Source organism: Edwardsiella tarda ATCC 15947 = NBRC 105688 (genome assembly GCF_003113495.2).
In the GTDB taxonomy this organism is placed as follows: Bacteria; Pseudomonadota; Gammaproteobacteria; order Enterobacterales; family Enterobacteriaceae; genus Edwardsiella; species Edwardsiella tarda.
The window spans coordinates 1,207,295-1,322,637 of the sequence record NZ_CP084506.1 but is presented as its reverse complement, the minus strand read 5'-3'; the positions used below and the strand labels follow the sequence as shown (position 1 = coordinate 1,322,637).

Genomic DNA, 115,343 nt, shown 5'->3' with positions numbered 1-115,343 from the left:
TCGCGCGGTGCCGCCTGGCGCCCACCCCAGCGCCATACCAGGTACAGCGTCACCATCAGCGCGGCACGCAGTGTCGGCGGCGACAAACCGGCCAGCCAGGCATACCCCCAGGCGGCAGACAAGGCCAACAGCAGAGGCGGGTACGGCGTCTGCCAGCGCAGCGGTAAGCCGAGGCAGAGGAGTCGCCAGAGAGCGGCGGCGAACCCCGCGGCCAAGGCGATATGTAACCCCGAGATCGCCAGCAGATGCAGAATCCCGCTATGACGCAACAGCGCCTGCTGCTCGCTCGTCAAACGCCCCCGCTCGCCATACACCAAGGCCAATAACAGTGGGAAGGCGGGATGCGTTCCCCAACGTGCGCAGGCCTGATCGATGGCACGCTGGCGTAGCGAACGCTGAGCATCGAGACGCTGGTAACGACGGGGCGTCCCACTCAATACCACCCCCTGCGCCAACTGATGGCGTTGGCGATCGAACCCCGCCGGATTGAGCGAGCCATGCAACGCCCGTGGGGTCAGCGTGATACGCCAGCGTTGTCCGGCGGCATAGGGGAAGCGCGTCGCGTTCCAATAGAGCCGTAGACGGAATGGCGCAATGGTTCGCGCATCGAGGCGTGTGACCCACAGGTAGAGCGCGTGGCGCGACGTCTCCTCGCCTAAGTAGGGTGTCTCGATCCGCCCCTCTAGCGTCACCTGACGATCCGCATAGGTTAACGGTTGTAACGCCAGTTGCGCCCGCTCGCTGCCCCAGAGCAACCCCAGACTCAGTAAACCCAGACGCAGTAACCAGGGATGATGCCAGCAAGCCGCCGCCAGCCCGAAGATCAGCAGCAGTAACGAAGCCCCACGCGTGGGTAGCGTCGTCAGCCAGAGTAACGGCAACATGCCGGCCGCCAGGTAACCTAATGCCGTCGCCGCCCCCATCGCCTCCCCTCCTCGGCAAAAGGACATTGTGCCGACTTGTCCCCCGCGATCACCTCAGCACGGCACAGCAGTGCGGGCACCGCCGCAGGGAAAGCGCGACATCGACACCCCCAGCACATCGCATTGAGGCAGGCGACAGCGGCAAGTCGGCCGAGCGATTAACCTCTGCCATAGTGGAGGGGGCCGATGGGCGCGAGGACGAGCGCAGGACGTCATTCATGGTGGAGCAACAGCATGCCCATCTCGATCGGGATGGTGTGGGTCCCACTCGCTGGCCAGCTCATCCTTAACGCGGCAGTGGGGAAAAAGAGAGGACGATGGCGCACACGCGCGAAGATAGTGCATCCTCGACGCATCGTTACCTACGTCAGGCCACGTAGGCCGACCTGGGCGCATCGCGTGCCTAGACACATGCGCCAGGCCGTAAACGGGGCGTACGCTGGTACGCTGAATAGAAAAATGGCGCCAAGCGGCGCCATTTTAATCGATTCGATTCGCAATCAAGCGTAGATGTTTGCCCGATCGCGCAACTCTTTACCCGGCTTGAAGTGGGGAACGTATTTACCTTCCAGCTCCACCTTTTCACCGGTTTTCGGGTTACGACCGATCCGGGGAGCACGGTAGTGAAGTGAAAAACTGCCAAAACCACGGATCTCAATGCGTTCACCATCGGCCAGTGTGGCGGCCATGTGTTCCAGCATCTCTTTTACCGCATCCTCAACGGCCTTCGCAGGCAGATGGGGTTGCTGACTGGCAAGTCTTTCAATGAGTTCTGACTTGGTCATATATCCTCCAAGCTGTGTCTCCCAAGAAAGGAGAACGCACGATGCAGCTTAACTACCGTTACAGGGCGGCGTTACGCCGCCCTCATCATTATTCGCCTTTAGCTGCTTTGAATGCTTCAGCCATTGCGTTAGAGAAGTTTGCATCGTCCTGGTTGTTTACGGCAGCCATAGCATCTTTCTCTTCTGCTTCGTCTTTAGCACGAACAGACAGGCTTACAACGCGGTTCTTGCGATCAACGCCAGTGAACTTAGCTTCAACTTCGTCGCCTACGTTCAGAACCAGAGTCGCATCTTCAACGCGGTCGCGGGAAGCTTCAGAAGCACGCAGATAGCCTTCTACGCCATCAGCTAATTCAACTGTAGCACCTTTCGCGTCAACTGCGGTGACTTTACCAGTAACAATTGCACCTTTCTTATTCAGAGAGATGTAGTTGTTGAACGGGTCTTCCGCCAGTTGCTTAACGCCCAGGGAGATACGCTCGCGCTCTGCATCGACCTGCAGAACAACGGCAGCGATTTCATCACCCTTCTTGTATTCGCGAACGGCTTCTTCGCCAGCCACGTTCCAGGAGATGTCGGACAGGTGCACCAGACCATCGATGCCGCCTTCCAGACCGATGAAGATACCGAAGTCAGTGATTGACTTGATCTTACCTTCAACGCGATCGCCCTTGTTGTGGGTTTCAGCGAACTGCTGCCACGGGTTAGCTTTGCACTGCTTCAGGCCCAGGGAGATACGACGACGCTCTTCGTCGATATCCAGAACCATAACTTCCACGACGTCGCCCACGTTAACCACTTTGGACGGGTGGATGTTCTTGTTGGTCCAATCCATTTCGGATACGTGAACCAGGCCTTCAACGCCTTCTTCGATTTCAACGAAGCAGCCGTAGTCGGTCAGGTTGGTCACGCGGCCGGTCAGTTTGGCCCCTTCCGGATAACGCTTGGCGATAGCGACCCACGGATCTTCGCCCAGCTGCTTCAGACCCAGAGATACACGGGTACGCTCGCGGTCGAACTTCAGCACCTTAACGGTGATTTCATCGCCAACGTTGACGATTTCGCTCGGATGCTTAACGCGCTTCCAAGCCATGTCAGTGATGTGCAGCAGGCCGTCAACGCCGCCCAGATCAACGAATGCACCGTAGTCAGTGAGGTTCTTAACGATACCTTTAACTTCCATGCCTTCCTGCAGGTTTTCCAGCAGCTGATCGCGTTCTGCGCTGTTTTCAGACTCGATGACAGCACGACGAGAAACTACAACGTTGTTGCGCTTCTGGTCCAGCTTGATAACTTTAAACTCAAGCTCTTTGCCTTCCAGGTGCAGAGTGTCACGCACCGGACGCACGTCTACCAGAGAGCCCGGCAGGAACGCACGGATACCGTTCAGCTCTACAGTGAAGCCACCCTTCACTTTACCGTTGATCACACCGGTAACAGTTGCAGCTTCTTCGTAAGCTTTTTCCAGCATCAGCCAAGCTTCGTGACGCTTAGCCTTCTCGCGGGACAGCTGAGTTTCGCCGAAGCCGTCTTCTACTGCATCCAGAGCCACATCAACTTCGTCGCCTACCGCGATTTCCAGTTCGCCCTGAGCGTTTTTGAACTGCTCGGCCGGAATGGCAGACTCAGACTTCAGGCCGGCGTCAACCAGCACGACGTCTTTGTCGATAGCAACAACAACGCCACGAACGATGGAACCCGGGCGGGTTTCGATTTCTTTCAGGGATTCTTCAAAGAGTTGAGCAAAAGATTCAGTCATGTTGATAATCTTCAGGATTCTTTAATTGAACGTCCATCCGGCATCCGGCCAGACGGGGTTATTTAACATACCTCGCTGCATTCCATCGCGACGAGGGGTACTAATTATACAACGTTTTTCACAGCTAAACGAACAATTTATCAATAACAACAATAGACAGCGGGTAAAATTCTCCCGATGGCCATCCTTGCCGCCGGCAACGCCGGATCGCCGTGAATGCCTGCTTACGCCAGATGCTGGCGCGCATAGGCCAATGCCTGCGTGATCACCTCATCGATCGACATCATCGTCGAGTCGAGCAACAGCGCATCCGCGGCGGGCACCAAGGGGGCGACGGCACGGTTACGATCGCGGAAATCACGCTCTTTAATTTCAGCTAAAAGACTTTCAAAGTTAACATCAAAGCCCTTCTGCTGCAACTGCAACATGCGACGCTGGGCGCGTTCTTCGGCGCTGGCGTCCAGGAAGATCTTGACCGGCGCATCGGGGAACACCACCGTGCCCATGTCGCGGCCATCGGCGATCAAGCCCGGAGCCTCACGGAAGGCGCGTTGACGGCGCAACAACGCCTCACGCACCCGCGGGAAGGCGGCGGCCCGCGACGCGGTATTGCCGACGGTTTCGGTACGGATCGCCGTGCTGACATCCTCCCCCTCCAACACCACCCGCAGGTCCCCGTGGCTGGCATCGAAACGCACATCCAAGTGTGCCGCCAGCGGCACCAGCGCCTCTTCTGAATCGATATCGACCTGATGATGCAGCGCCGCCAGCGCCAGCACGCGATAAATCGCACCGGAGTCGAGTAAATGCCAGCCAAAGGCCTGCGCCAACGCCTTACATAGCGTCCCTTTACCCGCGCCGCTTGGCCCATCTACGGTAATGACCGGAACTATCGCCGTCATTCTTGTCTCCTCTCAATTGGAAACCCCAGTTACACCAACCGGGGAAAGCGTATTGGGGGATGATAACGCGCGACACCGCCCCCATCCCGCAACACACTCGGCCCACGGCCAAGGTGCGGGGCGCATTATACGCTGACGCCGGGCGAACTGTTACCCTCGACGGCGGCGATTGCGGGAAAAACTGGCGTCGCGGCGCAACCGACGCGACACGACCAAACGGTTGCGCTCCGCGACCAGACGTGAAAAAGCCAACGCGATAAGCGGCTGGCTCAGGAGAAAAAATGTGTCACCTTCCCGCTAGTCGCGGGGGTGGCTCAAGGCGGCGAACTGAGCGAAATAGTCGGGGAAGGTCTTCGCGGTACAGCCCGGATCGCAAATGGTGACCGGCGTATCGGAGAGCGCCACCAGCGAAAAACACATCGCCATACGATGATCGTTATAGGTGGCGATCTGCGCCGCCTGCAACTGCGCCGGTGGTTCAATGCGGAGGAAGTCCGCCCCCTCTTCCACCTGTGCCCCCACCTTGCGTAGCTCGCAGGCCATCGCCGCCAGACGATCGGTCTCCTTCACCCGCCAGTTCGCGATGTTGCGCAGGGTCGTCGGCCCCTCGGCGAACAGCGCGGTGGTGGCGATGGTCATCGCCGCATCGGGGATGGTGTTCATGTCCATGTCGATACCATGCAAGCGATCACGGCTGCAGGCGATGTAGTCGTCGCCCCATTCGATATGGGCCCCCATCCTTTCTAATACGTCGGCGAAGTGAATGTCGCCCTGCATACTGTGACGTCCGATCCCCGTCACCCGCACCGTACCGCCGGCGATCGCCGCGCCGGCCAGGAAGTAGGAGGCGGACGACGCGTCCCCCTCCACCAGGTAATCGCCTGCGGCCTGATAAGATTGTCGGCCTCGAACCACGAAACGCTGATAGGCCTGATTCTCGACCGTGACGCCGAAGGCGCGCATCATCGCCAGCGTAATATCGATATAGGGCTTAGAGACCAAGTCCCCCAGGATGGTGATCACGGTATCCTGCTCCGCTAACGGCGCCGCCATCAGCAACGCGGTCAGAAACTGGCTGGAGACCGATCCGTCGACCGCGATCTGACCGCCGACGAAGCCGCCGCGTAGACGTAACGGCGGGTAGCCCTCCGCCTCCAGGTAGTCGATCTGCGCCCCTCCCTGACGCAGCGCCGTCACCAGATGGGCGATAGGCCGCTCCTTCATCCGGGGCTCACCGGTCAGGATCACCTCGCGCCGCCCCAGGCTGAGCGCCGCCGCCAGTGGGCGCATCGCCGTGCCCGCATTACCGAGGAACAACGACAGCACGCCGGCGACCGGCAGCGCCCCATCGACGCCCTGCACCTCGCAGCGGGTACGACAGTCGGAGAGTTGATAACGCACCCCTAATGCCTTCAGGGCATCGAGCATATAGCGCACATCATCGCTATCGAGCAGGTTATGTAGCCGGGTCACGCCTCGGGCCTGTGCCGCCAGCAACAAGGCGCGATTGGAGACGCTCTTCGAGCCGGGGAGGTTGATCTCGCCGGCGAAGCGGCGGATAGGATTCAAGGTCAGGGCGGACGGCATGCTAAATCACTCCTGGAGGAAAAACGGCGCCGCCATCATGGCCGCGCACAGTAACGTAGTTAGGTTATTTTTGTACCGTGTTTAGCGCCGACTGTCATCTAAAAACACCGGCATAAAAAAACCCCGCCAGGCGGGGTTAGTAGAGGCGTAGGTCAGCCTACGCGCCACGACATTAACCGTGACGACGGGCAAAGTCGGCCATAAAGTCGACCAAGGCCTGCACGCCGGCTAATGGCATCGCATTATAGATGGAGGCGCGCATCCCACCGGCCACCTTGTGCCCCTTAAGGGCGTGCAGACCGGCCTGCTGTGCCTCATCCCAGAATAACGGGCCCAGGGCACTGTCGGCCATCTGAAACGGCACATTCATGCGTGAACGGTTCGCCGCGGCCACATCGTTGCGGTAGAAATCGCTGCCGTCGATGGCACGATACAGCAGATCGGCCTTGGCCTGATTGCGACGCGCCATCTCACCCAGCCCGCCCTGCTCCTTAAGCCACTTGAACACCATGCCGGAGAGATACCAGGCAAAGGTCGGTGGCGTGTTGTACATCGAGTCATTCTCCACCAACACCTGGTAGTCGAGGATCGATGGCACCTCACGCCGCGCGCGCCCTAACAGATCTTCGCGCACGATAACCAGGGTAATCCCCGCCGGACCCACGTTCTTCTGCGCCCCGGCGTAAATCAAGCCGTAACGGCTGACATCGATGGGATGAGAGAGGATCACCGAGGACATGTCGGCCACGACCACCCGGTCACCGAAATCCGGCTCCTCATCGATGACCACGCCATCGATGGTTTCGTTCGGGCAATAGTGCAGGTAGGCGCTGTCATTCTGTAGCGTCCACTCCGCCATCGGTTTCATCGCCAGCTTGCCATCGACCCGGCAAGCGATGTCCTGTATATAGGGATCGCAGTACTTGCTCGCCTCTTTCGCCGCACTCTGCGCCCAGTAGCCCCCGACGACATACTCCGCCCGCGCCGTACGCTCGGCGCCTAGCAGGTTAAGCGGTACTGCGGCGAACTGCCCGCGCGCGCCACCGTGACAGAACAGGATGCGGTAATCCGCCGGGACCTTCAGCAAGTCACGCAGATCCTGTTCGGCCTCTTCCGCCACCTGCATAAACGCCTTGCTCCGGTGGCTGATCTCCATTACCGAGGTTCCCAGTCCATGCCAGTTGCACAGCTCTTGTTCGGCCCGGCGCAACACCTCTACCGGCAGCATTGCTGGCCCGGCGCTGAAATTATAAACCTGTGTCATCTCCCTCACCGCTCTCGCTCAAGTTCACCCGCAGGTGTTTCGTTAACAGATAATTGGTTGTATCACCGCAGGACACAGGCCGCAACGGTTATCACCCGCTGTGCCCATCACGCCGCCGGCGATGGCCCCAAACACGCCCCGCCCTCATCGCTCTCGCGACGAGCGACCCATTCATAAAGGATAGTCAAAAAGGGGATAACATGCGGGCTAACGGCCCGGCATCAGGACGATACCGGGCCGTGAAGGCGACGACGGGGGAAAGCGACTCCCCCGCGTCGCTGACGATCGCGACGATCGATCAGTAGGTATTAAAGATCTTCTGGATCTGTTGCGGATTCTTGGTCTCCGTCAGCGCCAGTTGCAGCAGGATACGCGCCTTCTGCGGGTTCAAGGTACCGGAAGCGATAAAGCCATACTTGGCGTCATCAACTTCAGCGTCTTGTGTCGTGGCACCGCTCGGTACGCGAGAGGAGCGGACAACCGCGACGCCATCATGCGCGGCGTTTGCCAACGCATCGAATACCGTCTTATACATATTGCCGTTGCCGACACCCGCACTGACGATCCCTTGATAACCATCCTTCACCAAGGCTTCGACCGGCAGGGCGCTGGCGTTAGCATAGTTATAGACGATACCGACTTTCGGCAGCGAGGTCAGCTTACTGACATCGAAGGGGGTCTGGGTGGTATGCTTGCGTTCCGGCGCACGTTGGTAGTCGATCTTACCGTTATGGATATAACCCAACGGGCCATAGTTGACGGACTTGAAGGTCTCGACGCCCGTGGTGTTGGTCTTGGTGACATCACGCGCATCCAGCACCGTATCGTTCATCGCCACCAGCACACCGCGATTGGCCGAAGCCGGATCGGCAGCTGTGATCACCGCGTTATACAGGTTAAACGGGCCATCGGCGCTCATCGCCGTAGAGGGACGCATCGCGCCAACCAATACGACCGGCTTATCACACTTCACCGTCAGATCAAGGAAATAGGCGGTCTCTTCCATGGTATCGGTGCCGTGAGTGATGACGAAGCCATCGGTCTTGCTGCACTCGGCGTTGATCTTCTTCGCCAGCTTCAGCCAAACCTGGTCATTCATGTCCTGGGAACCGATGTTGACCAGTTGTTCACCTTTAATGTCGGCGATTTTTTTCAGCTGCGGTACCGCATCGACCAACGCCTCTACGCCGACCTTACCGGCCGTGTAGTTGGATTGGGTGGCCGAGTCGCCGCCGCCGGCGATCGTTCCGCCCGTCGCCAGCACCGTGATGCTCGGCAACGCCAGCGCGGCGCCACTAAAACCGGAAACCAATAATGCCAACAGGCTAACCTTGACTAACTTCATCCCTACTCTCCTTATGTTAACTGCATGAATTATCTATTTTATCCATACTAAAAATGTGACATCAGGCAGACATAGGGAATACGTGGAGGAATAGGCTAAAAAAACGTATCATGCGCTTTTGACTACCGCACAAAGTGACATAAATGACACAGACTTTTATCCCCGGCAAAGACGCCGCGCTGGAAGATTCGATCAGCCGCTTTCAGCAACAGCTCCAGGCGCTCGGCTTTAATATAGAAGAGGCCAGCTGGCTAAATCCGGTTCCACACGTCTGGTCGGTACACATCCGCGACCGCGATTGCCCACAATGTTTTACCAATGGTAAGGGTGCCAGCCAGAAGGCGGCGCTGGCCTCGGCGCTGGGTGAGTACTTTGAGCGCTTGTCGACCAACTACTTCTTTGCCGACTTTTACCTTGGCAAGCACATCGCTAACGGCGACTTCGTCCACTACCCGAACGAACGCTGGTTCCCCCTACCAGCGGACGCCACCCTGCCCGCCGGGCTACTGGATAACGATCTGCGCGCCTTCTACGATCCGGCCGGCGATCTGGCCGCCAGCGATCTGATCGATCTGCAATCGGCAAACGCCGAGCGCGGCATCTGCGCCCTGCCCTTTATCCGCCAATCCGACGGGGCCACGGTCTACATTCCGGTCAATATCATTGGCAACCTGTATGTCTCCAACGGCATGTCGGCGGGCAACACCCCGAATGAAGCGCGCGTGCAGGCACTCTCCGAGATCTTCGAGCGCTACGTGAAGAACCGCATCATCGCCGAGGCCATCAGCCTACCGGCCATCCCCGACACGGTACTGGCGCGCTACCCCCAGGTGGTCGAGGCGATCGCCACCCTGGAGCGCGAAGGTTTCCCGATTCTGGCCTACGACGCCTCACTGGGTGGCCGTTATCCGGTGATCTGTGTGGTGTTGTTCAACCCGGCTAACGGCACCTGCTTCGCCTCCTTCGGCGCCCACCCCGACTTCGGCGTGGCGCTGGAGCGTACCGTCACCGAGCTGCTGCAGGGCCGCAGCCTGAAGGATCTGGATGTGTTCGCCGCACCGACCTTCGACGATGAAGAGGTGGCCGATCACACCAACCTGGAGACTCACTTCATCGACTCCAGCGGCAGCATCTCTTGGGATCTGTTCAAGTCCGATGCCGATTACTCCTTCGTCGACTGGAACTTCAGCGGCAGCAGCGAGCAAGAGTTCGCCACGCTGATGGCGCTGTTCGCCCACGAAGGGCAAGAGGTCTACATCGCCGATTACCAACATCTGGGCGTCTATGCCTGCCGTATCCTGGCACCGGGCATGTCCGACATCTACCCGGCGGAAGATTTACTGTTGGCCAACAACAACATGGGCGCCGGTCTGCGCACGACCCTGCTGCAACTGCCAGCGAGCGAGTGGGACGAGGATCGCTACTTGGCATTGCTGGCTCGCCTGGATGAGGAAGGGCTAGACGACTTCACGCGGGTGCGCGAACTGCTGGGCATCGTCTGCGACAGCGACAGCGCCTGGCATACCTTACGCATCGGCGAGCTAAAGGCCTTACTGGCACTGGCCGGTGGCGATCTGGAACAGGCGCTGACCTGGACGGAGTGGACCCAGGAATTCAACGCCTCAGTCTTCAGCGAGCAACGCGCCGCCTTCTACCGCTGCCTGCATACCCTGCTGCTACTGGCCATGGAGGAGGATCGCGATCCCGACCAATATATGGATGCCTTCCGTCGCATGTATGGCGAGCAGACGCTGGAGATCGCCCTGGCCAGCCTGAATGGCGAGCTGCGCTTCTACGGCCTCACGGCAATCGATGACGACTTCGCCAGCCTACCGGCTCATCGCGCCATGCTGGCCGCCTACGAAAAGCTGCAACAGGCTAAACGCCGTTTCTGGCAAGCCTAATATACAGTCACCGCCCCCGCGACCCGTGGGGGCGGGTTTACAGCGCACGGCAAGCTCCCTATCCTAGACGGCATCGCGACATCACTGGTGTCAGAATTAACAGTAAAATTACATTCGATGCGATATTGAAACAATAAAAACAATCATTACACGCTGGGATTACCTCTATAACGATATTGATGCTTTTCTCTCTCCCGTGATACGCGTTTTTTTCAACTCATCGCGTAAAAATTAAAAAAAATTTTCCCTTTTTATTTCAATGGGTTTTGCCATTAAGCCTCTGTTTTTGGGGTGTTTTTACTACGCCCACTGCCGCTAGACATGATCCATGTCAATTTTTACCGTATACTGCTTTGTTAGTATCTCGGCGCTGATTAATCTTAAGAGAGAGTTAGTGTGAAAGCTGACAACCCCTTTGACCTACTTCTACCCGCAGCCATGGCCAAAGTGGCCGAAGATGCCGGTGTCTATAAAGCCACAAAGCATCCGCTAAAAACCTTTTATTTAGCGATCACCGCTGGCGTCTTCATTTCTATTGCCTTCACCTTTTACATCACCGTTACGACAGGGACCGCCGCTGTGCCGTTTGGCCTGGCCAAACTGGTCGGAGGGATCTGTTTTTCTCTCGGTTTGATGTTGGTCGTCGTCTGTGGCGCCGATCTGTTTACCTCGACGGTACTGATTGTGGTCGCTAAAGCCAGCGGGCGCGTCACCTGGCGTCAGCTAGGATTAAACTGGTTGAATGTCTATTTCGGCAACTTGATCGGGGCGTTGTTCTTCGTCGCGCTGATGTGGTTCGCCGGCGAGTACATGGTAGCGAATGGCGCTTGGGGATTAAACGTGCTCAAGACCGCCGATCATAAGGTCCATCACACCTTTATCGAAGCCGTCTGCCTCGGCATCCTGGCTAACCTGATGGTCTGTCTGGCCGTGTGGATGAGTTACTCCGGCCGCAGTCTGATGGATAAAATGTTTGCTATGGTATTACCGGTGGCGATGTTCGTTGCCAGCGGATTTGAGCACAGTATCGCAAACATGTTCATGATCCCTTTGGGTATCGTAATCAAAAATTTTGCAACGCCGGAGTTCTGGCAAGCCGTCGGCGCTGCACCAGAACAGTTTTCAAGCCTGACAGTCAGTAATTTTATTACCGCCAACCTGATCCCGGTCACCATCGGGAATATCCTCGGCGGCGGCCTGCTGGTAGGTCTGACATACTGGGTAATTTATCTGCGCGGTGGCGACAAACATTAATCGTCTGTTGTACGCGTAGTAACGGGTTACAAAGAAATCCACACTAGAAGGTAGGTGTTTAAATGACCGAACTTAATGAAAAACAAGCAGCCGCATGGGAAGGTTTTACCGGCGGTGACTGGCAGAAAGAAGTCAACGTACGTGACTTCATCCAGAAAAACTACACCCCGTATGAAGGCGACGAGTCCTTCCTGGCCGGTGCCACCCCTGCGACCACTGCCCTGTGGGATAAAGTCATGGAAGGCATCAAAATCGAAAACCGCACCCATGCGCCGGTCGATTTTGATACCAACATCGCCTCTACCATTACCGCGCACGACGCCGGTTACATCAACAAAGATCTCGAGCAGATCGTCGGTCTGCAGACCGATGCTCCGCTGAAGCGCGCCATCATCCCGTTTGGCGGCATCAAGATGGTCGAAGGTTCCTGCAAAGCGTACAACCGCGAGCTGGACCCGATGATCAAGAAGATCTTCACCGAATACCGTAAGACCCACAACCAGGGCGTATTCGACGTTTACACCCCGGACATCCTGCGCTGCCGTAAATCCGGCGTGCTGACCGGTCTGCCGGATGCCTACGGCCGTGGCCGTATCATCGGTGACTACCGTCGTATCGCCGTTTACGGTATCGACTACCTGATGAAAGATAAGTTTGCCCAGTTCACCTCTCTGCAGGAAAAACTGGAAAACGGTATCGATCTGGAAGCGACCATCCGTCTGCGTGAAGAGATCGCCGATCAGCATCGCGCACTGGGTCAGATCAAAGAGATGGCTGCCAAGTATGGCTGCGACATCTCCGGCCCGGCTACCAATGCTCGCGAAGCCGTGCAGTGGACCTACTTCGGCTACCTGGCCGCGGTCAAGTCTCAGAACGGTGCCGCCATGTCCTTCGGCCGCGTATCCAGCTTCCTGGATATCTACATCGAACGTGACCTGAAAGCCGGCAAACTGACTGAAGAAGAAGCGCAGGAAATGATCGACCACCTGGTCATGAAACTGCGTATGGTACGCTTCCTGCGTACGCCGGAATATGATGAGCTGTTCTCTGGCGACCCGATCTGGGCAACCGAATCCCTGGCCGGTATGGGCCTGGACGGTCGTACCCTGGTTACCCGCACCAGCTTCCGTTTCCTGAACACCCTGTACACCATGGGGCCGTCTCCGGAACCGAACATGACCATCCTGTGGTCTGAAAAACTGCCGTTGGCGTTCAAAAAGTACGCGGCCAAAGTGTCCATCGATACCTCATCTGTCCAGTATGAGAACGATGACCTGATGCGTCCGGACTTCAACAACGACGACTACGCTATCGCCTGCTGCGTTAGCCCGATGGTTGTCGGCAAACAGATGCAGTTCTTCGGCGCGCGCGCCAACCTGGCTAAGACCATGCTGTACGCCATCAACGGCGGCGTGGATGAGAAGCTGAAGATGCAGGTCGGTCCGAAATCTGAGCCGATCAAAGGCGACGTCCTGAACTTCGACGAAGTGATGGAGCGCATGGATCACTTCATGGACTGGCTGGCTAAGCAGTATGTCACCGCCCTGAACATCATCCACTACATGCACGACAAGTACAGCTACGAAGCCTCTCTGATGGCGCTGCACGATCGTGACGTATTCCGCACCATGGCTTGCGGTATCGCCGGTCTGTCCGTTGCTGCCGACTCCCTGTCTGCCATCAAGTACGCCAAGGTTAAGCCGATCCGTGACGAAAACGGCCTGGCTATCGACTTCGACATCGAAGGCGAATACCCGCAGTTCGGTAACAACGATCCGCGCGTTGACGACATGGCTTGCGACCTGGTTGAACGTTTCATGAAGAAAATTCAGAAACTGAACACCTACCGTGGCGCTACCCCGACTCAGTCCGTACTGACCATCACCTCTAACGTGGTTTACGGCAAGAAGACCGGTAACACCCCGGATGGCCGTCGCGCCGGTGCTCCGTTCGGCCCGGGTGCTAACCCGATGCACGGCCGTGACCAGAAAGGCGCCGTTGCCTCTCTGACCTCCGTCGCTAAACTGCCGTTCGCCTACGCCAAAGATGGTATCTCCTATACCTTCTCTATCGTGCCGAATGCGCTGGGTAAAGACGACGAAGTGCGTAAAGCCAACCTGGCGGGTCTGATGGATGGTTACTTCCACCACGAAGCGTCCATCGAAGGCGGTCAGCACCTGAACGTCAACGTCATGAACCGTGAAATGCTGCTGGATGCGATGGAAAACCCGGAAAAATATCCGCAGTTGACCATCCGCGTGTCCGGTTATGCCGTCCGTTTCAACTCGCTGACTAAAGAACAGCAGCAGGACGTTATTACCCGTACCTTCACGCAGTCCATGTAATTCCCTGACTGGGTAAAATGGCATAAAATAAAGGCTCCACCCCGGTGGGGCCTTTTTACTATTGTGCGTCCTGCCACGGGAGGAAAACCGACTCGAGCCATGCCGCCACGACGGCAGCCTTGACTGTTTTGCCGGGTCGCTCTCCGTCATGAGCCAGGCCGGGAGACCGGGCAAAACAGTTACTACCATCGGTCGCGGGTAATCCGTTAACGCCGCCCGCACCGTATGGCTTCACGACTGCTATTGATCAGTCAATTTTGGAGATAACCCCGCAATGTCAGTAACCGGTCGTATCCATTCGTTCGAATCCTGCGGCACCGTCGACGGCCCAGGCATCCGCTTTATCACCTTCTTCCAGGGCTGCCTGATGCGTTGCCTGTATTGTCATAACCGCGATACCTGGGATACCCACGGCGGTAAAGAGGTGACCGTCGAAGAGCTGATGAAAGACACCGTCACCTATCGTCACTTTATGAATGCCTCCGGCGGCGGTGTGACGGCGTCCGGTGGCGAGGCCATGCTCCAGGCCGAGTTTGTGCGCGACTGGTTCCGCGCCTGCAAGGCAGAAGGCATCCACACCTGCCTGGACACCAACGGCTTCGTGCGCCGCTATGATCCGGTGGTCGATGAACTGCTGGACGTCACCGATCTGGTGATGCTCGATCTCAAGCAGATGAACGACGATATCCATAAGAACCTGGTCGGCGTCTCTAACCACCGCACGCTGGAGTTTTGCCGCTATCTGGCCAAGCGCAATCAGAAGACCTGGATCCGTTACGTGGTGGTACCGGGTTGGTCGGACGATGAGGCCTCGGCCCGTCTGCTGGGTGAATTCACCAAAGATATGAAGAATATCGAAAAGATCGAGCTACTCCCCTACCATGAACTGGGCAAGCACAAATGGGAAGCGATGGGGGAAACTTACCAACTGGGCGACGTGAAACCGCCCTCACGCGAGATCATGGAGAGGGTCAAAGGTATCCTCGAAGAGTATGGTCACAAGGTGATCTACTAAGGCGCGCCTAAGACACGGCGCCCCAGGGCGCCGTGTCTAGTTATCTCGACGCGCGACTTAACATACGCACAAACTGACGGCTGATGTGCAGCAAGGTCTCGCGATCGCTGCCCGCCTTAGCCTGCATCGCCAGCCCCTTCTCGAAGGTGAGGATCAACAGCGCCGTCTGCTGTGCCGAGCCCATCTCTTGCAGTTCGCCATCGGCAATCCCCTGCGCCACCAGCGCGCAGAAGTCGGCAAAGAACGCCTTGCCCGCCTCGTTCATGCCGGCAAAGATCGCCGGTGGTTTCTTATGATAGGTAAACAGTTCGAACAGCAACATGCAGCCACGCGGGTAAGCGGGCTGGGTGATCACCTCGACGAAACGAGTCAGAAACAGCTCGATACGCGCGCCAGGCGATAATCCCGGGGCCTCGATGCTGGCGATCACCTCACTCAGGTAGCGCTGGATATAGCGCTCCATCACCAGGGCGAACACCTGCTCCTTGCTGCCAAACGAGGCATACAGCGTTGGCGGATTGATGCCCGCACACTTAACGATCTCCGCGATCGACGTCCCCTCATACCCTTGTAGCCAAAATAGCTGCAGCAGCTTCTCCAGCACCTGTTCCCGATCGAACTTCTGAGGTCGACCGGCCTTCTTCGTTGTCTGCGCGTTCATCCTACCACCCTGTTTTTCTATTTTTGTATTTATAACTACAAAATACTTGACTGCGCTACATGATCCAACACATAGTATATTGTATTGAACATTACAAAAAGATGATAACGATGAAATCATGCAAATACCACGGCCGCCGCGGCGAAGTGATCGGCCTGTTGGCGACGGCGCTGATCCTGATTTGGTTAGGGATCTTTAAATTCACCCCGACAGAGGCAGCGGCGATCAAACCCCTGGTCGAGCATCACTTCTTGATGGCCTGGTTATATGGCGTCTTCAGCGTTCAGACCGTCTCCAACCTGATCGGTCTGGCCGAGATCGTGATCGGGGTGGCACTGCTGATCGGCCTGAAGCAGGCACGCATCGGCCTCTATGCCGGACTCGCCTCCTGCGTGGTCTTCGCCGTCACACTCAGCTTTATGTTTACCACCCCGGGGGTCTTCAAGGTGGTGGATGGCGTACCGATCACCGAATTCTTCCTGTTTAAGGATCTGGCCTTCTTCGCCATCAGTCTCAGTATCGTCGAACGTAACCGCGCGGTGCTAACCGCCGCCACCTCGGAGAAAGCCTGATGAAAATGCATAACGCCTGGCTCCTGCTCCCCGCGCTATTACTGTCGGCGGCCGTACAGGCCGCCACGGTGGAAAAGTACGACGAGGCCGCCTTTAACCAGGCTCGGGCCAGCGGCGCCCCGGTCCTGATCGATGTCTATGCCGACTGGTGTCCGGTGTGCAAACGCCAGATGCGTGAGTTGACACCGCTCTTCGCCCAGCCGGCCCAGCGCGATCTGCGTGTCTTTACCTTGAACTTCGATACCCAGAGGGCCGCGTTGAAGTCGTTTCGTGTCAGCCAACAGAGCACCCTGATCCTCTATCGCAACGGCCAAGAGGTACGGCGTAGCATCGGTGAGACCTCACCCCAAGCGCTCGCCGATTTCTTGCGCCACTAAGGGGTTGCCATGGAGATAAGCCTATTAACGCTGGGGCTCAGCCTGCTGGCCGGCATACTGACCACCCTCTCTCCCTGCGTGCTACCGATCCTGCCCATCGTGGCCTCATCGGCGATGGCGCGCAGCCGCTGGGGGCTCCTGTTTCTGGCCCTCGGCATGGCGGCGGCCTTCACCCTGACCGGGGTGTTCATCGCCTCGTTGGGCTTCAGCCTAGGATTCGATGGCCGTCTCCTACGCGACATGGCCGCGGTTTTGATGTTGTTGGCGGCGCTATGGCTGCTGAATAGCCGAGTACAGGCCTGGATGAGCCGACAGAGTGCCGCGCTCAGCGGCCGGGGACAGACCTGGTTGAGCCGCTTTCAGCCGAACACCGCCCGCGGTCAACTGATCGTCGGCCTGCTGTTAGGTCTGGTCTGGACGCCCTGCATCGGCCCGACGCTGGGTGCCGCCATCGCCCTGGCCAGTCGAGGAGAAAACCTCTTCGCCGTCGGCGGTGTCATGCTGCTGTTCAGCCTCGGCGCCCTGCTCCCGTTGATCGGCATCGGCCTGCTGTCACGCCAGTTTTTCCTGCAGCGCCGCGCCAGACTGGCACAGCTGAGTGAATGGGGACGCAAACTGATGGGCTGGAGCCTGCTCAGCGTGGGACTGCTGGTGCTCAGCGGTCTGGATAAAAAATTGGAGAGCGCCTTGATCGCCCTCTCCCCCGCGTGGCTGATTAACCTCACCACCGCACTGTAATTCATCAACGACCCGTAACGACAATAAGGATTTCACCATGAAAAAAGTAACCATCGCCACCGCCTTGACCCTACTGTTAAGCGCCACCTCCGCCTTCGCCGCTAGCCAGATCGATAGCCAGCGGGCCATGGATCAGCAGCGCATCGGCGCCATTCGTGTCCAGATCCCCAACGGGACGCCGGATCAGGCCGTCGCGGCGCTGGCCCAGAAGGCCGCGCAACAAGGGGGAGAGTACTTCCATATCACCGGATTAGGCACCACCGGCATGGGTAACAGCGTGACCGCCACCGCCGAAATCTATAAATAATCGCCACGGCCCCTAACGGGGCCGCCTTACCCTGCCCCGCTCACCTCACCGCCTCCGCGGATCTTATGCGTCCTGCTATATTTTTAGGATATTCATCGGACATTACGGCTTTTTGCTGAATTATTACACCAAGATAGCGGCAATAATTTAAGTAATGTAATGAGAGAATGACGATTATTAGAAATTCTTCTAGTCAGTGACTTCTGTGACTTGAGTCGATACACTGTTTTTACACCGCAAGAGATTAGATGTTATAAATCAATCTGTTACGCGTGAAACACTGTTTTTAAATGCTGAACTTGTACCCACGCTTCACACTCTATTCGTTAAGCGTCCCCATAACGTTATCACTAGGGACAGTATGGATAACGCTTTTAGGTGCAAGGTTACCGGAGGATTTTATGTCTATTGATGCAACTCTCGACCAACGCTGGCAGTATTGCCACCAGCCGCTGAGCTGGCGCCATGCCATCCATCTTGCCTGTCAACCGCTGATCAGCGATAAGAAGGTTAACGCCCATTATCCGCTGCACATCATCGACGCACTGAAACGGGGCAAGCAGGATTTCATGGTACGCGAAGGTGTGATGCTGGTATTTGCCCAACCGCAACATGGGGTACTCAGTGAGAAGGGGGAAGCATCCGTACTCAAGTGTGATAAACCGGTCGTCATGCCAGATGGAGCTGAAGTGACCCTGATTATCACGCTCTCCGCCGGGACGCAGCAGGCACTGTATGATTTGCACGGCCAGATCGAAAACTGGTTGGAAATCAACAACGGTTTCGAACTGCTGACCCAGGCAACCAGCCAAAACATGTTGGGTGCCCGTATTCAGGCGACCCTGCTGCACTAAGTGACACGCCCCTCCCGGGCGACGCGCACAAATCCGACACCCCGCACCGTCATGGTGCGGGGTGTGTTATTTTAGGTAACGGGTAACGCGGAGTGCCCCTCGGGGCGGCGCAGCAGCATCAACAGATAACACAGCGCGATGGCGGCAATGGTGACAAACATCCAGTGATCGGAAAAGCGCTGCATCAGTAACGCCACCACCGCTGGCCCGGCCAGACTACCCAGGGTATAACTCATCAATAATGCCTGATTCATCGCCACCAACTCATGGCGATCGGCGCGCTCACAGGCCCACGACATCGCCACCGGGTAGAGGGTGAACCCGGCCGCGCCCAGGGTAAACAGCGCAGGCACCATCCCCTGTGGGCTAACCAACATAGCCAGGCTGCCGAGGATCAGCACAAACACCTGCACGCGCAGCACCAGCAGGCGACCATAACGATCCGCCAGGCGCCCCACCGGCCACTGGCCGAGGATACCGGCGCTGACCAGCAGTGCCATCCAATAGCCGATGCGTGAGTCACTCATCCCCTGGTGACTCAGATAGAGCGGCAACAAGCCATACAGCGTGCCGAGGATCGCCCCCGAGATTACGCAGCCATTCACCCCCAGGCGGGCGCTACGCCGACGCAACAGCGGCCAGAGCGACATCCCTCCCGCATGCGGTTGGGGACGTTCGATGCGCGCGAAACAGAGTGGCAGCATCGCTACCACCATCAGCGCCGTGGTCCAAGGAATGACCTGCAACAACGCGGTAGCGATGGCGCCGAGCGCCAACTGCCCCAACACGGTGCCCAGATAGTAGATGGTCATATAGGCCGCCAATAACTGGCCGCGGTTCGCGTTGGTTCCGCTGCGCAGTAAGGCGCTTTCCACGATCACCCAGATCATGGCGCAGCCGATACCGGCCAGGAAACGCCACAATAGCCAGCCCCAAAACCCATTGGCCATCCCCAATGCCGCCGTCGAGGCGGCAAACAGCAGGCAGGCATAGTAGTAGCTTTGGTTGAAACCGTGACGCAGGATGACCCAACCGGTCAGCAAGGTGCCAACCAGGTTACCCAGGAAGTAGGAGGAGCCGACCAGGCCGACCTGCCACGTCGCCAGATGGCGTTGATCCAGCCACAACGGCACCAGGGTATTGAGCAGTGCCATGGCGACCGTCAGCAGTAACAGCCCACAGAGCAAAGCGAACACCGGACGAGAGAGCGAGAACATGGAAACGTGACCGCACCGACAAAAACAAGAAAAGTGTGCGCATCATGCCACTTGCGACAAAAATGTCAATTGTTCATTAACTGTTCAACTAAAAATGTTGCAATCTGGTAACACTCACCTTGGCAAGGTTGCGGGACAGAGCCTCAATCGCGCCCATGAGCGATGCCAGCCTGGAGGTGTAGATGGCCGGAATGGCAAGCCAGCTTGCACAGCCCACAGCCATCGCAGCGCGCCTCATCCAACTGCGGCTGACTCTGTGCATCAAACGACAACGCCTGTTGAGGACAGGCGAGCTGGCACTGGCGGCAGTCGCTATAGCGCCCGAGACAATGGCTGTCCAACTGCGGGCGCCAGGCGGTATCGGCGGGTAGCTGCGCCAGCAATGCCCCCCGAGAGCAGGCATCGGCGCAGGCCTGACAGTGCTGCGTATCGCAACCACAGAAGTCGACCTCCAGCCAGGCTACCCCTTCATGCAGGGCGATCAGGCCGTAGGGGCAGGCAGTGACACAGGCCGCACACCCATCGCAACTCGCCAGAAAGGCCGCCTCCGCCAAGGCATAAGGCGGCCGCCCGCGCGCGCGCTGTAGAGAGGCCTGCAACGCCTGGCGTTGCACCGCGCGCCCGCCCCCCAATAAGCCACGCAATAACCCGCGCCGACTGACGTGACGATGGCTCATCCAGGCCCGGTAGTAACGCTCATCGCGCCGCTCGCTCATCAGCGATACAACTTCACGTCGACATCGGCGAGAGCAAACTGGTGCTGCCAGGTGCGTAATGTCAGCGCGCTCAACGCCGCGATCCCTTGATAGAAGGGGTGCTCGGCGGCCTGCTCCAGCAAGGTCAGATAACGGCCGCTCCAGGGCAACAGATGTTGTTGCAGCAAAGGCGCCAACCAGTGCGGCTGCTCCTCGGCCAGCCAGGCCACCAACAACAGCAGCAGGCCGATGTGATCCTCCGGCTCGCGGCTATCCGTCTGCCAGTCGATCCCCTGCGCCCGCATCCAGTGACGTAACGCCAGGGTCGAGTCGCCAAACAGCACGCTTTCACGATCCAGGTAAACCGATCCCCAGGGCGGTGCCGCCAGCGCGTGCGGCCCAATAAACAGACGCTGATACGCCTCGGCCAGAGGCTCGTCCGCCGGTGCAGCCAGCAACGCGGCGCAGTGCTCGCGCTGGGCGGGGGTGCCATAGGGCCAGTGCAGCACCTCTTGCGGCTGGCGCAATGCCGCCACCAATGGCGCGGCCTGTTCGCTATCCGGCGTGCGGTACAACAGGGTGCCCAGCACCCGCGCCGTCAGCGCCATATCCTGTAATTGTTGTGGTTGTAACATAGCAATCCTTACGGGAGGGCGACAGCGAGACGCCGCCCTCCCCCTCCATTAACCGGCGATAGCCACGCCAACGGTCATATGCAGACCATAGAACACGCCACGGCCCACCAGCTCACCCGCCAGCACCAGGATCAGCGCCAGGATCAGCCCCCCCATCGACGGGATCTTCCCGCGCAATAATGGGTACAACCAGCATCCCAGGCCTAACGCCAGCAACACGCTGCGCAACGCCAACAACCCGGCGTAATCAGGCACCAAGGCATAAGCCTGCTGCACGGCGCTATGGATTACGGCCAAGTCGGTACCCTGCATTCCGCCCGCCACCACGCCGATCAACGCGGCACAGCAGGCGATCGGCGGCAGCAGACGCAGTGAGCCGGGCGCCATATCGACCGACAGCAGCAACAGGTAGCCCAGTAACGCGCCACCGACCAGCATGGTCACGAAGAAGCTGAGGGTGGTGTAACCCGTGTACCAGGTCGGCACCGTGTCGATCAGGTAGACGCGCGTCATCGACCAGACGAACACCAACGCCAGCGCCATGGTCACCAGCAACCACAGGCGTCCCAGCGCCGCCGGCATCTTATTCAACACCGCCAGGAGCCAATACAGCCCCCCGGCAGCGAAGAACAACGAGCCGCACAGGATCTCGTTACTCAGCGCGGAAGCGCCGACTCGATCGAGCGCATTGATGGCGCGCTGCGGCGAACCGAGGTGCATCACCGACGCGACGAAAGCGATAGCCAGCAGCAGCCACAGGAAGAACATGCGTCCCTGAATACGCAGGACTCGCCCCGCCTCCAGCCGACCGCACAACAACGCCAACGCCATGACGATAAAGGCACCGGCGACGCTTTGCCCTAATACCGTGAAGATCATCAACGGCCATTCATGCCATCCCATACCCATCTCAGACCTCCTTCGGATTCGCCAGATAACCGCAGGTATCCCCGACCGGGCGGCTGTTGGCATTCGGTTTCAGCACGATATTCGGCCGGGTGTAGTGTGCCGCCGGCAGCGGCGCCACGGCGGCGAGATCACCATAGCGGGCACGCAACTCCTCGATCGGCCCCATGTCCAATGCCCGCAGCGGGCAGGACTCGACACAGATCGGCTTCAGCCCCTGCGCGACACGCTCATAACAGCCGTCGCATTTGGTCATATGCCCCTTCTGCGCGTTGTATTGCGGCGCGCCGTAAGGACAGGCCATGTGGCAATAGCGACAGCCGATGCATACCGACTCGTCCACCACCACGAAGCCATCCTCGCGCTTGTGCATCGCGCCGCTCGGGCATACCTTGACGCAGGCCGGGTCGTCGCAGTGGTTGCATGAGATGGAGAGATAGTAAGCGAACACGTCATGGTGCCAGGTATCGCCATCCGGATGCCACTCGCCACCGGCGTACTCATAGATGCGGCGGAAGTTGATGTCCGGCGGTAGATCCTTGTAATCCTTACAGGCCAGCTCGCAGGTCTTACACCCGGTGCAACGGCTGGAGTCGATATAAAAACCGTATTGCGTTGTCATCAGCTACTCCTTTAAGCCTTAGCAACCTGAACCAGATTGGTGTGCGACGGGTTACCCTTCGCCAACGGCGAGGGGCGCTGGGTGGTCAGGACGTTGATGCAGCCACCGTGATCGACGCGCGCGCCGTCGGGGCTATACCAGGCACCCTCGCTCAGTGCGACCACCCCGGGCAACACACGCGGCGTCACCTTGGCGTTGATACGCACCTCACCGCGATCATTAAAGATGCGCACCACATCCCCCTGTGCGATGCCGCGCGGCGCCGCATCCAACGGGTTGATCCACACCTCCTGCGGGCAGGCGGCCTTCAGCACATCCACGTTGCCATAGGTGGAATGGGTGCGCGCCTTATAGTGGAACCCACTCATCTGCAACGGGAACTTACTACGCAGCGGATCCTGATAGCTTTCGAAGCCGGGGCTATAGATCGGCAACGGATCGATGACATCTTCCGGCGCTAGCTGCCAGGTGGCGGCGATCTCGGCCAACGGCGCCGAGTAGATCTCGATCTTCCCGGAAGGCGTCGTCAATGGATTGGCCTGCGGATCGGCGCGGAACTCGCGGTAGGCCACATGATGCCCCTGCGGATCGCGCTGCTTGTAGATCCCTTGGCTGCGGAACGCCTCAAACGACGGCAATCCGGGGATCGCCTGCTGCGACTGGGCGTACAGATGGCGTAGCCACTCTTCCTGGCTGCGTCCCTCGGTAAACTGCTGACCGACGCCCATCCGCTTGGCGATCTCGCTGGTCATGTCATAGATGGTGCGACATTCGAAGCGTGGCGCGATCACCTGATCGGCGAAAATCACGTAGCTCATGTTGCCGCAGGAGGCATCGAGGCAGAAGTCCATCTGCTCCGAGGCGGTGCAGTCCGGCAGCAAGATATCGGCATACTTGGCCGAGGCGGTCATATGGTTATCGATCACCACAATCATCTCGCACTTGCTATCGTCTTGCAGGATGTCGTGGGTACGGTTGATCTCAGAGTGCTGGTTAACCAGGCAGTTACCGGCATAGTTCCAGATCATCTTGATCGGGACATCCAGCTTCTCCTTGCCGCGCACCCCGTCGCGGGTCGCCGTCATCTCCGGGCCACGCACGATGGCGTCGGTCCACAGGAACATCGAGATGCTGGTTTTAACCGGGTTCTCCAGGGTCGGCATGCGGACGAACGGCAGGCTATAAGAGCCTTCACGTGCGCCACTGTTGCCCCCGTTGATCCCCACGTTACCGGTCAGGATCGGCAGCATGGCGATGGCGCGTGACGTCAACTCGCCGTTAGCGTGACGCTGTGGCCCCCACCCTTGGCAGATGTACGCCGGTTTGGCGCTTCCGATCTCGCGCGCCAGCTTGATGATCTTATCCTCTGGAATGCCGGTGATCGCCGACGCCCAGGCTGGGGTCTTGGCGGTCTTATCCGGCCCCTGACCGAGGATGTAAGCCTTGTAGTGGCCGTTGGCGGGTGCGCCCGCGGGCAGCGTGCGCTCGTCGTAACCGACGCAATAACGGTCGAGGAAGGGCTGATCGACCAAGCCTTCGCTGATCAGCACATGGGCGAGACCGGCCACCAACGCAGCATCGGTCCCCGGACGGATGGCGATCCACTCATCCTCACGCCCGGCGCCGGTGTCGGTGTAGCGCGGATCGATGATGATCATCTTGGCATTGGACTTGGCGCGCGCCTGCTCCAGGTAGTAGGTCACCCCACCGCCACTCATGCGCGTCTCGCCCGGGTTGTTACCGAACATCACCACCAGCTTGCTGTTCTCGATATCCGACGGGCTGTTACCGTCCGCCCAGCCACCATAGGTGTAATTCAGCCCGGCGGCGATCTGCGCGGTACTGTAGTCGCCATAGTGGTTGAGGTAACCGCCACAGCAGTTCATCAGGCGGGCGATCAGCGTCGCGCCGGGTGGCCAGGAACGCGTCACGGTGCCGCCCAGCGTACCGGTGCCATAGTTCAAGTAGATCGCTTCGTTACCGTACTCTTTGATGATCCCCTTCATGCTGACGGCGATGGTATCGAAGGCCTCTTCCCAGGAGATACGTTTAAATTTCCCTTCGCCGCGCTTACCGACCCGTTTCATCGGGTACTTCAGACGGTCCGGATTATAGACGCGACGACGCATGGAGCGACCGCGCAGACAGGCGCGGACCTGGTGCAGACCGTCATAACGGTCGTCACCGGTATTGTCGCTTTCGACATAGCTGATCTCACCATCCACGACGTGCATACGTAGCGGGCAGCGGCTGCCGCAGTTAACGGTGCAAGCGCTCCAGATCACCTGCTCATCCTGCGCCGCCGGGGCGGGCTGGGCGGGTTGTGCCTCCGCTCGACGCGTAAAGGGGAGCGAGAGCGCACCGCTGGCCGCCGCCAGCCCGCCGATCGCGCCGCCTTTCACCAGAGTACGCCGTGTCAGCGCCGCATCTAGCAATGCCGTCCGATTGTGTTTTTTCATAGCATGCTCACTTTTATTTTGCTTTCTACTGGTTAATACGCGCTCGCCCCCTCGCTCAGGAGAGATGCTGACGCAAAGAAAGAAAAACGGAATAAGGCAAAGGAGAGATCGCAATAACCCGGCAGATGCCAGCTCATTGGGACACGAGTTCAGGACCCATTAAACATTAAAATAATCATCCTACTAATCAACTCCATGGCAACTCCTCGCCTCACTCATGAGCATACGGCTTTCATTTCGCCCGCATTTGTTTCATATCAAAAAAGAATCCGTCGGATTTCACAGAATCACGTAAATGTTTTTTATCGGCTTAATTTGGCGTTTTTCTTTTGATAACAATAACTATTTAGCCTGAGATCACACAGAGAAACGACGCGCTGACGCCAGCGAGATGACTCGCCTTTCCGGTGGGATCCGGCCGCTCGCACTTAACGCAGACAGACGCCCAAGCAAATCCTGCGCGAAAGGCGTTACTGCCCCCGGCCGAGCAGGCGCTTTTCACCCGGCAAAAAAAAAGACCCCGCGAGGCGGGGTCTTCGTCGATACAGCGCGAGGGCGATTAACCGATATATTCTAGGCCATTCATATACGGGCGCAGGACTTCCGGCACCTGGATACGGCCATCGGCCTGCTGGTAGTTTTCCATCACGGCGACCAGCGTACGGCCTACGGCCAGGCCGGAACCGTTCAGGGTGTGCAGCAGACGCGGCTTCTTGTCTTCCTTGCTGCGATAGCGGGCCTGCATGCGGCGCGCCTGGAAATCCCACATGTTGGAGCAGGAGGAGATTTCACGGTAGGTGTTCTGCGCCGGGACCCAGACTTCCAGATCGTAGGTCTTGCTGGAGCCGAAGCCCATGTCGCCGGTGCACAGCAGTACCTTACGGTACGGCAGATTCAGCAGCTGCAACACCTTCTCGGCATGGCCGGTCAGCTCTTCCAATGCCGCCATGGAGTCTTCCGGGCGTACGATCTGAACCAGCTCGACCTTATCGAACTGGTGCATACGGATCAGACCACGGGTATCACGGCCATAGGAGCCGGCTTCAGAGCGGAAGCACGGGGTGTGCGCCGTCATCTTCAGCGGCAGTTCGCTCTCGTCCAGGATCTCGCCGCGCACCAGGTTGGTCACCGGCACTTCGGCGGTCGGGATCAGCGCATAGGTGCTGCTATCAGCCTCTTCTTCCAGCGGACGGGTGTGGAACAGATCCGCACCGAACTTCGGTAACTGACCGGTACCGTACAGGGTATCGTGGTTCACCAGGTACGGGACATAGGTTTCCAGATAGCCGTGCTGCTCGGTATGCAGGTCCAGCATAAACTGCGCCAGTGCGCGGTGCATGCGGGCAATCTGACCTTTCATCACCACAAAACGGGCACCGGTCAGCTTCACCGCGGCGGCGAAGTCCAGACCATCGGCCATCTCGCCCAGGGTCACATGGTCGCGCACCTCGAAATCGTAGTGACGCGGCTCACCCCAACGGCTGACCTCCAGGTTATCGTTCTCATCCTTGCCGACCGGGACAGAGTCATCCGGCAGGTTGGGGATGGAGAGCGCCAGATCACGGATTTCCTGCTGGAGCTGGTCCAGCTCGGCCTTGGCGGCATCCAGCTTTTCACCCAATTCGTTGACTTCACGGCGCAGCGGCTCGATGTCCTCACCCCGGGCCTTGGCCGCACCGATGGATTTGGATCGCGAGTTACGCTCGGCTTGCAGGGATTCCGTCTCCACCTGCAACACTTTACGGCGTTCTTCCTGCTGACGCAGTGTGTCAACATCCAGTTTGTAGCCTCGGCGAGCCAGTTTTTCGGCGACTGCGTCTAGCTCATTACGCAGCAGATTGGGATCTAGCATGCTAATCCTGTGAATTATTGAGGGGTTTTAATAAACTCATACACTGAAGCGGCCGTCGCGATGGCGGCAACGCACTCAATGCAAAGCGGATTTCTTCATAACCTTACCGCAATGAATGGATCAGCGGTAGCGTTTTGTCGGGCTATTTTGATCCTGCTCAGCGAGCCAGGCTAGCTTATCGCCGATCTTGCCCTCCAGGCCGCGCGAGGTCGGCTGATAATAGCGCGTCTGCGCCATTTCCGGCGGGAAGTAGACCTCGCCCGCCGCGTAGGCATTGGGCTCGTCGTGGGCGTAGCGGTACTCCTCGCCCAGCCCCATCGACTTCATCAGCTTGGTCGGCGCGTTGCGCAGATGAGGTGGCACGTCATAGTCCGGACGCTCCTTGGCGTCGCGCAGGGCAGCCTTGAAGGCGGTATACACCGCGTTACTCTTCGGCGCACAGGCCAGGTAGACGATGGCCTGGGCGATGGCACGCTCCCCTTCCGCCGGACCGACGCGAGTGAAGCAGTCCCAGGCGGCGATCGCCACCTGCATCGCGCGGGGATCGGCGTTGCCCACATCCTCCGAGGCGATGGCCAGCAGGCGCCGCGCCACATACAACGGATCGCCCCCCGCAGTGATGATGCGAGCATACCAGTACAGGGCGGCATCCGGCGCCGACCCGCGCACCGACTTATGCAACGCGGAGATCAGATCATAATAGCGATCGCCGTGATTATCGAAGCGCGCGCTGCGCTCGCCGGAGACCGCACGCAGCAGATCCACTGTCAAGCGACGCTGGCCCTGGCTATCCACCTCGGCCATATCGGCCATCATCTCCAGGGTATTCAACGCCCGACGGGCGTCGCCATTAACCAGCTCCGCCAGTGCATCGCGCGTCTCCTCCGGCAGCAGCAGATCCTGCCCACCGTAGCCACGCTCGCTATCGCTCATCGCCTGTTGCAACACCTGTACGATGTCCTGCGCCTCCAGCGCCTTGAGCAAATAGACCCGTGCGCGCGACAGCAACGCCGAGTTCAGTTCGAAGGAGGGGTTCTCGGTGGTGGCGCCGATAAAGGTAATGGTGCCATCCTCGATATGCGGCAGGAAGGCATCCTGTTGACTCTTATTGAAACGATGCACCTCATCGACGAACAAGATCGTGCGCCGACCGACATCGCGATTCTGGCGCGCCCGCTCGATCGCCTCGCGGATCTCCTTGATCCCCGAGGTGACCGCCGAGATGCGCTCCACCTCGGCATGGCCATAGCGCGCAATCAACTCCGCTAACGTGGTCTTACCGGTTCCCGGCGGCCCCCACAAGATCATCGAGTGCAGGTGGCCGGCCAGGATGGCGCGCGGCAGCGGCTTGCCCGCCGCCAACAGATGACGCTGACCGATATACTGTTCCAACGTCTGCGGCCGCATGCGCGCGGCCAGCGGTTGGAAGGTATCCTGGGCGAAGTCGAGGGAGAGATTACTCACGAGCGGCGTCCTGGGCTTACTTCTGGCGCTGATCGTCCAGCGTCACGCCCGGCGGTGGCGTGAAGCGGAACTTGGCCGCATCGACCGCCCCATTCTGCTGGCGCTTCAGGGTATAGACGCTGCGCTGACCGTCCTGCTCGACGGCACTGAAGCCATTGATGGTGCCATCCGGCAACACGGTAATGGTGAATTTCTTCAGGTTGTTCTTGTTGCTCTTCGGCGTCAGATCGAAGGTGTTACCCTGCTGGGTCACGTTATAGTGCGCCCACTCGCTGGCGTCATTACGGGTGATCAGCATAAACGGCGTATTGCTGGTAGCTCGGTTTAACCAGGTGGCCGTGACCTGCTCGACGAACGGATTGTAGAACCACAAGGTTTTGCCATCGGAGACCAGCACGCTCTCATCCGGTGAGGTCATGTGCCAGTTAAACAGATTGGGACGCTTCACCCACAGCTCGCCCTCACCCTGTTGTACCGCCGTCCCATCCGCCGTGCTGACGGCCTGGGTAAAGCTGGCATGGAAACTATTGACCTTGTTCAGACGGCCTTGCAGATCGCTGCTCGGCGACGCCAGAACGGAGGCCGACATCATGCCGCTCACGACAACACAGCAGGCAACTAACAGCTTTTTCATCGGAATGATTACCTTCAACAAGAATAAGTTCGGTCTACCCGGACCAGCGCAGCCACGGGCAGACATGGCACCGCGTAATGAGTATACGCCAAGGCGTACGCTGGCACGCGGGAAAAACCACGCGCCAGCACGCGATTAATCGTAATCACCCGCCGGGGGCGCCAACACCTCACGGTTGCCGTTATGCCCCTGCGGACTGACGATCCCCTGCGCCTCCATCTGCTCGACGATGCGCGCCGCCCGGTTATAGCCGATGCGGAACTGGCGCTGCACCCCGGAGATCGAGGCGCGACGCTTATCGATCACGAAGGCGACCGCCTGATCGAACAGCGGATCGAGCTCATCGTCGCTGTCCAGGCCGCCACCAGCGCCGCCCTCGCCATCCTCACAGGCGGTGATGCTATCAATATACTGTGGACGCCCACGCGCCTTCCAGTCCTGCACCACGGCATGAACCTCTTCATCACGCACGAAGGCGCCGTGAACACGCACCGGCATCGAGGTATTGGGCGGGATGTAGAGCATATCCCCCATGCCCAGTAGCGATTCCGCCCCGGCCTGATCGAGGATGGTGCGGGAGTCGATCTTGCTGGAGACGGTAAAGGCGATTCGGGTGGGGATGTTGGCCTTGATCAGGCCGGTGATCACATCGACCGACGGGCGTTGCGTCGCCAGCACCAAATGGATCCCCGCGGCACGCGCCTTCTGCGCCAGGCGCGCGATCAGCTCCTCGACCTTCTTACCCACCGCCATCATCAGGTCGGCGAACTCATCCACCATCACCACGATGTAGGGCAGCTTCTCCAACGCCGGCGGCAAGGCATCCATGCTATCCCCCGGACGCCATAACGGATCGGGGATCGGACGCCCCATCTCGGCCGCTTGGCGGACCTTATCGTTGTATCCCGCCAGATTACGCACCCCGAGCGCCGACATCAGGCGATAACGCCGCTCCATCTCGCCGACGCACCAGCGCAGGGCGTTGGCGGCATCTTTCATATCCGTGACCACCTCGGTCAGCAGGTGCGGAATGCCCTCATACACCGACAGTTCCAGCATCTTCGGGTCGATCATGATGAAGCGCACCTCATCCGGCGTCGACTTGAACAGCATGCTGAGGATCATCGCGTTGACCCCGACCGACTTACCGGAACCGGTGGTACCGGCCACCAGCAGGTGCGGCATGCGAGCCAGGTCGGCGATCACCGGCTGACCGGCGATATCCTTACCCAACACCACCGTCAGCGGCGACGGGCTGTCGCGGAACTGCGGACAGTCGAGTACCTCACGCAGGTAGACCGTCTGGCGGTGCTTGTTCGGTAACTCCAGACCGACATAGGGTTTACCCGGGATCACCTCCACCACGCGCACCGCAACGGCGGAGAGCGAACGCGCCAGATCGCGCGACAGGTTAGAGATACGCGCCGCCTTCACCCCCGGCGCCAGATCCAACTCGAAGCGAGTGATCACCGGCCCCGGCGAGATGCCGACCACCGACGCCTTGACCCGATAATCGGCCAGGCGTGCCTCGACCAACTGCCCCTGTTGCTCCAAGGCGAACATATCCACCGGCTCGGCATTGGCGGGCGGTGAGGCCAACAGATCCAGCGTCGGCAGCGGTGTCGTCGGCTTGTGCAGTGGCCGCTCATCACGCATCAGGAAGGGATGCACCAGGGCATCCTGCGGATTGACCTGAGCGGGCGTATGGCCACTGGCCGCCAGCGGCTGAGGCGGCGTGACGTCATGGGTCGGGGCCTCCAGCGCGCTGCTGGGCAGCGGCGATGGCGTGAACAGTGGCTCTATCGGCCCCTCATCCACGGCGGCGAAGTCAAAGTCGGCCAGCGCGCTATCCGATGGCGACGGCTCCGCGCGCGCCAAGACCTCGCGGGCGGAGAAGTTAAGCAGCCCATCGTGCGCCGCCGATGTTGTTTGCGGCGCGACCGGCGCGGGGCGATGCGCTGGCGGGGCGACGGGTGCTGTCTGCGCAGGTGGCGTTGGCGCGACGGAGGCGGTCGGCGCAGGCGTGGCCGACGCATCGGCGTAACGCTGCTGCTGAGCGGCGACAAACTCACGCTGCAAGCGCGCCTGCTCCAACGCATGCTCATCCTCGCCCTCATGCAGATAGGCCTGACCATAACGGGCGCGTTGCTGGCTGACAAAGGCCTCACGCAGTGCAGCCTGCTCCAGCAGGCTGGCACGATCCTCATCCTCCGTCGTCTCAACCGACGCCGCAGCGCTAGGCTCGGAGTAGGCGGAGAAGTGGGGCAAGGACGCCGCGGCGCTGTCTGCCTCCGCGCTCGTCACACGCTCGGCCGTAGCCCGTGCCGTGGCCTGCGCAAAGATAGACTGACCCGCCAGATCCGCAGAGGCTTGCGCTGGCGCGCCCAACGGCGTCACCTGCACCTCAGGCATCTGCTCCAGCTCCGCCTGCTCCTCACGCGCCCGGCGTTGCTGGGCCTCGCGCCGAGCCTGCTCTTCCGCCATCCGCTGCGAGGGGAGTTTGATCCCTAGCGAAGCCAGCTCCCGTCGCGTCGGGATACGTACCGGATTGGGCCGTGGCAACTCGGGGCCGATGCCCTGCTTCACCTGCGGCCCCCCATCCAGGGCGCCGATAGCCGGTGTGAAGGCGGCGCTGGCGGCCGCGCCAAGCGCCAGATCCTCGTGGCGGCTGGCCGCCCCGAACACCGGTAGATCCGGCGACAGACCCGGATTGATATAGGGCAGATCGCTCGACGAAGCCGCGCGCGGACCCGCCGCAGCCGGTTCCGACTCGCTCGGCCAGTGACCCAGCGGCGGTTCGACGTCGCGCGACGAGGGGGAACGTCCGCCGACGGAGTGCGCCGAGGCGGATGCCTGGGGACGCGCGTCGGACGGGTTTTCGGACGGGTTAAAGGGGTACATCGGCGCCAACGACACGTCACTCTCCGCGTCGCTGGCACTAAAGCGATAAGGGGACTCGCTCGCCGAGGACGGCGCGTCTTCCGCGGCCACGGCGGAGAAGGAGGCCTCCGACAGCAGGGAACTCGGCGCCCGGGTCACCGCCGCCGAAGGCGTCGCCAATGGCTGAGCCGGGATGAACGGTTGTGCGCCCGATGCCTGCGTCGTCGCTGCCTGAGCCGCCGCCGAAGGCGTCGCCAACGGCTGAGCGGGAACGAACGGTTGCACGCTCGATGTCTGCGTCGTCGCTGCCTGAGCCGCTGCCGCCGAAGGCGTCACCAACGGCTGAGCCGGGACGAACGATGGCGCGCCCGATGCCAGCGTCGTCGCTGACTGCGTCGCCGCCGCTGCAGGCGAGGCCGTGTGCGGCGCATCGATCGTGCCGCCACTCGGCGCATGGGTGAGGGTCGGCTCGGCCGCGGCTATCCCCGCGACCTCATTGTCCTGTGCTACCGCCTCGAGCGGAGTATCATCGACCTGATCCAACGGACGCAATCCCTTCACCGCCGTCGGGGCCAGTAACGGATCGTCCGGCTGCGCCTCATCACGCGCACTCAACCCGGTAAACAGGGGATCCGGGGCCTCGTCATCCAACAATGGATCGACTCGCCCAGTCGAAGGCGCGGCCACTGGCGCCTCGTCGACATCGTCCCGCTCGTCGTCATCGTCGTACTCATCCTCTACCGCCTCATCGCGACGCGAGCGATTGCTCATAAAGGTCAAGGCACCGAGCAAGGTCGCCCCGATCTTCTCGGCGATGGTCAACCAGACCAGCCGGTAAATAGCGACAAGCCGACGGCCCACGCGCCCAGCATGGCCAGCGTCGCGCCGATACTCCCCAGCAACGGCAACGCCGCGCTGCTGATCAGGCTGCCGATCACCCCGCCGGAGGCAAAGTAGTAAAGGTCATCCACATTCAATGCCGCGAGCCCGCAGGACGCGACTACCAGCGCCAGCATGCCCACCAGGCGTAAGGCGATGGCGAAATAATCGACATAGCCATTATCGTCCCGTTTACGGTAGGCGACCCAACACAACACCAACATAATCGGCGGCAAGGCATACGCCAGCACGCCAAAGACGAAAAAGAGCGTATCGGCCAGCCAGGCTCCGGCGCCGCCGCCAATATTATGAATGGGCTCATGCCAAGCGGTCTGCGACCAACTGGGATCGGAGGGGTCGAAGGTGATCAAGGACGCCATCATATAGACGGCAAATAGCGCGACCAGAATAAGTAGCGCCTCGTACACTCGCCGTCCACCGCTTACATGCTTGAGGACGACCTCTTTATCTTCTGTATATTCCTGGCTCAAGAAAGGCTCTCCAGGGCCCTGTTGTCTGCCATTGCGAACATGTTATCTGGCCTGCCCGCCATAAGAACAGCGCCGAGGCGTATCCCGGCGCTGAAACTGTATACATACACAGGAGTGTACCCAAATTATTGCGGCTTTGCACCTGCCCGCGATCAGCGCGTCTTGATCACCAAGCGGTTGCTCTGCTTTACCTCTTCCATCACCACATAGGTGCGGGTGTCGTTAACGCCCGGCAGACGCAACAGGGTCTCCCCGAGCAATTTACGGTACGCGGACATATCGGGTACACGGGTCTTCAACAGATAGTCGAAGTCACCGGACACCAGGTGACACTCCTGGATCTCTTCTAATTTCTGCACCGCCGTATTGAACTGCTCAAACACATCCGGCGCCCCACGATTCAGGGTGATCTCGACGAACACCAGCAGCGAGGCATCCAAATAATGCGGGTTCAATAGCGCGGTATACCCCTGAATAAATCCCTGCCGCTCCAGACGGCGCACACGCTCCAAGCACGGTGTCGGCGAAAGCCCTACACGTTTGGAAAGCTCAACGTTGGAGATTCGACCATCCTTTTGCAGCTCATTGAGGATATTGCGGTCGATACGATCAAGGTCCTTACCGGGGCGTTTCTTATTATCTACCATCTTGTTATCTCTCTTATACTCTTCTCTGCGACCCCCTTGCGGCAAGCGGTTATTGCCCAAGAATCGTCTCAAAAGAAGATGTTATGCCTGCCCGTCAATTGGCAATTTCCATTGCCACCTCCTGCGACCGCCGGATAGCCCGGAACGCCGCGCTTAACAACCTCCCGGGATCACCCCGGTTTTCCTACTGCCTGCCAGTACCACACCCGTGGTGTACGGCAGGACGGCTCACAACGCGCCCAGCATGACAGCGTCATCATGCTACTACGCACGCCTCGGCGGAACGCCGCCCAGAAGAGAGGACGATTGACCTGACAGCGACACAAAGCGCATCATCGCTAAGCATACAGCCAGTAAATCGGGCCTAAATCCCCACCTCTTCTCCATGTTTTCGCAAATGAACAGCCGATTGTCAAAGCAAAAGAAATAAAACCAGAGGAACCTGCCGAATAAGCCCGTAAGGCAACGTTTGCTCAGGTTAAAATCACCACACGATTGCAGGATGATTTTGCTACTTTTAAGCAATATAAAGGAAAAATTCCCGTTAAAAAGACTGGATATCCATGTGAAAACAGCGCATCTTGCTAAGATTGGTTAGGTTTATTGATAGAAAATACCTATCACACAGATTGATAACATCTTTTTTGCATGCTTTTTTTAATCCGCAAGTTTTCTTAAAATCAGCAGCCATACAAGGTGTACCACAGAGGAAAAGAGGATCTCATGAGCTCCGTAAAACATTGCAAGCTTCTCATTCTGGGCTCTGGCCCGGCGGGATATACCGCGGCCGTCTATGCCGCGCGCGCCAACCTCAATCCGGTACTGATCACGGGGGTCGAGAAGGGGGGGCAATTGACCACCACCACCGATCTGGAGAACTGGCCCGGCGATCCGGAAGGGCTAACCGGCCCTTTGCTGATGGAGCGGATGAACCAGCACGCGGCCAAATTCAACACCGAGATCGTCTTCGACCATATCCAACGCGTCGATCTGAGCCAGCGTCCCTTCCACCTATTCGGCGATAGCCAGGAGTACAGCTGTGATGCGCTGATCATCGCTACCGGTGCCTCCGCCCGCTACCTGGGACTCCCCTCGGAAGAGGCCTTTAAGGGGCGTGGCGTCTCCGCCTGCGCCACCTGTGATGGCTTCTTCTATCGCCAGCAAGAGGTGGCCGTCATCGGGGGGGGGAATACCGCTGTCGAAGAGGCCCTCTATCTGGCCAACATCGCCGCCAAGGTGCATCTGATCCACCGCCGCGACACCTTCCGCGCCGAGAAGATCCTCATCGACCGCATGATGGATAAAGTTAAGAGCGGCAACATCGTCCTACATACAAACCGTACCCTGGACGAGGTACTGGGCGATCAGATGGGGGTCAATGCCCTGCGGCTGAAAGATACCCAGAGCGATCATCTGGAAGAGCTGGCCGTGACCGGCCTATTCGTCGCCATCGGTCATAGCCCGAACACCGCCATCTTCGAGGGACAGTTGCTACTGAAAGATGGCTATATCCAGGTCAACTCAGGCCTGAACGGTAATGCCACCCAGACCAGCGTCCCTGGGGTCTTTGCCGCCGGTGACGTCATGGATCACATCTATCGCCAGGCGATCACCTCGGCCGGTACCGGCTGTATGGCGGCCCTGGATGCCGAGCGCTATCTCGACGGTCTCGCCCACGCCGCCTTGTAAGCGTCACGCCGTCTGACACCTGCCGCCTGTGGCGGCGGGTCGTCTCTGGTCACGCCAGGCCGGGGTGTGAGAATTTCTCTGCCCCCGGTTTCAACGGTTAATAAGGCGTTGTAATATCAAGGGCGCCGCCGACCCCCGCTTGGGCCGGCGCATGCGTTCAGCCTGCCGTACGCCTGTGCTCCGGGCCTGATCTTAATTCACCTGCATCAGACTAGACACGATCGCTTAATGAATAAACAACGACAACGCGAACTCACTCAGTGGCTAAAACAGCATAGCCGCCTAGCCCGTCGCTGGCTGCGGCTCTCCATGCTGCTCGGTCTCCTCTCCGGTCTGCTAATCATCGCGCAATCCTGGTTATTAGCCACCCTACTGCAACAGCTCATCATCGACCACACCCCACGCTCCGCCCTGCTCAACGACTTCGCCCTACTAATCGCCACCATCGTGCTGCGCGCGCTCTTGGGCTGGCTACGCGAACGCGTCGGTTTTCACTGCGGTCAGGTGGTACGCCGCGAGATCCGCGCCCTGGTGCTCGATCGCCTGGCGTTGCTGGGGCCGGCCTGGATCCAGGGCTACCCCGCCGGTCACTGGGCGACGCTGATCCTCGAACAGATCGAAGAGATGCAGGACTTCTATGCCCGTTATCTGCCGCAGATGGCACTGGCGGTGACCATTCCCGTGTTGATCTTGGCCGCCGTCTTTCCCATCAACTGGGCCGCCGGGCTGATCCTGTTCGCCACCGCCCCGCTGATCCCGCTGTTCATGGCGCTGGTCGGGATGGGGGCCGCCGATGCCAACCGGCGTAACTTCCTGGCCCTGAGCCGTCTGAGCGCCAACTTCCTCGACCGCCTACGCGGTATGGATACCCTGCGCCTGTTTCACCGCGCCCAGGCCGAGACCCAGCACATCGCCCAGGCATCGGAAGACTTCCGCAAGCGCACCATGGAGGTATTACGCCTGGCTTTTCTCTCCTCGGCGGTGTTGGAGTTCTTCGCCTCGGTATCGATCGCCGTGGTGGCGGTCTACTTCGGTTTCTCTTACTTAGGCGAGCTCAACTTCGGTCACTATGATCACGGCGTGACCCTGTTCGCCGGCTTCTTGGTGCTGATCCTGGCACCCGAATTCTTCCAGCCGCTACGTGATCTGGGCGCCTTCTACCATGCGAAGGCTCAGGCCATCGGGGCGGCGGAGGCACTGGTCACCTTCCTCGATGACAGCGATCAGGCTCAGGCCGTGCAAACGGTGGCGGCCGATACGACGCCGCCTCCCAGCGCATCCTGCACCACCTTGTCCCATGACAGCGCGCTGACCTTGGAGGCGCATAACCTGGAAATCCTCTCGCCCCAAGGCCAGGTACTGGCCGGACCGCTTAACTTCCGTATCGCCGCCGGTGAGCGTATCGCCCTGGTTGGCCACAGCGGCGCGGGGAAGAGTTCATTGATCAACCTACTGCTCGGCTTCCTGCCCTATCGTGGCGAGTTGCTGATTGACGGCCAACCGTTAGTCAGTAGTGCCCTGGATGCCTGGCGCAGCCAGTTAGCCTGGGTCGGGCAAAACCCGACGCTCCCCCTCGCCACCCTGCGCGACAACATCCTGTTGGGCAATCCCCAGGCGGATGAGGCGCAACTACAGACGGCGATCGAGTGCGCCTACGTCGCCGAGTTTCTGGCGCAACTACCCCAGGGACTGGATACCCCCATCGGAGAGGACGCCGCGCGACTCTCCGTCGGCCAGGCACAACGCGTCGCCGTGGCCCGTGCGTTGATTCGCCCCTGCCGCCTGTTGCTGCTCGATGAGCCAACCGCCAGCCTGGACGCCAATAGCGAACGCTTAGTGATGCGCGCCCTGCAAGCCGCCGCCCGTAACCAGACCACGCTGATGGTCACGCACCAGTTGGACGAGTTGGCGCACTTCGATCGCATCTGGGTGATGGATCAAGGCATGCTGGTACAGCAGGGGGACTTCGCCGCCCTCTCCCAGCAACGGGGTAGCCCCTTCGCCACCCTCCTCGCCAGCCGTCGTCAGGAGATTTAATCATGCGAGTATTACTGCCCTTCCTGGCCCTCTACCGCCGACACTGGTTCCGCATGTCGCTCGGCATGGTGCTGGCGATCGTCACCCTACTGGCCAGCATCGGCCTGTTGACCCTCTCCGGTTGGTTCCTCGCCGCCTCCGCGCTGGCGGGACTCGCCGGATTAGTCACCTTCAACTACATGCTGCCCGCCGCTGGGGTTCGCGGCGCCGCCATCATCCGCACGGCCGGGCGTTATGCCGAACGGCTGATCAGCCACGACGCCACCTTCCGGGTGCTCTCGCACCTGCGTGTGTTCACCTTCAGCCGCCTGCTACCGCTGTCACCCGGCGGCCTGGCCCGCTTCCGCCAGGCTGAACTGCTCAACCGCCTGGTGGCCGATGTCGATACGCTGGACCACCTCTACCTGCGCGTACTGTCACCGCTGATCAGCGCGCTGGTGATCATCGTGGTGGTGGTGTGCGGCCTCGCCTGGCTCGATGTCCATCTCGCCCTGACGCTCGGCGGCATCATGTTGCTGCTGTTGATCGGCCTGCCGATCCTGTTCTACCACGCCGGCAAGCCGGTCGGGGCCGCCTTGACCTCGCTGCGCGCCGACTACCGCACGCAGTTAGTCGGCTGGATCCGTGCCAACGCCGAGTTGGCGATCTACGGCGCGTTGGGGCGCTTCCGCGACCAGCTGGAGGAAAAAGAGCGGCAGTGGCAGCAGCAACAACAGCGTCAGGCGGCACTGGGTGCGCTCGCCCAAGGGATCATGATCCTCGCTTCCGGTTTGACCTTTACCCTGATCCTCTGGCTGGCGGCTGGCGGCATCGCCGATGATCCGACGCCGGGTGCGTTGATCGCCCTGTTCGTCTTCGCCACGCTGGCCGCCTTCGAGTCGCTGGCTCCCGTCGCCGGCGCGTTCCAACAGCTGGGCCAGGTGATGGCCTCGGCACAGCGGGTGGCGCAGTTGATCGATCAAACGCCGCAGATACGCTTTCCCGAACAGGGCAAGGTGCTGGATGAGGACGCAGCGATCGCCCTGAGCATCGAGGATGTCCATTTCCGTTACCCCGGTCAGTCGCGGGCGGTGCTGAATGGCGTCACGCTAACGCTCCGTGCCGGGGAGCATGTCGCCTTACTGGGGCGGACCGGCTGCGGGAAGTCGACGCTGTTGCAACTGCTGACCCGTGCCTGGGAGTACGATCAGGGGACGATCCGCCTCAACGATCTCCCGCTCGACAGCCTGGATGAGGGCGCGCTACGCGCCGCCTGTGCCGTCGTGAGCCAACGGGTCCACATCTTCAGCGCCACCCTGCGTGATAATCTATTACTCGCCGACCCAGAGGCCAGCGACGCCCAGCTCAGCGAAGCGCTACGCGCGGTCGGTCTAGATCGCCTGCTGGACGATCGTGCGTTGGATGCCTGGCTCGGCGACGGTGGCCGCCCGCTGTCTGGCGGTGAGCAACGCCGCCTGGGCATCGCACGCGCGCTGCTCCATCGGGCGCCGTTACTGCTATTGGATGAGCCGACCGAGGGCCTGGATGCCGAAACTGAGCGCCAAATCCTGGCGCTGCTGCGCCAACACTGCGCCCAGAAGAGCCTGTTGCTGGTCACCCATCGGCTACAGGGGCTGGCCCAGATGGATCGTATCTGTGTGATGGACGAGGGGAGTATCGTCGAGCAGGGGCGGCATGAGTCGCTGTTACAGGCACGTGGCCGTTACTATCAGCTGTGCAGTCAGCAGCGTTAAGCGGATGCAGAGGGAGGGCGCCTGATGCGCATCATGCAACTGGATAAACACGCCCTGGCGTTTCCCTCGCCGGAGCAGGCGCTGCGTGAGCCGAATGGCCTGTTGGCCATCGGCGGCGATCTGCAACCGGAGCGTCTATGGCTCGCCTACCAACGCGGCATCTTCCCCTGGTTCTCGCCGGGGCAGTTGATCCTCTGGTGGTCGCCGGATCCACGCGCCGTATTATCGCCTGCGGCGCTGCATATCAGCCACAGCCTACGCAAGGCGGCGCGGCGCACTCCCCTACGCGTCACCCTCAATCACGACTTCGCCGGCGTCATCGCCGGGTGCGCCGAACGGCGTAGCGATGGCACTTGGATCGGCCCTAGCGTACAGCAGGCCTATGGTCAGTTACATCGGCTGGGCCATGCCCATTCGGTGGAGGTCTGGCAAGGGGAACAGCTGGTCGGCGGCCTGTATGGCGTGGCGCTAGGTACGCTCTTCTGCGGTGAGTCGATGTTCAGTCGAGTCAGCAATGCCTCCAAGATGGCGCTGTGGAGCTTCTGTCGCCATTTTCAGGCGATGGGCGGGCAACTCATCGACTGCCAGGTGTTAAACAGCCACACGGCCTCCCTGGGCGCCGAGGAGATCCCACGCCGCCATTATTTACAACAACTGCTCGCCTGCCGAGGACAGTCGCTCGATGCACGCTGTTGGCGACAGCAGTCTCTTACACTGGGGGATCCCCCCCCAATTGCGCCGATTACGCCTTAATCGCCCAGGCAAAGCTAACTTGCCTTTACATAACCGGGGTTTTTCGGCATTATCTTGCCGGTTAAAAACTGTGGTATTCATACCTAGAGGATTCGATGGCCAAAGAAGACAATATTGAAATGCAGGGTACCGTTCTGGATACGTTGCCCAACACGATGTTCCGCGTAGAACTGGAAAACGGACACGTCGTTACCGCTCACATCTCCGGTAAAATGCGTAAGAACTACATCCGCATCCTGACGGGCGACAAAGTCACTGTAGAGCTGACCCCGTACGACCTGAGCAAAGGCCGCATTGTCTTCCGTAGCCGCTGATAGGCTTTTTCCCGTGCCGCGGGCGCTAGCATACCCGGCAGCATGATTCTGACCGGCAGCGGCAAGAGGGGCTTCCGGGTCGGAATAGACTTCCGACCATAAAAAAGAGCGCCTGATGGCGCTCTTTCTTTACCTCGCCCACGCGGGGGTTATGGCATGGCATCCTCGGCCTTACGCTGCTGGGTGCTGCGGAACTGATAACTCAGGTTCCCCTCACCGCTCACCACATCCACGCTGACGGAGCCACCGTTGACCAACGAGCCGAACAACAGTTCGTTCGCCAGCGGTTTCTTCAGGTTTTCCTGGATCACTCGCGCCATCGGCCGTGCACCCATCGCCCGATCGTAACCCCGCTCCGCCAACCAATTCCGTGCGGCGTCGCTCACCTCCAGTGACACCCCCTTACCGTCCAACTGCGCCTGCAACTCGACGATAAACTTATCCACCACTTGGTGAATGATCTCGCTGGAGAGGTGATTAAACCAGATGATGCCATCCAGACGGTTGCGGAACTCCGGCGTGAAGACCCGCTTGATCTCCTCCATCGCGTCACTGCTATTGTCTTGCAGATTGAAGCCAATGGATTTGCGTTGGGTCTCCTGCACCCCGGCGTTGGTAGTCATCACCAGGATCACATTGCGGAAATCCGCCTTACGCCCGTTGTTATCGGTCAGGGTTCCGTTATCCATCACCTGCAACAACAGGTTAAAGACATCCGGATGCGCCTTCTCGATCTCATCGAGCAGCAGCACGGCATGCGGACTCTTGATCACCGCATCCGTCAGCAGTCCCCCCTGATCGAAGCCGACGTAGCCCGGCGGGGCGCCGATCAGGCGGCTCACCGTATGGCGCTCCATATACTCCGACATGTCGAAACGCAGCAGCGGAATGTCCAGCGCGCGTGCCAACTGCACCGTCACCTCGGTCTTACCGACCCCGGTCGGCCCGGCGAACAGGAACGATCCCACCGGGCGATGATCCTGATTTAGCCCGGCACGACTCATCTTGATCGCCTCGGTCAAAGCGCTGATGGCCTTATCCTGGCCGAAGACCAGCATCCGTAGACGCTCGCCCAGATTCTTCAACACGTCGCGGTCGCTGGCGGAGACGGTCTTCTCTGGAATGCGCGCAATACGCGCGACCACCGCCTCGATATCTGCCACGTTAATGGTCTTCTTCCGCCGACTGGCTGGCATCAACCGGCTACGCGCGCCCGCCTCGTCGATCACATCGATGGCCTTGTCCGGCAGATGGCGATCATTGATATATTTGACCGACAGATCGACCGCCGCCCGCAACGCCTTGGCGGTGTAGCGCACGTCGTGATGCGCCTCATACTTGGCCTTCAACCCGTTGAGGATCTGCACCGTCTCGTCGGCGCTCGGCTCGCTGATATCGATCTTTTGGAAGCGACGCGCCAAGGCGCGATCCTTCTCGAAAATATTGCTGAATTCCTGGTAGGTGGTCGAACCGATGACGCGGATACGCCCACCGGAGAGCAGCGGCTTGATCAGATTGGCCGCATCCACCTGGCCCCCGGAGGCGGCGCCCGCCCCGATGATGGTATGGATCTCATCGATAAACAGGATGCTGTTGCTGTCCTGCTCCAACTGTTTCAGCAACGCCTTAAAGCGTTTCTCAAAATCGCCACGATACTTGGTACCGGCCAGCAGCGAGCCGATATCCAGCGAGTAGAGGGTACAGTCGGCCATCACCTCCGGCACCTCGCCCTGTACGATGCGCCAGGCCAGCCCTTCGGCGATGGCGGTCTTCCCGACCCCGGACTCCCCAACCAGTAGCGGGTTATTCTTGCGCCGACGGCACAAGACTTGGATGGTGCGCTCCAACTCACGATCGCGCCCAATCAGCGGATCGATGCCGCCGACACGCGCCAGCTGATTCAGGTTGGTGGTGAAGTTCTCCATCCGCTCTTCACCGCCGGGCACCGCGTTGCCCTCTTCCCCGCTGGCGCCATCGCTGCTCCCACCGCCCGCCTCGGGGCCGCCATCGTGTTTATGGGTACCATGGGAGATAAAGTTAACGATGTCCAACCGGCTGACATCATGCTTGCGCAATAGATAGGCCGCCTGGGATTCCTGCTCGCTGAAGATGGCCACCAACACGTTGGCGCCACTAACCTCATTGCGTCCAGAAGATTGCACATGGAACACCGCCCGCTGCAACACCCGCTGAAAACTCAGCGTCGGCTGGGTATCGCGCTCGGTGTCACCCTGGGGCAACTGCGGCGTCGTCTGTTCGATGAAGGTCTCCAGCTCTTGACGCAAGGCGACCAGATCCACCGCACAGGCCTCCAACGCCTCGCGCGCCGCCGGGTTGGACAACAACGCCAGCAGCAGATGTTCGACAGTCATAAACTCGTGTCGATGCTCGCGCGCTCTGGCGAACGCCATGTTGAGACTGAGTTCCAGTTCTTGGTTGAGCATGGGCATCTCCCTTCTTCAGTTACCCGGTCAGGCTTTTTCCAGCGTGCACAGCAGCGGATGGTCATTCTCGCGCGCATAGCGGTTGATCAACGCCACCTTGGTTTCCGCCACCTCAGCGGTAAACACGCCGCACACCGCCTTTCCCTTATAATGCACAGTCAGCATCAGCTGCGTTGCACGTTCGATGTCGTAGGTAAAGAATTTTTGCAATACCTCAATAACAAACTCCATCGGCGTATAGTCATCATTATTCAAGATGACGCTATACAGTGACGGCGGCTTCACCGCCTCGCGTGTCCGTTCATCGGCCAGGGGTTCAAGATTCAGCCAATCGTTCAAGTTTGCCATTTCAATCTGTTACCTATTTCCTTCCCCCGGCATCGCCGGTCATCATTCATTACTGAGCGATATCACAACTCTCTATAAGATTACCAGCCCGCCGTGCGTTCTGGCCGCTTAATAGGATAAAAAAAATGCAACGGTGCGCAATTGCGTTAACCACCTCAAACTTTAACCAAAAGTTAGCGCGCTAAAAATAACCAATGCTTGACGCCGACAGGGGCATCAATAGAGTGTAGACAAGCGGTCGATGCATGGAATTCTCCGCCGCCTCACCGCCCGGTGACTCGCCCGTGGCATGGCTTGCCGCCGCCCGTAGGGTCTGTTCCTAAGCTGTTGCCGCCCCATCTGCGACAGGTTAAGAACCGATCTTGAATCAGTCTTATCTCATTAACCGTGATCGCTGCCACCCGCCGCGATCTGCCACCGTAACGAGGGATGTATAAGCATGGAGACGGGTACCGTAAAGTGGTTTAACAACGCCAAAGGCTTTGGCTTCATCTGTCCAGCCGGCGGCGGCGACGATATTTTTGCCCATTACACCTCGATTCAAATGGAGGGTTACCGCACGCTGAAGGCGGGTCAACGGGTACAGTTTGAGCTTCATATTGGGCCGAAAGGCAATCATGCCGACACCATTATCCCCCTTCCCAACGAGCCGCTCGCGTAATCGGCGGTCGCACTAGCCGGCTCTCCCGGCTGGTGCCCGCTTAACCTCAACCCCGGCTCAACCCGGCGGTTATCTCGCCAACAACCGTTTAGCATATTGTGCTACGGTTTAAACTCGCTCCGCGACAATGCTGACATCGTTCATCAGCCATGACAGGTCGCACCATGTCCACTCTTGAGATCGGCCACGCTCGCCGCCCCGCCCACCCCGGTTTCACGCTATTCGCCGCGCTGGCACAGGGGAAGTACCGCCCGTCTGGGCTGTGGCATAAGGCCAGCTTCCGCGCCAAATTTGCCCTGCGTACCCTGTTAATGCCCCGCGCCAGCGGACAACTGCTGACCATGCTGGCCAGCTTGGCGCAACGCGATGCCATCCTGAGCTGCCAGCCCCGTCTGCCTTGCCGCCTGCATCATCCCTATCTGAGTCGCCGTTTTTCCCGGCACCAGATCATCGCCGCCTTAAGCACACATTACCGCCTGATCGACCACTGGCTCAGCCACGCACAACGCCAGGCGCTGTATAGCGGCCAGTCGTTAACCCTGGCGCAGGTCTGCGGCAAGCAGGAGCAGAGTTACACCCTGCGCCTAGCGGTAAGGGAGCGCTTGGGCAAGGAGGGGGAACTCTCCCTCTCCCTGCACGATCAGCAGGATCATCTGCTCGCCGTCTGCACCTTCACTCTGCTCACGCATCATGGCGTGCCCACACTCTTCATCGGCGGGCTGCAAGGCTCCTCACCATCGCTGCCGCACAGCTACACGCAGGCGGCGACCAAGGCATGTCATGGGCTCTTTCCTAAGCGCCTGTTGGCCGAGGCACTGAGTGAGATCGCGCAACGGGCGCGGTGCCAGCAGATCCTGGCGGTCGGCAACGCCGATCATATTTACAGCCACTGGCGTTATCGGCGCAAGAAGCAGTCCCAAATGCTGGCCGACTACGATGGCTTCTGGCGCTCCCTCAACGGCGAGCCGAATGAGGAGGGCTACTTCAGCCTGCCCCTGACGCCCACGCGTAAGCCAGCGGAGAGCATTCCGAGTAAGAAGCGCGCCGAATACCGCCGCCGCTATCAGCTGCTCGATGCCCTACAGCAAGCGCTACGCGACCACCTCGACCAGGCGCCCAGCTCCGATTAACTCGCCGCGCTCAACAGCAGCGGCAAGCCTTGCCATAACCCAGCCAGTACCAGTGGCGGACCGAAGGGGGCGGGATACGGCACCAAGCCCCCTTGGCGCCAGGCACGCCAGGTGAAACCGGCCAAAGCCAGCAGGCAGGCCGCTAACAGCAGCGTCGGCAAGCGTGAGGCGCCGACCCAGGCGCCGAGTGCCGCCACTAACTTGGCATCGCCGCCGCCCAGCCCCTCTATGCCACGCCAGCACCAGAAGCCCCAGGCTACCAACCACAACAGCAGATAACCCGCCGCCGCGCCGAACACCGCGTCGGGCAAGGCGGCGGGACGATAACTCGCCTGCCAGAGCAACCCGAGCCACAGCAACGCCAATGTCAGCCGATCGGGTAACAGCAGCGCGGCGCGATCGAGCAACGCCAATCCCAGCGTTAGGGTGCAGAAACCCATCCCACACAGCCAGGGCACGCCAGGCGGCAGGACGTTGGCCAGGATCAGGGCGATCGCCGCCAGGCCACACGACAACGCCGCAGGAGCGGGAAAGGGAGAGATATGGCGGTCATACCAACAGAGCGGGGGGAGTAATGGCGGCGGTAACGCGCACAATAGGCGATGCAACGGAAACCCGAGCGCCAAGCCGAGTAGCGCGGCTAACGCCAACTCCCCGTCTTGCACCATCGCCCCCTCCCCGCCGCGTTAATCCGCCTTGCCGCGCGCCAACCACAACACACGCGAGAACATGTTCTTCAGCAGCAGCGGCACCTGGCTCACCCCCGCCTCCTCCGCCCGCGCCGCCACCAGGATCGCCAGATCGGGCTTGGAGGAACGGTGGATCGCCTTGATGATCACCTTACGCGCCGCCATCGGCGCCGAGGCCGGGATGCCCGCCATCTGGTGATACACCTCGGCAAAGCCCTCGTGATACATGAAATGCTCCATGTCCGGCGCCGGCAGCATGGTCAGGCGATCGCGCTCCGTCTCCTGCATGCCATCTAACAGGCCACGCACCGTGGCGGCATATTTGCGCCCCGCCTCGTCACCATCGACCAACACATGCCAGGCAATTCCCATGCGCCGGGCGAACTTGATCAAGGGACGCAGGCCACACTGGGCAAACTCGATCACCTTGATGCCCTCGGTGTCGAAGTGGTAGCCACACTGGCGCGCTAACTCGCTCAGTAGCCAGACTTCGGTCTCTCCCTCCACCAGCAGCCAGCAGCGGGCAAACAGCGACGAGGCGCGATTGAAACGGATATGAAAGGCGATGCGCCGGCTATCCTCGGGCGACATACCGCGCGGCCCGATGCGATAGGTCGCCACCCGCCCAGACTGACGCACCAGGCGGCACACCCGTTCGACCGGCATCAGCGCCAGCAGATCACCGGAGTTGGTGGTGGTCACCTTCTGCAAGGGCAGCAGGTTGAGCAGCCCCCAGGCGACCGACAGCATGATCGGATGCAGACGCGTCTCGGGATCCTCGATCAGCAGCAACGGGCGCGCATGATGATCGAGGATCACCGCCCCCTGCGCCTGCAACAGTGTCGAGAAGAGCCCCAACAGGATCAGCCGCATGTTGCGGCTACCCGACTCGGCGATCATCTGATTGATGTTTTCCAGGGAGCGCCAGGCCTGACGGCCATGGATGATCTCGTTGCGGTGACGCCGACGAGCACCGGCGGCGGTCTCATCGCCATTGGCGGCGAAGTAGTGCTCCAGCAACTGTTGCATGGCGCCCAACCCGGCACGTAATTCGCTGTTGCTGAGCTTCTGCGGATTGCACACCAGTTCGCGCGTCAGATCGGCCAATTGCTGTGCCAACTGCCCCTGGTCGGGGTGCTGGCGCCCCGCCAGCACGTTAGGATGCAGGCGGCGAATGAAGCGGGCGTCGCGCAGACGCAGTACCGGATGCAGGCGGATCAGCTCGCGCGCCAACAGGTCGACATGATGCAGCGCCAGCGCTTCCCCCTGTTCGTTGAGAAAGGAGCGCCAGGTACAGACCGTCCCATCGTCGCTCAGCTCACCCTCCTGCCGGAAGTAGATGCGCTGTAGGCGATCCTCGCCCTGTTGCCAGAGTGGTGACAGGCGGTGATAACGGCGGGAGCGGGCATGACCGCGTAGGCTTTCACAGAAGGTGAAGACGATCTGCAAATGATGCTCGCGCGCCGTCTCATCGCCCGGTGGAAAATAGAAATCGTGCGCCTCGAAACGATAGAGATCGTTTTGTGGCGATAGACAGAGCGTCAAGGCATCCAGCAGGCTCGACTTACCCCAGGCGTTCTCACCGATCAGCACGGTATTCTCATCTAGCGACAACGAGATACGATTGATCCCGCGAAACCCAACGACCTCAATGCGTTCCAGATACATGCCATCCCTCTCTCGTCGCTGCACACTCTTTGAGAATGCGGGCAAAGCGTAAACGGGTCAAGGTAAGGCCACGGTCGTTGCGCCATTTTGTGCTGCTTTTCTAAAAAGTACGCAGAGAAAAAAGCTAAAAACACCTTTTTATCACCCGCTAGGCTGCTGCAGCTTTACTCACCTCCCCCTTTTCAGTACGGTATTAGCTTTAAAATTTAACAAGTTAGGCTGTTATGTATTCTGGACTCCTGATCATTCTGGTGCCACTGCTGCTTGGCTACCTGCTGCCCCTGCATCACAAGACGCTGATCCGTTTCATTAACCGCATGCTGAGCTGGATGGTCTATCTGATCCTGTTCTTCATGGGGATCAGCCTGGCATTCCTCGACAACCTGGGCAGCAACCTGTGGCTGATCGCCAAGTATGCCTCGCTATTCTTCGTGCTGATCATCGGTGCCAACCTGCTGGCGCTGTGGCTACTGGAGAAACGTTATCCCTGGCGTGTCGCCCATCGCCAGGAGGCGCTGCCCTCGCGGCTGCACATGGCGCTGGAGTCGCTAAAGCTATGCGGCGTGGTGGTCGGCGGCTTCCTGTTGGGGCTGACACAATGGCCATGGTTGAGCAACGCGACCCACGCCAGCGAGTACGCGCTGATCTGGTTGCTGTTTCTGGTCGGCCTCCAGCTACGCAACAGCGGCATGTCACCGACACAGATCCTCCTTAACCGCCGTGGGATGATGATCGGCTGTGTGGTCTGCGTCAGCGCCTTGGCTGGCGGCGCCCTGGCCGCGGCCCTGCTGGGCCTACCGATTAAGACCGGCTTGGCCATCGCCTCCGCCTATGGCTGGTACTCCCTCTCCGGTATCATGCTGACCGAGGCCTTTGGCCCGGTGATCGGCAGTGCCGCCTTCTTCAACGACCTGGCGCGCGAGCTGTTCGCCATCATGATGATCCCGACGCTGATCCAACACCATCGCGGCAGTGCGTTAGGGCTATGCGGCGCCACCTCGATGGACTTTACCCTGCCCGTCTTGCAGCGCAGCGGTGGTCTCGAACTGGTCCCGGCCGCCATCGTCCACGGCTTCCTATTGAGCCTGTTGGCACCGGTGTTGATGGCGCTCTTCTCCTCCTGAGGCCCGAGGCGGCGCACCGCGCCGCCTCGACTCCACGTAAATACTTCCCATTCGCAAATTAATTTTGCGCTAAATCAAACAAAGTAGAAGTTGTATTAAAAACTCCTTTTTTGTTGCCCGCGTCCGCCTTACCCTCAAAAACAAGCATAATAAATGCAACTTTAAACAGAGGGTTCCCCATGTACTGTGTTCAATGTGAGCAAACCATCCGTACACCGGCCGGTAACGGCTGCTCCTACGCCCAAGGGATGTGCGGCAAGAGCGCCGAAACCTCCGATCTGCAAGATCTGCTGGTCGCCGCGCTGCAAAGCCTCTCGGCCTGGGCGCTCGTCGCCCGCACGCTGGACATCCGCGATCACGCCATCGACAGCTTTGCGCCGCGCGCCTTCTTCTCCACCCTGACCAACGTCAACTTCGACTCTGCACGCATCATCGGCTACGCCCGTGACGCCCTGGCGATGCGTGACAGCCTGCGCGCCGCCTGCCTGGCCAAGGCACCAGGCACGCAGTGCGACCATCCGCTGGCCGATCTGCGCCTGGCAGGCGACGATATCGCCACCCTCCGCCAGCAGGCGGCCGCCTTCGCCCTGAATAGCGACCGCGCCGAGATCGGCGATGACATCCATGGTCTACGCATGCTAAACCTGTACGGCCTGAAAGGCGCCGCTGCCTACCTGGAACATGCCCATGTTCTCGGCCAGCACAGCGAGGCGATCTACGCCGACTACCACCACTATATGGCCTGGCTCGGCACCCAGCCGCGCGACATGGAAACCCTACTCAACAACGCCATGGGCATCGGCAAGATGAACTTCGCCATCATGGCGATGCTGGATAAGGGCTCGACCGACGCCTACGGCGATCCGACGCCGACGCAGGTCAACGTGCGACCGGTCGCCGGCAAATGCATCCTGATCTCCGGCCACGATCTGAAAGATCTCCAGATGCTGCTGGAACAGACCGATGGCCTCGGCATCAACGTTTACACCCACGGTGAGATGCTGCCGGCTCACGGCTACCCTGAGTTGCGTAAGTATCGCCATCTGGTCGGTAACTACGGCAGCGGCTGGCAGAATCAACAACAAGAGTTCGCCCGTTTCCCCGGCCCGATCCTGATGACCTCCAACTGCATCATCGATCCCAACGTCGGCAACTACAGCGATCGCATCTGGACGCGCAGCATCGTCGGTTGGCCGGGCGTTCGTCACCTGGAAGGGGATGACTTCAGCCAGGTGATCGCTCAGGCTCAGGTGTGTGACGGCTTCCCCTACAGTGAGATTGAGCAGTGGATCACCGTCGGCTTTGGCCGCGCCACCCTACTCAACGCGGCGGATAGCGTGATCGACCTGGTCGCCCAGAAGAAGCTGCGCCACGTATTCCTGCTCGGCGGGTGCGACGGCAGCCGCGACGAGCGCAGCTACTACACCGACTTCGCCCGAGCCATCCCACAAGACTGCCTGATCATGACCCTGGCCTGCGGCAAGTACCGTTTCAATAAGCTGGAGTTCGGCACCCTGGAGGGGCTACCGCGCCTGCTGGACGTCGGCCAGTGCAACGACGCCTACGGCGCCATCATGTTGGCGGTCAAGCTGGCCGAGAAGTTGGGTTGCGGCGTTAACGATCTGCCGCTGAGCCTGGTGCTCTCCTGGTTCGAACAGAAGGCCATCGTCATCCTGCTGACCCTGCTGTCGCTGGGCGTAAAAAATATCTATACCGGGCCGACCGCGCCGGCATTCCTGACGGAGAACCTCCTGGCGATCCTCAACCAGCAGTTCGGCATGCGCGGCATCAGCAGTGTCGAGGCCGATCTCGACGCACTCCTCAACCAGGCTTAATCCTTACGCCGCCCCGGCCCCGCGCCAGGGGCGGCCTTAGTACTGCGAGAATTCACCATCATGACTATGCCCACTCCGCAATGTCCGCATCGGATGCAAGTCCATTCACTACGCCAAGAAACCCCCGACGTCTGGACCTTGAACCTCATCTGCCCCGACTTTTACCCGTACCAGCCGGGGCAATATGCCCTGGTCAGCATCGGCGGTGACGCCGAGACGCTGCGCGCCTATACCCTCTCCTCCACGCCGGGCCTTAGCCCCTTCATCACCCTCACGGTACGGCGCATTGCCGACGGCATCGGCTCTGGCTGGCTCACCCACCAGGTAAAACCCGGCGACTACCTGTGGCTCTCCCCGGCTCAGGGGGAATTCACCTGCCCGCAACCGGGGGCCGACGCCTACCTGATGCTGGCCGCCGGCTGTGGGGTGACACCGATCATCGCCATGACTCGCTGGCTCTTGGTACACCGCCCGGCCAGCGATATCGCGGTGATCTACGCGGTACGTAGTCCGCGCGATATCATCTTTGCCGAGGAGTGGCACCGCCTGGCCGCCGCCCATCCTCGCCTACAACTGATCCTGCTGGCCGAAGACGACGCCAGCGGCGCGATCCTCTCGGGTCGCCTGAATCAGGCGGTACTGGGCCAGGTCGCCGACTTAGCCGCCCGCACGGTGATGATTTGCGGCCCGGCGCCCTACATGCGCCACGCGCAGACGCTGCTGAGCGAATTAAACGTCCCAGCGCAACAGATCCATCTGGAGCGCTTCCAACCGGAGGCGGCGAGCACCCCGCTCGGCGGCACGCTGCGCATCCTCTCCTGCTCACACCCCGGCAACTACCGCGCCGCCGTCGGCAGCACGCTACTCAGCGCGATGGAGCAAAACCGGCTACCGGTACAGGCGGCCTGCCGCGCTGGTGTCTGCGGCAGCTGTAAGACCCGCATCCTACGGGGCGACTATCAGGCCGGTAGCACCCAGACGCTGACCCCCGAGGAGATCGCTCAGGGCTACGTGCTGGCCTGTTGCTGCCAACTCAACGGGGACGTCGAGCTGGCCTAACCGAGCACGCAGGCCAGCATGTATCCCCTGCGCGCGGGCAAGGCGAGATCTATAAGGGGCGCCGCGTCCCCCCGCGCCGCTATCCGCGCCCACTTGTGCCGGTCTCTCGCCATGCGCCTCCCCTACCGGGAGGCGCATAATACGGCGATGGACTCACCCACGTCGTATTTCCCCCTCTTCATTTCGCACTGGCTCTGAAAAAGAGGCCGTGACCTGCCTAGGTCGTGGCCGATGCCTCGCGACCATGTAATACTCACAAAATTAATATTATTAAGATCAATTCGCTTTAATTAGACGACAGCACCATAAGGCTGAATTCCGAGAACGGCTCATCGACGCACCTAATTTGCTACCGACTCTAATATCATGACAATAAAATATTATTTAGGATTATGTTTGACCCTCATCGTCTACGCATTGATGCCCGCTAGCGCCAGGGCAGCGCACGGTGAGGCGATCAGAAATGGCAACGGTAGCGTGACCCTCCATGGGGAGATCATGAATAATAGCTGCGGCCTCGTCGTGAATGATCCCACTATCGCGTTCACCCTCACCAGTCAACAACTACGGGATCTCAAAGGACTCCTTGTGCAAGAGATCCCCTTCAGCTTTACCCTACTGCATTGCCAAGATACCCCGGTACGCGTCGCCCTAAGCGGCGGACAACCCAGCGTTATCCGGGGAAAACCCTCGGGAGAGTTCAATGCCTTTGACCAGGTCCCCTTCCTTCATTACCAGATCGTCGCCGAGAGCACGGGCTCGCAGGGAACCTGGTATACGTACTACCATGAAACGGCGACTAGCAAGGAGCACCTCGGTAGAATCTCCTATGGAAATCTAATTTTTCCGGCGTCTGTCTCCGAAAACGAAAAGCGTGGCTATGCGTTCAGCGCACACAGTGATACTGCGACAGTAAACTTTATCCTCAGAATCTCGCATCATAACCACCATAAATTAGAGACGGCCCCACGTGAGCTGAACGCTCGTATTATCTATTATTTCTTTTACTACTAACGCGGGCGTATTAGCGCATCAATCCGCCACGTCAAATCCGCCTCCCCTATCCAGAGAGGCGTGAACCAATAAGCGTCCACACTGGGCGCTGAAAAAGAGGCCGCGGCCTGCCAAGCCGCGCGTATAGGGCTGAATGCCAGGCGATCAGGCGACAATGCGCAGCCACCTGGCCGAATAATGCGCCAGTAGCCACCCATCGATCCCATAGGCGCGTCCGGCACCGGTCAACATACAGAGGGCGCCAATCAGCAACAGCAGCACATTCTGACCAATCGTATCCGCCCCATTCCCCGCGGCAGCAAGCAGGTTCATCAGCGAGGCCAATATCGCCACCAATCCACCGACCCGCGTAAATAACCCTAGGCACAGGCTTATCCCTGGAACCGCATAGGCCAGGAAAATAAAAAAGGCCCAAAACGCGGGATGCGTCGCGATATCCTGCGTGATAATGTCCCCGACCCATGGATACATCGCCTTGGCCGCAAACCCGCCCGCCCCGCCGATACGCTCAACCAGACCACTGCCCGATAACCAGGCGAGCGAAGACTTAGCATCGGCACCGAAAAAGGCGCCATTAATCCAGTTCCACGAGCCCGCGATGCGCAATACGCTCAGCGCCAGCAATGCCGACATCGGATAAAATCCGGCATGCGTCTCACCATTATTTGTATCAGCCATCATTACCCCCAGATCACCTGATGAATGCCCGGTGCCGTGATCGATGCACAGAGGAAGACCAGCGACAGCAAGAGCAACGCGATATGTTTTGCCCGATATTCAACCGGGCTACTCTTCACCGTAATACCTGATAACACAAAGCAAAATAGCGATAAGGCGATCCCCAGCCAGGATGCGGTGCCAATGGCAAACCACGACAACATGTTCAAGAAAAACAGGAAATCGATAAACGCGCCACGCGGGGTTTTCGCCGATCCAACCCGCGCTGAGGGAGGGGGAGATAATCGGTCATGTTCACACATACTTTTTCCTTCGTTTTATTTAGTCACTCATCATTAATCTTTCCTTGCCTTGTTGCTCACGACACGCGTGCACACCCGGCTCCAGTCGGGTGCCCCAGTTGTATTCCAATTTATTGAGTCGAGAAATGATGTTTATTTTTATGCCTGGCGATAAGCCAGCGATGATTTGAGTATAGCCACCTTGTCGCCAGCCAAGGCCCAATAGCAACAATGACGGTCATTATGGCCGATATTAGTATAAATAGAGCCATTAATAGAACATAACGTATGTGAATGGTTATACCGCGTCATATTTGCCATCAGTAAGAAATGAGTGCAGTCGATTTATCTTAGTATTATCTAGCTGCTTTAATACTATTCATCGTCCTGCCATCACCTGAACCGCACCCACGCATTACGTCGGACAGAAATATATTTCAAAGCAATACCACCAATTTAAAACAGAAAAACCATTTATCATTAAGGCCTCGACCTCGACACTTTCTCTGAAAATTCAACCTGGCGATAGATCAAGAATGGCGTCTGACAGCAAAGGATGTAACAGTATAAATAATCTTATCTGAGATAATTGTCTTATATTATCGCATCCTAGTCGCGTACCGACGGAAACGGCAGAGCGCTAGGGCGATGATGGTAATCGATTAACTATTAATATGTTCAAGTGGGAGCTTATGGCAGATCAGCGGAATCATCGGGGGTGGGTGGGGGTCGGTGCGATTGCCCTGGCCATGGGATTAAGCGCTACGGCGGCGTGGGGGGCGGCGCCATCCTCCGCCTCTAGCGTAGAGAGATCCCTGCTTTCCGGCATACCCGTACCCGGCGGTAGCGGCACCATCAATGTTACCGGCCATCTGATTAACAGCAGCTGCGCCGTCTCAGTCGATAAGAACAGCGCTGAGTTTACCCTCAGCCAGAGTCAGGTACAGACCGCGGTATTGAATGATGTATTAGCCACGCTCCCCTTCACCTTTACTCTCGCACAATGTGCCAATATGCCGGTTGTATTCATGTTAAAAATGTCAAACAGCCAGGATTACTCGTATTCTTTTGACAAAATCGATTCACTTATATATCGATTATTCTTATTTGCTAACAATATCAATCAAGAACAATGGCAAGGTATCGAGAGATCGCAGACCAAATCGTTAGTAATAAACGAAAACGGTGGCATTCCCCTACGTAATTACAATACCGCCCAGAGAGCGGCGCTATTGTTTACCCCCCTCACAGAGATCGAACGATTTACTATCAATATGGTGATTGTTAAAACATTGGGTGAGCATAATTACACACCCATTTCTGATCTAGATGAGATTACCACTAGTTTTACCTATGAGTTCACCTATTTATAAATTTAATATTATCTCTTCTAGATAATGGCAACGAACAAAAAATAGCGATCATAAAATTATAAATATGAAAGACAATAACCTAAGGTAATCGGCGGCGATGGAACATGCCCCGGACTGCAATCGCTCTGAAAATAAGGGTAAGTCAGCCCTATAGGCTGGCTGATCAGCCAAGCTAACGGTATAAAATAAAACTACTTATTCCAAGCGAGTAATCAATTGCCTCCCGGCGCGCTCAACATCATCAGCGTGAGGGCCACCCCATCAGGAACGATTATCGCCGCGGGTTGATTTATGGAATGGATAACGAATAAAACTATAGAGAAGGGAATAATAATGCGTAATTACTTGCAACGAGCTGGCCTGAGCCTAGCGTTGATACTCGCCAGTCATCAGGTATTCGCCGCGGGCGGTACCATCACCAATGGCAGCGGAACCATCACCATCAACGGGTATATCATCGACAATACCTGTGATTTAGCCATCTCCGAAAACACGGGTAATTTCGTGATTAACTCCCGAGCCCTCACGGGAGCGAGCACCGATGAGGTTCTCACCAGCTTGCCCTTTACCTTTACCCTGACGCATTGCCAGGGGACGCCGGTACAGATTGCCATCCAGGGGAAACCCTATCAGGGCGATGCCAACCACAACGCCTTTGACGGCGACGACCGCGCGGGGATCTATTACCAGATCGTCACGCAACCCGATGCCGCCAGCGGTAGCTGGTACCGGCCCAACACGGCGAGTGACGGCGAGAAGAAGAGCCCCGTTGCAACCGGCGAGTCGATCGTGTTCCAGAACGGGGCGGCCCAGTCTCAGGGGCCGATCTTCGAATCCAGCAGCGAAACCGCCACCTTCGATATTACGGTCAATATTCAGCGTAGCGCCCACGCACTCAGCTCCACGCCCTCCGTCCGTGCGTTAATCGGCAGCACACCAGAAGGCGAGACGTCGCCAGAGGACACGGAAACGTCAGCGGTTACCCCCGCACTGAGCGCCACCTTCACCTATAGCTTCACCTACTTCTAACCCATGTTCCCTGGCGCGCCGCGCCGGGGACGAGATGAACCATGAATCGTCTGACAACAATCCTCATCATGAGCCTGGCGCTGAGTGGCGGGCCATCCGCCCTGGCCGCCGGCGGACTCTCCCTCGCGCAGACCCGGGTGGTCTACCCCGGTGATAAGAGCAGCATCGCGCTCGGCGTCAATAATAGCTCGCAGCATGATGTGTGGTTGCTGCGCGGCTGGGTGGCGGAGGCGGAAAGCCAGCAGAAGAGCCCAGCGTTTGTCGTCACCCCGCCCCTCTACCGTCTCGATGCCGGCAACGAGGTGCAGTTGCGCATCAATGCACTCAATACCGCTGCGCTGCCCGCCGACCGTGAGTCACTCTTCTACTTAAACGTCCTGGCGATCCCGCCGACGGCGGAGCCCACGCCGTCCAGCCAGGGCGATACGCACGGCAACGTCAGCTTCGCCATTAACACCCGCATCAAACTGTTCTACCGCCCGGCGGCCATCGTCGATAACCAGGCGGTGAAGGCCGCCTACAGCCAGATACGCGCCTACCCAGATCCGCGTGGCGTGACCCTACACAACCCGTCACCCTACTACCTCACGCTCAACGCGACCCAGATCGATCGGCGCGAGGCTCAGGGCAAGGGGCAAGACTTTATGCTGGCGCCTTATGGCGAGCTGACGATCGCCCATCGCGGTCAGGCCCGCGAGATCAGCTACCAGGTGATCGGCGACTACGGTGGTCGCTCTACCCGCTATACCATCGTCCCCCTTCCTTCGGCGGATCGTTCGACGCATGCGGAGTAGGCGAGTCCCCACCGTTACGCCCCTGCGGCGCCGATCGCCAGTCTGGCTGGGGCTGCTGATATTGGCGAGCGTTCCCGCCGACGCCAGCGAGACGCTACGCTTTAACCCACACTTTCTTACCCTGGTTGACGGCGAGGCGGCGCGTGAGACGGACCTCTCCTATTTCGCCGTCAAGGGCGGCCAGATGCCGGGCGACTACCGGGTTAGCGTCTGGATCAACGATCAACGCATCGAAGAGAGTACCCTGCACTTTGTCTCCACCGAACAGCATCCCGGCTTACTCTCGCCCTGCCTCAGCACCGAACAGCTGTTGCGTTGGGGCATCGCCCTGCCGCATCCTCCCGACGCCGACGCCCCCTGCCACGCCTTTCTGGCCGCGGGCGACAGTAACCTGCACGAAGCCGTCGACTTGAGCCAGATGGCGTATCGTCTCACCGTGCCGCAGGCCTATCTGCTGCACAGCGATTGGCTACGCACCACACCGGAGCAGTGGCAGCAGGGCACGCCGGCGCTCCAGGCCAACTACAGCCTCAACGGCAGCAAACAGGGGCTACTGGTGGCACACGCGCAGGGCGAGCATACGCTGTTTCTCGGTACGGACGCGCTCGTCAATCTGGGCGGCTGGCGGTTGTATAACGCCAGCAACTACCGTTACGGCCAGGAGGGTGGGCGTTTCCAGGTGTTACGCAGCTACCTGCAACACAGCTATGGTGCTGGCCAAGGGGGCGAGTTCACCCTGGGGGAGACGGCCACCAGCAGCGAGTTCTTCGATGCCTTTCCGTTTATCGGCGTCAAGCTGGAGTCGGACGACGGCATGCTCTGGCCCGCGCTCACCGAGTATGCCCCGCGCATTCGGGGCATCGCCGCCTCGCAGGCGCAGGTGACGGTGCGCCAGTCCGGCCAAGTGATCTACCAGCAAAATGTGCCGCCTGGGCCATTCGAGTTCAGCGATCTGGTGGCCTACAACGGGGGCGATCTGGAGGTGACTATCCGTGAGGCCGACGGCAGCGAACGTCGTTATACCCAGACCGCCGCCACGCTGCCGCTGCTCCAACGCAATGGACGGCTGAAGTACAGCCTGGCCAGCGGGCGCTACAATGGCTACCGGCAACGCCAGCAGCCGCTTTTCGCCAGTGCCAGTGCGGCCTACGGTCTGCCCTGGGAGAGTACGCTGTACGGCGGATTGCTGCTTAGCGGCCGCTATCGTTCGGCACAGCTCGGCGCGGGCAAATACGACGCCCTCCTCGGGGCGCTCGCCGTGGATGCCAGCTATGCCGATAGCCAGCCGATGGATACCCGGCTCGGTGCGCCCCAGCGCCATACGGGTTACGCCTACCGCCTGGCCTACGCCCGTGGTTTTAACAGCGGCACCGCGCTTAATTTCTCCTGGTCCCACTACGCCAGCCAAGGGTTCTATACCCTGGCGGATAGCCTCGACGACGCACCCTTTTGGCACGACGCCGCCGCGCTGCGGGTCAAGCGGCGCGTCTCGCTCCAGCTCTCCCAGTCGCTGGCCAGTCTGGGGCAGGTATCGCTCTCCGGCAGCCAGGAGGCCTATTGGCGGCAGGCGAGCGCGGGCAGCAGTTGGACGGCCTACTGGAGCAACAGCCTCGGTCCACTTAACGTCAACCTCGCCCTCAGCTACAGCGAAGCGCCGCGACAAGCCCACGACACGCTGATCTCCTTAGGCCTGTCGCTGCCGCTTGCCAACCTGCTCGGTGGCGCCCCGCTGAGCCTCGGCAACACTACCACGCGGCTCAACGGTCGCCTGTCGAATCAGACCAGCCTCTCCGGCAGCGCCGCCGACGGGCGGCTGAATTGGGGGCTGGCCAACAGCTGGAGCCAGGATGGGCAGTCACGTTCGCAGAGCGCCAACCTGATGTGGAGCGCCGGGCAGGGGCAACTGACCGCCAACTACAACCACTATCGCCACGGCGATATGCTCAGTTATGGCTTACTCGGCGGCTTCGCGCTACACCCCGGCGGCCTGACGCTCTCGCGGACCCTCTCGCTCAATGCCGGCACCGCCCTGATCGACGCCCAAGGCGTGGCCGGTGTGCCGGTGAAGAGCGGCGGCTCGCTACAGACCGACTTGCATGGTTATGCCCTGCTGCCCAACCTGACGCCTTACCAGATCAACAACGTCGCGCTGGACGTCAACCGCTTCCGCGACGACACCGAGGCGGGCGAGACGGATAAGCGCGTGCTCCCGGCTCGCGGCGCCCTGATCCCGCTGCGCTTTAACGTCAGCGCCGGCTATCGCGCCCTGATCACCCTGCGGCAACGGGGCCAAGCTCTGCCGTTGGGCGCGCAGGTACAGGTCACACATGCCAATGGCGTCATCCATGGTTTGGTGGGGGACGAAGGGCAGGTATACCTGTCTGGACTGCCGCCCCAGGGGCATATCGAGGCGCAGTGGAACCATCACCCTCGTTGCCAGGCTGACTATCAGTTTAGCGGCACGGGCCTGCAACAGCTCAGCCTAGAATGTGAGGAGAAACGCGGATGAATCGAGAGCGGATCGGCCTGTTATGCGGCACTGGCATCGGGTTGCTCTTTAGCCTGTGTGCCCTGGCGGAGCTACCCAGCTTGGTGCAGTTTGGCGGCGTGACGCCACGCTTTAGCCTGGCCCCCAACGAAACCCTGGCGGAACAGCGCCTCACCCTGCCCCTCACCTGTGCGCCAGCGTGCCAACACACCCGTCTGCGTTGGGAGCGCGTCGGCCTACCGATCCCCGGATCGCCAACGGCGCGGCACTACCGCTTCTTTAGCGCGTTGCCGGGCATCGGTATCGCATTGGACACCCGCGAGACCACCCCAGACGATCCCAATCTGACCCTCTCGCTGTTCGCCATCGGCACCCGCCATCAGACCGGGCGCCTCGACCCGACCCGCCCGCTGCTGCGCTGGTATCTCGAACCGTTGCACGGCGACAGTACGCAACCACTGCAAAGCGGCGCCATCTATGTCGCCGCCGAGATCCACGCCGGTACCTGCGCCCCACAGCAACGCGATCTGACGGTGCAGATGCCACCGGTCGACATCGCGCGCCTCAAGCGGCTCGAGGTCGGTGAACCCTTGACTCAGGGCGCAGAGAGCGTACAACTCGCCATTCGCTGTACTCCCGGCGTGGCCGAGGGGTTCACCCTCCACTTTCTTGGCCGACATCCCAACGATCTCCCCCAGCTACTCAGCGCCTCGCGCGGCGTCGGGTTTATCGTCACCTTGGCGGATCGACAGCCGGAGCAGGCGGTACGCTGGAGTGGGGAGGAGGGCTACGATGGTACCATCCCCGACAGTGGTAGTGTCGATCTGCCGCTCCATCTCTACTACGCGCGCAGCGGTGAGCCACTCATTCCCGGCGATGTGAGCGCCCGCGGGATATTTCTACTCAGCTATCGCTAATCGGTGCACGCAATCGATCGCGTCGCCCCCTTGCTTTTCCTTTGGCAGCCCATCGGTCGGCATGATACAACAGAGTTTTCTCAATGGATTTAGCCGACCAAGGAGTGCCCGATGCTCGATCTACGTAGCGATACCGTAACCCGTCCCAGCGAGGCCATGCGCCTGGCTATGTCACGCGCCGACGTCGGCGATGACGTCTATGGCGACGATCCCAGCGTCAACCGCCTGGAGCAAGAGGCTGCCGAGCTCAGCGGCAAGCCAGCGGCGCTGTTTCTGCCCAGCGGTACGCAGGCCAACCTAGTGGCACTGCTGACCCATTGCCAGCGCGGTGACGAGTATATCGTCGGGCAGAAGGCCCATAACTACATGTATGAGGCGGGCGGCGCGGCGGTGTTGGGCAGCATTCAACCGCAACCTATCGATGCCGCCGAGGATGGTACCCTCCCCTTGTCGCAGGTGGCGAGCGTGATCAAGCCCGACGACATCCACTTCGCCCGTAGCCGCCTGTTGAGTCTGGAGAACACCCATAACGGTAAGGTGCTGCCGCTGGCGTATCTGGCGCAGGCCTGGGCATTCAGCCGCGAGAAGGGGCTGGCGTTGCATATCGACGGCGCGCGCATCATGAATGCGGCGGTAGCGCTGGAGGTGCCGCTGACCACCTTGACCCAATACTGCGACACCCTGACCCTCTGCCTCTCTAAGGGGTTGGGCGCACCGGTCGGATCGCTATTGTGCGCCGACGAGGCCTTCATTCGCCAGGCGCGGCGCTGGCGTAAGATGACCGGGGGTGCCATGCGCCAAGCCGGTATCCTGGCCGAGGCCGGGCGCTACGCCCTGCAGCACAACGTCGAACGCCTACGCGACGACCACGCTAACGCCGCCTGGCTGGCACAGGCCGTGCAGGAGTTAGGGCTGACGCTGCTGCCGCCCGGCGCCCAGACCAACATGCTGTTCGTGTGCATGCCCGCCGACGAGGCCGCCGCACTCGGCCCCTGGATGCAGCGCCACGGCATCCTGATCAGCGCGGCGGCCACCACCCGCCTGGTCACGCATCTGGATGTCAGCCGAACCGATCTAGAACGGTTGATCGCCCTGTGGCGCACCTTCCGTCAGGAATATCGCCCGACGAGCGGCGCGGCCCCGGCCCCAACCCCTTACGGCTAATCGATTCCCAGAGAGGTGTGCATGCGCGGATTGCGTATTCTGGTATTAGGCGCCAGCGGCTACATCGGCCAACATCTGATCCCCCAACTGTGTGCCCAGGGGCATCATGTGCGTGCCGCCGCGCGCCGTATTCGCTGGCTGCAAGAGCGTAACTGGCCCGGCGTCGAGTGTCAGTATGTCGATCTCTACCAGCCGCAGACCCTGACGGCGGCGTTAGATGGCATCGATCTGGTCTACTATCTGGTGCATGCCATGGGAGACGGCGATGACTTCGTGCGCGCCGAACTCCAGGCGGCGCAGAACTTCAGCCGGGCCTTGAGCATCTCACGCGTCCAGCAGGTGATCTTCCTCGGGGCATTGCAGCCGCCCGACGATCCCTCGCGTCATCTGGCCGCACGGCGTGAGACCGGCGATATCTTACGCACCAGCGGCGTACCGGTCACCGAGGTTCGCTCGGGGATCGTCATCGGCCCCGGATCAGCTGCCTTCGAGGTGATGCGTGACATGGTCTATAACCTGGCGATCCTGACGCCGCCGCTCTGGGTGCGATCCAAAAGCGCGCCCATCGCGCTGGAGAACCTGTTGACCTACCTCTGCGCGCTGGCGGATCTGCCGGACGGCGACAACCGGGTGTTCGAGGTCGCAGGCCCCGAATACATCAGCTACCAGACCATGTTCGAGCGCTTTATCCGCGTCAGCGGCAAGCGGCGTTGGGTGATCCCGTTGCCGATCCCTACCCGCTTGATCTCGGTCTATTTCCTGCATCTGATCACCTCGGTGCCGACCAGTATCGCCCGCGCCCTGATCGAAGGACTCAAGCACGATCTCCCGGCTGACGACCGGGCGATCGCCCACTTGATCCCGCAGACGCTGATCGGCTTCGATCAGGCGTTAACGGATACCTTGGCGCATGAGCAACAGGTGATCGACTCCGCCGATTGGGGCTACGACGCCCAGGCGCTGGCCCGCTGGCGGCCAGGCTACGGCTTCTATCCGAAACAGGCGGGGTGTCGCCTCACCACCCGAGCCTCACGCCAGGCGCTATGGCATGTGGTGCAGCAGATAGGCGGCGATCAGGGGTATTTCTTCGCCAACCTGCTGTGGCAGATCCGCGCCCGCCTGGATGATCTCACCGGTAATCGTGTCCATTATGGCCGCCCGGCACGCCCCACCCTGCAACTCGGCGACCAGATCGACGGTTGGAAGGTGATCACCCTGAAGGAAGAGCGCCAACTGACGCTGTTGTTCGGCATGAAGGCGCCTGGGCTCGGGCGCCTGACCTTTACCCTCGACGAGCATAACGGCTTACGCTCACTGGATGTCCGCGCCTGGTGGCACCCCGCAGGCTTCGCCGGGTTGCTGTATTGGTTTGCGATGATGCCAGCGCATCTGTTTATCTTCCGCGGCATGGCGCAACGCATCGCCGATCTGGCCGAGGCCTGGGACGATGCCCAGCCCACCAGCAGCCGCGATAGCCGCAGCACGGCGCTCGACGCCACGCCGAACACCCCCGAGGAGCCCAAGGGGACAAACGCCACACCCGGCGAGTAAACCTAGCGCTAACGGGTCGCCAACCGGGTCACCCACCCCGTTCACGCTTGCCATCGCCGGCGCGATGGCAGGCTCACCGGCTTGAGTCATCCACCCCATAAGCCAACGCGAGATCTAGCCAGGCGGCCAGCGACGAGGATATACATGGGACATATACGGCAGGACTATGCCTCACCCTACGCGCGCTACTCCATTCACTCTTGGCACCATTACGCCTTATCTAGGGCTGAAGCGATAGCTCATCTTGGTTTGCAATACAGTCGGCCCTTATTTAATAGGAACAACCCTTACACCATACGGAGTGATGCTCTGGCTATCTCGCCATGCGCCTCGGCTTAGAGCCTACTTTATCGGCGCTATTATTAACCGAGACCTTATCACCAAGTTTAATAACGCAGTGACGCTTAAGGCGGGAGGCCCCCTGCCATTCATCGACGCGCTTAGCCGCCCGATATGTTTACGCTTCGCCCCCTATATTTCATGCTTATCTGCATTGGGCTTATTGTTACCAATGCCATAGCCATTACCATGGTTATCTTTCCTGCCAAAGCAGGGGCGGTATCACCGGCTTGGTCGTATTTTTCGTGGCTGACGTTATTGGCCCTATTAAGCGTTCGACCTTGGCATTATCCCTATGCGACTTGACGCTGCTCCTCCCGCTCACGCTTATCAAACGTGTGGCCTACCATCAGAAAAGCCAGCCCTCCCCCCCGCGCCGCTTCCCTCTTGCTAGACGAGCACAGAGGAGGGCGCGTGGCGCGATGTAACACCAATGGGGGCCATCGAACCACCCTGCAGCCCGTCGCAACGCGCGGGTCGCCTCTCGAGCGGCCGCCTCGCGCAATCCCACCTTGCATGAGGTCATCGGTCGAATCGGATACGCCGAGTAACGAGGCACTCAGCGCGTAATCCTCATCCAGACCAGGTTAATAGCACGATAGCGCCGCCGCCAGACACAGACGACAACAAATCTGCTGAGTAATCCGATTGCATGTCGGGCCGATTCACGGAAAAATGGCACCCTTATTGTGCAGTCGGAGCCGAATCGTGTTCCCGGCAGTCAGAACGGCCGCTAATCGGCCGCAACGAATGGCCTGATCAAGACAGGCTCACGGTGGATAGGCAAGTATGAAAGTTTTGGTGACCGGGGCAACCAGCGGTCTCGGGCGTAATGCCGTAGAGTATTTACGCCAGCGGGGGATCAGCGTGCGCGCTGCGGGGGACAACCTGGCCATGGGGCAGGTGCTACAAAAGATGGGAGCGGAGTTTATTCACGCCGATCTCGGCAACTTAGTCTCCGCCCAGGCCAAGGCGATGCTAAGCGATGTCGATACCCTGTGGCACTGTTCCGGCTTCACCTCACCCTGGGGATCTCAAGAGCTGTTTGAAACCGCTAACGTGCGCGCCACCCGCCGCTTGGGCGAGTGGGCCGCCGCCTATGGCGTGCGCCAGTTCATTCATATCTCCTCGCCCGCCGTCTACTTCGACTATCGTCATCACCACGACATCAAAGAAGAGTTTACCCCGGCGCGTTACGCTAACTACTACGCCCGCAGTAAGGCGGCCGGCGAAGAGGTGATCCGCGCCTTGGCGCTGGCCAACCCACAGACTCACTTCACCATCCTGCGTCCACAAGGCTTGTTCGGCCCGCACGACAAGGTGCTGCTGCCCCGTCTGCTCAGCACCATGAAGAAGCATGGCTACCTGTTATTACCGCGCGGCGGCGTGGCGCTGCTGGACATGACCTACGAAGAGAACGCGGTGCATGCCATGTGGCTGGCGACCCAGCATCCGAATACCCCCTCGGGGCGCGCCTATAACATCACCAACCACCAGCCACGCCAGCTCCATCTGATGCTGCAACAGCTGATCGACGCGCTGGGCGTCACCTGCCGGCTGCGTGCCATTCCCTACCCGATGCTGGACATCGTGGCACGCACCATGGAAAAGCTGAGCACGCGTAGCGCCAAGGAGCCCACCCTGACCCACTATGGCGCGGCCAAGCTCAACTTCGACATGACGCTGGATACCGGGCGAGCGCAGAATGAGTTGGGCTACCAACCCATCGTCTCGCTGGAAGAGGGCATCGTGCGTACCGCGCGCTGGCTGCATGACCATGGGCGCCTGCGCCAGCTCTAATTAACGCTCAGGGGGTTGCGGGCCGGGGCCGTACTTCGCTAACAGGGCATCGACGATGGCGCACGTTTCGGCATCGGCCTCACCGCGAAAATCGGTGGGACGATAATGCATCTGGAAGGCGGCGATGACGCGTCGTGAGGCGGCGTCGTTGATCCCCGTCGCGGCGATCTGATAGCCCCAGAGGGCCAGACGCCGTTGCAGGTAGGCCACGCCTGGCGGCGACGCCTGATAACGCTGGCGGTAGGCGCGCACGCGTGCGGCATCGGGCCAGGCTCCGACGCCCTGCTCCGCCAACAACGCCCAAGGAAACAGTGGCCCCGGATCGACCTTACGCTGTGGCGCAATGTCCATGTGCCCCACCACGTCTGGTGGTGCAATATGATAGCGCCGCACGATGTCGCGGCTGAGGGCGCGCACCGCCGCGATCTGCTGCGCGCTGAAGGGGTACCAGACGATGCCGTTGGCCGTACGCCGATAACCGGGATTCTCGATTTCGATACCGATAGAATTATCGTTAAGCCGAGTCTGGCCGCGCCAGTAACTGACCCCCGCATGCCAGGCGCTACGCGACTCCGGCACCAGTTGCCATACCACCGGCTTACCCTGGCGCTGCGGTGGCTGCGCCGGCACCAGATAGTGTGCGCTGACCTGCTCGTCCGTCAGCACCTTGAGGGAAGAGGCGAAGTCCTCCGCGGTGTAATGGATCACCAGGTAACGTACCCGCGGCTCGGCGCGCAACGCCTGCTGACTATCATCCACCAGGTAGTCTCCGCGATCACGCAACGGTGGATGGGACTGACACCCCACCAACCACACCAACAGCAGTAGCAGTAGCCCCTTGTTCATCATTCGCTCCCCGCCTACGCCGCGTGCAAGACCCGTGTAACGCGACGCGGCTAACCCCTGAGGTCATCTGGCAGATGATATTACGCGTGTTCCGGCGCGACGTCAGCGTCATCCGTCCAGATTCGCATCCGCCCACTTCACCGCCTGGGTGCGATTCTTTACCGCGATCTTCTTGAAAATATTATAGATATGAGTTCTGACTGTGTTCTCGCTGATGTACAACATCTGCGAAATATCCTGATTGCTGGCACCTTGTTGCATCGCCTTCATGACCTCAAGCTCGCGCAGGGTCAGCGGCAACGAGGGACGACGCGCTCGCAGCACCCGATTCCCCACCGGTTCGCTCGACTGCATGGGCAATACCAGTAAGGCTCGTAACCGGTGCAGTAATATTCGTAGATGCATCTGTGCCGGAAACGCAGCGATAATATTCGCATGGCGATACCACCTCAAGGCCAAGTCCTGGCGATGAACATTGATCAAAATAATTCGTGAGGTGAGTGAATGATGAAATATTGTCCGTAGCCAAAAATCACGCTGTGCCTGTTCAGCATCTAATAGCGATGCATCAAATATAATCAAGGTGTCAGAGTTCAATACGTCGGTGATGTTTTGGGTTTCATCACAGAGGCAAATCGGCACACCCAGATAATTATTAAGCACGTCGACTAATAGCAGCGACTGTAACGTGCGCGAGGTAATTAGCGAGAGTTTGTTATTTCCCTTAAATAGGTCATGGCTGACCGCCATCATGAAATCCTCTTCATACAAACGCAGAGACTAATCCTGTAAAACGTACTAACACAGCAGCTAATAACTAATTGAGATATCACCCCACAATAAAATGATAAAAAAGGAATAAGCCAGCAGGCAGGCGGTATGCTAATGCGTGGATAGCTTATGTTTATGCCGACAGCAAACACGCCAAGGGTCAGCCGTTCCGACGACGGCACATTGACGAGGTGGGGCGTATCGCTATTCCGCATTCCGTTGGCGAGGTAAGCATATTCATTAATTATTCTCCTGTCAAAGCATCCTATTGAAATGGCGTTGCAATATGTGCGCCCTATCGATAGAAACCTAATGAATGGAAAGATCAGGGTTATTTTAAATCGATAGCAGTAGTAGCAAAGTAAATTACTATTTTTTGATGAGAGAAATACGATATTTGCATTAGTTACAAAACGCCAATCTCGAATAAAAATAAAACGACCGGTATTTATTAATATCCAGTCAAGCACAATCTTATTATTCCGGCATGAGAGTTTTCTATATTGTGAGACAAGCGGCTCATGCACCACCGTATTATCCGTCCGTTAACAAGGAGTTGTCATGAAGAACGGTATTATTTCCATAGCGATGTTAAGCGGCCTTTGTATTTCGTCGGCGGCATTTGCTGTCCTCAGCCCCTCAGGTCAGCTGCGAATTCAGGGTGAAATTGTGGGCGCCTCCTGCACGATGCAAAACTCAGATCAACTGCTCCAGCTGCCACAGGTCGGCGCCGATCAGTTTGGGGCCCTCGAAGCGGGTAATATTTATACCGGCGCCTCCGCGCAGGCCGATATCAACATCGTCTGCAGCGACTACACAGAAGGTAACCTGACGCTCAGCTTCGCCAATAGCAATATGACAGACAAAGGCGTAATTATTCCGACCCGCGGCGCCGAGACCGGCGTCGGTTTTCAGCTGAAGGTCAAGGATAAGCTAATCGATGGCTATAACACCCAGCACACGCTAACCGGTACGGGCGGCAACTATGTCCTGCCCATCACCGCCTACTACCACAAAATCAGCGGCACCGTGAGCAAAGGCGCGGTGAGCTCCGCCGTCACCTACACCATTACCCACGATTAACCTGAAGCCTGCGGGACTCCGTCGGGAGTCCCTACCATTTGGTGACCCTATGAAGAAAGTGCTATGCGCCTTACTGTGCGCCATCACCGCCTGGCCGGCCTACGCCACCATCGTGATCTACGGCACCCGGATTATCTACCCGGCAGAGCGCCAGGAAATAACCGTCCAATTAGCCAACCGCGGCCATAAGACCTCGCTGATCCAGGCCTGGATCGATGACGGGGATCCCAATGTTCCCCCCGAAGAGGTGAAGGCCCCCTTCCTGCTGACGCCGCCGATCGCCACCATCACGGCGGGTAACGGTCAGCAGCTGCGGATTCGAGTGCTGCCCAACGCCCTGCCACAGGATCGGGAGTCGCTGTTTTACCTCAATGTTCTCGATATTCCACCGGATAACCCGGCGCGTAGCGGCAACCTGCTCAAGCTAGCGATGCAAAACCGTATCAAGCTGTTCTACCGTCCTCAGGGGGTCGCGGCGCTCGGCGAAAAAACCGTCGATCAGCTCTCCGCCCGTCGCGGTGCACAGGGTTTGACACTGGATAACCGTTCACCGAACCACATCACGATCATCGCGCTCGGCGCCGGTGAACAGGAGCAACTGCTAAAGACAACCCTGATGCTGTCCCCCTTTTCCCAACAGCACGTCGCCGTCGCCGGCCTGCCGGGCGGAGTCTCCACGCTGACCCTCTCCTATTTGAATGACTATGGCGTAAAGCGTCAGCAGGCCATTCCCCTTAACTAATCGCAACGAGTGAGGCACGGATGCTCAGGTTAAATGCCATTACCCTCTCCCTGCCCCTACTGTTTCCCGCTGCCTACGCCATGGCCAGCGCGACAGAAACCTTCGATACCCACTTTCTTAAAGGCACGGCGAAAGATCGCCAGCTGAGTCAGATTACGCTGGATCCCAACGCGCCCTATCCCGGCGACTATCCGTTGGATATCGTGGTCAACGGTGAATGGCGCGGCGTGTATACACTGAGCGTCGGCCAACGGCCCGACAATACTTGCCTCAGCGAGTCACAGCTGCACGGGCTGGGGCTTAAGCCCCCCACATCGTCGGGGGATACGCGCTGTATCCCGCTGCGCCAGGCGCTGCATGGCGGCAGCTACCGTTTTAACACCGGCCTGCTGCAGCTGGATCTGACCGTGCCACAGGCCTTCGTGATCAGCAGGGAAAAGGGCTATATCGCCCCGGAAAGCTGGGATCGTGGCATCAACGCCTTCTTCACCAGCTATAACGCCAGCTACTACTACAGCGACTACCGCGGCAATGGCCACAGCAGCAATACCTATCTCAACCTTAACAGCGGTCTAAACCTATTCGGTTGGCAGCTGCGCGCCGCCACCAGCTATAACCAGCGCGATAGCCAGCACGGCGACTGGAACAGCAACAGCGCCTTTCTGCAGCGCAGCTTTGCCCCGATCAACGGCGTGCTACGTATCGGCGACATGTACAGTGCCTCCGATCTGTTCGCGGGCGTGCGCTTTCACGGTGTCCGACTGCATAGCGATCTGCGTATGCTGCCCAACGCCAAGCAGAACTTCACCCCGCGGGTACGCGGCGTAGCGCAGAGCAACGCGCTGGTCAGCGTCGAACAGAATGACATCATCGTCTACCGTCAAGAGGTCCCGCCCGGGCCATTCTCCATCGAGGATTTGCAGTTAGTGGGCGGTGGTGGCGATCTCAATGTCAGCGTGCAGGAGGCGGATGGGCGCATCAACCGCTTCATCGTTCCCTACTCCTCTCTGCCTAACATGCTGCAGCCGGGGGTTGGCAAGTACGATCTGGCGGTGGGGAAAACCTACCTCAGTGATATCAACGATCAGCGCGGCTTTTTTCAGGGCAGCTACCAGCACGGTCTCAACAGCCTGCTGACCCTCTACGGCGGCGCGCAAGCGAGTCAGGATTACTATGCGCTGCTGCTGGGCAACGGTTTTAACACGGCCATCGGCGCCTTCTCGCTGGATATCACTCACTCCTCCAGCCGCCTGACGGATCGCGACGAACAGCGTGGGCAAAGCTACCAGATAGCCTACAACAAGTATCTGGCCGCCACGGCAACCCAGTTTTCACTGGCCGCCTACCGCTACTCGTCACGCCACTACCGCACCCTGAGCGATCATCTCTATCTTAATGACAACCGCGCTAGCCCGAACAGCGACTGGGACTATTACCGCTACGATCCGGGCCGTAAAAACAACTATGCTATCAACCTGAGCCAGACGCTGCCGCCGGGCTGGGGCTCCGTGTTTTTCTCTGGCACCTGGCGCGACTACTGGGGCGACGGCACCCGCCGCCAGGATTACCAGGTGAGCTACAGCAACAGCTGGCAGCAGCTCAACTATACCCTAGCCGCCAGCCAGACCTACGATCAGGGACTGAACAGCGACCGCCGCGTCTATCTCTACTTCACCCTGCCGCTGAGCTTTGGCGAGCCGCGGCGCTCCCTGTATCTCTCGAACGCCACCACCTTCGATCGCGATGGCTACCAGTCCAACAACGCCTCTCTGAGCGGCTACGCCGGCGAGTGGCAGCAGTTTAACTACAGCGTTAGCCTCAATAACCAGCGCCAGGATCGCCTCACCGCGCTAGGCAGCAACCTCAGCTATCGGGCCCGCTCGGCGACCCTCAACGCCAGCTATAGCCAGTCGCAGGATTACCGTCAGACCAGCGTCGGCATCAGCGGCGGCGTGGTGGCCTATCGCGGCGGCGTGCTGTTCAGCAATGCTCTGACGGACACCATGGCGATCGTCGACGCCCCGGGGCTGCGCGACGCCAGCGTCAATGGCTATGGCTATCACGCCACCAACGGCGCCGGTCAGGCGCTCTACGCCGCCCTGACCCCCTACCGCGAAAACAGCCTGCGCCTAACACCGTCACCGCAGGATGATACGGTGGAGCTGAAGGGGAATATGCAGAAGCGGGTGCCCTATGAAGGAGCCGTAGTGCTGGCGCGCTTTGAGACCGATACGCGCCAAAGCTTCTACTTTAAGGCGCGCCGCGCCGACGGTGCGCCGCTCGGCTTCGGCTATCCGGTCAACGCCCTCGACGGAGAGGCCCTGGGGCTAGTCGGTCAGGGCGGCATGATCTCCCTGCGCAGCGACACGCTGCCGGCGCAGGTGACGGTACCGCTGGATCCGCAGGCGGGCACCCGCTGCACCCTTACCCTCTCAGCCGCCACGCTGAGCAGTCAAACCCACCTTTGCCGCTGAGTCTGATGAGGTTGAATCATGAAATATCGCCGTTACCTTTTTACCGCGCTGCTGCTGCTCAGCGGCCCGGCGCTCTCCTGGTGTAAACTGGAAAACCCGGGCTTAGAGATCCAGCTGGGGCAGATGCTGATAAGTAATCAGGATATGTCTCCCGGCGGGCAGCAGGTGTCGGTGCCGCTGCCGCAATTCAGCAAGCAAACCGTATGTGACAACTACAGCAATAAGCGAAACGAGGTGCATCTCGGCACGCCCTACGATCGGGGCGTCGTGGTCAAGTTTTATGACAACGTCTTTATCGAGATCATCGTCCATAAGCCGCCTCAGGAAAACATCAAGCTACCCGTGGGCAGCTATACGGCGGCGCAGTTTCTCGATCAGATCACCGTCACCGCCAGGCAGGTCGCCCCCACCCAGACCGATCGGCTCGCCCCAGAAGGGCAGTATCTGCTGGAGTCCGCGATGGTGATCAGCGCCGGCAGCGGTGCATCCGGCTCTCTGCTGGAGTTTCTCTGGCGTCTCCTCACGTTTCTCTCAACCGGGAAATGGCCCGCATCGGAACACGATCTGTACCAGGTGAATCTTAATCTGACGCTGGACTACCGCGTGACCACCTGCCAATTTACCGACACGCTACTCACGCTGCCGCCCATTTCCATCGGCGACCTGACGCAGAGCGGTGCGGTTACCGGCACGATCGCCGACCATACCCTGGTCGCCCAATGCGACCAACTGAGCGGGACACAGACCAACCGCACCCTGCGGGTGACCCTGAGCAGCGATACGCTGTTACCGGAGAATCCCCGGGTCGTGCGGCCGCATGTGGGAGCGGGCGGCGTCGGCTTTATTCTGTACGACGAGCAGCAGCAGCCCATCACGCTGGGCGGCGCGGCGGCTCAGCCCAGCGTCATCCGGCAGATCCCCCAGTGGACGACGCTGCCCGAGCGGGGATTCAGCATCCCTATCCGCGCCGGTTATTACCTCTATGACCGTAGCAAGGTTCAGCCTGGTCAACTGGAGGCCAACGTTACCATCAACATCGACTACGAGTAAGCGATGGCGCGAGCGGTCTCAGGCCGCCGCGCCGCCTTAGCCCCCCATATACCCCCCGGCCCCTACCTCACGGCCCGACATCGTACTATTTTTCAGCGCTCAATATGCATATCTCCAAATTTTAACCCACAAATATTGCATAATTATTCTGATGAAGTTACTCTTTGCCCTATCAATTGCTATTCAGATTAGGCGCATGAGTATTCAAATCGACGGCATCAACTGCTACTACGGCGCACACCAGGCGCTGTTTGACATTACCCTGGAATGCCCGGCCGGCGAGACGCTGGTGTTGCTCGGGCCGAGCGGCGCGGGTAAGAGCTCGTTGCTACGGGTGCTGAACCTGCTGGAGATGCCGCGCTCTGGCACCCTGGGTATCGCCGGTCATCAGTTTGATTTCCGCCAGCCTCCGGGGGAAAAGGCCATTCGCGATCTACGGCGTAACGTCGGCATGGTGTTTCAGCAGTATAACCTGTGGCCGCACCTGTCGGTGATGCATAACCTGATCGAGGCGCCCTGCCGCGTGCTGGGGCTGTCGAAGGAGGCCGCGCTGGCGCGCGCCGAGAAGCTATTGGTCCGGTTGCGTCTCAGCGAGTTCGCCGACCGTTATCCGCTGCATCTGTCCGGTGGCCAGCAGCAGCGGGTCGCCATCGCCCGCGCCTTGATGATGGAGCCGCAGGTGCTGCTGTTCGACGAACCGACCGCCGCCCTCGACCCGGAGATCACCGCCCAGATCGTCAGCATCATCCATGAGCTGTCGGAGACCGGCATCACCCAGGTTATCGTCACCCACGAAGTGGAGGTGGCGCGTAAGACCGCCAGCCGCGTCGTGTATATGGAGCAGGGTCGCATCATCGAACAGGGCGACGCCAGCCACTTTATTCATCCGCAGACCCAAGAGTTTGCCGGATATTTGTCCCATTAACGGCCCGCGAGGCCATGCGTAACCGTTGGAGTCTGCGATGAAAAAAATCATAATTGCTGCGATGTTAGCCGGTATCAGCGTCTCTGCCTCGGCAAACGAAACCATTCGCTTCGCCGCCGAAGCCTCGTATCCGCCGTTCGAGTTTATGGACGCGCAGAATAAGATGCAGGGATTCGATATCGATCTGGCCAACGCCATCTGTACCCAGATCAAGGCCACCTGCACCTTTAGCAATCAGTCTTTCGACAGCCTGATCCCGAGCCTGAAGTTCAAGCGGATCGATGCCGTGATCTCCGGGATGGACATCACGCCTGAGCGCCAGAAGCAGGTCGACTTCTCTCAGCCCTACTATGACAACTCGGCCCTGTTCATCGCCGAGAAGGGCAAGGTCGCCGATGTGGCGGCGCTGAAGGGCAAGCGGGTCGGTATCCAGAACGGCACCACCCATCAGAAGTACCTGATGGACAAACATCCAGAGCTGACGCCCGTGCCTTACGACAGCTACCAGAACGCCATCCTCGATCTGAAGAATGGCCGTATCGATGCGGTCTTCGGCGACACGGCGGTGGTCAACGAGTGGCTGAAACAGAACCCGAATCTGGCGCCGGTTGGCAGTAAGGTGACCGATGCCGACTACTTCGGCAGCGGCTTGGGCATCGCGGTGCGCAAGGGCAACAGCAAGCTACTGGAGCAGTTCAACCAGGCGCTGAATCAGCTCAAGCAGGATGGCACCTACCAGACCATCTATGACAAGTGGTTCCAGAAGTAATCATCGGAAATGCCAGTAGTGCCTATCGGCGTAGGCGTTATGGTTAGTAACATGCAGGCGGCGCGGGCCGCCTGATGGGATAGGCGTCAGGCAATGATTGAATTTATTCCCTTAGTCCATGCCGCCGGCATCACTGTCGGCTTGGCTCTCTGCTCTCTCCTGCTCGGCCTGGTTCTCGCCATGCTGTTTGCCGTCTGGGAATCGGTCCGTTTCCGGCCCCTGGCGTTGCTGGGTACCGCCTGGGTCACCCTGCTGCGCGGGCTGCCGGAGATCCTGGTGGTCCTGTTCATCTACTTCGGCTCCTCACAGCTGCTGTTGTGGCTCTCGGATGGCATCCCACTGAACCTGGGGTTCACCACCCTCACACTACAGTTGAACATCGATAACTTCGAGGTCAGTCCCTTCCTGTGCGGGGTGTTGGCCTTGGCCTTGCTGTATGCCGCCTACGGCTCCCAGACCCTACGCGGCGCGCTAAAGGCGGTACCGCAGGGGCAACGCGAAGCGGGGATGGCGTTGGGGCTCAGCAAGACGCATATCTTCTTCCGTCTGGTGATGCCGCAGATGTGGCGCCATGCCCTGCCGGGGCTGGGTAACCAATGGCTGGTGTTGCTCAAGGATACCGCGCTGGTCTCGCTGATCAGCGTCAACGATCTGATGCTGCAAACCAAGAGCATCGCCACCCGGACCCAGGAACCGTTCACCTGGTACTGCGTGGCCGCCGCCATCTATCTGCTGATCACGCTACTCAGCCAGTCTGTGCTCAAGCATATCGAGTCGCGTACCACCCGCTTTGAACGGAGTGCTTCCTGATGTTGAGCTATATTCCCGACTTATTGCAGGGGCTGCACACCAGCCTGTCATTGACCGTGGTCTCCCTGCTGGTGGCCCTGGTGCTCGCGCTCTGTTTTACCGTGGTGCTGACCCTGCGGCCACGGGGGCTGACGCTATTGGTACAGGGCTACATCACCCTGTTTACCGGCACCCCGCTGCTGGTACAGATCTTCCTGATCTACTACGGGCCCGGGCAGTTCGCCTGGATCCGCGAGACCCCCTGGCTGTGGAGTGCGTTGTCACAACCCTGGCTGTGCGCCATGCTGGCGCTGGCGCTGAACAGCGCGGCCTACAGTACGCAACTGTTTTACGGCGCGATGCGCGCGATCCCGAATGGCCAGTGGCAATCCTGCGCGGCGCTGGGGATGTCCAAGGGACAAACCCTACGCATCCTACTGCCGTATGCCTTTAAACGCGCCCTCTCCTCCTACTCCAACGAGGTGGTGCTGATCTTCAAGAGTACCTCGCTGGCGTACACCATCACCCTGATGGAAGTGATGGGCTATGCCCAGCAGCTGTACGGGCGAACCTACGACGTGATGGTGTTCGGTGCCGCCGGGGTCGTCTACCTGTGCGTCAACGGCTTGCTCACCCTGATGATGCGCCTGATCGAACGCCGCGCCCTGGCCTTCGAACAGCGTAACTAGTCCCGCCCTTATTCGCGAAGAAGATCGGTTTCGACCGATCTTTTTTTATTTCCTGTTGTTGCGCATTTGAAAATATTTACTCATAAGTATTGCATAATAATTCACTCAGTGGCACATTCAGACGGGTAGAGACGGCGACGGTCGTTCCCGTTTTCCGCCTCGACACCCACTGACAGACAACCAATAAAATCAATCACACCCCGCGGGATGGGCCTTGTACAGGAGTGAGCTATGAAGAAGTTACTGGTCTGCGCCATCGTTGCTGCAATGAGTTTTAGCGCTCAGGCGGCAGAGAATATTCGTTTCGCCTCATCGGCCACTTACCCGCCATTTGAGTCCCTCGATGCCAACAACAACATCGTCGGCTTCGACATCGATTTAGCCAAGGCGCTGTGCCAGGAGATGAAGGCGAACTGTACCTTCAGCAACCAAGCGTTCGACAGCTTAATCACCGCGTTAAAGTTTAAGCGTTACGATGCCGTCATCTCCGGCATGGACATCACCCCCGAGCGGCAGAAGCAGGTGGCGTTTACTCAGCCCTACTACGCCAACTCGGCGATCATCATCGCCCAGAAGGGGAAATATCACAGCATGGCCGACATGAAAGGGTTACGCGTCGGGATGGAGAATGGCACCACCCATCAGAAATACCTGCAAGAGAAGCACCCGGAGATCAAAACCGTGGCCTACGACAGCTACCAGAACGCCATTCTGGATCTGAAGAGTGGGCGCATCGACGGGGTATTCGGCGACACGGCGGTGGTCAATGAGTGGCTGAAGAACAACCCACAGCTGGCGTCGGTCGGCGAGCATGTCACCGATCCGCACTACTTCGGCATCGGGCTAGGCATCGCGGTTCGTCCGGGCGACAAGGCCCTGTTGGCACAACTCAACCAGGCGTTGGCCGCCATCAAGGCCAACGGGACCTACCAGAAGATCAGCGACAAGTGGTTCCCCGCCTCCTGATGCACATCGAGGCCGCGCCTTTCGGCTCCGATTGGCGCGCCGCGAGCGATTTGTTAGCATAGTCACTATCGCCCGTCTACCGCCCGGAGCCTGCATGCATTACGACCATTACCTTTCACCGATCGGCCCGTTGCTGTTGGTCGCCGATGACGTGGGCCTGCGCCAACTGTGGCTGCCCAACGAACTGATCAGCCGCGTGATCCCCGCCAGTTGGCGGCATGACGGAGCCTTTCCCCTATTGCAGCGTACCCGCACACTGCTCGACGCCTACTTCGCCGGCCAACGTCCCGACTGGCACGATCTGCCGCTGGCGCCGCAGGGTACCCCCTTTCAACAACAGGTGTGGCAGTTGTTATGCGCCCTTTCCTATGGGGAGAGCAGCCACTATGCCGCCCTGGCCGAGCGCTTGGGTAACCCGCGCGCCGTACGCGCCGTCGGAGGCGCCGTGGGACGCAACCCGATCGCCATCTTGATCCCCTGCCATCGCATCCTCGGCAAGGCGGGTAATCTGACCGGCTACAGCGGCGGTCTGGCGATCAAGCAAGCCCTGCTGGATCTCGAAGGGATCCCTTATCACGCCTGAACGCGCTGATGCACCAACAGCGTCAACACCTCGTAATGGGCAGTATGCGGGAACATGTCGAACAGACGGATCTTGGCGATGCGGTAGCTCTCCAGACAGGCAATATCCTGCGCCATGCTCTGAGCGTTACAGCTGGAGTAGAGAATATAGGGGGGCGCCATGCGCCGGAGGTCGTCGCACAACGCCACACCGATGCCTCGCCGAGGCGGATTAACCAGCACCAACTGCGGCGCCTGGCCATGCTCGTCGGCAAAGGCGGTGGAATCGAGGGCGGCAAAGCTCACCTTCTCCAACCCCAAACGCGCAGCCGAACGCCGCGCGCAGGCGATGGCCTCGGCGCTGATCTCAATGCCGGTTAATGCCATCTCGGGCGTGGCACAGTGCAGGCCAAAGCCGCCGACGCCACAGAAGAGATCCCACATCGCCGTCACGCCCAACGCGCGTACCCAGTCGCGTGCCTCGGCGTAGAGTGCCTCGGCCACCGCGGGATTGGTCTGGAAAAAACTCTGCGGGCGGATATAGAGCGGCACGCCGTTGAAGGACTCCTCCAACGCCTGCTGCTCGCTCAGGAAGATCTCCTGCTCCCCTTCCAAAATCGCCATCGGCACCGGCTGCAGGTTGACGCTGATCACCGCCAGCTGCGGCAACTGTGCCTGCAACCACGGCAACGCCTGGCGCAGCTGCGCCAACTTGTTCTCGGAGCGCAGCACGAAGCGAAGCATCATCTCGCCATTGAGACGGCTCTCCGTCAACAGCAGGTATTTCAATTCGCCACGCCGACGCGCCACGTTATAGGGAGTCAGACCGGCGCGCGGGATGAAGGCCTTCAGCACGGCGAACACCGGGGCAAAGCTGGCGGGATAGAGCGGACAATCGCACAGATCCACCCCCTCGCCCTCACGCGTCAACATGCCCAGTAACGGACGCTCGACGCTGCCCGTAACCACCATCTTCGCCTTGTTACGCATCGCCTGTTCGGCGCTGGGACACGCCGGCAGCCACTCACCCACCGGCTGATCGTCTAGCAGCGCGGCCAAGTGGTGCTGTTTATCGTCCAACTGACGGGAATAGGGAAGGGAAAGCCACTGACAGGAATGACAGCGACCCGCCTGATACTGGGCACAATGCATCACAACTCACTCGATGGAAATGAAAACGGTCGGGGCGGGGGATTGTATCACAGCGAACGGCGGAAGTAGCGCCGACTGGCGGAGGGAATAAACAGCAGCGCCAGGATCAACAAGTCAGGCAACTTCTGCCCTAACAAGACCTGGAGGATCTGGCCACCGTCATCGCCGGGTACACGGAATAACTCGGGATGGAACCAGCCGAGCGAGGCCCACCACATGTAGCCGACCACCAGCAGCTGACACCCTAGGTAGATCCAGCGACTGAGCGGCTTACCCAGCATCAACGCCAGACCGCAGCCCAACTCGATCACCCACAGCGCTAGGCTGGTGACCAACAGGAGGATGGTCTGCCAGCTGTGCAGCGCTTCGCCGAGAAAGGCGGCGATGCCACTCGGGCCGAGGGCGACACACAGCAGCACCACGCTCGCCAGACGCACCCCGATTAACGCCGTGCCGGCAATCAAAACCGGCACCGGGGCAGCAAACAGGCTATCTATCCTTGGCTGTATACTGATCATCTGCGCCATCGCATCCTACTCCGCGGGACCTCACCGCTTCCATCATAAGGAGGATGTTGGGCCGAGACAAGCCATCAATGCCGAATAACGATACTTCATCAAGAGGTTAGCCTCTTGGGGAATCAATGCAGCAGCGGACCGCCACTGCTCTCGGCGCTGAACTCGCCCTCACCCTCTTCCCCTTCGCCCAGAAACAGCATGCCATTCGCCCGCGCTTCCATCATCACCATGGAGACTTGCTCCTCGGCCTGCTGCATAAAGGCGGCGAACTGCTCCAGCGTTATGCCGACGCTCGCATTGAGCGACATGCAGGCGATCAGTTTCGGCAGGTTGTCATCCTGGATGTCGACAAACGCCTTGACGCCCAGCGTGCTGGCATTAATCTGGCTTAACTCCGCCACTAACGCGATCAAAGCCGTAGGACGGACTTCCGCCAGGGCGGTAAACAGGATAGTGTTATCGAGGAGGTCGACTTTTGCGTCGAATACCCCGTCAAAATTCTGCATGTGTGGTAAATGCAGCGCCTGGCAGGAGTCACACTCGAAGAAGGTGGTACCCAGTTGATCCAGCCAGTGCCGTAACACGTCCAGATCGGGGACGATTAGAGGATCCATTGCGCCCTACCTCACAAAGATAAATCGGGTAATTGTTATTAGAAAGGGGGCATAGCTTACGGAACTTTAGCCGCTTGCGCCATGCCCGAGGGCAATTTATTGCCGCGTTGACGTCTGGAAAGCCTGCCACCCGCACTCACGACCAGGAGATCGCCATGCCGTTATCCCGTTACGCCACGATGGACCCCGTGATGCTGCTGAGCATCATCAACATGAAGCTGCGCGACGAGTGCGACTCGCTGCCAGCCTTGTGCGCGCGCTACGAAATCCCACAGCCCCTATTGGAGTCACGCCTGGCCGCTGCCGGCTTCCGCTATTACCGCGACAGCAACCAGTTCATCCCACGCTAGGCCTGTGCCCGCCGGGCTTAACGCGCGATCGGCGGGCTTCACGCGCCTTAATGGGTGATCCAGCCCTGCTGGTGCAGATAGTCCAGCATGAAGGGACGCCGCTCTTTCTCCAGCGTGCGGCTGATCTGATCGCTCCAGCTATCCTGGCGGCTATTGTCGCTTCGCTGGGCGTAATAGCTGCGGACATGCGCATCATAGGCGGCCAGCGCGGCGCGATCTAACGGCTGATAGCGATTCTCGTGTACCAGAATGTTCAACGGTAGGCGCGGCTTCTGCTCAGGGCGCTGCGCCGGATGGCCCAGACAGAGGCCGACCAACGGCAACACATGCTGTGGGCAGGCCAGCAACGTGGTCACCTGTTCGATATGATTGCGGATGCCACCGATAAACACCCCACCCAACCCCAACGACTCGGCGGCAGTCAGCGCATTCTGCGCCATCAGCGCCGCATCGACGCAGCCCAATAGCAACTGCTCCGCTGATCCCAACTCGGCCTGCGGGAAGATCTGTTGATGGCGCTGAAAATCGGCGCAGAAGATCCAGAATTCCGCCGCCTCCGAGACATACTGCTGCCCGCCGGACAACTCCACGAGCTGCTCTCGCAGGGCGCGATCGGTGATACGGATGATCGAGGTACATTGCAAGAAGCTGGACGATGAGGTGGCACGCGCCGCCTCGAGGATCGCCAGACGTTGCGCCTCGCCGATCGGTTCGGCACTAAATTGGCGAATGGAACGGTGATCGCACAGCAAATCGATGGTCGAAATCATGAATTAGCTAGCTCCCTGATGAGTCGCGTAAACGAATAAAGTAACACTGTGGGACGGCATGCTCCGATGCTAACGCGTTCTTCCACCCCGCCGTTGACCCTGGGTGCGCCGACATCGGTCAAACCTTAGCATTGGATAGATGAAATTTATCAAAGTAACAGGCAAATCCTACTTTTTTTTGCCGCGCGCTACAGGCATAGTAGTGCGCATCAAGGAGCCCATGCTAAACCCGTTAGGGATTTAGTGGGACTCGCCATTTCCTTTAAGGAGTCCTCTCATGTTTGCAGTGATTTTTGGGCGTCCGGGCTGCCCCTATTGTGTCCGTGCCAAAGAGTTGGCCGAGAAGCTGAGCGCCGAGCGCGATGATTTTAAATTCCGTTATGTCGATATCCATGCGGAAGGCATCAGTAAAGAAGATCTCTCCAAGACCGTCGGTAAGCCGGTAGAAACCGTACCGCAGATCTTTATCGATCAGCAGCACATCGGTGGTTGCACCGACTTCGAAGCCTATGCGAAGGCGAATCTGGAGCTGTTCAACAACGCCAACTAACGCGTGACGACAGCCAGTAAAAATCCACCTCTTGAAGAGGTGGCTTTAAATGGGGCCCCCTAAAAGGGGGCCTTGTTCGTTTTAATCCTGTAATAACGCCATTTACTGCTCGTATTCTTGATCTTTCTTATCCTGATGCCTCACGTAGCGTCTGATAATTTCTTCGTTCACTCCAACTGTGTCTGCAAAGTATCCCCTCGCCCAAAAATGATTACCCCACAGCTTCTTTCGTATATGCGGAAACTTGTTGTAGAGACGAATAGCTGTGCGCCCTTTCAGGACGCCCATCAGCGTTGAGATCGAGAGTTTCGGTGGGATCATCACGACAAGATGAACATGGTCTGTCTGAACATTCAATTCAAGTACCTCACAATCTTTCATATTGCAAAGTATATAAACTGAGCGATAAAGCTCTTTACCTACCGCCCCTGTTAAAACCTTGTAGCGATACTTTGGCGTCCACACCAAGTGATATTTGCAACGCCAGAATACATGTGCTGAACTTCTATAACTGCTCATGTCAGTGATTTCCTTCTTACTTGTGGTGAGTAAGCTGGAATTTTCTGGCATGGGCTTCCTTCAGGCTATAGCCTCACAGGGACAATCACCACCTCCCGAGGAGGTGGTTTAAAGCTGACAATAAAAAAAACCGCGACTGCGGTTTTTTTTATGCCTCTAGCGCGCGTTTTTGACGCCAGGTGAAAGGATCATCATCGATTATAACTATCGAATAGCATGCCGACCTCGCATCACCGCCGCGAACCAGTACAGCAGCGCGCCAAACACACACCAAAACACCATGCTGGCGCTGTAGGGCAACAACTGCAACACACTCACCTGACAGGCTAACCACAGCGTATGCAGCAGCAGGCAGAAGAGCGCCGCCAGCAACGCGCCGTAGAACACCGTCAAGACACGACGCCGCTGCGCCAAGGGGCAAGCGATCGCGCCCGGCAGCATATACAGCAATAACCCGGGGCGCAGCCCCGGCAGACGCGCCGTCGCGCCACCATTCGCCTGGCTATAGCCGTGCAGCAGTAAAAAGAGTGCCGTCACCAAGAAAAAACAAAGAATAAAAGAAAACCAACGCCGTTTGTTCGCCACCCCATGCCTCCCTACAGCGAAAAGATACCACAGCCCCTCCCCCGACAAACCGCGAACGGCCTACCAGCAGCGAGCGAATCTCTTCCCGGCGCAGAAAAACAACGAACCATCAACTGAAGGCGGCTTTTTACTGGCTGTCCGTCAGCCAACCGTCTAAAATGGGCGGTCATACCCATTGGGTATCCACCATTCACCGCTGGCGAGTCCTCGGTGAATTCTCATATATTCTACGGCTGAATTTAGCTCTAACAGTCGATCATATCAAGAACCTGATAGTTAACAATAAGTTATTCTACATGAATATTGATGTCGCGAGTTTGTTAACAGGCAATTATATCCTGCTGCTGTTCGTGGTCCTGGCGCTGGGGCTTTGCCTCGGAAAGCTGCGCATAGGCTCCATCCAACTGGGTAACTCCATCGGTGTGTTAGTGGTCTCCCTGCTACTAGGCCAACAACACTTTGCCATCAACACCGATGCCCTCAACCTAGGATTCATGCTATTTATTTTCTGCGTCGGTATCGAAGCCGGACCCAACTTCTTCTCTATCTTCTTTCGCGACGGGAAAAACTATCTCATGCTGGCCTTGGTGATGGTCGCCAGCGCCCTGTTTATCGCGCTGGGGCTGGGTAAGCTGTTTCACTGGGACATCGGCCTGACCGCCGGGATGCTGGCTGGCTCGATGACCTCGACGCCGGTGTTGGTGGGCGCGGGTGATACCCTGCGTCAGACGCTGGCCAACGATCCGCACTTGGGGCAACTGCAAGATCACCTAAGCCTGGGCTACGCCCTGACCTACCTGGTTGGCCTGGTCAGCCTGATCTTCGGCGCTCGCTACCTACCGAAGCTACAACACCAGGATCTGCCCACCTCGGCCCAACAGATCGCCCGTGAGCGCGGCCTGGACAACGACACCCAACGCAAGGTGTTTCTTCCGGTGATCCGCGCCTATCGCGTCGGCCCGGAGCTGGTCGCCTGGGCGGATGGTAAGAATCTGCGTGAATTAGGGATCTACAGCCAAACCGGCTGCTACATCGAACGCATCCGCCGCAACGGCATCCTGGCGACACCGGACGGCGACGCGGTGCTCCAGGTCGGCGATGAGATCGCCTTAGTGGGCTACCCCGATGCGCACGCACGCCTCGACCCGAGCTTCCGTAACGGCAAAGAGGTGTTCGACCGCGACCTGCTGGATATGCGCATCGTCACCGAAGAGATCGTGGTGAAGAACAGTAACGCCGTCAGCAAGCGTCTGAGCCAGATCAAGCTGACCGACCACGGCTGCTTCTTGAACCGGGTGATCCGCAGCCAGATCGAGATGCCGATCGACGACAATATCGTGCTCAACAAGGGCGACGTGTTGCAGGTCAGCGGCGATGCCCGCCGCGTCAAGAGCGTGGCCGACCGCATCGGCTTTATCTCGATCCACAGCCAAGTTACCGACCTGCTGGCCTTCTGCGCCTTCTTCATCATCGGCCTGATGATCGGCCTGATTACCTTCCAATTCACCGGCTTCTCTTTCGGGATCGGCAACGCCGCTGGCTTGCTGTTCGCCGGCATCATGCTGGGTTTCCTGCGCGCCAACCATCCGACCTTCGGCTACATTCCGCAGGGGGCGCTGAACATGGTGAAGGAGTTTGGTCTGATGGTGTTTATGGCGGGGGTCGGCCTGAGCGCCGGCGCCGGCATGCGCAATGGCCTGGGCGAGGTCGGCGGCCAGATGCTGATCGCCGGGCTGATCGTCAGCCTGGTGCCGGTGGTGATCTGTTTCCTGTTCGGCGCCTTCGTGCTGAAGATGAACCGCGCGCTGCTGTTTGGGGCCATCATGGGCGCGCGCACCTGTGCGCCAGCCATGGACATCATCAACGACGCCTCACGCAGTAACATCCCTGCCCTGGGTTATGCCGGCACCTACGCCATCGCCAACGTGCTGCTGACCCTGGCCGGTACCCTGATCGTCATCATCTGGCCCGGCGTGGTGGGCTGACGCTCTCCCCCTCACCGGCGACGAAAAAAGATCATCTTTTTCGTCGCTGGCGGCTGAACTTTCCACGCCAGCGTCAGTCTGAATTAATGCCACTGCTTTTCTTTGACGTCCCCATATTGAGGAGCCCGATAATCCCGCCGCTTAGGTTCAAGGTTATCGGGTTTTTTATTGCCTGTATAAAAATTATTTTATCATCAAACTGTTATACAAGCAGCGTGTTCGATATGGCGACAACGTGGCGACACCCCCTCAACAACCACCTGTCTGATCAACCTATCGCTCCCTTGCCCCTTTTGTAACATGCGCTCATCCGTAACAAAAATGCGGCAAGAAGGTTGCTTGACCCAAGTTTTACACACTGCTTTAGATTTGTAGTTCGGCTGAAAATCATACGGCGCTTGGCTTTTCGCTGTAAAAAACGGTAATGGATAGGTGTATCAGTGAGGAAAATTGAATCGAGAGCTAGATCAGTGACAATGCTTTAGTCTTCCTGACGAATGAAGGCTGCCAACTTTGTATTCCCGCTAACACCAGGTAGGTAGCGTCATCTATTACTGATATTCTATGGCTTATACCGAACTCTTGCATCACACCAAATTATTTGTATAAGACATTCCGTACTTGCAGTAAGTTCGGACACAGGTTCAACTCCCGCCAGCCGCACAGCACAAGCTCTGCGGGCTTTTTTACGTCTATTGTCATCCAGTGAGAATTGCTGAGAACTACGAGTTATAGCACCCTGAATGGGCCCCACTAAGAAGGTTCCAAAAATCGAGGGTCAAAATGGCAAAAATCGCTAAGAGGTTCACTGACACTGAAATCAAAAGCACCAAGCCAGCCGATAAAGAAATCAACTTGTTTGACGGTGATGGTTTGATTTTACGAATCGCTCCTTTGGCGAAAGGAGTGAGCCATGCCACTAAAATCTGCCATATTACAAAGGAACTGCCAATAAATCATATATCTGATACGAGCCATCTGACCAAACAGGAAAAACTGTCTTATCTCCAGTGAGCCGAACCGTGTTGAGGCAACCATCAGCTGCTATGCCAACCTCCGTCCACCTCCCCAATGAGAGCCTCTCCTCAATACACCGGCCAACCCACAACATATAATGTGAAGACATTTACTTTATTGATAATATTTCTATGCTATCGCTAACCGCTAGCGCACCATCGTTTTATATGCCTCCCAGATGGAGAAGGTCGCACCGACCGACAGGATAACCGTGTCACGCCAACGATTCGTGATGTAGCCCGAGTAGCCGGCGTAGGGAAAAGCAGCGTCTCTCGCTATCTGAACGGCGAACAACATGCACTCTCTAACTCGCTTAAAGCCCGCATCGCACACGCCATCGAGCAACTCAACTATCGCCCCAATCCGGTGGCACGCAGCTTAAGGAATGGGCAGACTCGCCTGTTGGGACTAATCCTGGCGGACATTGCTAATCCCTACTCTCTCGGTCTGATACAGGGTATCGAGTCAGTCTGCCAACAGCGGGGCTTCACGCTGTTACTCGGTAATAGCGCCAACTCGGCTGAGCAGATGCAACGTTACCTGACATTCTTTGCCAGCTATCGGGTACAAGGTCTCCTGCTGCATCCTCCGGCCATCGCCCTCAGCCCTCAACCAACCTCACCACTACCCGACTTGCCACATGTCATCATCGATCGTTATATGGCGCAAACTGCGGGCGATTTCGTCGGGCTGGATAATCAGCTCGCTATGCAGCAAGCCTGCGCCCATCTCTACTCCCAACACTATGATGCGCTGCTCTTTCTTAGCGAACCCATCGCTCATATCTCTTCACGTAGCGAGCGCTGGCAGAGTTTTCAACAGATTACAGCACGATATCCTACCCGGTTGGCTCAATGCGCTCAGGTTGAGCGTGAAGACAACAATGCACTCGACATGCTGTTATACGACTTTTACCAACAGCAACGCGCAGCGCGACGTCGGGGGGCGATATTGGTCGCCAATGGTGCCCTGACCCAACAGGTCACTCTCGCGCTGCTACGCCTTGGCCTACGCTGGGGTCACGAATTGGGGTTACTCGGCTTCGACGATGCCGAATGGTATCGCCTGGCCACGCCGACCATCAGCGCGATCCGCCAACCGACCATGCAGATAGGTATCCTCGCCGCCGAACGATTGATCCAGCGTTTGAACGGCGATCTCAGCGATTTCTGTGAACAACGTTGTTTACCTGAGTTAATTATCCGTCAATCAACATGCTCTAATTGAGCCACTCTCACATTTTTATCTTTCGACTCATGATCAATTAATCATCTGTGATGAGTTTCACTTTGACTGGGGCCGGTCCCAATTATATTGACTGCGCCATATAGGCACTCTCTCCCTCATGGAATCACCGCGCCGATGGAGCATATATAATGCAAATAAATAAATTCTTCTCTATACCCATTATAACCAGAATTCTTATAGCCAGCGCCCTTATTTTTCTCCCCCTTACCAGTTCAGCCACCGACATTCATTCCCGCATCCTCAAAATGCCGATCGTTAACGCCATCGATCATCCTCAGGGCGTTGGTGCCAAGGTCTTCGCCGAGGAGGTAGCTAAAAATAGTAACGGTAAGATCAAGATAAAGATCTTTCCCAACGGCACACTCGGTGGTGAGCAACAGGTAGCCTCAGCTATGCAGGGTGGGACGATCGAAGTCTCGATGATGTCGCCAGCCCAGATTGTCGGGACCGTGCCACAATTTATCGTATTGGATTTCCCCTTCACCCTAAAAAATGAAGCCCAGGCCGACGCCGTATTAGATGGCCCCTTCGGAAAACAATTGATGAGTTATATGCCGGAGAAGGGTTGGGTCGGTCTAGCCTATATGGAACAAGGTTATCGGAGCATCAGCAATAATAAACGCCCGATCAACACACTGGAGGATATTAAGGGATTAAAAATTAGAACTATCCTTAATCCGTTATATATCGACATGCTGAATGCTTTAGGGGCGAACGCCATTCCTATGCCCTTCCCCGAGCTCTATACCGCGATGGAGACTAAGACTGTCGATGGCCAAGAAAACCCGGAAACCTCTATCGATGCCAATAAATATTATGAGGTACAAAAATACTTTAGCGGCACACGTCATATCTACAATCCCCAAATGCTGATGGTCAGTAAGAAGCTCTGGGACCAACTCTCGGAGGACGAGCGGCAGATTTTCCAGCAAGCCGCCCTGACGGCGCGTGACGCCCAACGCCAGTTCGCTCGTGAGATGACCGAGAAATCGCGGGCAAATCTGCTGGCCAATGGTATGCAGCTCAATGAGATCTCTGCCGCCGAACTGGCTCGTATGCAGAGCGTGGTCCAGCCGGTCATCGATAAATACGCCGCCAAGCTAGATCCTGAACTGGTCAAACAATTTCAGCAGGAGTTAGCCCGTACCAACAATCTATAAGCGTCCTCACCCATCCTGTCGGTAACGAACCCAATGCCGCTGATGCGAGAGACACAACGCACGTCGGGGAGTGAGTGAAGGGAAGACTCAACTCAGGGAGCATCGCGATGGCTGTATTCGAAAAATATCTTATTACACTGATCAACGGGATCATCATCGCTTGTCTTGCCGCCATGATGGTGATGGTCTTCGTCAATGTGGTGCTACGTTATGGCTTCAACACTGGTATCACCTTCTCCGAAGAAGTCTCACGGCTATGCTTTGTCTGGATGACCTTCCTCGGCGCGATTATCGCCATGCGCGATGGTAGTCATATCAATGTGGACTCCTTGCTCCACCATCTCCCCGCTCGTGCTCAACAAGGCTGTATGCTGATCGGCCATGGCCTCATCATCTTCGTCTGTAGCCTATTACTCGAGGGCGGCTGGCAGCAGACCCTGATCAACATCACGACCCTCTCCCCCGTCACCGGTTGGCCAATGGCTTCACTCTATATCACCAGCGTCATCGCCAGCATTGGCATCGCCTTATATGCACTCCGCAATATTCTGCGCCTATTATGTCAATGGCAGGGGGAGAGACGATGATCCTGTTTATCTTCCTCGGCATCCTACTTGGCAGCCTCGCTATCGGTGTTCCCATCGCCTTCGCCCTCTTTCTCTCCGGTATCGGATTGATGTGGCATATGGATCTCTTCGATGCACAGCTGATCGCACAGAATGCCGTCGACGGCACCAATAACTTCGTGTTGTTGGCGGCGCCCTTTTTTATGCTGGCTGGCGAGTTTATGAATGCGGGCGGTCTCTCACGCCGTATTGTTCGCATGGCGCTGGCTTTAGTCGGTCATATTCCCGGCGGTCTCGGCTATGTCGCCGTCTTTGCCGCCATCCTGATGGCCAGTCTCTCCGGCTCGGCACTGGCTGATACCACCGCACTGGCGGCGATGCTGCTTCCCATGATGCGCGATGCGGGTTATAACCTCAATCGCTCTGCCGGCCTGATCTGTTGTGGTGGCGTGATCGCCCCGGTGATCCCGCCCAGCATCGCCCTAATCCTCTTCGGCGTCGCCGCGCAGGTATCTATCACCAAGCTATTCATCGGCGGTATCGTACCCGGTATCCTGATGGGGCTGAGCATCCTCATCGTCTGGGGGTGGATTGCGCGCAACGATCAACACGTTGCAACCTTCGCCAAACCTAGCAAGGCCGAGCTCTGCCAGATATTTCGCCAGGGATGCTGGGCGATGGTATTGCCTTTCATTATCTTATTCGGCTTGAAGTTCGGCCTATTTACTCCGACAGAAGCCGGGGTCGTCGCCGCGGCCTATGCGCTGTTTGTCGGCAGGTTTATCTACCACGAACTTAACTTCCACGATCTCTACCGACTCTTCCTTAATGCCGCCAAGATGACCGCCACCGTGATGTTCCTAGTCGGCGGGGCGATGGTCACCTCCTGGCTGATCACCGTTGCCGATCTGCCGGGAGAGTTACTCACCGTGCTCGAACCTTTCGTCGACCATCCCACCCTATTTCTACTGGTATTAGTGACGCTGCTATTCGTGATCGGCACCGCGATGGATCAGACGCCGATCATCCTGATTTTAGCGCCGGTGTTAATTCCTGTGGTGAAAGCCGTCGGTATCGATCCGGTCTATTTTGGCATCATCTTCGTCATGATAACCGCACTGGGACTGATCACTCCGCCTGTCGGCACCTCGCTCAACTCGGTATGCAGCGTCGGTAAACTCCAGATCGGGGCCGTAACCTTGGCCATGATGCCCTTCTTACTCGCCGAGTTTTCGGTGGTGATCCTGCTGATCATCTTCCCGCAAATCGTCACCGTACCGTTGGCCTGGATGGGCTAAGGCTTATCCGGTCATCGACTCCCTTAATGGCCCTCGTTCAAAGGTGCCATTACGGGAGATCATGGCGGCGCGCTATTCTGTGCCGCCTTTCCTCGCGGCTCATCACTCTTCACGGAGAAAGGCACCATGAAACCAAGCATTGTTCTCTATAACTCCCTGCCTACCGATCTGCAACAGCGCCTTACTGAGCACTTTACCGTGCATCGCTTCGCGGCTCTCACCGCTGACAATCGCCAGCAAGTAGAGGCCGCACTCCCCGATGCCATCGGCCTGATCGGTTCCGGCGCCGTCATCGATGCCACCCTATTAGCCCATGCGCCACGACTGCGCGCCATCTCGACCATCTCCGTCGGCATCGATCAGTTCGATGTCGACGACCTTTCTCAGCGCGGCATCGCTCTCATGCATACCCCCGATGTCCTAACTGAGACCACCGCCGATACGCTGTTTATGCTATTGATGATGACTGCCCGACGAGCTCTGGAACTGGCTGAATGGGTCAAGGCAGGCGCATGGCGGGACAGCATCGACGCCCGTCATTACGGCATCGACGTGCATCATAAAACCATCGGCATCGTCGGGATGGGGCGAATCGGTTATGCCTTAGCGCAACGCGCGCATGCTGGCTTTAACATGTCGGTATGCTACCACAGTCACCATGCACATCCCGCTGCAGAACGGGTATTCGCCGCCGAGCGCTGCTCGTTAGAAACCTTGCTTGCGCGCGCCGATTTCGTCTGCTTAACGCTTCCACTCACCGCTCAGAGTCAAGGTCTAATCAATGCGCAGCGACTCGCTCAGATGAAGCCTGACGCGATCCTAATCAATGGTGCCCGGGGAAAAATTGTCGATCAACACGCTCTGTTCCAAGCACTACAATCGGGCCGACTGCGCGCCGCCGGGTTGGATGTCTTCGATCCTGAACCGCTCCCCGTCGACGATCCGCTACTCCGGTTAGCCAATGTCGTTGCATTGCCGCATATCGGCTCGGCGACCCATGAGACACGCTATGCGATGGCGCGCTGCGCGGTAGAGAACCTGATCGCCGCACTGGCTGGCGATATCCGGCGCAACTGCGTGAATCACCATTCACTCCATCAATTCCTCCACGCCCCACGAGCGGAATAAGGTTTCCTTAAGCCTGGCCGATTACGCTGTGGTTAAACCCGGCGACAACCGCCGCGCATTAGCATTGGCGTCGGCGAGCGCTTCTCCCTATAGTTTAGCGTTCGTCCGCTCGCCCTAGGCGAGGTCGGGCTGCCGTCCTCCCTGTTCCGTTGTTGATTGAGTCTGTTTGCATGGAAGAGTTTAACCGCACCTTTTTTCTGTGGATCAACGCCACGCCGCACGCACCGCAAGCCTGGCTGATGTTCGCCCGCTTTATCGCCAAAGATGTGATCCTGGTGATTCCCCTGACCATCGTCGCCGGCTGGCTATGGGGCAATGCCGCGCGGCTGCCCGCCCGTCGGGTGATCATCAGCCAGGCGACGCTTACCCTGATCATCACCCTCCTGTTGGCCCAGATCATCGGCTGGCTACTGCCCCACCCGCGCCCCTTCGCCATTGGGCTGGGTCATCAGTTCCTCCCCCATGCGCCCGATAGCTCCTATCCCAGCGATCATGGCTGCGCCATCTTCAGCTTCGCGTTGGCGTTCCTGCTCTGGTCGCCGAGCAAGTGGCCCGGATTGGCGCTACTGCTCTGTGGCCTCGCCATCGCCTGGTCACGCGTCTACCTTGGCGTGCATTGGCCGCTGGATATGATCGGCGCCTTCCTGGTCTCCCTGGCCAGCTGTGGCCTGGTACAACTGCTCTGGCCATCTTATGGCAACGCGCTGGTAGCGGCGCTACAGCGCCTTTACCGTCGCCTGTTCGGCTACGCGATTCGACGCGGTTGGGTGCAAAACTAAGCGTGGAATAATCAGGTGTTACACGCGTGATGCGTGATGCGTGACAAATAAAAATGTCACGTAATCATCAAGAAACGGCGTATCATGTAGGGGAAGTAACACAGTATGCTTTTCCCTACGCGTCGTTTCCACGCACCTAGGGTGTATGCTGAAGTTGATGAAAGTCAGGTATGGCTGCGCAGGCCGAGGTGTCTTGCGTTGTATCAAACGGCGGCCCCCTCCCTCCAGGCTCGTCGACGCCATTCACGGAATCACACAGCGAGAGAGATTATGGAAGCCCGGCGTTACGATCGTATCAATCGCCTATCTCAGGCACTGAAACGTACTGATAAGCTGCACCTGAAAGATGCAGCCGAATTACTGAATGTCTCTGAAATGACCATCCGCCGCGATCTGGCGGCCCAGAACAGTGATGTGGTGTTGCTGGGCGGTTATGTCGTACTGGATCCCAAGATCCACCAGAGCGTGCGCTACTTTGTCAGCGATCAGCAGGAAAAACAGGTCAAAGAGAAACGCCACATCGGCGCCTTGGCGGCGAAGCAAGTGCAGCAAGACGATGTAGTCTTCTTCGATTGTGGGACGACGGTGCCCTTTATCATCGATGCCATCGATGAGCAGTTGCACTTTACCGGCGTCTGTTACTCGCTGAACACCTTTCTCGCCTTACAGAGCAAGCCCCACTGTCGAGTGATCCTGTGCGGAGGGATCTTTAACCCAGACAGCGCCATCTTTGTCGCTAGCGACGGCGCCAGCGAGTTAGACAACCTCTGCCCGACGCTCGCGTTCGTCTCCGCGGCTGGTATCTCGATTAAACAGGGAGCGACGTGCTACAACCTCGACGAGATCACCATGAAGCGCAAGGCTCTGCTATGCTCTCGGCGCACTATCTTGATCGCCGACGCCAGCAAATTTGGTGAGGTACGCAGCGCCTGGATCGCGCCCTTGGAGCAGTTTAGCGCCCTCATCTGCGATCAAGCGCCGCGTGCTGAATTAAAGAACTATCTTCAGACACACAAAGTACAATTATTATACTAGTCCTCACGGTGCTCACCCGCTTTATCGTTGCCGTCGTTATTAATTCTCTCGCTAGACATAACAACGGCAGCCTTATCCCCCGGTATAAAATCCCCGCAAGATTTTTCTCTCGTTAAAGTGTGAGCCACTATTCAGACTACAAAATTAATTATCATACATAATATGTAATATCAGGAATGGGCTCTTTTATTATTCGTAAATTATCTGGAACGATAACGGTTGCGTTATTTTTCAACGAATAGATGAATAATTAATCCGAATTGAAGAATCTTGACCTTTCCTTAAAAAGACTTTTAAAAACAATGCATTAAAAATGCAGCCTCGGCGTAACCTATAAGAGTTATTTCACTGTAATTCAATTAAATAGGGGAAAATGGTGCAGCAGAATATTCATCACATACTCTCTACATTTTTTTACTTAACTCGCTAATTATGTTAAGCGGCGCGATTTTATTTGTTAAGCCTTTGTTTGACTTTTGACCAAAAATCCGGCAAAAAACGGCAAAAAATAAATGAATATTGCATTTGCGAGCCTGATCACGGACGTTTAAACTGTAAATCTATATCTTTGCGCCCGAAAAATGCTGTAGCACACCAACAAGAAAAGTTGTTTTCTGAACGGATTCAATCGGTTCGCTGTTCTCAAGAAATAGCGAGCGATTACTGTTTGTGCTCTTTTCCGCTCAGCGGCTTTATTTTAACGGATTAAACTTTTTTCGTTTTTTCATTAGGAATTATTAACTCACTCAGTTCCCTGATTGAGCGTCTGTTTGCCCATGGGGTAAATAGGCCAATCAGAACACATGTGTTCAATTTGGAGACACTATGGACACCACTCAAACTGGTACTATTGCTTCTACCTCCGCCGCAAAGAGTGCCTGGCGTAAGTCAGACACCATGTGGATGCTGGGCCTGTATGGTACGGCGATCGGCGCGGGCGTTCTGTTCCTGCCGATCAACGCCGGCGTCGGCGGTCTGATCCCGCTGATCATCATGGCGATCCTGGCATTCCCGATGACGTTTTTTGCTCACCGTGGTCTGACCCGTTTCGTCCTGTCCGGTAAAAATCCGGGCGAAGACATCACGGAAGTAGTTGAAGAGCACTTTGGTATCGGCGCAGGTAAACTGATTACCCTGCTGTACTTCTTTGCCATCTACCCGATCTGCCTGGTCTATAGCGTCGCTATCACCAACACCGTGGAAAGCTTCATTACTCACCAGTTGGGTATGACGGCCCCGCCGCGTATCCTCCTGTCCCTGATCCTGATCCTGGGTCTGATGACCATCGTACGTTTCGGTGAGCATCTGATCGTGAAGGTCATGAGCATCCTGGTTTACCCGTTCGTCGCGGTACTGATGATGCTGGCTCTGTATCTGATCCCGAACTGGAACGGCGCCATCTTCGACAGCGCGGCCATCGCCAGCTCTGCCTCCGGTAGCGGCCTGTGGATGACCCTGTGGCTGGCTATCCCGGTCATGGTGTTCTCCTTCAACCACTCACCGATCATCTCCGCCTTCGCCGTGGCGAAGCGTGAAGAGTACGGTGACGAACTGGCCGAGAAGAAGTGTTCTCAGATCCTGAGCTACGCGCACATCATGATGGTTCTGACCGTGATGTTCTTCGTATTCAGCTGCGTCCTGAGCCTCTCTCCGGCGGATCTGGCCGAAGCCAAGGCACAGAACATCTCTATTCTGTCTTACCTGGCTAACCACTTTAATACGCCGGTCATCGCCTTCGCGGCGCCGATCATCGCCTTCGTGGCCATCACCAAGTCGTTCCTGGGTCACTACCTGGGTGCTCGTGAAGGCTTCAACGGTCTGGTCATCAAGTCACTGCGTGGCCGTGGCAAGAGCATCGAAATCGGCAAGCTGAATAAGATCACCGCGCTGTTCATGCTGATCACCACCTGGATCGTGGCGACGCTGAACCCGTCCATCCTGGGCATGATCGAAACCCTGGGCGGCCCGGTTATCGCGATGATTCTGTTCCTGATGCCGATGTATGCCATCAACAAAGTACCGGCCATGCGCAAGTACAGCGGCCACATCAGCAACGTATTCGTTGTCATCATGGGTCTGATTGCCATCTCCGCAATCCTGTACACCCTGTTCGGTTAATTCAGCTCGACAACTCGACCGGCGTGTCTTCGCGCCGGTCGTTTTTTTCGCTTGGCAACCGCTTTAATTCCCAGCCTTGATGAATCATTGGAGGCGATATGATTAGTGTTTTTGATATCTATAAGATCGGCATTGGCCCATCCAGCTCCCACACTGTCGGGCCGATGAAGGCCGGTAAACAATTTTGCGACGACCTGATCGAAAAGGGTCTACTGAACGACGTCACCCGCGTCGTTGTTGACGTTTATGGCTCCCTGTCGCTGACCGGCAAGGGGCACCACACCGACCTGGCCATTATCATGGGCCTCGCCGGCAACCTGCCGGATAGCGTCGATATCGACAGCATTCCTGGCTTTATCAAGGATGTGGAGACCCGTGGTCGTCTGCTGATGGCGAACGGTCGCCACGAAGTGGCGTTCCCGCTGGAAACCAGCATGAACTTCCACGAGGATAACCTCTCCCTGCACGAGAACGGCATGCGCATCACCGCGCTGGCCGGCGATCAGGCGATCTACAGCAAGACCTACTACTCCATCGGCGGCGGCTTCATCGTCGACGAGGAGCACTTCGGTCAGCAGGGCAGCCAGCAGGTTTCCGTCCCCTACCCTTACGCCAGCGCCGCCGATCTACAGCGTCTGTGCAAGGAGTCCGGCCTCTCGCTCTCCGGCCTGGTGATGCAAAATGAGCTAGCGTTGCACAGCAAAGAAGAGATCGACGCGCATTTCGCCCGAGTCTGGGACGTCATGCGTACCGGTATCGAGCGTGGGATGAACACCGAAGGCGTATTGCCGGGGCCGCTGCGCGTGCCGCGTCGCGCTTCCGCGTTGCGCCGCATGCTGGTCACCAACGACAAGATCAGCATCGATCCGATGGCGGTGGTCGATTGGATCAACATGTTCGCCTTCGCAGTCAACGAAGAGAACGCCGCTGGCGGCCGTGTCGTCACGGCGCCGACCAACGGCGCCTGCGGGATCATTCCGGCGGTCTTGGCCTACTACGACAAGTTTATCCGTGAAGTTAACGCCAACTCCTATACCCGCTACTTCCTGGCCTCTGGGGTCATCGGTACGCTGTATAAGATGAATGCCTCCATCTCTGGCGCCGAAGTGGGCTGCCAGGGTGAAGTCGGCGTCGCCTGCTCCATGGCGGCGGCCGGTCTGGCCGAACTGCTGGGCGGTAGCCCGGCACAGGTCTGCATGGCGGCAGAGATCGCGATGGAACATAACCTGGGTCTGACCTGTGACCCGGTGGCGGGCCAGGTTCAGGTGCCGTGCATCGAACGTAACGCCATCGCCGCCGTCAAGGCCGTGAACGCGGCGCGTATGGCCCTGCGTCGTACCAGCGAACCGCGCGTCTGCCTGGATAAGGTCATTGAGACCATGTACGAAACCGGTAAGGACATGAACGCCAAGTACCGCGAAACCTCGCGCGGTGGCCTGGCGCTGAAGGTGCTCTCCTGCGGCTAAGGTTGCGCTAAACATAAAATGCCCGGCATTGGCCGGGCATTTTTTTGCAGGCATTCGGCGCGACAGGCGTATTTAGCCGAACCAGCCGCCGAACAGGCTATGCAGCTTCAGCATAATAAAGTCGATGATGCGGCCAAAGAAGCCCGCCTCCGGCACCGCCTCCAACACCACCAGCGGACGCTGCTCGATGCTCTTGCCATTGAGCTGGAAGTCGATGGTGCCGACCACCTGCCCCTTCTTCAGCGGCGCCTCCAGCGTCGGCTGGGTTAGGGTATAGCTGGCCTTGAGATCCTTCATCTGCCCGCGCGGGATGGTGACCGCCGCGCTCTTATCGACCCCGAGTGCGACCTCGCTGCGCTCGCCGTACCATACCTTCTGGGTGGTGAACGGTTGGCCGATCTTGATTGGCGTCACGGTTTCATAGAAGCGGAAGCCCCAGGTCAGCAGTTTCTTGCTCTCTTCAAAACGCACCCGATCGCTCGGCGCGCCAAGCACCACCGAGATTAAGCGCATCGGGCCGTCGGTGGCCGAGGCCACCAGGTTATGCCCGGCGCCATTGGTAAAGCCGGTCTTTACGCCATCGACGTTCAGGCTCGTGTCCCACAACAGACGGTTGCGGTTAGTCTGGCGGATGTTGTTGAAGGTAAATTCCTTCTCTTTATTCAGCTGGTACTCATCCGGCACATCGGCGATCAGATGCTGGCTGATCAGCGCCATGTCACGCGCCGAGCTGTACTGCCCTGCGGAGTCCAGACCATGGACGGTGCGGAAGTGGGTGTTCTTCAGCCCCCAGGACGCCACATACTTGTTCATCAGGTTGACGAAGGCGTCCTGACTGCCAGCCACATGATCCGCCAACGCGATACTGGCGTCGTTACCCGATTGGATCACCACGCCACGGTTCAACTCCGATACCGGCACGCGATCGCCTGGCTTGAGAAACATCAACGAGGAGCCACGCAGCACCGGGTTACCTGTCGCCCAGGCATCCTTACCGACCACCACCATGTCACCGGGGGCGATCTTACCGGACTTCAACGCCTGACCGATGACGTAGCTGGCCATGATCTTGGTCAGGCTGGCCGGGTCGAGACGCTGATCGGCATTGCCCTCCGTCAGCACGCGGCCACTATCATAATCCAATAGAATATAAGCCTTGGCGTTGATCTGCGGTGGCGCCGGTTCGGCGGCAAGTAACGGTAAGGCAACCAAGGTCAGCCCCGCCCCCAGCGTGAGCCGGCGGAGAAAGAGAGTAAGCGCACGATTCTTCATGATAAGACCAATGTGTCCATTCAAATGATCAAACAACGCGTCATTGCCCGCAGCAATGCGCCTGGAATAGCGTTGGCAGCGACACCGTATCGTGGGGGAGGGACTCCGCCCGCCACCACCCGGCGGACAATCCTGCCGAGAAAGCATGACTTAATTTTATGACATTTCACGCCGTTATAGCGCCCCTAACAGGATTTTTTCCATGTAAAGACACTTCTTGACGCGCGATTGTGGGCGGGGGCACATTTTTCTCGGTTATCCATTCGCACCGAGGAGCGCGCCGCCGCTCTCCGCCAAACGCCGCGCGCCCCATCCCGCCGCAATGAACACTATGCCGTAACGGTCATTCCTCCCCATATGGGCACCATCGGATGAGCGATTCGGCACAATCTCAGAGCGTTTCGGCACAACATCCCCCCGCCGGCTCGGGTAGGCTATCGTCATCATCACAGAGGAGCTATCCCATGACTAAGACCACCGTTTCCCTGGCAGCCCTGGCGCTGCTCTCACTGCCGGTACACGCCCAAGACTTCACCCTGAGCAGCCCAGATATGCAGCCAGGCCAACAGATGAGCAATCAGCAGGTGTTCGCCGGTTTCGGCTGCCAAGGCGGCAACCGCTCCCCGGCGCTGAGCTGGTCCGGCGCCCCACAAGGGACCAAGAGCTTCGCCATCACCGCCTATGATCCCGACGCACCGACCGGCAGCGGCTGGTGGCACTGGACCGTCGTCAATATTCCGGCCACCGTGCATCATCTGCCGGCCGGGGCCGGAGCACAGGACAGCACCACCCTCCCCGCCGGCGCGGTTCAGGGACGCAACGACTTTGGCTATGCCGGTTTCGGCGGCGTCTGCCCGCCTGCGGGAGACAAACCGCACCGCTACCAGTTCACCGTGTGGGCGCTGAAAACCGATAAACTGCCGATCGATAATGCTTCCAGCGGTGCCTTGGTTGGTTTTATGCTGAACGCCAACAAACTGGCGACCGCCCAACTGGTGCCGGTATACGGTCACTAAAATCCGGAGAGCGCGCGACATGCCACAGCCCGTCATCCCTGTTCCGACGCTGCAAGAGATCAGCGCCCGCCAGAGCCATCAACTGCGGCGCGTCACCCTGTTCAGCCCGGCCCTCTGCCTGATACGCCAAGGCAGCAAGACCATTCAGTGGGGAGAGCGTTGCGAGGTTGCCGGGGAGGCATCGTTGGTGCTGTTCCCGGCGGGCAGCGAGGTGTGCATGGCAAACCAGCCGGGGGGCGGCTACTATCGCGCCGAGATGCTCTACCTACCGGCGGCGCTGTTGCAGCAGTTTCGCCGCCGTTATCCTCAGCCGACGCCCCCCGAAGGGGCGTTCCGCTCCTGCTGCCTGGCGATGACGCCGACGCTGACGCTACTGTGGCAGCAACTGTTACAGGGATTACGTCTGCCGCTGGCGCCCACGCTGCTCAATCATCTGGCCGAAGGGCTACTGTTGGCGCTCCAACCGAGCGGCCATAGCGCGCTGCTGCTGCATGAGCGCCACGACCGCCTGACAGAGCAGATCCAGCAGTTGTTACTGCTCGACCCGGCCCATGCCTGGCAGGCCGGGGAGGTCGCCCAACGCCTGCATATGGCCGAATCGACCCTGCGCCGCCGCCTGAGCGCCGAAGGCAAAAGCTTTCGCGATATTCTCGATGAGGTACGCCTTGGTCAGGCGTTGCTGGCGATCCAGTCGGGCAACGCCCCGATCGGCGATATCGCCGGCCAGAGCGGCTACGCCAGCCCATCACGTTTCACCGCCCGCTTCGTGCGCCGCTACGGCCTGACCCCCAGCGCCCTACGCCAAGCGTTGCGCCAGCCCGACGCCCCTCAGGCTGGCTCGGCGCTCGTCTAATTCCCTCTGCGGCGGACACGGGAGAAATAGCGGTACAAATTCAGCGCAGGGCGCTGTAAAATCCCTGCCCTATCATAACCAGACACGATGAATTTTTACGCTATGAGCAATCAATCCCGCCAGCCGAAGATCGGCTTTATCTCACTCGGCTGCCCAAAGAACCTGGTCGACTCCGAGCGCATCCTGACGGAACTGCGCACCGAAGGCTATCTGGTGGTGCCGACCTATGAAGACGCCGATCTGGTGATCGTCAACACCTGCGGCTTCATCGACAGCGCGGTGCAGGAGTCGCTGGAAGCCATCGGCGAGGCGTTGAATGAAAACGGGAAAGTCATCGTGACGGGTTGCCTGGGTGCCAAGGAGAATCAGATCCGTGAGGTGCATCCCAAGGTGCTGGAGATCTCTGGGCCGCACAGCTATGAACAGGTGCTGCATCACGTACACAAATATGTCGCCAAGCCGCAGCACAACCCCTTTACCAGCCTGGTGCCGGAGCAGGGCGTCAAGCTGACGCCGAAGCACTTCGCCTACCTGAAGATCTCCGAAGGGTGTAACCACCGCTGCGCATTCTGCATCATCCCCTCTCTGCGTGGCGATCTGGAGAGCCGCCCGATCGGCGCCGTGTTGGACGAGGCCAAACGCCTGGCCGATTCTGGCGTCAAAGAGTTGCTGGTGATCTCGCAAGATACCTCCGCCTACGGCGCCGACATTCAACAGCGTACCGGCTTCTGGAACGGCCAGCCGGTTAAGACCAGCATGCTAAGCCTGTGCGAACAGCTGGCGACGCTGGGCGTTTGGGTGCGTCTGCACTACGTCTACCCCTATCCGCACGTGGATGATGTCATTCCGCTGATGGCGGCGGGTAAACTGCTCCCTTATCTGGATATCCCGCTGCAACACGCCAGCCCGCGCATCCTCAAGCTGATGAAGCGCCCGGGCGCCGTCGAGCGCACCCTGGAGCGCATTAAGCGCTGGCGCGAAATCTGCCCGCAACTGACGCTGCGTTCCACCTTTATCGTCGGCTTCCCCGGCGAGACGGAGGAGGACTTCCAGATGCTGTTAGACTTCCTGCGTGAGGCGCGTCTGGACCGCGTCGGCTGCTTCCAGTACAGCCCGGTCGAAGGCGCGGCGGCCAACGCCCTGCCCGATCAGGTTGCGGATGAAGTCAAGCAGGCGCGTTATGATCGCTTTATGCAATTGCAGCAGCAGATCTCCGCCGAGCGACTGCAAGAGAAGGTAGGGCTGACCCTGCCGGTGATCATCGACGAGGTGGATGAGGAAGGTGCCATCGGGCGCAGCATGGCCGATGCACCGGAGATCGACGGCGTGGTCTATCTGAATGGCGAGCGCAACGTTAAAGCGGGCGATATCGTCAACGTCACCATCGAAAATGTCGATGAGTATGACATGTGGGGCTCTCTGGCCTAATACTTATGGCGCACCGTGCCTGCGGTGCGCCATAACGATCCCATAAATTCATCGTTCTTCTCCTCATCGCCCCTGCTGCCCTGGCATGGGTTAGCTACTTTGTATAAAACAGCCATCTTGCAGATAAAGATAATAAAAATATCATTTTACGCCATTTATCTCCCCATCACTCGGCATAAAACGATGCGCTTTTTTACTCGCTGAGACAAAAAAACACCAACAGAAAAAACAACGCCGCCATCATGGGCGGCGGCGTCTCACACCTTATTCATAGGGCATCACGTTAGGATCAGAGTAACGATAGACAAATCCCAGCTCATGATGAATGCGCGAGCCATCTACCGACTTACCCGCCGCGTCCCCCTCCTCCGCCGTGCGGAACTGCGGCGGCGTCAAGCCGAGGGAGCGGGCCAATGACGGGTAAAACTGCTGACGCGCCGGATGATGCGGTGCGCACAGGTTATAGATATGCCCCCCCTGCGGCTGTTCGAGCAGCAGTTGGATCGCCGCGATCGCATCGTCCCGATGCAACAGATTAACCCCGGCGTTACCGCCCGGTAGATCGGTTTTCCCCGCCAGGAAGCGCCCCGGATGACGCCCCTCCCCCACTAACCCGGCGAGACGCAACACGTCGACCGAGGTATGGGGCAGATCGTGTAGCCAGCGCTCCAGATCGGCCAGTGCCTGGCCGGCCTGACTCGTGGGATGCAGGGGCGTATCCTCATTCACCTCACCCGCCACATCGCCATACACCGAGGTCGAGCTAAGGAAAATGATACGCGCTACCCCATAGCCCAACGCGCTATCCACCAGTTGACGCACCGCCTGACGATAGGCGATACCGCCATCGTTACCACAATTGGCCGGCAAGGTGATCACCAAGGCATCGACGCGTAACAACTGCGCCAAATCCTCCTCGTCGCACTCCAGTTGCGGTGCCAGCAGCAATGGATAACACTCCACGCCGCTCAAGCGCGCCGCCTCGACCCCATCCGGCGTGGTCTTACTGCCCACCACCTGATAACCGCGCGCCAATAGCGATAACGCCAGCGGCATGCCTAACCAACCTAACCCTACGATAGCCACTCGCTTCATTGCCCTCTCCTCATCTCGGCCCCGCCGCGTCTCGTCGTCGGCATATTCTCCGTTAAGGCTACGCTGCCCGCGACGGTTAGACAATTGTTACTCGCGACAACGCAGGTGACACGCAGCCTCGGCACCTCCCCTGATGGTGGGCGGGCAGCGCGTCATTGACCGCTGAACAAAAAAGCGCTTGCCAGGCATGACCGAATTGGTTTAGGTTAAAAATCACTGAGCGCATACTGCGCAGCATCGTCAAGGCGATGCATTATTGATTACGGGCATCACCCAGAAATACGGACACCATCATGCTGACTCGCGTACTGTTTAACCACCACCATCATCATCACCCTGACTAGTTCTTTCAGGCGGATGAGTGCTGGAAGACGGTCAACGGATCTTCCAGTGGCGACAGACGCAAGATGTGAAAAAGCCCTCGGAAGATCTTCTTCCGAGGGCTTTTTTGTTGTTCATCATTCACAGGCACCGGCCACACGGGCCGGCAAGTAAGGGGTAACATCATGTTGGACAAGACACGTTTACGCATCGCCATGCAGAAATCTGGCCGTCTGAGCGAAGACTCTCAGGCACTCCTGGCCCGCTGCGGGATCAAAATCAACCTGCATCAACCACGCCTGATCGCCTTCGCCGAGAACATGCCTATCGATATTCTGCGGGTGCGTGACGATGATATCCCCGGCCTGGTGATGGATGGCGTGGTCGATCTGGGCATCATCGGAGAAAACGTGCTGGAGGAGGAGTTACTCTCTCGTCGCGCCCAGGGTGAGGATCCGCGTTACAGCTTACTGCGCCGCCTCGACTTCGGCGCCTGCCGCCTGTCGCTGGCGATGCCGCTCGATGCCCCTTACGACGGTGTCCGTTGCCTGCAAGACTGCCGCATCGCCACCTCCTACCCACACCTGCTCAAACGCTATCTCGACGAGCAAGGCGTCGCTTTCAAATCCTGCCTGCTCAACGGCTCGGTCGAGGTGGCTCCGCGCGCCGGTCTGGCCGACGCCATCTGCGACCTGGTCTCTACCGGCGCCACGCTGGAGGCCAACGGCCTGCGTGAGGTCGAGGTGATCTACCGCTCGAAGGCCTGCCTGATCCAGCGTGATGGGGAGATGGCGCCCGCCAAGCAGGCGCTGATCGAACGCCTGTTGACTCGCATCCAAGGAGTGATCCAGGCGCGGGAGTCGAAGTACATCATGCTGCACGCCCCGAGCGATCGCCTGGATCAGATCATGGCGCTGTTGCCGGGTGCCGAACGCCCGACCCTGCTACCGCTGGCGGGCGACCAGAAGCGTGTCGCCATGCACATGGTCAGCAGCGAGACGCTGTTCTGGGAAACGATGGAACAGCTCAAAGCCCTGGGTGCCAGCTCGATTCTGGTGTTGCCGATCGAAAAGATGATGGAGTGAGACCATGAGCCGCTTTGCTACCCTGATCGAATGGAATGCCTGTAGCCCCGAACAACAGCAGGCCCTGTTACAACGTCCGGCCATCGACAACGCCGCCGAGATCGGCGCCAGCGTCACGGCGATCCTCGAGGAAGTGCGCCAAGATGGTGACGCCGCCCTGCGCCGCCTCAGCCAACGGTTCGACCGCGTTGCGCCCGAACAATTGTGCGTGACGCCACAGGCGCGCGACGCCGCCGCAGACGCCCTGCCGGAAACGCTGAAACGCGCCATGCGTCAAGCGGCGGACAATATCGCCCGTTTCCACCGCGCCCAACTGCCCCGCGACATCGAGGTTGAGACCCAGCCGGGGGTGATCTGCCGTCAGATCACCCGCCCCTTGGATACCATCGGCCTGTATATCCCCGGCGGCAGCGCCCCGCTGCTCTCCACGGTGCTGATGCTGGGTATCCCGGCGCGCGTCGCCGCCTGCCGCCGGGTGATCCTCTGTTCGCCGCCACCCATCGATCCGGCGATCCTCTATGCCGCCAGCCTGTGCGGCATCAACGAGATCTTCCAGGTCGGCGGTGCCCAGGCGATCGCCGCCATGGCTTACGGCAGCGAGTCGATTCCACGCGTCGACAAGATCTTCGGCCCGGGGAACGCCTACGTCACCGAGGCCAAGCGCCAGGTCAGCCAGCAGGTACAGGGCCCCGCCATCGACATGCCGGCCGGTCCCTCCGAGGTCTTGGTGATCGCCGATGAGTACGCCAATCCGGCCTTTATCGCCGCCGATCTGCTCTCTCAGGCAGAGCACGGCCCCGACTCGCAGGTGATCCTACTGACGCCGGATACCGGGTTAGCGCAGCAGGTCGCCGAGCAAGTCGAGGCACAGTTGGCGCGCTTGCCGCGTGCGGCCATCGCGCGCCAAGCCCTGGCGCAGAGCCGACTGATCGTGACCGACTCGCTGGCCGACTGCGTGGCGATCAGCAATCGCTACGGGCCAGAGCACTTGATCATCCAGACGCGCGACGCCGCCGCCTGGGTCGATGGCATCACCAGCGCCGGCTCGGTATTCCTCGGCGACTGGTCGCCGGAGTCGGTCGGCGATTACGCCTCGGGCACCAACCATGTGCTGCCGACCTATGGCTACACCGCCACCCACTCCAGCCTGGGCGTGGCCGATTTCCAGAAACGCATGACCGTGCAACAACTCAGCCCCGCCGGCCTGCTGGCGCTGGCGCCGACGGTCGAAGTCATGGCGCAGGCCGAACGCCTCGACGCCCACAGCAACGCCGTCAGCCTACGGGTTGCCGCCATTAGGGAGAGCCAAGCATGAAACCGATCAGCGCACTGGCGCGCCAGACTATTCAGCGCCTGACCCCTTATCAATCCGCGCGTCGCCTCGGCGGCCAGGGTGACGTCTGGCTCAACGCCAACGAATACCCGCAGCCGGTCAGCTACCCGCTGCGTAGCTCCGCCTTTAACCGTTACCCCGAGTGTCAGCCCGCCGAGCTGGTCGCGCATTATGCCGACTACGCCGGTGTGACACCCCAGCAGGTGTTGGTCAGCCGGGGCGCCGACGAGGGGATTGAGCTGCTGATCCGTACCTTCTGCGAGCCGGGGTGCGATGCGATGCTCTACTGCCCGCCTACCTACGGCATGTATGCCGTCAGCGCCGAGACCTGTGACGTCGAGCGGCGCTGTGTGCCACTGGATGCCGACTGGCAGCTGGATCTCCCCGCCATCGCAGCCGCCCTCGAAGGCGTCAAACTGGTGTTTGTCTGTAGCCCCAATAACCCAACGGGCAACCTGCTCGACCCCGACGCGCTGCGTCATCTGCTGGCGCTAACCGCCGGGCGAGCGCTGGTGGTGGTGGACGAGGCTTACATCGAGTTCGCCCCCGAGGCCAGCGTCGTCTCTTGGCTCGCCGACTATCCCCATCTGGTGGTGTTACGCACCCTCTCGAAGGCCTTCGCCCTGGCCGGACTGCGTTGTGGCTTTACCCTCGCCAGCAGCGAAATCATCGCCCTCTTGCAGAAGGTGATCGCTCCCTATCCCCTGCCATCGCCGGTGGCCGACATCGCCGCGCAGGCGACCACGCCCGCCGGGATCGCCGCCATGCGTGAGCGGGTGGCCTACATCGTCGCGCAGCGTCAGGCGCTGATCGCACAGTTACTGCGCTGCGACTGTATTCAGGAGGTCTATCCTTCTCAGGGGAATTACCTTATTTTCCGCAGCGACCAAGCCGCCCAGATTTTCCAGACCCTGTGGCAACAGGGCATCATTCTGCGCGATCAGAGCCGCCAGCCGGCGTTAGCCAACTGCCTACGTATCACCATCGGCAGCGACGCCGAACATCAGCGGGTGCTCACGGTGCTGCGTCGTTATAGCCAGGAGGGGAAGTAACCATGGAAAAGTATCTCTTTATCGATCGCGACGGCACCCTGATCGTCGAACCGCCGCAGGACTTTCAGGTCGACCGACTGGATAAGCTGGCGCTGATGCCCGGCGTCATCCCGGCGCTGCTGCGTCTGCAACAGGCTGGTTACCGCCTGGTGATGGTCAGCAACCAGGATGGTTTGGGCAGCGAACGCTTCCCGCAGGCGGACTTCGACGCGCCGCACGATCTGATGATGCAGATCTTCACCTCACAGGGCATCGTCTTCGATCAGGTGCTGATCTGCCCGCATCTGCCGCAAGCCGGGTGCGCCTGCCGTAAGCCGGCCACCGGGCTGGTCGACGCCTATCTGCAACCCGGCATCCTCGATAGCCAGGCCTCATGGGTGATCGGCGATCGCGACAGTGACCTGCAACTGGCACATAACATGGGGATCAACGGCCTACGTTACGCCGCCGACCCACAGGAGGGCACTAGCCTCGACTGGCCGCAGATCGCCGAGCGCCTGACCCGCCGCGATCGCCATGCTCGGGTCGAGCGCGTCACCCGCGAGACGGCGATCGTCGCCGAGGTGTGGCTGGATCGTCAGGGCGATAACCATATCCGTACCGGTATCGGCTTCTTCGATCACATGCTGGATCAGATCGCCACCCACGGCGGTCTACGTCTGCGCCTCGAGGCGCAGGGTGATCTGCACATCGACGATCACCACACGGTAGAAGATTGCGGCCTGGCATTGGGTGAGGCGTTACGTGTCGCCTTAGGCGACAAGCGCGGCATCGCCCGTTTCGGTTTCGTCCTGCCGATGGATGAGTGTCTGGCGCGCTGTGCGCTGGATATCTCCGGACGCCCCTACCTCTCCTTCAAGGCGGAGTTCAGCCATCAGCGTGTCGGTGATCTCAGCACCGAGATGGTGGAGCACTTCTTCCAATCGCTCGCCTACGCGATGGGGGTCACGCTGCACCTGAAGACCAAGGGTAAGAACGACCATCACCGCGTCGAGAGCCTCTTCAAGGCCTTCGGCCGTACCCTGCGCCAAGCCATCCGCATCGAGGATGATCGCTTACCCAGCTCGAAAGGAGTGCTGTGATGGGCGAAAAATGTAACGTGGTGATCCTGGATACCGGCTGCGCCAACCTGGCCTCGGTCGCGTATGCCCTGCGTCGCCTGGGCTATGACCCGCAGGTGAGTCGCGATCCACGCCGGGTGCTGGCGGCGGACAAGCTGCTGCTGCCCGGCGTCGGTAGCGCCCAAGCGGCCATGGCCCAACTGCGCCAGCGCGATCTGGTCGAGTTGATCCGCGCCTGTACCCAGCCGGTGCTCGGCATCTGCCTCGGCATGCAGTTGCTGGCCAGCCGCAGCGCCGAGGGCGACGTCCCCTGCCTCGGGCTGATCGATACGGCGGTGGCGCAGATGACCAATACCGGCCTGCCGCTGCCGCACACCGGTTGGAATCAGGTCAGCTCGCGCGCCGGCAATCCGCTGTTCCGCGCGATTCCCGACGGCAGCTACTTCTACTTCGTCCATAGCTACGCCTACCCACTGTGCGCCAACACGCTGGCGCAGTGCGACTACGGCTATACCTTCAGCGCAGCGGTGCAGCGCGACAACTTCTATGGCGTACAGTTTCACCCCGAGCGCTCCGGTCAGGCTGGCGCGCGCCTGTTGAAAAACTTTCTGGAGATGCCGTCATGATCATTCCGGCGTTGGACTTTATCGATGGCAACGTGGTGCGCCTGCATCAAGGGGACTATGGCCGCCAGCGTGACTATACGGGGGATGCCCTGACCCGCTTGCTGGCCTACCAGGCACAAGGGGCTCAGGCGCTGCACCTGGTCGACCTGAGCGGCGCGCGCGATCCGGCACAGCGTCAGCTAGCGATGCTGACACGCCTATTACAGGCGCTGCACGTGCCGGTCCAGGTCGGTGGCGGTGTGCGCAGCGCCGATGATGTGGCGGCACTGCTCGATGCCGGCGCCGCCCGGGTGGTGATTGGCTCGACGGCGGTGCGTCAGCCCGACGAGGTGGCCCGCTGGTTTGCCCGCTTCGGCGCCGAGCGGCTGGTGCTGGCGCTGGATGTCCGCATCGGCGTGGACGGCGAGAAACGGGTGGCCGTCAGCGGTTGGCAGGAGGACTCCGGCGTTACCCTGGAGCAGATGGTCGATCGTTTCCTACCACTGGGACTGCAACACGTGTTATGTACCGACATCGCCTGCGACGGCACGCTACAAGGCGCCAACGTGGCGCTCTATCGCCAGATCTGCACGCGTTACCCGCAGGTGGCGTTCCAATCCTCCGGCGGCATCGGCGGATTAGCCGACATCGCCGCGCTACGCGGTAGCGGCGTACAGGGGGTGATCGTCGGGCGGGCGTTGCTGGAAGGAAAAATGAGTGTCGAGGAGGCTATCGCATGCTGGCAAAACGCATAATTCCCTGCCTAGACGTACGCGACGGCCAGGTCGTTAAGGGCGTTCAGTTCCGTAATCACGAGATCATCGGCGACATCGTACCGCTGGCGCAGCGCTACGCCGCCGAGGGGGCCGATGAGCTGGTGTTCTATGACATCACCGCCTCCGCCGATGGGCGCACGGTCGATAAGCGTTGGGTCGCCCGCGTCGCCGAGGTGATCGATATCCCCTTCTGCGTCGCCGGCGGCATCCGCAGCGTCGAGGAGGCCGGGCAGATCTTGAGTTATGGGGCCGATAAGATCTCCATCAACTCACCGGCCCTGGCCGATCCGACGCTGATCTCGCGTCTGGCGGATCGCTTTGGGGTACAGTGTGTGGTGGTGGGCATCGATACCTGGCACGACACCACCAGCGACAACTATCAGGTCTACCAATTTACCGGCGACGAGACGCGAACCCGCGCCACCACCTGGCAGACCGAGGCCTGGGTGCAGGAGGTACAACGCCGGGGTGCCGGCGAGATCGTCCTCAACATGATGAATCAGGATGGGGTACGCAACGGCTACGATCTACGTCAGTTGGCACAGATGCGTGCCGTCTGTCAGGTGCCACTGATCGCCTCCGGCGGCGCGGGTACGGCGCAACATTTCCTAGAAGCCTTCAACCAGGCCGATGTCGACGGCGCCCTGGCCGCCTCGGTATTTCATAAACAGATTATTCAAATCGGTGAACTCAAGCGCTATCTGGCGCTCAACGGTGTGGAGATTCGACTGTGTTGACTCAAGGTTTTCTTTCGCAACAACAAAAAGAGCGGCTGGATTGGAATAAGGTCGAGGGAATGATGCCGGCCATCGTGCAGCATGCCGCCTCCGGCCAAGTGCTGATGCTGGGCTACATGACGCCGGAGGCGTTGGAACAGACCGAGCGCAGCGGCAAGGTCACCTTCTATTCGCGCAGCAAGCAGCGCCTGTGGACCAAGGGGGAAACCTCCGGCCATGTGCTGAATGTGGTCAGCATCACGCCGGACTGCGATCGCGATACGTTACTGGTGCTGGCCGAGCCGCAGGGACCGACCTGCCACCTCGGCACGGACAGCTGTTTCGACCCCGCCACCCCGCAATGGCTCTTCCTCTATCAGTTAGAGCAGTTGCTGGCGGCGCGTAAGCACGCCGATCCGCAAAGTTCCTACACCGCGCGCCTCTACGCCAGCGGCACCAAACGCATCGCCCAGAAGGTCGGTGAAGAGGGCGTCGAGACGGCGCTGGCCGCCACCGTGCAGGACCGCGACGAGCTGGTCAACGAGGCCTCCGATCTGGTCTACCATCTGCTGGTGCTGCTTCAGGATCAGCGTCTATCGCTAGGTGACGTCATCGACTGCCTATCTCAGCGCCACGCCCGCCGCCCTTAATCTCACCCGACGCCGCTACGGCGGCGTCCTTTCCCTCCCCGCTGGCGTCTCCTCCCCTGAGGTAATAGGGGTGTGAACGTGCTGTATCCGTGGGTTAATGACCGATACAAAAAGCGTCTGCCCGCTCACGAAACCCACCTTTCGACCGCAATTCAACAGAGTAGATAGCACTAATCGTAATATGATTAATTAGGAAAAAGTGTAACGCCGACGTGTTACACGCGGCGTGTCATGGCAAGTGTTACTCCCCTCTCATAATAATAAGGTCCATTCTATGAGCAATCGTTATCCCGCCTCTGGGCGACATCGGCGTTGGCCGTGGTTACTGCTGCTGGGCGTGATCCTCGGCATCATCCTGGTCGCCGCCAGCTTCACCGTGCTACATAAGACCAGTAGCACCGAGTTCTGCGTCTCCTGTCACACCATGCAACAACCGCTGGCCGAATATCAGGGCAGTGTCCACTTCCAGAATAAACCCGGCATCCGCGCCGACTGCGCCGACTGCCACGTCCCGCAACAACCTCTCGACTTCCTGAAAACCAAGGTGTTGGCGCTGAAGGATGTCTATGGTGAACTCACCGGGAAGATCGACACCCCCGAGAAGTACCAGGCCCACAAGCTGGCCATGGCGCAAAGCGTCTGGAACACCATGAAGGCCAACGATTCGGCGACCTGCCGCTCCTGCCACAGCTACCAGGCGATGGATATCATCGATCAGAGTCCGGAAGCACGCCAGCAGCACCCGGTGGCGATCAAGCAGGGTGAAACCTGTATCGATTGCCATAAGGGGGTCGCTCATATTCTGCCGGATATGAGCGCCTTGACGGCCGCCGGCGCCAACGAACTGGCCGCCGCCGCCGCCCAGACACCGGTCAGCGCCCACACCCTGTACGCCATCACCACCCAACCGTTCTTCCTGAGCCCGAACAGCGGCGCGCACGACGATGGTAGCCTGATGCCGTCAACCGCCATCCGCGTCCTGCAACGCCAGGGCGAGATGATCCAAGGCGAACTCAATGGCTGGCAGCAGGATGGCGTCAACCAGGTGATCTACGATGCCCAAGGCAAACGCATTCTGGCGGCATTGCTGGGTGAGGCCGCGCGTAAGCAGGTGAAAGTCCTGTCGAGCGAGACCGATGCGGCGACGGGATTGATCTGGCATCGCGTCAGCCTCGCCGTCTGGCTGCCGAAGGCCAAACTGATCGGCAGTGAGCAACCCATCTGGCGCTATGCCGCCACGATGATGTCCGACAACTGCACCGGCTGTCACGGCCTCACCGCGTTGGATCGATTCAACGCCAACCAATGGATCGGGGTGGTCAAGGGCATGGCCTCACGCACCTCGTTGAATGAAGAACAGCTGCGCCTACTGACCCAATATGTCCAAAAACACGCCAGCGATATGTCTGCCGATCGTGCCGAGGAGACGAAGTGATGAATAAGAAAACCGCCCCCACCGCCGCGCCGCTGTGCGTCTCACGCCGTCATTTCCTCGCCGGTGGCGCCGCCCTGCTCGGCGCACCGCTACTGGCCGGGCTGTGGCCCAAGTCGGCGCTGGCGCAGGCCATCAGCCTGGCGTTGCCGCAGTTTACCGCCCTGCAGCCGGCCCAAAAGGGGCCGTTGACCGGCGCCCACTGGGGGGCCTTCGAGGCCATCGTAAGCGACGATCGGATGGTCGGCGTACGAGCGGTCAGCGACGATCCCTACCCCAATGAGCTGATCACCATGGCCCCCTATCAGGTCCATGCCGCCAACCGCATCAAGTACCCGATGGTGCGTAAGCATTACCTGGAGGGGGGGCCGCAGAATGGCCATCCCGAGCTACGTGGCTGCGACGAGTGGGTTCGCGTCAGCTGGGATCAGGCGCTCACCTTGGTCAGCGACCAGATCACTCGCCTGCAACGCCAGTATGGCCCGCAATCCATCCACGCCGGCTCCTATGGCTGGAAGAGCGTCGGCATGTTGCATAATAGCCGTACCCTGTTGCAACGCCTGATGAACCTCAGCGGCGGCTTCCTCGGCTACGCCGGTGACTACTCGACCGGCGCGGCGCAGGTCATCATGACCCACGTGGTCGGCTCGATGGAGGTCTACGAGCAGCAAACCGCCTGGCCCAACGTGATCGAGCACAGCGAGCTGGTGGTGCTCTGGGGCTGTAACCCCATGATCACCCTGGAAAACAGCTGGAATATGCCCGACCATGTCGGCCAGACCGGCTTCGAGGCGTTGAAGAAGAAGGGCACGCGTATCATCAGTATCGATCCGGTACGCAGCGCCAGCACCACCCAGCTCAATGCCGAGTGGATCGCCCCGCACCCCTACACCGACGCGGCGATGCTACTCGGTATCGCCCACACCCTGATGAGCGAGAAACTGCACGATCGCGACTTCCTCGCCACCTATACCGTCGGCTTCGATCGTTTCGCCGACTACCTGAATGGTAAGGATGATGGCGTCGTCAAGGATGCCGCCTGGGCGTCGGCCATCAGTGGCGTCGAGGCCGAAACCCTGCGCCAGTTGGCACGAGACATGGCTCGTCAGCGCACCATGATCATGGCGGGCTGGGGGATCCAGCGCCAGCATCACGGCGAACAGCCTCACTGGCTGCTGGTCACCGTGGCCGCCATGCTTGGCCAAATCGGCCTGCCTGGCGGTGGCTTCGGCTTTAGCTATCACTACTCCTCCGGCGGTAGCCCCACGGCGCGCGGCGGTATCTTGTCGGGGATCTCGGCGGGGAATGCGCCGAAGAACAGTCCGACGCCTATTCCGGTGGCACGCATCGCCGATTGCCTGGCCAACCCGGGCAAGACCATCGACTTTAACGGCGGCAAGGTTACCTATCCCGATGTGAAGATGGTGTATGTCGCCGGGGGCAACCCCTTCGGCCACCATCAAAATACCAACAACCTGATCGAAGCCTGGCGTCGGCCGGAGACCATCGTGGTCAACGAACCTTACTGGACCGCCACCGCCAAGTACGCCGACATCGTGTTGCCCGCCACCACCAGCTATGAACGTAACGATCTGGAGATGGGCGGTGACTACTCCCAGCTGTATGTATTCCCGATGCATCAATGCGTTCCACCGCAACACGAGGCACGTAACGACTTCGCCATCTTCGCGGGGCTGGCAGAGAAGCTTGGGGCCCTGGAGGCCTTCACCGAGGGTAAGGATGAACAGCAATGGCTGAAAGGAATGTACGATGGCATGGCGGCGCAGGCACGCAACGCGCGCGTCGCCCTGCCGCCATTCGATATGTTCTGGGCGTCCAACAACTACATCCGCTTCCCGATCCCGCCGGCCAACAAGGAGTGGGTGCGCTACGCCGATTTCCGCGCCAACCCGCTGCTCAACCCACTCGGGACACCGTCCGGCAAGATCGAGATCTACTCGGATACCATCGCCGCGATGAACTACCCCGACTGCAAGGGATTACCTAGCTGGATGCCACCCTATGAGTGGTATCAAAGCGAGGTGGCTCAACGCTTCCCGCTCTCGCTGAGTACCGCGCACGCCGTCAACCGTCTGCACTCCCAGCTGGACAACACCCCGCTGCGTGAGAAGTATGCCGTCGCCAATCGTGAGGCGATCCTGATCCATCCGCAGGATGCCAAGGCACGTGGCATCGCCGACGGCGATCTGGTACGCGCCTGGAACGATCGTGGTCAGATCCTGGTCGGCGCCATCGTCACCCAGGATATCCGCCCCGGGGTCGTGCGTATCAGCGAAGGGGCCTGGTTCGATCCGGCCGATCCGGCGAAGCCCGGTTCGCTGTGTCGAAACGGCAACGTCAACTGCCTGACCTTCGATATCGGCTCCTCTCGCCTGGCCCAGGGTAACTGTGGCCATATGGCGCAGCTGGAGATCGAGAAGTTCCAGGGCACCCCACCGGCCAATACCGCACATGACGTGCCGCGCGGCGCCTAACGCCGGCACGACGCGTTAATCCCACCGTCTGACGGCGCCTGCAACGGGCGCCGTCGAATATTGAAATCCCTTTTCATTTATCTAGAAGGTGCGTAACATGCGCGCCAAATACCCCCTTACTTTCTCAGCTTATTAGCGGTTGATCCATGCTCACTCTTGCCCGCGCCCTCACTCGACGACTCCCCGATCGTACCGGCAGCGCCTTCTTGATCGTCGCGTTTCTCACCGGGATCGCCGGGGCGCTTCAAACCCCGACGCTCAGCCTGTTCCTCTCCAGCGAGGTCACGCAGAGTCCGCTGCTGGTCGGCCTGTTTTATACTGGCAGCGCCGTGATCGGCATCATCGTCAGTCAAGGGCTCGCCAGCCTCTCGGATCGGCGCGGCGATCGTAAGCGATTAATCCTGGGATGCTGCCTCTTGGGAGCCCTCGGCTGCCTCCTGTTCGCCTACAACCGCAACTACACCCTGTTATTGGTGGTCGGGGTATGCCTAACCAGTTTCGGCTCCACCGCCAACCCGCAGATGTTCGCCCTGGCGCGCGAGTATGCCGATCGCAGCGGCAAGGAGGCGGTGATGTTCAGCTCCATCCTGCGCGCCCAGATCTCCCTGGCCTGGGTGATTGGCCCACCGCTGGCTTTCGCCATGGCCTTGGGCTGGGGCTTCACCTTGATGTATCTGGCCGCGACCCTCACCTTTCTATTATGCGCCGCCATCGTGTGGCGCTGGCTGCCGACGATGCCGCGAGCGGCGGAAACCCCGCGCGGCGGCGCCCAGGCTCCACGCCGTAATCGCCATCAGACGCTGCTGCTGCTGATCTGCGCCACCTTAATGTGGACCTGCAATAGCATGTATCTAATCAATATGCCGCTCTATATCAGCCATCAGCTGCAACTCCCGGAGCGGCTGGCCGGCTTGATGATGGGCAGCGCCGCCGGGCTAGAGATCCCGACGATGCTGATCGCCGGCGTCTATGCCAAACGACTGGGGAAACGGCGCCTGATGCTGCTGGCGCTGGCGGCCGGGGTGCTGTTCTACGCGGGATTATGCTGGATCACCCATCCCTGGGCCCTGCTGGCTCTGCAACTGCTGAATGCGGTGTTTATCGGTATCTTGGCGGGGATCGGCATGCTGTACTTCCAGGATCTGATGCCGGGACAGGCGGGCTCGGCCACCACGCTGTTCACCACCAGCGGACGTATCGGCTGGATCATCGCCGGTTCGATCGCCGGGGCCCTGGCCGAATGGTGGAACTACTCGGCGGTATTCCCGGTGTCGCTGCTGATGCTCTTCGCCGCCAGCGCTTGCATGCTGAAGATGAAGAGCGATCGTCAACTCACGGACAATTCGACATCGGCGCCCTAAACCGGGCGCCTATCGGGGAACACGTGGCGATGGACTCGCCCGCGCGGTGGCGCCGACTCAGGGTGTGGTGGCGCGCTCCAAGGCGCCCAGATAAGCCAACGCCGCCTCACGATCCGCGCCGCACATCTCGGCGCAGGGCTTAAGCTGGCCACACACCGCCGGGCGCTGTGCGGAGTGAAATAGCCGACAACGCAACGCCTCATCCAACTGTGGACACGGCATCGCCGCTGGCTTGCCCTGCGGCAACCCCGGGATCGGGCTGGATATCGACGGGGCGATACAACAGGCGGCACACGCGGCGCGGCACTCCATCATTGATGACTTCTCCTCTCCGCCTCGGGCGGTCGATGCTAGGGGCGCACACCCGATGGGCGGCCAGGACCGATGCGGCGCAGAAAAAATCGGCGCTCGGCTCGGCGGGGCGCTTACCCTAACAAAGCCGCGCCGCGTCGGCTAGCCCCGCCGGTGAAAAAAACGTCATGGCCGCCTTTTCAGCGGCCCGGTCGCGACTCCTCCTCTACCCCATCGGGTTTTCTTTCTCTACGCGTCGATTCTCCGGTTTACTTTCTATGCGCCGCATCGTACCATTGCGCTAGTACATAAGAATCCACAGGAGTCACCGATGACCATGGAGCAGACCTTGACCACCTCGTTGCAGCGCCCCTCAATCTTGGGCGGAGCGATGATCATCGCCGGAACCGCCGTTGGCGCCGGTATGTTTTCCATTCCCGTCGTCACCGCCGGGGTGTGGTTCAGCCTCTCCGCCATCCTGTTACTCATCACCTGGGCCTGCATGTACCTATCCGGTCTGATGATCCTGGAGAGCAACCTGCACTACCCGGCGGGAGCCAGCTTCCATACCATGGTGGGCGATCTGTTGGGCAAGGGTTGGAATAGTCTCAACGGGCTGTCCATCGCCTTCGTGCTGTATATCCTGACTTATGCCTATATCTCCGCCGGCGGTTCGATCATCACCCATACGCTGGCACCGTTGGCCGAGGTTGGCCAGCCGTTGGCCGGTGGGGTCTTCGCCCTGTTAGTCGGGTTCATCGTCTGGCTGTCGACGCGGGCGGTGGATCGCCTGAGCACCGTGCTCATCGGCGGGATGGTGATCACCTTCCTGCTGTCGACCGGTGATATGTTTACCCATGTCGACCCCGCCATCTTGTTCGATCGCGGCGACGAACAGGCCAGTTACCTGCCCTATGCATTGGCCGCGATGCCCTACCTGCTGACCTCGTTTGGCTACCATGGCAACGTGCCGGGGCTGGTCAAGTATTACAACAAGGATAGTCGCGCGGTGGTGCGTAGCCTGCTGTACGGCACCCTGATCGCCTTGGTGATCTACCTCTTCTGGCAGTATGTGATCCAGGGCAACATCAGC

Annotated in this window: 103 protein-coding genes, 2 pseudogenes and 1 other annotated feature (2 of these 106 running past the window's edge); of the genes and pseudogenes, 68 read left to right on the top strand and 37 right to left on the bottom strand. The window is 59.3% G+C overall.

The genetic code is table 11. The annotated features are described in order from the left end of the window. The 7 genes from DCL27_RS06105 to ansB all read right to left on the bottom strand — a co-directional run. Nucleotides 1-950, bottom strand: partial view of a DNA internalization-related competence protein ComEC/Rec2 gene (locus tag DCL27_RS06105; protein WP_223931148.1) — the 5' end (the start) only. Its footprint begins 1,351 nt before the window's first position; the window shows 950 of its 2,301 coding nt (coding positions 1-950); the start codon lies at nucleotides 948-950; its stop codon lies beyond the left edge, outside the window. A gap of 473 nt (nucleotides 951-1,423) precedes the next feature. Further along, a complete protein-coding gene (gene ihfB / locus DCL27_RS06100; protein WP_005287510.1) occupies nucleotides 1,424-1,708 on the bottom strand; it encodes an integration host factor subunit beta in 285 nt (94 codons plus the stop codon). A gap of 88 nt (nucleotides 1,709-1,796) precedes the next feature. Further along, nucleotides 1,797-3,467 (bottom strand): 30S ribosomal protein S1, encoded by a 1,671-nt coding sequence (gene rpsA, locus DCL27_RS06095; RefSeq protein WP_228594488.1) that lies wholly within the window; start codon nucleotides 3,465-3,467, stop codon nucleotides 1,797-1,799. Nucleotides 3,468-3,691: 224 nt separating this feature from the next. Continuing rightward, the gene (gene cmk / locus DCL27_RS06090) at nucleotides 3,692-4,369 is read right to left on the bottom strand and encodes a (d)CMP kinase (RefSeq protein WP_005287520.1); all 678 of its coding nucleotides are present in this window, start codon (nucleotides 4,367-4,369) and stop codon (nucleotides 3,692-3,694) included. Nucleotides 4,370-4,666: 297 nt separating this feature from the next. After that, entirely contained in the window at nucleotides 4,667-5,956 is a 1,290-nt protein-coding gene (gene aroA, locus DCL27_RS06085; protein WP_005287526.1) for a 3-phosphoshikimate 1-carboxyvinyltransferase, read from the bottom strand. Between the two features lie 172 nt (nucleotides 5,957-6,128). Then, nucleotides 6,129-7,220: a 3-phosphoserine/phosphohydroxythreonine transaminase gene (serC, locus tag DCL27_RS06080; protein WP_228594487.1), complete on the bottom strand. Its 1,092-nt coding sequence runs from the start codon at nucleotides 7,218-7,220 to the stop codon at nucleotides 6,129-6,131. Nucleotides 7,221-7,518: 298 nt separating this feature from the next. Further along, nucleotides 7,519-8,565, bottom strand: coding sequence for an L-asparaginase 2 (gene ansB, locus DCL27_RS06075; protein WP_005287532.1), 1,047 nt, complete (start codon nucleotides 8,563-8,565; stop codon nucleotides 7,519-7,521). A 143-nt stretch (nucleotides 8,566-8,708) separates the two neighbouring features. On the opposite strand from ansB, the gene ycaO reads away from it, so the two are divergent. The 4 genes from ycaO to pflA all read left to right on the top strand — a co-directional run bounded on the left by ycaO (nucleotide 8,709) and on the right by pflA (nucleotide 15,083). Continuing rightward, a complete protein-coding gene (ycaO, locus tag DCL27_RS06070) occupies nucleotides 8,709-10,469 on the top strand; it encodes a 30S ribosomal protein S12 methylthiotransferase accessory factor YcaO (RefSeq protein ID WP_035599212.1) in 1,761 nt (586 codons plus the stop codon). A gap of 396 nt (nucleotides 10,470-10,865) precedes the next feature. Then, on the top strand, nucleotides 10,866-11,723 hold the full coding sequence (focA, locus tag DCL27_RS06065) for a formate transporter FocA (protein ID WP_005287539.1): 858 nt from the start codon (nucleotides 10,866-10,868) through the stop codon (nucleotides 11,721-11,723). Nucleotides 11,724-11,785: 62 nt separating this feature from the next. Further along, nucleotides 11,786-14,068 (top strand): formate C-acetyltransferase, encoded by a 2,283-nt coding sequence (gene pflB, locus DCL27_RS06060; protein ID WP_005287541.1) that lies wholly within the window; start codon nucleotides 11,786-11,788, stop codon nucleotides 14,066-14,068. Nucleotides 14,069-14,342: 274 nt separating this feature from the next. Further along, nucleotides 14,343-15,083 (top strand): pyruvate formate lyase 1-activating protein, encoded by a 741-nt coding sequence (gene pflA / locus DCL27_RS06055; RefSeq protein ID WP_005287546.1) that lies wholly within the window; start codon nucleotides 14,343-14,345, stop codon nucleotides 15,081-15,083. Nucleotides 15,084-15,123: 40 nt separating this feature from the next. Here the strand turns inward: pflA and DCL27_RS06050 are convergent, their stop codons facing one another. Further along, the gene (locus DCL27_RS06050) at nucleotides 15,124-15,744 is read right to left on the bottom strand and encodes a TetR/AcrR family transcriptional regulator (protein ID WP_005287549.1); all 621 of its coding nucleotides are present in this window, start codon (nucleotides 15,742-15,744) and stop codon (nucleotides 15,124-15,126) included. 110 nt (nucleotides 15,745-15,854) lie between these two features. Here DCL27_RS06050 and DCL27_RS06045 point away from each other — a divergent pair, with 110 nt between their 5' ends. The 5 genes from DCL27_RS06045 to DCL27_RS06025 all read left to right on the top strand — a co-directional run bounded on the left by DCL27_RS06045 (nucleotide 15,855) and on the right by DCL27_RS06025 (nucleotide 18,592). Beyond that, the gene (locus tag DCL27_RS06045) at nucleotides 15,855-16,316 is read left to right on the top strand and encodes a DUF417 family protein (RefSeq protein WP_005296969.1); all 462 of its coding nucleotides are present in this window, start codon (nucleotides 15,855-15,857) and stop codon (nucleotides 16,314-16,316) included. Beyond that, nucleotides 16,316-16,693 (top strand): thioredoxin family protein, encoded by a 378-nt coding sequence (locus DCL27_RS06040; protein WP_005287556.1) that lies wholly within the window; start codon nucleotides 16,316-16,318, stop codon nucleotides 16,691-16,693. Before DCL27_RS06045 ends, DCL27_RS06040 begins: the two co-directional genes overlap by 1 nt. Nucleotides 16,694-16,702: 9 nt before the next feature. Further along, a complete protein-coding gene (locus DCL27_RS06035; protein WP_035599208.1) occupies nucleotides 16,703-17,431 on the top strand; it encodes a cytochrome c biogenesis CcdA family protein in 729 nt (242 codons plus the stop codon). Between the two features lie 37 nt (nucleotides 17,432-17,468). Next, nucleotides 17,469-17,738 carry a YdgH/BhsA/McbA-like domain containing protein gene (locus DCL27_RS06030; RefSeq protein WP_035599205.1) on the top strand — a complete coding sequence of 90 codons (270 nt, stop codon included), beginning with the start codon at nucleotides 17,469-17,471 and terminating at the stop codon, nucleotides 17,736-17,738. 401 nt (nucleotides 17,739-18,139) lie between these two features. Then, entirely contained in the window at nucleotides 18,140-18,592 is a 453-nt protein-coding gene (locus DCL27_RS06025; protein ID WP_005287569.1) for a PTS sugar transporter subunit IIA, read from the top strand. 71 nt (nucleotides 18,593-18,663) lie between these two features. Here DCL27_RS06025 and DCL27_RS06020 read toward each other — a convergent pair whose 3' ends face one another. The 12 genes from DCL27_RS06020 to lrp all read right to left on the bottom strand — a co-directional run bounded on the left by DCL27_RS06020 (nucleotide 18,664) and on the right by lrp (nucleotide 33,973). Then, nucleotides 18,664-19,809, bottom strand: a complete 1,146-nt coding sequence (locus DCL27_RS06020; RefSeq protein WP_005287571.1) for an MFS transporter — start codon at nucleotides 19,807-19,809, stop codon at nucleotides 18,664-18,666. Between the two features lie 143 nt (nucleotides 19,810-19,952). After that, complete coding sequence (locus tag DCL27_RS06015) at nucleotides 19,953-20,525, bottom strand: 4Fe-4S dicluster domain-containing protein (RefSeq protein WP_035599202.1); 573 nt, start codon at nucleotides 20,523-20,525, stop codon at nucleotides 19,953-19,955. Next, entirely contained in the window at nucleotides 20,525-21,139 is a 615-nt protein-coding gene (gene dmsD, locus DCL27_RS06010; RefSeq protein WP_035599200.1) for a Tat proofreading chaperone DmsD, read from the bottom strand. Before dmsD ends, DCL27_RS06015 begins: the two co-directional genes overlap by 1 nt. Nucleotides 21,140-21,187: 48 nt before the next feature. After that, the gene (locus DCL27_RS06005; RefSeq protein WP_005287580.1) at nucleotides 21,188-22,048 is read right to left on the bottom strand and encodes a DmsC/YnfH family molybdoenzyme membrane anchor subunit; all 861 of its coding nucleotides are present in this window, start codon (nucleotides 22,046-22,048) and stop codon (nucleotides 21,188-21,190) included. Between the two features lies 1 nt (nucleotide 22,049). Further along, nucleotides 22,050-22,667, bottom strand: a complete 618-nt coding sequence (locus DCL27_RS06000) for a DMSO/selenate family reductase complex B subunit (RefSeq protein WP_005296960.1) — start codon at nucleotides 22,665-22,667, stop codon at nucleotides 22,050-22,052. Between the two features lie 11 nt (nucleotides 22,668-22,678). Beyond that, the gene (gene dmsA, locus DCL27_RS05995) at nucleotides 22,679-25,126 is read right to left on the bottom strand and encodes a dimethylsulfoxide reductase subunit A (RefSeq protein WP_035599198.1); all 2,448 of its coding nucleotides are present in this window, start codon (nucleotides 25,124-25,126) and stop codon (nucleotides 22,679-22,681) included. A gap of 559 nt (nucleotides 25,127-25,685) precedes the next feature. Next, a complete protein-coding gene (gene serS, locus DCL27_RS05990) occupies nucleotides 25,686-26,978 on the bottom strand; it encodes a serine--tRNA ligase (protein ID WP_005287597.1) in 1,293 nt (430 codons plus the stop codon). A 120-nt stretch (nucleotides 26,979-27,098) separates the two neighbouring features. After that, nucleotides 27,099-28,442 (bottom strand): replication-associated recombination protein A, encoded by a 1,344-nt coding sequence (locus DCL27_RS05985; protein ID WP_005287599.1) that lies wholly within the window; start codon nucleotides 28,440-28,442, stop codon nucleotides 27,099-27,101. 16 nt (nucleotides 28,443-28,458) lie between these two features. Beyond that, a complete protein-coding gene (lolA, locus tag DCL27_RS05980) occupies nucleotides 28,459-29,076 on the bottom strand; it encodes an outer membrane lipoprotein chaperone LolA (RefSeq protein ID WP_005296955.1) in 618 nt (205 codons plus the stop codon). Between the two features lie 135 nt (nucleotides 29,077-29,211). Beyond that, nucleotides 29,212-32,817 carry a DNA translocase FtsK gene (locus DCL27_RS17840; protein ID WP_323808959.1) on the bottom strand — a complete coding sequence of 1,202 codons (3,606 nt, stop codon included), beginning with the start codon at nucleotides 32,815-32,817 and terminating at the stop codon, nucleotides 29,212-29,214. Continuing rightward, nucleotides 32,775-33,326 carry a DNA translocase FtsK 4TM domain-containing protein gene (locus DCL27_RS17835; protein WP_228594486.1) on the bottom strand — a complete coding sequence of 184 codons (552 nt, stop codon included), beginning with the start codon at nucleotides 33,324-33,326 and terminating at the stop codon, nucleotides 32,775-32,777. The genes DCL27_RS17840 and DCL27_RS17835 overlap by 43 nt, the downstream gene beginning before the upstream one ends. Before the next feature lie 152 nt (nucleotides 33,327-33,478). Then, complete coding sequence (gene lrp, locus DCL27_RS05965; RefSeq protein WP_005287608.1) at nucleotides 33,479-33,973, bottom strand: leucine-responsive transcriptional regulator Lrp; 495 nt, start codon at nucleotides 33,971-33,973, stop codon at nucleotides 33,479-33,481. Nucleotides 33,974-34,696: 723 nt separating this feature from the next. Between lrp and trxB the strand changes: the two genes are divergently transcribed. The 5 genes from trxB to infA all read left to right on the top strand — a co-directional run bounded on the left by trxB (nucleotide 34,697) and on the right by infA (nucleotide 40,499). Beyond that, on the top strand, nucleotides 34,697-35,662 hold the full coding sequence (gene trxB / locus DCL27_RS05960) for a thioredoxin-disulfide reductase (RefSeq protein ID WP_035599193.1): 966 nt from the start codon (nucleotides 34,697-34,699) through the stop codon (nucleotides 35,660-35,662). A 228-nt stretch (nucleotides 35,663-35,890) separates the two neighbouring features. Beyond that, nucleotides 35,891-37,699, top strand: a complete 1,809-nt coding sequence (gene cydD, locus DCL27_RS05955; protein ID WP_035599191.1) for a heme ABC transporter permease/ATP-binding protein CydD — start codon at nucleotides 35,891-35,893, stop codon at nucleotides 37,697-37,699. Nucleotides 37,700-37,701: 2 nt separating this feature from the next. Continuing rightward, a complete protein-coding gene (gene cydC, locus DCL27_RS05950) occupies nucleotides 37,702-39,432 on the top strand; it encodes a heme ABC transporter ATP-binding protein/permease CydC (RefSeq protein WP_035599188.1) in 1,731 nt (576 codons plus the stop codon). A 24-nt stretch (nucleotides 39,433-39,456) separates the two neighbouring features. Then, nucleotides 39,457-40,185, top strand: a complete 729-nt coding sequence (aat, locus tag DCL27_RS05945; protein ID WP_005287624.1) for a leucyl/phenylalanyl-tRNA--protein transferase — start codon at nucleotides 39,457-39,459, stop codon at nucleotides 40,183-40,185. Nucleotides 40,186-40,280: 95 nt separating this feature from the next. Further along, on the top strand, nucleotides 40,281-40,499 hold the full coding sequence (gene infA / locus DCL27_RS05940; RefSeq protein ID WP_002211347.1) for a translation initiation factor IF-1: 219 nt from the start codon (nucleotides 40,281-40,283) through the stop codon (nucleotides 40,497-40,499). Nucleotides 40,500-40,648: 149 nt separating this feature from the next. Here infA and clpA read toward each other — a convergent pair whose 3' ends face one another. Together clpA and clpS are read right to left on the bottom strand one after the other, a co-directional pair. Further along, entirely contained in the window at nucleotides 40,649-42,943 is a 2,295-nt protein-coding gene (clpA, locus tag DCL27_RS05935) for an ATP-dependent Clp protease ATP-binding subunit ClpA (protein ID WP_005296938.1), read from the bottom strand. A 27-nt stretch (nucleotides 42,944-42,970) separates the two neighbouring features. Further along, a complete protein-coding gene (clpS, locus tag DCL27_RS05930) occupies nucleotides 42,971-43,291 on the bottom strand; it encodes an ATP-dependent Clp protease adapter ClpS (RefSeq protein ID WP_005287629.1) in 321 nt (106 codons plus the stop codon). Nucleotides 43,292-43,730: 439 nt separating this feature from the next. Between clpS and cspD the strand changes: the two genes are divergently transcribed. Beyond that, entirely contained in the window at nucleotides 43,731-43,952 is a 222-nt protein-coding gene (cspD, locus tag DCL27_RS05925; RefSeq protein WP_005287631.1) for a cold shock domain-containing protein CspD, read from the top strand. A 164-nt stretch (nucleotides 43,953-44,116) separates the two neighbouring features. Next, the gene (locus tag DCL27_RS05920) at nucleotides 44,117-45,082 is read left to right on the top strand and encodes a VirK/YbjX family protein (protein WP_005296933.1); all 966 of its coding nucleotides are present in this window, start codon (nucleotides 44,117-44,119) and stop codon (nucleotides 45,080-45,082) included. On the opposite strand, the gene DCL27_RS05915 is transcribed toward DCL27_RS05920, so the two are convergent. Both DCL27_RS05915 and DCL27_RS05910 read right to left on the bottom strand, forming a co-directional pair. Continuing rightward, nucleotides 45,079-45,750 (bottom strand): prepilin peptidase, encoded by a 672-nt coding sequence (locus tag DCL27_RS05915; RefSeq protein ID WP_035599185.1) that lies wholly within the window; start codon nucleotides 45,748-45,750, stop codon nucleotides 45,079-45,081. The genes DCL27_RS05920 and DCL27_RS05915 overlap by 4 nt on opposite strands. An 18-nt stretch (nucleotides 45,751-45,768) precedes the next feature. Beyond that, on the bottom strand, nucleotides 45,769-47,439 hold the full coding sequence (locus DCL27_RS05910) for an ATP-dependent endonuclease (RefSeq protein ID WP_005287638.1): 1,671 nt from the start codon (nucleotides 47,437-47,439) through the stop codon (nucleotides 45,769-45,771). A 224-nt stretch (nucleotides 47,440-47,663) separates the two neighbouring features. On the opposite strand from DCL27_RS05910, the gene DCL27_RS05905 reads away from it, so the two are divergent. The 4 genes from DCL27_RS05905 (at nucleotide 47,664) to DCL27_RS05890 (ending at nucleotide 52,471) form a co-directional block, all read left to right on the top strand. After that, nucleotides 47,664-48,563, top strand: a complete 900-nt coding sequence (locus DCL27_RS05905) for a LysO family transporter (protein ID WP_005287641.1) — start codon at nucleotides 47,664-47,666, stop codon at nucleotides 48,561-48,563. Nucleotides 48,564-48,742: 179 nt separating this feature from the next. After that, complete coding sequence (gene hcp / locus DCL27_RS05900; RefSeq protein ID WP_035599182.1) at nucleotides 48,743-50,398, top strand: hydroxylamine reductase; 1,656 nt, start codon at nucleotides 48,743-48,745, stop codon at nucleotides 50,396-50,398. 60 nt (nucleotides 50,399-50,458) lie between these two features. Continuing rightward, the gene (gene hcr / locus DCL27_RS05895) at nucleotides 50,459-51,457 is read left to right on the top strand and encodes an NADH oxidoreductase (protein ID WP_035599179.1); all 999 of its coding nucleotides are present in this window, start codon (nucleotides 50,459-50,461) and stop codon (nucleotides 51,455-51,457) included. A gap of 396 nt (nucleotides 51,458-51,853) precedes the next feature. After that, nucleotides 51,854-52,471, top strand: a complete 618-nt coding sequence (locus tag DCL27_RS05890) for a type 1 fimbrial protein (protein ID WP_223931149.1) — start codon at nucleotides 51,854-51,856, stop codon at nucleotides 52,469-52,471. A 144-nt stretch (nucleotides 52,472-52,615) separates the two neighbouring features. Here DCL27_RS05890 and DCL27_RS05885 read toward each other — a convergent pair whose 3' ends face one another. After that, the gene (locus DCL27_RS05885; RefSeq protein WP_035599172.1) at nucleotides 52,616-53,152 is read right to left on the bottom strand and encodes a TQO small subunit DoxD; all 537 of its coding nucleotides are present in this window, start codon (nucleotides 53,150-53,152) and stop codon (nucleotides 52,616-52,618) included. Next, nucleotides 53,152-53,451, bottom strand: a complete 300-nt coding sequence (locus DCL27_RS05880) for a hypothetical protein (RefSeq protein WP_005296915.1) — start codon at nucleotides 53,449-53,451, stop codon at nucleotides 53,152-53,154. Before DCL27_RS05880 ends, DCL27_RS05885 begins: the two co-directional genes overlap by 1 nt. A gap of 671 nt (nucleotides 53,452-54,122) precedes the next feature. On the opposite strand from DCL27_RS05880, the gene DCL27_RS05875 reads away from it, so the two are divergent. The 8 genes from DCL27_RS05875 (at nucleotide 54,123) to DCL27_RS05840 (ending at nucleotide 64,885) form a co-directional block, all read left to right on the top strand. Beyond that, on the top strand, nucleotides 54,123-54,803 hold the full coding sequence (locus DCL27_RS05875) for a fimbrial protein (RefSeq protein ID WP_165798003.1): 681 nt from the start codon (nucleotides 54,123-54,125) through the stop codon (nucleotides 54,801-54,803). Between the two features lie 333 nt (nucleotides 54,804-55,136). Further along, entirely contained in the window at nucleotides 55,137-55,832 is a 696-nt protein-coding gene (locus DCL27_RS05870) for a hypothetical protein (protein WP_035600773.1), read from the top strand. A 41-nt stretch (nucleotides 55,833-55,873) separates the two neighbouring features. After that, the gene (locus DCL27_RS05865; protein ID WP_035600777.1) at nucleotides 55,874-56,626 is read left to right on the top strand and encodes a fimbrial biogenesis chaperone; all 753 of its coding nucleotides are present in this window, start codon (nucleotides 55,874-55,876) and stop codon (nucleotides 56,624-56,626) included. A gap of 61 nt (nucleotides 56,627-56,687) precedes the next feature. Then, nucleotides 56,688-59,135, top strand: coding sequence for a fimbria/pilus outer membrane usher protein (locus DCL27_RS05860; protein ID WP_170114862.1), 2,448 nt, complete (start codon nucleotides 56,688-56,690; stop codon nucleotides 59,133-59,135). Next, nucleotides 59,132-60,031, top strand: a complete 900-nt coding sequence (locus DCL27_RS05855; protein ID WP_035598115.1) for a fimbrial protein — start codon at nucleotides 59,132-59,134, stop codon at nucleotides 60,029-60,031. The genes DCL27_RS05860 and DCL27_RS05855 overlap by 4 nt, the downstream gene beginning before the upstream one ends. A 111-nt stretch (nucleotides 60,032-60,142) precedes the next feature. Then, nucleotides 60,143-61,195, top strand: a complete 1,053-nt coding sequence (ltaE, locus tag DCL27_RS05850) for a low-specificity L-threonine aldolase (RefSeq protein WP_005287681.1) — start codon at nucleotides 60,143-60,145, stop codon at nucleotides 61,193-61,195. 21 nt (nucleotides 61,196-61,216) lie between these two features. After that, nucleotides 61,217-62,746 (top strand): DUF2867 domain-containing protein, encoded by a 1,530-nt coding sequence (locus tag DCL27_RS05845; protein ID WP_035598117.1) that lies wholly within the window; start codon nucleotides 61,217-61,219, stop codon nucleotides 62,744-62,746. A 1,128-nt stretch (nucleotides 62,747-63,874) separates the two neighbouring features. Next, nucleotides 63,875-64,885, top strand: a complete 1,011-nt coding sequence (locus DCL27_RS05840; protein ID WP_005287693.1) for an NAD-dependent epimerase/dehydratase family protein — start codon at nucleotides 63,875-63,877, stop codon at nucleotides 64,883-64,885. Here the strand turns inward: DCL27_RS05840 and DCL27_RS05835 are convergent, their stop codons facing one another. Together DCL27_RS05835 and DCL27_RS05830 are read right to left on the bottom strand one after the other, a co-directional pair. Then, complete coding sequence (locus DCL27_RS05835) at nucleotides 64,886-65,734, bottom strand: N-acetylmuramoyl-L-alanine amidase (RefSeq protein ID WP_005287696.1); 849 nt, start codon at nucleotides 65,732-65,734, stop codon at nucleotides 64,886-64,888. It abuts the gene before it with no gap. A 105-nt stretch (nucleotides 65,735-65,839) separates the two neighbouring features. Then, the gene (locus DCL27_RS05830; protein ID WP_005287699.1) at nucleotides 65,840-66,484 is read right to left on the bottom strand and encodes a LuxR C-terminal-related transcriptional regulator; all 645 of its coding nucleotides are present in this window, start codon (nucleotides 66,482-66,484) and stop codon (nucleotides 65,840-65,842) included. A gap of 579 nt (nucleotides 66,485-67,063) precedes the next feature. On the opposite strand from DCL27_RS05830, the gene DCL27_RS05825 reads away from it, so the two are divergent. The 10 genes from DCL27_RS05825 to DCL27_RS05780 all read left to right on the top strand — a co-directional run bounded on the left by DCL27_RS05825 (nucleotide 67,064) and on the right by DCL27_RS05780 (nucleotide 76,572). Next, nucleotides 67,064-67,585: a fimbrial protein gene (locus DCL27_RS05825; protein WP_228594485.1), complete on the top strand. Its 522-nt coding sequence runs from the start codon at nucleotides 67,064-67,066 to the stop codon at nucleotides 67,583-67,585. A 49-nt stretch (nucleotides 67,586-67,634) separates the two neighbouring features. Then, nucleotides 67,635-68,327 (top strand): fimbria/pilus periplasmic chaperone, encoded by a 693-nt coding sequence (locus DCL27_RS05820; RefSeq protein WP_035598122.1) that lies wholly within the window; start codon nucleotides 67,635-67,637, stop codon nucleotides 68,325-68,327. A gap of 20 nt (nucleotides 68,328-68,347) precedes the next feature. After that, on the top strand, nucleotides 68,348-70,801 hold the full coding sequence (locus DCL27_RS05815) for a fimbrial biogenesis outer membrane usher protein (RefSeq protein ID WP_035598126.1): 2,454 nt from the start codon (nucleotides 68,348-68,350) through the stop codon (nucleotides 70,799-70,801). A gap of 18 nt (nucleotides 70,802-70,819) precedes the next feature. Then, nucleotides 70,820-71,851: a fimbrial protein gene (locus DCL27_RS05810; protein ID WP_035598129.1), complete on the top strand. Its 1,032-nt coding sequence runs from the start codon at nucleotides 70,820-70,822 to the stop codon at nucleotides 71,849-71,851. 196 nt (nucleotides 71,852-72,047) lie between these two features. Then, nucleotides 72,048-72,776 (top strand): arginine ABC transporter ATP-binding protein ArtP, encoded by a 729-nt coding sequence (gene artP / locus DCL27_RS05805; RefSeq protein ID WP_005296896.1) that lies wholly within the window; start codon nucleotides 72,048-72,050, stop codon nucleotides 72,774-72,776. A gap of 37 nt (nucleotides 72,777-72,813) precedes the next feature. Beyond that, on the top strand, nucleotides 72,814-73,545 hold the full coding sequence (artJ, locus tag DCL27_RS05800) for an arginine ABC transporter substrate-binding protein (protein ID WP_005287726.1): 732 nt from the start codon (nucleotides 72,814-72,816) through the stop codon (nucleotides 73,543-73,545). 93 nt (nucleotides 73,546-73,638) lie between these two features. Then, on the top strand, nucleotides 73,639-74,355 hold the full coding sequence (gene artQ / locus DCL27_RS05795; protein ID WP_005287728.1) for an arginine ABC transporter permease ArtQ: 717 nt from the start codon (nucleotides 73,639-73,641) through the stop codon (nucleotides 74,353-74,355). Beyond that, nucleotides 74,355-75,023 carry an arginine ABC transporter permease ArtM gene (gene artM / locus DCL27_RS05790; protein ID WP_005287731.1) on the top strand — a complete coding sequence of 223 codons (669 nt, stop codon included), beginning with the start codon at nucleotides 74,355-74,357 and terminating at the stop codon, nucleotides 75,021-75,023. Before artQ ends, artM begins: the two co-directional genes overlap by 1 nt. Before the next feature lie 231 nt (nucleotides 75,024-75,254). Continuing rightward, nucleotides 75,255-75,989: an arginine ABC transporter substrate-binding protein gene (locus tag DCL27_RS05785; protein WP_005287733.1), complete on the top strand. Its 735-nt coding sequence runs from the start codon at nucleotides 75,255-75,257 to the stop codon at nucleotides 75,987-75,989. 94 nt (nucleotides 75,990-76,083) lie between these two features. Continuing rightward, nucleotides 76,084-76,572, top strand: coding sequence for a methylated-DNA--[protein]-cysteine S-methyltransferase (locus DCL27_RS05780; protein ID WP_005287736.1), 489 nt, complete (start codon nucleotides 76,084-76,086; stop codon nucleotides 76,570-76,572). On the opposite strand, the gene rlmC is transcribed toward DCL27_RS05780, so the two are convergent. The 3 genes from rlmC to DCL27_RS05765 all read right to left on the bottom strand — a co-directional run bounded on the left by rlmC (nucleotide 76,563) and on the right by DCL27_RS05765 (nucleotide 78,834). Next, the gene (gene rlmC, locus DCL27_RS05775) at nucleotides 76,563-77,702 is read right to left on the bottom strand and encodes a 23S rRNA (uracil(747)-C(5))-methyltransferase RlmC (RefSeq protein WP_035598132.1); all 1,140 of its coding nucleotides are present in this window, start codon (nucleotides 77,700-77,702) and stop codon (nucleotides 76,563-76,565) included. The two genes, DCL27_RS05780 and rlmC, sit on opposite strands and share 10 nt — an antisense overlap. Before the next feature lie 47 nt (nucleotides 77,703-77,749). Next, a complete protein-coding gene (locus DCL27_RS05770; RefSeq protein ID WP_035598135.1) occupies nucleotides 77,750-78,229 on the bottom strand; it encodes a YbjO family protein in 480 nt (159 codons plus the stop codon). Nucleotides 78,230-78,342: 113 nt separating this feature from the next. Continuing rightward, nucleotides 78,343-78,834 (bottom strand): type III secretion system chaperone family protein, encoded by a 492-nt coding sequence (locus DCL27_RS05765; protein WP_005287746.1) that lies wholly within the window; start codon nucleotides 78,832-78,834, stop codon nucleotides 78,343-78,345. Nucleotides 78,835-78,989: 155 nt separating this feature from the next. Here DCL27_RS05765 and DCL27_RS05760 point away from each other — a divergent pair, with 155 nt between their 5' ends. Beyond that, on the top strand, nucleotides 78,990-79,184 hold the full coding sequence (locus DCL27_RS05760; RefSeq protein ID WP_005296885.1) for a DUF4250 domain-containing protein: 195 nt from the start codon (nucleotides 78,990-78,992) through the stop codon (nucleotides 79,182-79,184). Between the two features lie 47 nt (nucleotides 79,185-79,231). Here the strand turns inward: DCL27_RS05760 and nfsA are convergent, their stop codons facing one another. After that, a complete protein-coding gene (nfsA, locus tag DCL27_RS05755; protein WP_035598138.1) occupies nucleotides 79,232-79,954 on the bottom strand; it encodes an oxygen-insensitive NADPH nitroreductase in 723 nt (240 codons plus the stop codon). Nucleotides 79,955-80,231: 277 nt separating this feature from the next. Here nfsA and DCL27_RS05750 point away from each other — a divergent pair, with 277 nt between their 5' ends. Beyond that, entirely contained in the window at nucleotides 80,232-80,504 is a 273-nt protein-coding gene (locus DCL27_RS05750) for a GrxA family glutaredoxin (RefSeq protein WP_005287755.1), read from the top strand. 102 nt (nucleotides 80,505-80,606) lie between these two features. Here DCL27_RS05750 and tnpA read toward each other — a convergent pair whose 3' ends face one another. Then, nucleotides 80,607-81,023 carry an IS200/IS605 family transposase gene (gene tnpA, locus DCL27_RS05745; RefSeq protein WP_115377639.1) on the bottom strand — a complete coding sequence of 139 codons (417 nt, stop codon included), beginning with the start codon at nucleotides 81,021-81,023 and terminating at the stop codon, nucleotides 80,607-80,609. Between the two features lie 204 nt (nucleotides 81,024-81,227). Further along, on the bottom strand, nucleotides 81,228-81,608 hold the full coding sequence (gene ybjM, locus DCL27_RS05740) for an inner membrane protein YbjM (RefSeq protein ID WP_035599960.1): 381 nt from the start codon (nucleotides 81,606-81,608) through the stop codon (nucleotides 81,228-81,230). Nucleotides 81,609-81,904: 296 nt separating this feature from the next. Here ybjM and DCL27_RS05735 point away from each other — a divergent pair, with 296 nt between their 5' ends. From DCL27_RS05735 to DCL27_RS05685, 12 genes and pseudogenes are all read left to right on the top strand, one after another. Beyond that, nucleotides 81,905-83,593 carry an aspartate:alanine antiporter gene (locus tag DCL27_RS05735; protein ID WP_005294756.1) on the top strand — a complete coding sequence of 563 codons (1,689 nt, stop codon included), beginning with the start codon at nucleotides 81,905-81,907 and terminating at the stop codon, nucleotides 83,591-83,593. 783 nt (nucleotides 83,594-84,376) lie between these two features. Further along, nucleotides 84,377-84,499 (top strand): annotated as a pseudogene (locus DCL27_RS05730) (hypothetical protein); the annotation flags it as partial. A 276-nt stretch (nucleotides 84,500-84,775) separates the two neighbouring features. Further along, nucleotides 84,776-84,961: pseudogene (locus DCL27_RS17760) on the top strand (LacI family DNA-binding transcriptional regulator); the annotation flags it as partial. 51 nt (nucleotides 84,962-85,012) lie between these two features. Then, complete coding sequence (locus tag DCL27_RS05725) at nucleotides 85,013-85,837, top strand: substrate-binding domain-containing protein (RefSeq protein ID WP_050979646.1); 825 nt, start codon at nucleotides 85,013-85,015, stop codon at nucleotides 85,835-85,837. Between the two features lie 149 nt (nucleotides 85,838-85,986). Further along, on the top strand, nucleotides 85,987-87,018 hold the full coding sequence (locus DCL27_RS05720) for a TRAP transporter substrate-binding protein (protein ID WP_035599955.1): 1,032 nt from the start codon (nucleotides 85,987-85,989) through the stop codon (nucleotides 87,016-87,018). Nucleotides 87,019-87,125: 107 nt separating this feature from the next. After that, entirely contained in the window at nucleotides 87,126-87,605 is a 480-nt protein-coding gene (locus DCL27_RS05715) for a TRAP transporter small permease (protein WP_035599953.1), read from the top strand. Further along, nucleotides 87,602-88,882 (top strand): TRAP transporter large permease, encoded by a 1,281-nt coding sequence (locus tag DCL27_RS05710; RefSeq protein WP_005294734.1) that lies wholly within the window; start codon nucleotides 87,602-87,604, stop codon nucleotides 88,880-88,882. The genes DCL27_RS05715 and DCL27_RS05710 overlap by 4 nt, the downstream gene beginning before the upstream one ends. Before the next feature lie 126 nt (nucleotides 88,883-89,008). Further along, the gene (locus DCL27_RS05705; protein WP_035599952.1) at nucleotides 89,009-90,010 is read left to right on the top strand and encodes an NAD(P)-dependent oxidoreductase; all 1,002 of its coding nucleotides are present in this window, start codon (nucleotides 89,009-89,011) and stop codon (nucleotides 90,008-90,010) included. 170 nt (nucleotides 90,011-90,180) lie between these two features. Beyond that, nucleotides 90,181-90,789: an undecaprenyl-diphosphate phosphatase gene (gene ybjG / locus DCL27_RS05700; RefSeq protein WP_005287831.1), complete on the top strand. Its 609-nt coding sequence runs from the start codon at nucleotides 90,181-90,183 to the stop codon at nucleotides 90,787-90,789. A gap of 270 nt (nucleotides 90,790-91,059) precedes the next feature. Next, nucleotides 91,060-91,824: a DNA-binding transcriptional repressor DeoR gene (gene deoR / locus DCL27_RS05695; protein ID WP_005287834.1), complete on the top strand. Its 765-nt coding sequence runs from the start codon at nucleotides 91,060-91,062 to the stop codon at nucleotides 91,822-91,824. An 825-nt stretch (nucleotides 91,825-92,649) separates the two neighbouring features. After that, nucleotides 92,650-93,942: an HAAAP family serine/threonine permease gene (locus DCL27_RS05690; RefSeq protein ID WP_035599947.1), complete on the top strand. Its 1,293-nt coding sequence runs from the start codon at nucleotides 92,650-92,652 to the stop codon at nucleotides 93,940-93,942. A gap of 98 nt (nucleotides 93,943-94,040) precedes the next feature. Then, nucleotides 94,041-95,408, top strand: a complete 1,368-nt coding sequence (locus tag DCL27_RS05685) for an L-serine ammonia-lyase (RefSeq protein ID WP_005287847.1) — start codon at nucleotides 94,041-94,043, stop codon at nucleotides 95,406-95,408. A gap of 72 nt (nucleotides 95,409-95,480) precedes the next feature. On the opposite strand, the gene DCL27_RS05680 is transcribed toward DCL27_RS05685, so the two are convergent. Then, nucleotides 95,481-96,680, bottom strand: a complete 1,200-nt coding sequence (locus tag DCL27_RS05680) for a serine hydrolase (RefSeq protein ID WP_035596025.1) — start codon at nucleotides 96,678-96,680, stop codon at nucleotides 95,481-95,483. A gap of 464 nt (nucleotides 96,681-97,144) precedes the next feature. On the opposite strand from DCL27_RS05680, the gene DCL27_RS05675 reads away from it, so the two are divergent. From DCL27_RS05675 to rimO, 3 genes are all read left to right on the top strand, one after another. Beyond that, nucleotides 97,145-97,696 (top strand): kinase inhibitor, encoded by a 552-nt coding sequence (locus DCL27_RS05675; RefSeq protein ID WP_005287858.1) that lies wholly within the window; start codon nucleotides 97,145-97,147, stop codon nucleotides 97,694-97,696. 19 nt (nucleotides 97,697-97,715) lie between these two features. Continuing rightward, nucleotides 97,716-98,549 carry a helix-turn-helix transcriptional regulator gene (locus DCL27_RS05670; RefSeq protein WP_035596031.1) on the top strand — a complete coding sequence of 278 codons (834 nt, stop codon included), beginning with the start codon at nucleotides 97,716-97,718 and terminating at the stop codon, nucleotides 98,547-98,549. Between the two features lie 102 nt (nucleotides 98,550-98,651). Further along, nucleotides 98,652-99,977: a 30S ribosomal protein S12 methylthiotransferase RimO gene (gene rimO / locus DCL27_RS05665; protein WP_005294722.1), complete on the top strand. Its 1,326-nt coding sequence runs from the start codon at nucleotides 98,652-98,654 to the stop codon at nucleotides 99,975-99,977. Between the two features lie 264 nt (nucleotides 99,978-100,241). Here the strand turns inward: rimO and DCL27_RS05660 are convergent, their stop codons facing one another. Continuing rightward, nucleotides 100,242-101,072 carry an SDR family oxidoreductase gene (locus DCL27_RS05660; protein WP_035596034.1) on the bottom strand — a complete coding sequence of 277 codons (831 nt, stop codon included), beginning with the start codon at nucleotides 101,070-101,072 and terminating at the stop codon, nucleotides 100,242-100,244. Nucleotides 101,073-101,368: 296 nt separating this feature from the next. On the opposite strand from DCL27_RS05660, the gene hisL reads away from it, so the two are divergent. The 12 genes from hisL (at nucleotide 101,369) to DCL27_RS05600 (ending at nucleotide 113,959) form a co-directional block, all read left to right on the top strand. Next, entirely contained in the window at nucleotides 101,369-101,416 is a 48-nt protein-coding gene (gene hisL / locus DCL27_RS05655; protein ID WP_106389040.1) for a his operon leader peptide, read from the top strand. Then, nucleotides 101,392-101,524: a sequence feature (His leader region), on the top strand. (Overlaps the previous gene by 25 nt.) A gap of 54 nt (nucleotides 101,525-101,578) precedes the next feature. Continuing rightward, a complete protein-coding gene (gene hisG / locus DCL27_RS05650; protein WP_005287875.1) occupies nucleotides 101,579-102,478 on the top strand; it encodes an ATP phosphoribosyltransferase in 900 nt (299 codons plus the stop codon). Nucleotides 102,479-102,482: 4 nt separating this feature from the next. After that, nucleotides 102,483-103,793: a histidinol dehydrogenase gene (gene hisD / locus DCL27_RS05645; RefSeq protein WP_035596037.1), complete on the top strand. Its 1,311-nt coding sequence runs from the start codon at nucleotides 102,483-102,485 to the stop codon at nucleotides 103,791-103,793. Beyond that, nucleotides 103,790-104,863, top strand: a complete 1,074-nt coding sequence (hisC, locus tag DCL27_RS05640; protein WP_035596041.1) for a histidinol-phosphate transaminase — start codon at nucleotides 103,790-103,792, stop codon at nucleotides 104,861-104,863. The genes hisD and hisC overlap by 4 nt, the downstream gene beginning before the upstream one ends. Nucleotides 104,864-104,865: 2 nt before the next feature. Further along, complete coding sequence (gene hisB, locus DCL27_RS05635) at nucleotides 104,866-105,945, top strand: bifunctional histidinol-phosphatase/imidazoleglycerol-phosphate dehydratase HisB (protein ID WP_035596044.1); 1,080 nt, start codon at nucleotides 104,866-104,868, stop codon at nucleotides 105,943-105,945. After that, nucleotides 105,945-106,550, top strand: coding sequence for an imidazole glycerol phosphate synthase subunit HisH (gene hisH, locus DCL27_RS05630; RefSeq protein WP_005287886.1), 606 nt, complete (start codon nucleotides 105,945-105,947; stop codon nucleotides 106,548-106,550). The genes hisB and hisH overlap by 1 nt, the downstream gene beginning before the upstream one ends. Then, nucleotides 106,547-107,284 carry a 1-(5-phosphoribosyl)-5-[(5-phosphoribosylamino)methylideneamino]imidazole-4-carboxamide isomerase gene (gene hisA / locus DCL27_RS05625; protein WP_035596047.1) on the top strand — a complete coding sequence of 246 codons (738 nt, stop codon included), beginning with the start codon at nucleotides 106,547-106,549 and terminating at the stop codon, nucleotides 107,282-107,284. Before hisH ends, hisA begins: the two co-directional genes overlap by 4 nt. Continuing rightward, nucleotides 107,266-108,042 carry an imidazole glycerol phosphate synthase subunit HisF gene (gene hisF, locus DCL27_RS05620; protein ID WP_035596050.1) on the top strand — a complete coding sequence of 259 codons (777 nt, stop codon included), beginning with the start codon at nucleotides 107,266-107,268 and terminating at the stop codon, nucleotides 108,040-108,042. The genes hisA and hisF overlap by 19 nt, the downstream gene beginning before the upstream one ends. Continuing rightward, nucleotides 108,036-108,671 (top strand): bifunctional phosphoribosyl-AMP cyclohydrolase/phosphoribosyl-ATP diphosphatase HisIE, encoded by a 636-nt coding sequence (hisIE, locus tag DCL27_RS05615; protein ID WP_035596053.1) that lies wholly within the window; start codon nucleotides 108,036-108,038, stop codon nucleotides 108,669-108,671. Before hisF ends, hisIE begins: the two co-directional genes overlap by 7 nt. Nucleotides 108,672-108,945: 274 nt before the next feature. Beyond that, complete coding sequence (locus DCL27_RS05610; RefSeq protein ID WP_035596058.1) at nucleotides 108,946-110,106, top strand: NapC/NirT family cytochrome c; 1,161 nt, start codon at nucleotides 108,946-108,948, stop codon at nucleotides 110,104-110,106. Continuing rightward, nucleotides 110,106-112,598 carry a trimethylamine-N-oxide reductase TorA gene (gene torA, locus DCL27_RS05605; protein ID WP_228594483.1) on the top strand — a complete coding sequence of 831 codons (2,493 nt, stop codon included), beginning with the start codon at nucleotides 110,106-110,108 and terminating at the stop codon, nucleotides 112,596-112,598. The genes DCL27_RS05610 and torA overlap by 1 nt, the downstream gene beginning before the upstream one ends. Before the next feature lie 146 nt (nucleotides 112,599-112,744). Beyond that, nucleotides 112,745-113,959 (top strand): sugar efflux transporter, encoded by a 1,215-nt coding sequence (locus tag DCL27_RS05600; protein WP_228594482.1) that lies wholly within the window; start codon nucleotides 112,745-112,747, stop codon nucleotides 113,957-113,959. A gap of 57 nt (nucleotides 113,960-114,016) precedes the next feature. Here DCL27_RS05600 and DCL27_RS05595 read toward each other — a convergent pair whose 3' ends face one another. Continuing rightward, nucleotides 114,017-114,271, bottom strand: a complete 255-nt coding sequence (locus DCL27_RS05595) for a hypothetical protein (protein ID WP_035596066.1) — start codon at nucleotides 114,269-114,271, stop codon at nucleotides 114,017-114,019. A 310-nt stretch (nucleotides 114,272-114,581) separates the two neighbouring features. On the opposite strand from DCL27_RS05595, the gene mtr reads away from it, so the two are divergent. Beyond that, nucleotides 114,582-115,343: the 5' portion of a tryptophan permease gene (gene mtr / locus DCL27_RS05590; protein WP_005287909.1), read on the top strand. Its footprint extends 489 nt past the window's final position; only the first 762 of its 1,251 coding nucleotides appear in the window; the start codon lies at nucleotides 114,582-114,584; the stop codon falls past the right edge of the window.

What these genes read in the sequence shown, in the direction of transcription:
- ihfB (WP_005287510.1), bottom strand. Translation starts at nt 1,708, where the DNA reads ATGACCAAGTCAGAACTCATTGAAAGACTTGCCAGTCAGCAACCCCAT.
- rpsA (WP_228594488.1), bottom strand. Translation starts at nt 3,467, where the DNA reads ATGACTGAATCTTTTGCTCAACTCTTTGAAGAATCCCTGAAAGAAATC.
- cmk (WP_005287520.1), bottom strand. Translation starts at nt 4,369, where the DNA reads ATGACGGCGATAGTTCCGGTCATTACCGTAGATGGGCCAAGCGGCGCG.
- aroA (WP_005287526.1), bottom strand. Translation starts at nt 5,956, where the DNA reads ATGCCGTCCGCCCTGACCTTGAATCCTATCCGCCGCTTCGCCGGCGAG.
- serC (WP_228594487.1), bottom strand. Translation starts at nt 7,220, where the DNA reads ATGACACAGGTTTATAATTTCAGCGCCGGGCCAGCAATGCTGCCGGTA.
- ansB (WP_005287532.1), bottom strand. Translation starts at nt 8,565, where the DNA reads ATGAAGTTAGTCAAGGTTAGCCTGTTGGCATTATTGGTTTCCGGTTTT.
- ycaO (WP_035599212.1), top strand. Translation starts at nt 8,709, where the DNA reads ATGACACAGACTTTTATCCCCGGCAAAGACGCCGCGCTGGAAGATTCG.
- pflB (WP_005287541.1), top strand. Translation starts at nt 11,786, where the DNA reads ATGACCGAACTTAATGAAAAACAAGCAGCCGCATGGGAAGGTTTTACC.
- pflA (WP_005287546.1), top strand. Translation starts at nt 14,343, where the DNA reads ATGTCAGTAACCGGTCGTATCCATTCGTTCGAATCCTGCGGCACCGTC.
- DCL27_RS06050 (WP_005287549.1), bottom strand. Translation starts at nt 15,744, where the DNA reads ATGAACGCGCAGACAACGAAGAAGGCCGGTCGACCTCAGAAGTTCGAT.
- DCL27_RS06045 (WP_005296969.1), top strand. Translation starts at nt 15,855, where the DNA reads ATGAAATCATGCAAATACCACGGCCGCCGCGGCGAAGTGATCGGCCTG.
- DCL27_RS06040 (WP_005287556.1), top strand. Translation starts at nt 16,316, where the DNA reads ATGAAAATGCATAACGCCTGGCTCCTGCTCCCCGCGCTATTACTGTCG.
- DCL27_RS06035 (WP_035599208.1), top strand. Translation starts at nt 16,703, where the DNA reads ATGGAGATAAGCCTATTAACGCTGGGGCTCAGCCTGCTGGCCGGCATA.
- DCL27_RS06030 (WP_035599205.1), top strand. Translation starts at nt 17,469, where the DNA reads ATGAAAAAAGTAACCATCGCCACCGCCTTGACCCTACTGTTAAGCGCC.
- DCL27_RS06025 (WP_005287569.1), top strand. Translation starts at nt 18,140, where the DNA reads ATGTCTATTGATGCAACTCTCGACCAACGCTGGCAGTATTGCCACCAG.
- DCL27_RS06020 (WP_005287571.1), bottom strand. Translation starts at nt 19,809, where the DNA reads ATGTTCTCGCTCTCTCGTCCGGTGTTCGCTTTGCTCTGTGGGCTGTTA.
- DCL27_RS06015 (WP_035599202.1), bottom strand. Translation starts at nt 20,525, where the DNA reads ATGAGCGAGCGGCGCGATGAGCGTTACTACCGGGCCTGGATGAGCCAT.
- dmsD (WP_035599200.1), bottom strand. Translation starts at nt 21,139, where the DNA reads ATGTTACAACCACAACAATTACAGGATATGGCGCTGACGGCGCGGGTG.
- DCL27_RS06005 (WP_005287580.1), bottom strand. Translation starts at nt 22,048, where the DNA reads ATGGGTATGGGATGGCATGAATGGCCGTTGATGATCTTCACGGTATTA.
- DCL27_RS06000 (WP_005296960.1), bottom strand. Translation starts at nt 22,667, where the DNA reads ATGACAACGCAATACGGTTTTTATATCGACTCCAGCCGTTGCACCGGG.
- dmsA (WP_035599198.1), bottom strand. Translation starts at nt 25,126, where the DNA reads ATGAAAAAACACAATCGGACGGCATTGCTAGATGCGGCGCTGACACGG.
- serS (WP_005287597.1), bottom strand. Translation starts at nt 26,978, where the DNA reads ATGCTAGATCCCAATCTGCTGCGTAATGAGCTAGACGCAGTCGCCGAA.
- lolA (WP_005296955.1), bottom strand. Translation starts at nt 29,076, where the DNA reads ATGAAAAAGCTGTTAGTTGCCTGCTGTGTTGTCGTGAGCGGCATGATG.
- lrp (WP_005287608.1), bottom strand. Translation starts at nt 33,973, where the DNA reads ATGGTAGATAATAAGAAACGCCCCGGTAAGGACCTTGATCGTATCGAC.
- trxB (WP_035599193.1), top strand. Translation starts at nt 34,697, where the DNA reads ATGAGCTCCGTAAAACATTGCAAGCTTCTCATTCTGGGCTCTGGCCCG.
- cydD (WP_035599191.1), top strand. Translation starts at nt 35,891, where the DNA reads ATGAATAAACAACGACAACGCGAACTCACTCAGTGGCTAAAACAGCAT.
- cydC (WP_035599188.1), top strand. Translation starts at nt 37,702, where the DNA reads ATGCGAGTATTACTGCCCTTCCTGGCCCTCTACCGCCGACACTGGTTC.
- aat (WP_005287624.1), top strand. Translation starts at nt 39,457, where the DNA reads ATGCGCATCATGCAACTGGATAAACACGCCCTGGCGTTTCCCTCGCCG.
- infA (WP_002211347.1), top strand. Translation starts at nt 40,281, where the DNA reads ATGGCCAAAGAAGACAATATTGAAATGCAGGGTACCGTTCTGGATACG.
- clpA (WP_005296938.1), bottom strand. Translation starts at nt 42,943, where the DNA reads ATGCTCAACCAAGAACTGGAACTCAGTCTCAACATGGCGTTCGCCAGA.
- clpS (WP_005287629.1), bottom strand. Translation starts at nt 43,291, where the DNA reads ATGGCAAACTTGAACGATTGGCTGAATCTTGAACCCCTGGCCGATGAA.
- cspD (WP_005287631.1), top strand. Translation starts at nt 43,731, where the DNA reads ATGGAGACGGGTACCGTAAAGTGGTTTAACAACGCCAAAGGCTTTGGC.
- DCL27_RS05920 (WP_005296933.1), top strand. Translation starts at nt 44,117, where the DNA reads ATGTCCACTCTTGAGATCGGCCACGCTCGCCGCCCCGCCCACCCCGGT.
- DCL27_RS05915 (WP_035599185.1), bottom strand. Translation starts at nt 45,750, where the DNA reads ATGGTGCAAGACGGGGAGTTGGCGTTAGCCGCGCTACTCGGCTTGGCG.
- DCL27_RS05910 (WP_005287638.1), bottom strand. Translation starts at nt 47,439, where the DNA reads ATGTATCTGGAACGCATTGAGGTCGTTGGGTTTCGCGGGATCAATCGT.
- DCL27_RS05905 (WP_005287641.1), top strand. Translation starts at nt 47,664, where the DNA reads ATGTATTCTGGACTCCTGATCATTCTGGTGCCACTGCTGCTTGGCTAC.
- hcp (WP_035599182.1), top strand. Translation starts at nt 48,743, where the DNA reads ATGTACTGTGTTCAATGTGAGCAAACCATCCGTACACCGGCCGGTAAC.
- hcr (WP_035599179.1), top strand. Translation starts at nt 50,459, where the DNA reads ATGACTATGCCCACTCCGCAATGTCCGCATCGGATGCAAGTCCATTCA.
- DCL27_RS05885 (WP_035599172.1), bottom strand. Translation starts at nt 53,152, where the DNA reads ATGATGGCTGATACAAATAATGGTGAGACGCATGCCGGATTTTATCCG.
- DCL27_RS05880 (WP_005296915.1), bottom strand. Translation starts at nt 53,451, where the DNA reads ATGTGTGAACATGACCGATTATCTCCCCCTCCCTCAGCGCGGGTTGGA.
- DCL27_RS05875 (WP_165798003.1), top strand. Translation starts at nt 54,123, where the DNA reads ATGGCAGATCAGCGGAATCATCGGGGGTGGGTGGGGGTCGGTGCGATT.
- DCL27_RS05870 (WP_035600773.1), top strand. Translation starts at nt 55,137, where the DNA reads ATGCGTAATTACTTGCAACGAGCTGGCCTGAGCCTAGCGTTGATACTC.
- DCL27_RS05865 (WP_035600777.1), top strand. Translation starts at nt 55,874, where the DNA reads ATGAATCGTCTGACAACAATCCTCATCATGAGCCTGGCGCTGAGTGGC.
- DCL27_RS05855 (WP_035598115.1), top strand. Translation starts at nt 59,132, where the DNA reads ATGAATCGAGAGCGGATCGGCCTGTTATGCGGCACTGGCATCGGGTTG.
- ltaE (WP_005287681.1), top strand. Translation starts at nt 60,143, where the DNA reads ATGCTCGATCTACGTAGCGATACCGTAACCCGTCCCAGCGAGGCCATG.
- DCL27_RS05845 (WP_035598117.1), top strand. Translation starts at nt 61,217, where the DNA reads ATGCGCGGATTGCGTATTCTGGTATTAGGCGCCAGCGGCTACATCGGC.
- DCL27_RS05840 (WP_005287693.1), top strand. Translation starts at nt 63,875, where the DNA reads ATGAAAGTTTTGGTGACCGGGGCAACCAGCGGTCTCGGGCGTAATGCC.
- DCL27_RS05835 (WP_005287696.1), bottom strand. Translation starts at nt 65,734, where the DNA reads ATGATGAACAAGGGGCTACTGCTACTGCTGTTGGTGTGGTTGGTGGGG.
- DCL27_RS05830 (WP_005287699.1), bottom strand. Translation starts at nt 66,484, where the DNA reads ATGATGGCGGTCAGCCATGACCTATTTAAGGGAAATAACAAACTCTCG.
- DCL27_RS05825 (WP_228594485.1), top strand. Translation starts at nt 67,064, where the DNA reads ATGAAGAACGGTATTATTTCCATAGCGATGTTAAGCGGCCTTTGTATT.
- DCL27_RS05820 (WP_035598122.1), top strand. Translation starts at nt 67,635, where the DNA reads ATGAAGAAAGTGCTATGCGCCTTACTGTGCGCCATCACCGCCTGGCCG.
- DCL27_RS05815 (WP_035598126.1), top strand. Translation starts at nt 68,348, where the DNA reads ATGCTCAGGTTAAATGCCATTACCCTCTCCCTGCCCCTACTGTTTCCC.
- DCL27_RS05810 (WP_035598129.1), top strand. Translation starts at nt 70,820, where the DNA reads ATGAAATATCGCCGTTACCTTTTTACCGCGCTGCTGCTGCTCAGCGGC.
- artP (WP_005296896.1), top strand. Translation starts at nt 72,048, where the DNA reads ATGAGTATTCAAATCGACGGCATCAACTGCTACTACGGCGCACACCAG.
- artJ (WP_005287726.1), top strand. Translation starts at nt 72,814, where the DNA reads ATGAAAAAAATCATAATTGCTGCGATGTTAGCCGGTATCAGCGTCTCT.
- artQ (WP_005287728.1), top strand. Translation starts at nt 73,639, where the DNA reads ATGATTGAATTTATTCCCTTAGTCCATGCCGCCGGCATCACTGTCGGC.
- artM (WP_005287731.1), top strand. Translation starts at nt 74,355, where the DNA reads ATGTTGAGCTATATTCCCGACTTATTGCAGGGGCTGCACACCAGCCTG.
- DCL27_RS05785 (WP_005287733.1), top strand. Translation starts at nt 75,255, where the DNA reads ATGAAGAAGTTACTGGTCTGCGCCATCGTTGCTGCAATGAGTTTTAGC.
- DCL27_RS05780 (WP_005287736.1), top strand. Translation starts at nt 76,084, where the DNA reads ATGCATTACGACCATTACCTTTCACCGATCGGCCCGTTGCTGTTGGTC.
- rlmC (WP_035598132.1), bottom strand. Translation starts at nt 77,702, where the DNA reads ATGCATTGTGCCCAGTATCAGGCGGGTCGCTGTCATTCCTGTCAGTGG.
- DCL27_RS05770 (WP_035598135.1), bottom strand. Translation starts at nt 78,229, where the DNA reads ATGGCGCAGATGATCAGTATACAGCCAAGGATAGATAGCCTGTTTGCT.
- DCL27_RS05765 (WP_005287746.1), bottom strand. Translation starts at nt 78,834, where the DNA reads ATGGATCCTCTAATCGTCCCCGATCTGGACGTGTTACGGCACTGGCTG.
- DCL27_RS05760 (WP_005296885.1), top strand. Translation starts at nt 78,990, where the DNA reads ATGCCGTTATCCCGTTACGCCACGATGGACCCCGTGATGCTGCTGAGC.
- nfsA (WP_035598138.1), bottom strand. Translation starts at nt 79,954, where the DNA reads ATGATTTCGACCATCGATTTGCTGTGCGATCACCGTTCCATTCGCCAA.
- DCL27_RS05750 (WP_005287755.1), top strand. Translation starts at nt 80,232, where the DNA reads ATGTTTGCAGTGATTTTTGGGCGTCCGGGCTGCCCCTATTGTGTCCGT.
- tnpA (WP_115377639.1), bottom strand. Translation starts at nt 81,023, where the DNA reads ATGAGCAGTTATAGAAGTTCAGCACATGTATTCTGGCGTTGCAAATAT.
- DCL27_RS05735 (WP_005294756.1), top strand. Translation starts at nt 81,905, where the DNA reads ATGAATATTGATGTCGCGAGTTTGTTAACAGGCAATTATATCCTGCTG.
- DCL27_RS05720 (WP_035599955.1), top strand. Translation starts at nt 85,987, where the DNA reads ATGCAAATAAATAAATTCTTCTCTATACCCATTATAACCAGAATTCTT.
- DCL27_RS05715 (WP_035599953.1), top strand. Translation starts at nt 87,126, where the DNA reads ATGGCTGTATTCGAAAAATATCTTATTACACTGATCAACGGGATCATC.
- DCL27_RS05710 (WP_005294734.1), top strand. Translation starts at nt 87,602, where the DNA reads ATGATCCTGTTTATCTTCCTCGGCATCCTACTTGGCAGCCTCGCTATC.
- DCL27_RS05705 (WP_035599952.1), top strand. Translation starts at nt 89,009, where the DNA reads ATGAAACCAAGCATTGTTCTCTATAACTCCCTGCCTACCGATCTGCAA.
- ybjG (WP_005287831.1), top strand. Translation starts at nt 90,181, where the DNA reads ATGGAAGAGTTTAACCGCACCTTTTTTCTGTGGATCAACGCCACGCCG.
- deoR (WP_005287834.1), top strand. Translation starts at nt 91,060, where the DNA reads ATGGAAGCCCGGCGTTACGATCGTATCAATCGCCTATCTCAGGCACTG.
- DCL27_RS05690 (WP_035599947.1), top strand. Translation starts at nt 92,650, where the DNA reads ATGGACACCACTCAAACTGGTACTATTGCTTCTACCTCCGCCGCAAAG.
- DCL27_RS05685 (WP_005287847.1), top strand. Translation starts at nt 94,041, where the DNA reads ATGATTAGTGTTTTTGATATCTATAAGATCGGCATTGGCCCATCCAGC.
- DCL27_RS05680 (WP_035596025.1), bottom strand. Translation starts at nt 96,680, where the DNA reads ATGAAGAATCGTGCGCTTACTCTCTTTCTCCGCCGGCTCACGCTGGGG.
- DCL27_RS05675 (WP_005287858.1), top strand. Translation starts at nt 97,145, where the DNA reads ATGACTAAGACCACCGTTTCCCTGGCAGCCCTGGCGCTGCTCTCACTG.
- DCL27_RS05670 (WP_035596031.1), top strand. Translation starts at nt 97,716, where the DNA reads ATGCCACAGCCCGTCATCCCTGTTCCGACGCTGCAAGAGATCAGCGCC.
- rimO (WP_005294722.1), top strand. Translation starts at nt 98,652, where the DNA reads ATGAGCAATCAATCCCGCCAGCCGAAGATCGGCTTTATCTCACTCGGC.
- DCL27_RS05660 (WP_035596034.1), bottom strand. Translation starts at nt 101,072, where the DNA reads ATGAAGCGAGTGGCTATCGTAGGGTTAGGTTGGTTAGGCATGCCGCTG.
- hisG (WP_005287875.1), top strand. Translation starts at nt 101,579, where the DNA reads ATGTTGGACAAGACACGTTTACGCATCGCCATGCAGAAATCTGGCCGT.
- hisD (WP_035596037.1), top strand. Translation starts at nt 102,483, where the DNA reads ATGAGCCGCTTTGCTACCCTGATCGAATGGAATGCCTGTAGCCCCGAA.
- hisC (WP_035596041.1), top strand. Translation starts at nt 103,790, where the DNA reads ATGAAACCGATCAGCGCACTGGCGCGCCAGACTATTCAGCGCCTGACC.
- hisB (WP_035596044.1), top strand. Translation starts at nt 104,866, where the DNA reads ATGGAAAAGTATCTCTTTATCGATCGCGACGGCACCCTGATCGTCGAA.
- hisH (WP_005287886.1), top strand. Translation starts at nt 105,945, where the DNA reads ATGGGCGAAAAATGTAACGTGGTGATCCTGGATACCGGCTGCGCCAAC.
- hisA (WP_035596047.1), top strand. Translation starts at nt 106,547, where the DNA reads ATGATCATTCCGGCGTTGGACTTTATCGATGGCAACGTGGTGCGCCTG.
- hisF (WP_035596050.1), top strand. Translation starts at nt 107,266, where the DNA reads ATGCTGGCAAAACGCATAATTCCCTGCCTAGACGTACGCGACGGCCAG.
- DCL27_RS05610 (WP_035596058.1), top strand. Translation starts at nt 108,946, where the DNA reads ATGAGCAATCGTTATCCCGCCTCTGGGCGACATCGGCGTTGGCCGTGG.
- torA (WP_228594483.1), top strand. Translation starts at nt 110,106, where the DNA reads ATGAATAAGAAAACCGCCCCCACCGCCGCGCCGCTGTGCGTCTCACGC.
- DCL27_RS05600 (WP_228594482.1), top strand. Translation starts at nt 112,745, where the DNA reads ATGCTCACTCTTGCCCGCGCCCTCACTCGACGACTCCCCGATCGTACC.
- DCL27_RS05595 (WP_035596066.1), bottom strand. Translation starts at nt 114,271, where the DNA reads ATGGAGTGCCGCGCCGCGTGTGCCGCCTGTTGTATCGCCCCGTCGATA.